Source organism: Microbacterium sp. RU33B (assembly GCF_900155915.1).
GTDB lineage: Bacteria > Actinomycetota > Actinomycetes > Actinomycetales > Microbacteriaceae > Microbacterium.
On the sequence record NZ_FTPO01000001.1, the window covers coordinates 1754736 to 1870078 of the forward strand.

The 115343-nt window shown below is 70.2% G+C and carries 107 protein-coding genes and 1 rRNA gene (1 of these 108 only partly in view); 24 read left to right on the forward strand and 84 right to left on the reverse strand.

The window, feature by feature from the left end:
* Positions 1-217 precede the first annotated feature (217 nt).
* Positions 218-1739: ribosomal RNA gene (locus tag B0B14_RS08560) — 16S ribosomal RNA — on the reverse strand.
* Positions 1740-2500: 761 nt separating this feature from the next.
* On the opposite strand from B0B14_RS08560, the gene B0B14_RS08565 reads away from it, so the two are divergent.
* Entirely contained in the window at positions 2501-3823 is a 1323-nt protein-coding gene (locus B0B14_RS08565) for a CoA transferase (protein WP_076680982.1), read from the forward strand.
* Here B0B14_RS08565 and B0B14_RS08570 read toward each other — a convergent pair whose 3' ends face one another.
* The 13 genes from B0B14_RS08570 to B0B14_RS08630 form a co-directional block, all read right to left on the reverse strand.
* Entirely contained in the window at positions 3824-4630 is an 807-nt protein-coding gene (locus B0B14_RS08570) for a DUF4184 family protein (protein WP_076680983.1), read from the reverse strand.
* A gap of 59 nt (positions 4631-4689) precedes the next feature.
* The gene (gene tyrS / locus B0B14_RS08575) at positions 4690-6015 is read right to left on the reverse strand and encodes a tyrosine--tRNA ligase (protein ID WP_076680984.1); all 1326 of its coding nucleotides are present in this window, start codon (positions 6013-6015) and stop codon (positions 4690-4692) included.
* 61 nt (positions 6016-6076) lie between these two features.
* The gene (locus B0B14_RS08580; protein WP_256714307.1) at positions 6077-6427 is read right to left on the reverse strand and encodes a VOC family protein; all 351 of its coding nucleotides are present in this window, start codon (positions 6425-6427) and stop codon (positions 6077-6079) included.
* A 39-nt stretch (positions 6428-6466) separates the two neighbouring features.
* The gene (locus B0B14_RS08585) at positions 6467-7240 is read right to left on the reverse strand and encodes a hypothetical protein (RefSeq protein ID WP_076680985.1); all 774 of its coding nucleotides are present in this window, start codon (positions 7238-7240) and stop codon (positions 6467-6469) included.
* Complete coding sequence (locus tag B0B14_RS08590; RefSeq protein ID WP_076680986.1) at positions 7237-7890, reverse strand: SatD family protein; 654 nt, start codon at positions 7888-7890, stop codon at positions 7237-7239. Before B0B14_RS08590 ends, B0B14_RS08585 begins: the two co-directional genes overlap by 4 nt.
* 71 nt (positions 7891-7961) lie before the next feature.
* Entirely contained in the window at positions 7962-9404 is a 1443-nt protein-coding gene (argH, locus tag B0B14_RS08595; RefSeq protein ID WP_076680987.1) for an argininosuccinate lyase, read from the reverse strand.
* 9 nt (positions 9405-9413) lie between these two features.
* The gene (locus B0B14_RS08600) at positions 9414-10538 is read right to left on the reverse strand and encodes a heparan-alpha-glucosaminide N-acetyltransferase domain-containing protein (RefSeq protein ID WP_256714308.1); all 1125 of its coding nucleotides are present in this window, start codon (positions 10536-10538) and stop codon (positions 9414-9416) included.
* 7 nt (positions 10539-10545) lie between these two features.
* On the reverse strand, positions 10546-11469 hold the full coding sequence (gene argF, locus B0B14_RS08605; protein WP_076680988.1) for an ornithine carbamoyltransferase: 924 nt from the start codon (positions 11467-11469) through the stop codon (positions 10546-10548).
* Positions 11466-12704 (reverse strand): acetylornithine transaminase, encoded by a 1239-nt coding sequence (locus B0B14_RS08610; protein ID WP_076680989.1) that lies wholly within the window; start codon positions 12702-12704, stop codon positions 11466-11468. The genes argF and B0B14_RS08610 overlap by 4 nt, the downstream gene beginning before the upstream one ends.
* Complete coding sequence (gene argB / locus B0B14_RS08615) at positions 12701-13609, reverse strand: acetylglutamate kinase (RefSeq protein ID WP_076680990.1); 909 nt, start codon at positions 13607-13609, stop codon at positions 12701-12703. The genes B0B14_RS08610 and argB overlap by 4 nt, the downstream gene beginning before the upstream one ends.
* Positions 13606-14763, reverse strand: a complete 1158-nt coding sequence (argJ, locus tag B0B14_RS08620; protein ID WP_076680991.1) for a bifunctional glutamate N-acetyltransferase/amino-acid acetyltransferase ArgJ — start codon at positions 14761-14763, stop codon at positions 13606-13608. Before argJ ends, argB begins: the two co-directional genes overlap by 4 nt.
* On the reverse strand, positions 14760-15836 hold the full coding sequence (gene argC, locus B0B14_RS08625) for an N-acetyl-gamma-glutamyl-phosphate reductase (RefSeq protein WP_076680992.1): 1077 nt from the start codon (positions 15834-15836) through the stop codon (positions 14760-14762). The genes argJ and argC overlap by 4 nt, the downstream gene beginning before the upstream one ends.
* Before the next feature lie 215 nt (positions 15837-16051).
* Complete coding sequence (locus B0B14_RS08630; RefSeq protein WP_076680993.1) at positions 16052-17038, reverse strand: NAD-dependent epimerase/dehydratase family protein; 987 nt, start codon at positions 17036-17038, stop codon at positions 16052-16054.
* 203 nt (positions 17039-17241) lie between these two features.
* Here B0B14_RS08630 and B0B14_RS08635 point away from each other — a divergent pair, with 203 nt between their 5' ends.
* Positions 17242-18369, forward strand: coding sequence for an AAA family ATPase (locus B0B14_RS08635; RefSeq protein ID WP_076680994.1), 1128 nt, complete (start codon positions 17242-17244; stop codon positions 18367-18369).
* Positions 18370-18378: 9 nt separating this feature from the next.
* On the opposite strand, the gene pheT is transcribed toward B0B14_RS08635, so the two are convergent.
* The 10 genes from pheT to infC all read right to left on the reverse strand — a co-directional run bounded on the left by pheT (position 18379) and on the right by infC (position 27707).
* On the reverse strand, positions 18379-20892 hold the full coding sequence (pheT, locus tag B0B14_RS08640; protein WP_076680995.1) for a phenylalanine--tRNA ligase subunit beta: 2514 nt from the start codon (positions 20890-20892) through the stop codon (positions 18379-18381).
* Positions 20892-21932 carry a phenylalanine--tRNA ligase subunit alpha gene (gene pheS / locus B0B14_RS08645; RefSeq protein WP_076680996.1) on the reverse strand — a complete coding sequence of 347 codons (1041 nt, stop codon included), beginning with the start codon at positions 21930-21932 and terminating at the stop codon, positions 20892-20894. Before pheS ends, pheT begins: the two co-directional genes overlap by 1 nt.
* A 42-nt stretch (positions 21933-21974) precedes the next feature.
* A complete protein-coding gene (locus tag B0B14_RS08650) occupies positions 21975-22907 on the reverse strand; it encodes an amino acid ABC transporter permease (RefSeq protein ID WP_076680997.1) in 933 nt (310 codons plus the stop codon).
* Entirely contained in the window at positions 22904-23551 is a 648-nt protein-coding gene (locus B0B14_RS08655) for an amino acid ABC transporter permease (RefSeq protein WP_076680998.1), read from the reverse strand. The genes B0B14_RS08650 and B0B14_RS08655 overlap by 4 nt, the downstream gene beginning before the upstream one ends.
* 86 nt (positions 23552-23637) lie before the next feature.
* Positions 23638-24507 carry a glutamate ABC transporter substrate-binding protein gene (locus tag B0B14_RS08660; protein ID WP_076680999.1) on the reverse strand — a complete coding sequence of 290 codons (870 nt, stop codon included), beginning with the start codon at positions 24505-24507 and terminating at the stop codon, positions 23638-23640.
* Between the two features lie 80 nt (positions 24508-24587).
* Positions 24588-25382: an amino acid ABC transporter ATP-binding protein gene (locus B0B14_RS08665; protein ID WP_076681000.1), complete on the reverse strand. Its 795-nt coding sequence runs from the start codon at positions 25380-25382 to the stop codon at positions 24588-24590.
* Between the two features lie 111 nt (positions 25383-25493).
* Positions 25494-26294 carry a TrmH family RNA methyltransferase gene (locus B0B14_RS08670; RefSeq protein ID WP_076681001.1) on the reverse strand — a complete coding sequence of 267 codons (801 nt, stop codon included), beginning with the start codon at positions 26292-26294 and terminating at the stop codon, positions 25494-25496.
* A gap of 90 nt (positions 26295-26384) precedes the next feature.
* Complete coding sequence (gene rplT / locus B0B14_RS08675) at positions 26385-26765, reverse strand: 50S ribosomal protein L20 (protein ID WP_076681002.1); 381 nt, start codon at positions 26763-26765, stop codon at positions 26385-26387.
* 33 nt (positions 26766-26798) lie between these two features.
* Positions 26799-26993: a 50S ribosomal protein L35 gene (rpmI, locus tag B0B14_RS08680; RefSeq protein WP_076681003.1), complete on the reverse strand. Its 195-nt coding sequence runs from the start codon at positions 26991-26993 to the stop codon at positions 26799-26801.
* A gap of 69 nt (positions 26994-27062) precedes the next feature.
* Positions 27063-27707 carry a translation initiation factor IF-3 gene (gene infC / locus B0B14_RS08685; RefSeq protein WP_143733690.1) on the reverse strand — a complete coding sequence of 215 codons (645 nt, stop codon included), beginning with the start codon at positions 27705-27707 and terminating at the stop codon, positions 27063-27065.
* Positions 27708-27933: 226 nt separating this feature from the next.
* Between infC and B0B14_RS08690 the strand changes: the two genes are divergently transcribed.
* On the forward strand, positions 27934-28353 hold the full coding sequence (locus B0B14_RS08690; RefSeq protein ID WP_372236631.1) for a DUF1844 domain-containing protein: 420 nt from the start codon (positions 27934-27936) through the stop codon (positions 28351-28353).
* 9 nt (positions 28354-28362) lie between these two features.
* Here the strand turns inward: B0B14_RS08690 and B0B14_RS08695 are convergent, their stop codons facing one another.
* From B0B14_RS08695 to B0B14_RS08725, 7 genes are all read right to left on the reverse strand, one after another.
* Positions 28363-30063: a long-chain-fatty-acid--CoA ligase gene (locus B0B14_RS08695; RefSeq protein WP_076681004.1), complete on the reverse strand. Its 1701-nt coding sequence runs from the start codon at positions 30061-30063 to the stop codon at positions 28363-28365.
* Between the two features lie 10 nt (positions 30064-30073).
* The gene (locus tag B0B14_RS08700; RefSeq protein ID WP_076681005.1) at positions 30074-30895 is read right to left on the reverse strand and encodes an SseB family protein; all 822 of its coding nucleotides are present in this window, start codon (positions 30893-30895) and stop codon (positions 30074-30076) included.
* Positions 30879-31625, reverse strand: a complete 747-nt coding sequence (gene priA / locus B0B14_RS08705; RefSeq protein WP_076681006.1) for a bifunctional 1-(5-phosphoribosyl)-5-((5-phosphoribosylamino)methylideneamino)imidazole-4-carboxamide isomerase/phosphoribosylanthranilate isomerase PriA — start codon at positions 31623-31625, stop codon at positions 30879-30881. The genes B0B14_RS08700 and priA overlap by 17 nt, the downstream gene beginning before the upstream one ends.
* Positions 31626-31689: 64 nt before the next feature.
* Positions 31690-32340 carry an imidazole glycerol phosphate synthase subunit HisH gene (hisH, locus tag B0B14_RS08710; protein ID WP_076681007.1) on the reverse strand — a complete coding sequence of 217 codons (651 nt, stop codon included), beginning with the start codon at positions 32338-32340 and terminating at the stop codon, positions 31690-31692.
* Positions 32337-32957: an imidazoleglycerol-phosphate dehydratase HisB gene (gene hisB / locus B0B14_RS08715; RefSeq protein WP_076681008.1), complete on the reverse strand. Its 621-nt coding sequence runs from the start codon at positions 32955-32957 to the stop codon at positions 32337-32339. Before hisB ends, hisH begins: the two co-directional genes overlap by 4 nt.
* Positions 32954-34045 carry a histidinol-phosphate transaminase gene (locus tag B0B14_RS08720; protein ID WP_076681009.1) on the reverse strand — a complete coding sequence of 364 codons (1092 nt, stop codon included), beginning with the start codon at positions 34043-34045 and terminating at the stop codon, positions 32954-32956. The genes hisB and B0B14_RS08720 overlap by 4 nt, the downstream gene beginning before the upstream one ends.
* 70 nt (positions 34046-34115) lie before the next feature.
* Positions 34116-34478 carry a LysM peptidoglycan-binding domain-containing protein gene (locus B0B14_RS08725; RefSeq protein WP_076681010.1) on the reverse strand — a complete coding sequence of 121 codons (363 nt, stop codon included), beginning with the start codon at positions 34476-34478 and terminating at the stop codon, positions 34116-34118.
* 306 nt (positions 34479-34784) lie between these two features.
* Here B0B14_RS08725 and lexA point away from each other — a divergent pair, with 306 nt between their 5' ends.
* Both lexA and B0B14_RS08735 read left to right on the forward strand, forming a co-directional pair.
* Positions 34785-35474 carry a transcriptional repressor LexA gene (gene lexA, locus B0B14_RS08730; protein ID WP_076681011.1) on the forward strand — a complete coding sequence of 230 codons (690 nt, stop codon included), beginning with the start codon at positions 34785-34787 and terminating at the stop codon, positions 35472-35474.
* A 59-nt stretch (positions 35475-35533) separates the two neighbouring features.
* Positions 35534-36961: a hypothetical protein gene (locus tag B0B14_RS08735; protein ID WP_076681012.1), complete on the forward strand. Its 1428-nt coding sequence runs from the start codon at positions 35534-35536 to the stop codon at positions 36959-36961.
* On the opposite strand, the gene metE is transcribed toward B0B14_RS08735, so the two are convergent.
* A complete protein-coding gene (gene metE, locus B0B14_RS08740) occupies positions 36951-39275 on the reverse strand; it encodes a 5-methyltetrahydropteroyltriglutamate--homocysteine S-methyltransferase (RefSeq protein ID WP_076681013.1) in 2325 nt (774 codons plus the stop codon). The two genes, B0B14_RS08735 and metE, sit on opposite strands and share 11 nt — an antisense overlap.
* A complete protein-coding gene (locus tag B0B14_RS08745) occupies positions 39272-40240 on the reverse strand; it encodes a methylenetetrahydrofolate reductase (protein WP_076681014.1) in 969 nt (322 codons plus the stop codon). The genes metE and B0B14_RS08745 overlap by 4 nt, the downstream gene beginning before the upstream one ends.
* 216 nt (positions 40241-40456) lie before the next feature.
* Here B0B14_RS08745 and B0B14_RS08750 point away from each other — a divergent pair, with 216 nt between their 5' ends.
* Positions 40457-42358: a S9 family peptidase gene (locus B0B14_RS08750; protein WP_076681015.1), complete on the forward strand. Its 1902-nt coding sequence runs from the start codon at positions 40457-40459 to the stop codon at positions 42356-42358.
* Positions 42359-42373: 15 nt separating this feature from the next.
* Here B0B14_RS08750 and hflX read toward each other — a convergent pair whose 3' ends face one another.
* On the reverse strand, positions 42374-43921 hold the full coding sequence (hflX, locus tag B0B14_RS08755) for a GTPase HflX (RefSeq protein ID WP_076681016.1): 1548 nt from the start codon (positions 43919-43921) through the stop codon (positions 42374-42376).
* Positions 43922-44013: 92 nt separating this feature from the next.
* On the opposite strand from hflX, the gene B0B14_RS08760 reads away from it, so the two are divergent.
* The gene (locus B0B14_RS08760; RefSeq protein WP_076681017.1) at positions 44014-44661 is read left to right on the forward strand and encodes a class I SAM-dependent methyltransferase; all 648 of its coding nucleotides are present in this window, start codon (positions 44014-44016) and stop codon (positions 44659-44661) included.
* Between the two features lie 10 nt (positions 44662-44671).
* Here B0B14_RS08760 and dapF read toward each other — a convergent pair whose 3' ends face one another.
* From dapF to B0B14_RS08845, 17 genes are all read right to left on the reverse strand, one after another.
* Positions 44672-45541: a diaminopimelate epimerase gene (dapF, locus tag B0B14_RS08765; protein WP_076681018.1), complete on the reverse strand. Its 870-nt coding sequence runs from the start codon at positions 45539-45541 to the stop codon at positions 44672-44674.
* Positions 45542-45585: 44 nt separating this feature from the next.
* Positions 45586-46011, reverse strand: coding sequence for a GNAT family acetyltransferase (locus B0B14_RS08770; RefSeq protein WP_076681019.1), 426 nt, complete (start codon positions 46009-46011; stop codon positions 45586-45588).
* The gene (gene miaA / locus B0B14_RS08775; RefSeq protein ID WP_179085277.1) at positions 46008-46940 is read right to left on the reverse strand and encodes a tRNA (adenosine(37)-N6)-dimethylallyltransferase MiaA; all 933 of its coding nucleotides are present in this window, start codon (positions 46938-46940) and stop codon (positions 46008-46010) included. The genes B0B14_RS08770 and miaA overlap by 4 nt, the downstream gene beginning before the upstream one ends.
* Entirely contained in the window at positions 46937-48487 is a 1551-nt protein-coding gene (gene miaB / locus B0B14_RS08780; RefSeq protein WP_076681020.1) for a tRNA (N6-isopentenyl adenosine(37)-C2)-methylthiotransferase MiaB, read from the reverse strand. Before miaB ends, miaA begins: the two co-directional genes overlap by 4 nt.
* A 41-nt stretch (positions 48488-48528) precedes the next feature.
* The gene (locus B0B14_RS08785; RefSeq protein ID WP_076681021.1) at positions 48529-49254 is read right to left on the reverse strand and encodes a regulatory protein RecX; all 726 of its coding nucleotides are present in this window, start codon (positions 49252-49254) and stop codon (positions 48529-48531) included.
* On the reverse strand, positions 49254-50303 hold the full coding sequence (recA, locus tag B0B14_RS08790) for a recombinase RecA (protein ID WP_076681022.1): 1050 nt from the start codon (positions 50301-50303) through the stop codon (positions 49254-49256). The genes B0B14_RS08785 and recA overlap by 1 nt, the downstream gene beginning before the upstream one ends.
* A 290-nt stretch (positions 50304-50593) precedes the next feature.
* Entirely contained in the window at positions 50594-50818 is a 225-nt protein-coding gene (locus tag B0B14_RS08795) for a DUF3046 domain-containing protein (RefSeq protein WP_076681023.1), read from the reverse strand.
* Between the two features lie 4 nt (positions 50819-50822).
* Entirely contained in the window at positions 50823-51131 is a 309-nt protein-coding gene (locus B0B14_RS08800; RefSeq protein WP_076681024.1) for a helix-turn-helix domain-containing protein, read from the reverse strand.
* A gap of 159 nt (positions 51132-51290) precedes the next feature.
* Positions 51291-51887, reverse strand: a complete 597-nt coding sequence (locus tag B0B14_RS08805; RefSeq protein WP_083710415.1) for a CinA family protein — start codon at positions 51885-51887, stop codon at positions 51291-51293.
* On the reverse strand, positions 51884-52459 hold the full coding sequence (gene pgsA, locus B0B14_RS08810; protein WP_076681025.1) for a CDP-diacylglycerol--glycerol-3-phosphate 3-phosphatidyltransferase: 576 nt from the start codon (positions 52457-52459) through the stop codon (positions 51884-51886). Before pgsA ends, B0B14_RS08805 begins: the two co-directional genes overlap by 4 nt.
* Positions 52460-52509: 50 nt before the next feature.
* A complete protein-coding gene (locus B0B14_RS08815; protein ID WP_076681026.1) occupies positions 52510-55191 on the reverse strand; it encodes an FtsK/SpoIIIE family DNA translocase in 2682 nt (893 codons plus the stop codon).
* 112 nt (positions 55192-55303) lie between these two features.
* Complete coding sequence (locus B0B14_RS08820; protein WP_076681027.1) at positions 55304-55798, reverse strand: GNAT family N-acetyltransferase; 495 nt, start codon at positions 55796-55798, stop codon at positions 55304-55306.
* 23 nt (positions 55799-55821) lie between these two features.
* A complete protein-coding gene (locus tag B0B14_RS08825) occupies positions 55822-57498 on the reverse strand; it encodes a ribonuclease J (RefSeq protein WP_076681028.1) in 1677 nt (558 codons plus the stop codon).
* Positions 57499-57555: 57 nt separating this feature from the next.
* Entirely contained in the window at positions 57556-58533 is a 978-nt protein-coding gene (gene dapA, locus B0B14_RS08830) for a 4-hydroxy-tetrahydrodipicolinate synthase (RefSeq protein WP_076681029.1), read from the reverse strand.
* 58 nt (positions 58534-58591) lie between these two features.
* Positions 58592-59353, reverse strand: a complete 762-nt coding sequence (locus B0B14_RS08835) for an SDR family NAD(P)-dependent oxidoreductase (protein WP_076681030.1) — start codon at positions 59351-59353, stop codon at positions 58592-58594.
* 10 nt (positions 59354-59363) lie between these two features.
* Entirely contained in the window at positions 59364-59864 is a 501-nt protein-coding gene (locus B0B14_RS08840; RefSeq protein WP_076681031.1) for a dihydrofolate reductase, read from the reverse strand.
* On the reverse strand, positions 59861-60670 hold the full coding sequence (locus B0B14_RS08845) for a thymidylate synthase (protein WP_179085278.1): 810 nt from the start codon (positions 60668-60670) through the stop codon (positions 59861-59863). The genes B0B14_RS08840 and B0B14_RS08845 overlap by 4 nt, the downstream gene beginning before the upstream one ends.
* A 115-nt stretch (positions 60671-60785) precedes the next feature.
* On the opposite strand from B0B14_RS08845, the gene B0B14_RS08850 reads away from it, so the two are divergent.
* The 3 genes from B0B14_RS08850 (at position 60786) to B0B14_RS08860 (ending at position 62725) form a co-directional block, all read left to right on the forward strand.
* Complete coding sequence (locus tag B0B14_RS08850) at positions 60786-61229, forward strand: TlpA family protein disulfide reductase (protein ID WP_076681033.1); 444 nt, start codon at positions 60786-60788, stop codon at positions 61227-61229.
* Between the two features lie 152 nt (positions 61230-61381).
* Positions 61382-61807 (forward strand): OsmC family peroxiredoxin, encoded by a 426-nt coding sequence (locus B0B14_RS08855; protein ID WP_076681034.1) that lies wholly within the window; start codon positions 61382-61384, stop codon positions 61805-61807.
* A gap of 15 nt (positions 61808-61822) precedes the next feature.
* Positions 61823-62725: a TIGR01777 family oxidoreductase gene (locus B0B14_RS08860; protein ID WP_076681035.1), complete on the forward strand. Its 903-nt coding sequence runs from the start codon at positions 61823-61825 to the stop codon at positions 62723-62725.
* Between the two features lie 12 nt (positions 62726-62737).
* Here the strand turns inward: B0B14_RS08860 and B0B14_RS08865 are convergent, their stop codons facing one another.
* From B0B14_RS08865 to dapB, 7 genes are all read right to left on the reverse strand, one after another.
* A complete protein-coding gene (locus B0B14_RS08865) occupies positions 62738-63691 on the reverse strand; it encodes a hypothetical protein (protein ID WP_076681036.1) in 954 nt (317 codons plus the stop codon).
* Between the two features lie 96 nt (positions 63692-63787).
* Positions 63788-65098, reverse strand: coding sequence for an ABC transporter permease (locus tag B0B14_RS08870; RefSeq protein ID WP_083710417.1), 1311 nt, complete (start codon positions 65096-65098; stop codon positions 63788-63790).
* A complete protein-coding gene (locus tag B0B14_RS08875; protein WP_076681037.1) occupies positions 65098-65769 on the reverse strand; it encodes an ABC transporter ATP-binding protein in 672 nt (223 codons plus the stop codon). The genes B0B14_RS08870 and B0B14_RS08875 overlap by 1 nt, the downstream gene beginning before the upstream one ends.
* Positions 65766-67418 (reverse strand): hypothetical protein, encoded by a 1653-nt coding sequence (locus B0B14_RS08880; RefSeq protein WP_256714310.1) that lies wholly within the window; start codon positions 67416-67418, stop codon positions 65766-65768. Before B0B14_RS08880 ends, B0B14_RS08875 begins: the two co-directional genes overlap by 4 nt.
* Positions 67415-68386, reverse strand: coding sequence for a hypothetical protein (locus B0B14_RS08885; RefSeq protein WP_076681038.1), 972 nt, complete (start codon positions 68384-68386; stop codon positions 67415-67417). The genes B0B14_RS08880 and B0B14_RS08885 overlap by 4 nt, the downstream gene beginning before the upstream one ends.
* A 114-nt stretch (positions 68387-68500) precedes the next feature.
* Positions 68501-68950, reverse strand: a complete 450-nt coding sequence (locus B0B14_RS08890) for a tetratricopeptide repeat protein (protein ID WP_076681039.1) — start codon at positions 68948-68950, stop codon at positions 68501-68503.
* On the reverse strand, positions 68947-69759 hold the full coding sequence (dapB, locus tag B0B14_RS08895; RefSeq protein WP_076681040.1) for a 4-hydroxy-tetrahydrodipicolinate reductase: 813 nt from the start codon (positions 69757-69759) through the stop codon (positions 68947-68949). The genes B0B14_RS08890 and dapB overlap by 4 nt, the downstream gene beginning before the upstream one ends.
* Positions 69760-69832: 73 nt before the next feature.
* Here dapB and B0B14_RS08900 point away from each other — a divergent pair, with 73 nt between their 5' ends.
* The gene (locus B0B14_RS08900) at positions 69833-70297 is read left to right on the forward strand and encodes a GNAT family N-acetyltransferase (protein ID WP_076681041.1); all 465 of its coding nucleotides are present in this window, start codon (positions 69833-69835) and stop codon (positions 70295-70297) included.
* 33 nt (positions 70298-70330) lie between these two features.
* Here the strand turns inward: B0B14_RS08900 and B0B14_RS08905 are convergent, their stop codons facing one another.
* The 3 genes from B0B14_RS08905 to B0B14_RS08915 form a co-directional block, all read right to left on the reverse strand.
* Positions 70331-70933, reverse strand: a complete 603-nt coding sequence (locus B0B14_RS08905) for a histidine phosphatase family protein (RefSeq protein WP_076681042.1) — start codon at positions 70931-70933, stop codon at positions 70331-70333.
* Between the two features lie 90 nt (positions 70934-71023).
* A complete protein-coding gene (locus B0B14_RS08910; protein ID WP_076681043.1) occupies positions 71024-72052 on the reverse strand; it encodes an aldo/keto reductase in 1029 nt (342 codons plus the stop codon).
* A gap of 282 nt (positions 72053-72334) precedes the next feature.
* Entirely contained in the window at positions 72335-74629 is a 2295-nt protein-coding gene (locus tag B0B14_RS08915) for a polyribonucleotide nucleotidyltransferase (protein ID WP_076681044.1), read from the reverse strand.
* Positions 74630-74952: 323 nt separating this feature from the next.
* On the opposite strand from B0B14_RS08915, the gene B0B14_RS08920 reads away from it, so the two are divergent.
* The gene (locus B0B14_RS08920; RefSeq protein ID WP_076681045.1) at positions 74953-75135 is read left to right on the forward strand and encodes a DUF5302 domain-containing protein; all 183 of its coding nucleotides are present in this window, start codon (positions 74953-74955) and stop codon (positions 75133-75135) included.
* A gap of 69 nt (positions 75136-75204) precedes the next feature.
* Here the strand turns inward: B0B14_RS08920 and B0B14_RS08925 are convergent, their stop codons facing one another.
* Positions 75205-76647: a cation:dicarboxylate symporter family transporter gene (locus B0B14_RS08925; RefSeq protein WP_076681046.1), complete on the reverse strand. Its 1443-nt coding sequence runs from the start codon at positions 76645-76647 to the stop codon at positions 75205-75207.
* A 172-nt stretch (positions 76648-76819) separates the two neighbouring features.
* Between B0B14_RS08925 and B0B14_RS08930 the strand changes: the two genes are divergently transcribed.
* The 3 genes from B0B14_RS08930 to B0B14_RS08940 are packed head-to-tail and all read left to right on the forward strand — an operon-like array spanning position 76820 to position 79657.
* Positions 76820-78082 carry a sensor histidine kinase gene (locus B0B14_RS08930; protein WP_076681047.1) on the forward strand — a complete coding sequence of 421 codons (1263 nt, stop codon included), beginning with the start codon at positions 76820-76822 and terminating at the stop codon, positions 78080-78082.
* Entirely contained in the window at positions 78079-78777 is a 699-nt protein-coding gene (locus B0B14_RS08935) for a response regulator (protein WP_076681048.1), read from the forward strand. The genes B0B14_RS08930 and B0B14_RS08935 overlap by 4 nt, the downstream gene beginning before the upstream one ends.
* Before the next feature lie 49 nt (positions 78778-78826).
* Entirely contained in the window at positions 78827-79657 is an 831-nt protein-coding gene (locus B0B14_RS08940) for a DNA/RNA non-specific endonuclease (RefSeq protein WP_076681049.1), read from the forward strand.
* On the opposite strand, the gene B0B14_RS08945 is transcribed toward B0B14_RS08940, so the two are convergent.
* From B0B14_RS08945 to B0B14_RS08955, 3 genes are all read right to left on the reverse strand, one after another.
* Positions 79654-80805, reverse strand: a complete 1152-nt coding sequence (locus B0B14_RS08945) for a N(5)-(carboxyethyl)ornithine synthase (RefSeq protein ID WP_076681050.1) — start codon at positions 80803-80805, stop codon at positions 79654-79656. The genes B0B14_RS08940 and B0B14_RS08945 overlap by 4 nt on opposite strands.
* Positions 80806-80875: 70 nt before the next feature.
* Positions 80876-81520, reverse strand: a complete 645-nt coding sequence (locus B0B14_RS08950; protein WP_076681051.1) for an FMN reductase — start codon at positions 81518-81520, stop codon at positions 80876-80878.
* A 1-nt stretch (position 81521) separates the two neighbouring features.
* Entirely contained in the window at positions 81522-82736 is a 1215-nt protein-coding gene (locus tag B0B14_RS08955) for an LLM class flavin-dependent oxidoreductase (protein ID WP_143733691.1), read from the reverse strand.
* A 186-nt stretch (positions 82737-82922) separates the two neighbouring features.
* Here B0B14_RS08955 and B0B14_RS08960 point away from each other — a divergent pair, with 186 nt between their 5' ends.
* Together B0B14_RS08960 and B0B14_RS08965 are read left to right on the forward strand one after the other, a co-directional pair.
* On the forward strand, positions 82923-85094 hold the full coding sequence (locus B0B14_RS08960; protein WP_256714311.1) for an alpha-galactosidase: 2172 nt from the start codon (positions 82923-82925) through the stop codon (positions 85092-85094).
* 120 nt (positions 85095-85214) lie between these two features.
* Positions 85215-86405 (forward strand): acyltransferase family protein, encoded by a 1191-nt coding sequence (locus B0B14_RS08965; protein WP_083710418.1) that lies wholly within the window; start codon positions 85215-85217, stop codon positions 86403-86405.
* A 12-nt stretch (positions 86406-86417) separates the two neighbouring features.
* Here B0B14_RS08965 and efeB read toward each other — a convergent pair whose 3' ends face one another.
* Genes efeB through efeU form a run of 3 tightly spaced genes read right to left on the reverse strand, consistent with a single transcriptional unit; the run spans position 86418 to position 89931 of the window.
* Entirely contained in the window at positions 86418-87749 is a 1332-nt protein-coding gene (efeB, locus tag B0B14_RS08970) for an iron uptake transporter deferrochelatase/peroxidase subunit (protein ID WP_076681053.1), read from the reverse strand.
* Positions 87750-87757: 8 nt separating this feature from the next.
* Positions 87758-88987, reverse strand: coding sequence for an iron uptake system protein EfeO (gene efeO / locus B0B14_RS08975; RefSeq protein ID WP_076681054.1), 1230 nt, complete (start codon positions 88985-88987; stop codon positions 87758-87760).
* Positions 88984-89931, reverse strand: coding sequence for an iron uptake transporter permease EfeU (gene efeU / locus B0B14_RS08980; RefSeq protein ID WP_076681055.1), 948 nt, complete (start codon positions 89929-89931; stop codon positions 88984-88986). Before efeU ends, efeO begins: the two co-directional genes overlap by 4 nt.
* A 202-nt stretch (positions 89932-90133) precedes the next feature.
* On the opposite strand from efeU, the gene B0B14_RS08985 reads away from it, so the two are divergent.
* Complete coding sequence (locus B0B14_RS08985) at positions 90134-91156, forward strand: isopenicillin N synthase family dioxygenase (protein WP_076681056.1); 1023 nt, start codon at positions 90134-90136, stop codon at positions 91154-91156.
* A gap of 82 nt (positions 91157-91238) precedes the next feature.
* Here B0B14_RS08985 and rpsO read toward each other — a convergent pair whose 3' ends face one another.
* Positions 91239-91508 (reverse strand): 30S ribosomal protein S15, encoded by a 270-nt coding sequence (gene rpsO / locus B0B14_RS08990; protein ID WP_056121136.1) that lies wholly within the window; start codon positions 91506-91508, stop codon positions 91239-91241.
* Positions 91509-91668: 160 nt separating this feature from the next.
* Between rpsO and B0B14_RS08995 the strand changes: the two genes are divergently transcribed.
* Positions 91669-93000 (forward strand): MFS transporter, encoded by a 1332-nt coding sequence (locus B0B14_RS08995; RefSeq protein WP_256714312.1) that lies wholly within the window; start codon positions 91669-91671, stop codon positions 92998-93000.
* Positions 93001-93284: 284 nt separating this feature from the next.
* Positions 93285-94235, forward strand: coding sequence for a DMT family transporter (locus B0B14_RS09005; RefSeq protein WP_076681058.1), 951 nt, complete (start codon positions 93285-93287; stop codon positions 94233-94235).
* A 51-nt stretch (positions 94236-94286) separates the two neighbouring features.
* Here B0B14_RS09005 and B0B14_RS09010 read toward each other — a convergent pair whose 3' ends face one another.
* The 3 genes from B0B14_RS09010 to B0B14_RS09020 form a co-directional block, all read right to left on the reverse strand.
* A complete protein-coding gene (locus B0B14_RS09010) occupies positions 94287-94847 on the reverse strand; it encodes a YceI family protein (RefSeq protein WP_076681059.1) in 561 nt (186 codons plus the stop codon).
* A gap of 166 nt (positions 94848-95013) precedes the next feature.
* Positions 95014-95382, reverse strand: a complete 369-nt coding sequence (locus B0B14_RS09015; RefSeq protein WP_076681060.1) for an FKBP-type peptidyl-prolyl cis-trans isomerase — start codon at positions 95380-95382, stop codon at positions 95014-95016.
* A 182-nt stretch (positions 95383-95564) separates the two neighbouring features.
* Positions 95565-96767: a PrsW family intramembrane metalloprotease gene (locus B0B14_RS09020; RefSeq protein WP_076681061.1), complete on the reverse strand. Its 1203-nt coding sequence runs from the start codon at positions 96765-96767 to the stop codon at positions 95565-95567.
* 61 nt (positions 96768-96828) lie between these two features.
* On the opposite strand from B0B14_RS09020, the gene B0B14_RS09025 reads away from it, so the two are divergent.
* Complete coding sequence (locus B0B14_RS09025; RefSeq protein WP_076681062.1) at positions 96829-97695, forward strand: fumarylacetoacetate hydrolase family protein; 867 nt, start codon at positions 96829-96831, stop codon at positions 97693-97695.
* Positions 97696-97761: 66 nt separating this feature from the next.
* On the opposite strand, the gene B0B14_RS09030 is transcribed toward B0B14_RS09025, so the two are convergent.
* The 5 genes from B0B14_RS09030 to B0B14_RS09050 form a co-directional block, all read right to left on the reverse strand.
* Positions 97762-98220: a DUF4190 domain-containing protein gene (locus B0B14_RS09030; protein ID WP_076681063.1), complete on the reverse strand. Its 459-nt coding sequence runs from the start codon at positions 98218-98220 to the stop codon at positions 97762-97764.
* A gap of 97 nt (positions 98221-98317) precedes the next feature.
* The gene (locus tag B0B14_RS09035) at positions 98318-99784 is read right to left on the reverse strand and encodes an aspartate ammonia-lyase (RefSeq protein WP_076681064.1); all 1467 of its coding nucleotides are present in this window, start codon (positions 99782-99784) and stop codon (positions 98318-98320) included.
* Between the two features lie 138 nt (positions 99785-99922).
* On the reverse strand, positions 99923-100843 hold the full coding sequence (locus B0B14_RS09040; RefSeq protein ID WP_076681065.1) for a phosphodiesterase: 921 nt from the start codon (positions 100841-100843) through the stop codon (positions 99923-99925).
* A 61-nt stretch (positions 100844-100904) separates the two neighbouring features.
* Positions 100905-101237, reverse strand: coding sequence for a peptidase (locus B0B14_RS09045; RefSeq protein ID WP_076681066.1), 333 nt, complete (start codon positions 101235-101237; stop codon positions 100905-100907).
* The gene (locus tag B0B14_RS09050; protein WP_076681067.1) at positions 101234-102448 is read right to left on the reverse strand and encodes an inorganic phosphate transporter; all 1215 of its coding nucleotides are present in this window, start codon (positions 102446-102448) and stop codon (positions 101234-101236) included. Before B0B14_RS09050 ends, B0B14_RS09045 begins: the two co-directional genes overlap by 4 nt.
* Before the next feature lie 187 nt (positions 102449-102635).
* Here B0B14_RS09050 and B0B14_RS09055 point away from each other — a divergent pair, with 187 nt between their 5' ends.
* Entirely contained in the window at positions 102636-104777 is a 2142-nt protein-coding gene (locus B0B14_RS09055; RefSeq protein WP_076681068.1) for a S9 family peptidase, read from the forward strand.
* Positions 104778-105250: 473 nt separating this feature from the next.
* Entirely contained in the window at positions 105251-105889 is a 639-nt protein-coding gene (locus B0B14_RS09060) for a DUF559 domain-containing protein (RefSeq protein WP_256714313.1), read from the forward strand.
* 174 nt (positions 105890-106063) lie between these two features.
* On the opposite strand, the gene B0B14_RS09065 is transcribed toward B0B14_RS09060, so the two are convergent.
* The 5 genes from B0B14_RS09065 to coaBC all read right to left on the reverse strand — a co-directional run bounded on the left by B0B14_RS09065 (position 106064) and on the right by coaBC (position 112573).
* Entirely contained in the window at positions 106064-107092 is a 1029-nt protein-coding gene (locus B0B14_RS09065) for a 6-phosphofructokinase (protein WP_076681070.1), read from the reverse strand.
* Positions 107093-107193: 101 nt separating this feature from the next.
* The gene (locus B0B14_RS09070; protein ID WP_076681071.1) at positions 107194-109353 is read right to left on the reverse strand and encodes a DEAD/DEAH box helicase; all 2160 of its coding nucleotides are present in this window, start codon (positions 109351-109353) and stop codon (positions 107194-107196) included.
* 333 nt (positions 109354-109686) lie between these two features.
* Positions 109687-110325 (reverse strand): hypothetical protein, encoded by a 639-nt coding sequence (locus tag B0B14_RS09075; protein WP_256714314.1) that lies wholly within the window; start codon positions 110323-110325, stop codon positions 109687-109689.
* A 33-nt stretch (positions 110326-110358) separates the two neighbouring features.
* Positions 110359-111258: a glycerophosphodiester phosphodiesterase gene (locus B0B14_RS09080; protein WP_076681073.1), complete on the reverse strand. Its 900-nt coding sequence runs from the start codon at positions 111256-111258 to the stop codon at positions 110359-110361.
* A 73-nt stretch (positions 111259-111331) separates the two neighbouring features.
* Positions 111332-112573, reverse strand: coding sequence for a bifunctional phosphopantothenoylcysteine decarboxylase/phosphopantothenate--cysteine ligase CoaBC (gene coaBC, locus B0B14_RS09085; protein WP_076681074.1), 1242 nt, complete (start codon positions 112571-112573; stop codon positions 111332-111334).
* Positions 112574-112654: 81 nt separating this feature from the next.
* Between coaBC and B0B14_RS09090 the strand changes: the two genes are divergently transcribed.
* Positions 112655-113377 (forward strand): NRDE family protein, encoded by a 723-nt coding sequence (locus tag B0B14_RS09090; RefSeq protein WP_076681367.1) that lies wholly within the window; start codon positions 112655-112657, stop codon positions 113375-113377.
* A gap of 112 nt (positions 113378-113489) precedes the next feature.
* On the opposite strand, the gene B0B14_RS09095 is transcribed toward B0B14_RS09090, so the two are convergent.
* Positions 113490-114353, reverse strand: a complete 864-nt coding sequence (locus B0B14_RS09095) for an aldehyde dehydrogenase family protein (RefSeq protein ID WP_076681075.1) — start codon at positions 114351-114353, stop codon at positions 113490-113492.
* Positions 114350-115343: the 3' portion of an aldehyde dehydrogenase family protein gene (locus B0B14_RS09100; protein WP_076681076.1), read on the reverse strand. The gene runs 449 nt beyond the window's last position; only the last 994 of its 1443 coding nucleotides appear in the window; its start codon lies beyond the right edge, outside the window; its stop codon occupies positions 114350-114352. The genes B0B14_RS09095 and B0B14_RS09100 overlap by 4 nt, the downstream gene beginning before the upstream one ends.

Consider the following 115343-nt stretch of genomic DNA (forward strand, 5'->3'; position numbering starts at 1 on the left):
GTTGGTCGCCGCTCGAAAGCGGCATCCGGTCCCTCAGGACCCAACAGCGTGCATGTGCCGGCGACGTCACCAGAGCATTTCCAGCCGCAAGCGGCGTACTGAGCTCGGGATCCCCCGATCGGCACCTCGTCAAATGTTCCACCCATGAGCTACCAGTCGAGAACGTGTGTCTCGAGTCTGGCTCTGGAAGGCCCGAAGGCCTCCAAGTGCTCCTTAGAAAGGAGGTGATCCAGCCGCACCTTCCGGTACGGCTACCTTGTTACGACTTAGTCCTAATTACCGATCCCACCTTCGACGGCTCCCTCCACAAGGGTTGGGCCACCGGCTTCAGGTGTTACCGACTTTCATGACTTGACGGGCGGTGTGTACAAGACCCGGGAACGTATTCACCGCAGCGTTGCTGATCTGCGATTACTAGCGACTCCGACTTCATGAGGTCGAGTTGCAGACCTCAATCCGAACTGGGACCGGCTTTTTGGGATTCGCTCCACCTTACGGTATTGCAGCCCTTTGTACCGGCCATTGTAGCATGCGTGAAGCCCAAGACATAAGGGGCATGATGATTTGACGTCATCCCCACCTTCCTCCGAGTTGACCCCGGCAGTATCCCATGAGTTCCCACCATTACGTGCTGGCAACATAGAACGAGGGTTGCGCTCGTTGCGGGACTTAACCCAACATCTCACGACACGAGCTGACGACAACCATGCACCACCTGTTTACGAGTGTCCAAAGAGTCCCGTATTTCTACGGTGTTCTCGTATATGTCAAGCCTTGGTAAGGTTCTTCGCGTTGCATCGAATTAATCCGCATGCTCCGCCGCTTGTGCGGGTCCCCGTCAATTCCTTTGAGTTTTAGCCTTGCGGCCGTACTCCCCAGGCGGGGAACTTAATGCGTTAGCTGCGTCACGGAATCCGTGGAATGGACCCCACAACTAGTTCCCAACGTTTACGGGGTGGACTACCAGGGTATCTAAGCCTGTTTGCTCCCCACCCTTTCGCTCCTCAGCGTCAGTTACGGCCCAGAGATCTGCCTTCGCCATCGGTGTTCCTCCTGATATCTGCGCATTCCACCGCTACACCAGGAATTCCAATCTCCCCTACCGCACTCTAGTCTGCCCGTACCCACTGCAGGCCCGAGGTTGAGCCTCGGGTTTTCACAGCAGACGCGACAAACCGCCTACGAGCTCTTTACGCCCAATAATTCCGGATAACGCTTGCACCCTACGTATTACCGCGGCTGCTGGCACGTAGTTAGCCGGTGCTTTTTCTGCAGGTACCGTCACTTTCGCTTCTTCCCTGCTAAAAGAGGTTTACAACCCGAAGGCCGTCGTCCCTCACGCGGCGTTGCTGCATCAGGCTTGCGCCCATTGTGCAATATTCCCCACTGCTGCCTCCCGTAGGAGTCTGGGCCGTGTCTCAGTCCCAGTGTGGCCGGTCACCCTCTCAGGCCGGCTACCCGTCGACGCCTTGGTGAGCCATTACCTCACCAACTAGCTGATAGGCCGCGAGCTCATCCCTGACCGAAATTCTTTCCAGCTGCCGAAGATGCCTTCGCAGCTCGTATCCGGTATTAGACGCCGTTTCCAGCGCTTATCCCAGAGTCAGGGGCAGATTGCTCACGTGTTACTCACCCGTTCGCCACTGATCCAGAGAGCAAGCTCTCTTTCACCGTTCGACTTGCATGTGTTAAGCACGCCGCCAGCGTTCATCCTGAGCCAGGATCAAACTCTCCGTAAAAGAATGTTGCTGAACGAACCGGAATAGGTTCGAGCAGCGAGTTTGAACTGACCAAATGGATGTCATTGCTGACATATCCGTTGCCGACCCGAAGGTCGGACTTTGATCCAAAGGAATCTCATCCAGCCGAAGCTGAATCGAGGTTATTTGGCATTTGACAAGTGCACGCTGTTGAGTTCTCAAGGATCGGATGCTCCTGCTGTTCAGCTTCTCAGCCTCACCCGCAGGGCAACTTCTCTATCTTATTCATCGTGATCCGCTTGTCAAATCGGCGTTTCTCGACGCGATGTCGAGAAGAGCTGTCGTTGACGGCTTCTCACGAGACAGACTGTTTACTTCGCGCGCCAGCTCTCAGCCGGCCGCAAGGCAACTTGTCTATCTTATCCCTCTCGCTCCGCCTGTCAAATCGGCTCTCCGTGACTATCGCGTCTCCGGCAGCTCTTCGACATGCTCTCGAGGAGTGGGAACCTCCATCATAGACCCGAAGGTCGCGAACACTCAAGGAGTGTTGCTCAGGTGGAGGGTGGTTCTCCGCTTGAGGGGGGTGAGGCCTTCCGGCCCTTCCGCTTCCCTGTGGGGCGAACAAGTAATAAGTTACGTGGGATCCCGGGATCGGGCAAATCCAGTCTGCATCCCGGGCGTGTCTCCCCGTGATTCCGCGGAAATCGGGGACACGCTCGGTCCGCGGTCGTCAGGCTCGAATCGGTGGCGAGCGCCGGCGGCAGCCGTTACCGTCGCGACATGACCTGCGGAGCCCCGTCATGACGACGGCGAGCGACTTCCTCGCCTCGCTCGGCCACCCCGTGCGAGCTCTCCTCGCGCCAGCGGAGCGTCCCGTCCCCCTCGCCGCTCGGTCGGATGCCGGCGGGCTCGCTGAACTGGCCCTCTCCGCCGCCTCCCTGGCGGCCGCCGATCTGGACGGTGCGAAGACCGTGCGGCTGAACCCCGAACGGATCGCCGTCGCGTTCGCGAGCGAGCGGCACCTGCGCATCGACGGACGGACGCCGACGGCGTTCGCGCCGCTGTCTGGCTTCTTCGCGACACGAGACGGCTGGGTTCGCACGCACGGCAACTACCCCCACCACGCATCCGCACTGCGCTCCGGTCTCTCCCTCCCCTCCTCCGCGGATGCCGACGACGTCGCCCGCGCGCTGGGAGAGCTCACCTCGCAGCGCGCGGTGGCGGCGGTATCGGCGGCAGGAGGGATCTGCGCGGAGGTCCGGGCGGAGCGCTCCGATCTCGACACCGTCTGGCGCGCGGGCCCGCTCGTGCGGGTGACGCCTCTCGGCCCCGCGCCCCCGCGGCCGCTGCACCCCGTCGTCGGTGCACCGCTCGCCGGCATCCGTGTCCTGGACCTCACCCGGGTGCTCGCCGGACCCATCGCCACGCGCACGCTCGCACTGCTCGGAGCCGACGTCCTCCGCATCGATCCACCGCACATGCCAGAAATCGTGGCGCAGCATCTCGACACCGGGCACGGCAAGCGATCGGCCCTCCTCGACCTCGCCGACCGTGAGGACCTTCGCCGCTTCCATCGTCTCGCCGACCGCGCCGCCGTGATCGTGCTGGGTTACCGCCCCGGCGGGCTCACGCGGATCGGGCTCACCCCGCGGCTGCTCGCCGCGCGGCATCCGGGGATCGTGGTCGCGCAGCTCTCCGCCTGGGGGACGCCGGATCGGCGCGGATTCGACAGCATCGTGCAATCCGAGTCGGGCATCGCGCGCCTCGAGGGATCAGCCGACGGCCGACCCGGCGCACTGCCGGCCCAGGTGCTGGACCACAGCGCCGGGTACCTGCTCGCCGCAGCGGTGATGGTCCTTCTCCGTCGCCGCGCCGACGACGGCGGGTCGTGGCTCGCCGAGACGTCGCTGCGCCGCATCGCTGCGGAACTGCTCGGACGGCCGCGGACTGGCGCACCCCCGGCGTTCGCGCCGGTCGATCCGGGACCCCACTCGCAGACCTTCGACGTCGACGGGTCGCAGCTCACGACCTCGCGGCCGGCGATCGCATACAACGGCGGTCCCGTCGACTTCGCGGCTCCGCGTCCGTGGGGACGGGATGAGCCGGAGTGGCGGGATGCCTGATCAGCGGGTCGTGGCCGGCGAACCGGCGACGACTCGACCTCGGCGCAGCAGCTGCACCGCCACCGCGAGCAGCAGAGTGGCGAATCCCCAGGCCCCCGCCGCCTGCGGCAGCACCCGGTACACGAGGTGCGGCGGGGTGAAGGTCTCCGAGAACGGCCCCCACACGAGCCATCCTCCGACCCAGGCGACGACCAGGACGACCGGGAGCGAGAGCCACCACGTCCAGCGGATCCAGGTCGGGACGATGCGCACCACGGATGACGCGGCATCCTGTCGCGACAGCCAGACCAGCATCCACGCGGCGATGATCGCGAGGCCGATCACACCCGAGCCGTACTGGATCCACTTGTAGCCGAGGAGCGGACCCCACTCGGCATCCAGGACGGGAAGAAGGGCCACACCTGCCCGACCCTCGTGCGTGAACATGTCCCACAGGAGGTGAGACGCCACGCCGATCAGCAGCGACGCCGCGAGCAGCACGGCGCCGCGCAGCGACGGGAAGGTCTCGCGCAGCGCGGATCCGGCACCGCCGTCCCACGACGAGGGCAGCCGCTGTGCGAGCCAGGCGGGTGAGAGCTCCCGCACCGCGGGACGCAGCAGGCATCGCCACGCCAGCAGGAGGACGCCCGCCAGAAGCACCGTCGTGGGGAGCCAGCTCCACGCGTGGGTCACGCCGTAGCTGAGCCCGATCCGCCCGATGAACAGCGGAAGATCGGGCGTCATCGAGCCGATCGCGATCGCCGCAGGCACCAGCGGCGTGCGCACGAACGGGAGCGCGACGACGGCGTGACTGGGGGTGAACGGCATCCGTCGACGCTATCAACGGCCGTCCCGATGACGGAGCCGCGCGCGCGGGTCGGTCGAAGTCAGCCCGCGAGGAAGACGCCGGCCAGTGTCTTCTTCCCTCGGCGCAGCACCGACACCCCGCCGGGGAGCGTGCCGGCGACCACGGCCGATTCGTCGTCCACCTTCGTGCCGTCGAGCGAGACCCCGCCCTGCGAGATCGCACGACGGCCCTCGCTGAGGCTGGCGACGAGGCCGGTGTCGACCAGCGCCTGCAGAACCGTCGTGCCCGGCGGAACCGTCGCGTTCGGCAGCTCCTCCAGCGCGGATCGCAGCGTCGCGGCGTCGAGCGCCGTCAGATCGCCCTGTCCGAAGAGCGCCTCGGATGCGGCGACCACCGCCCCTGCGGCATCCGGACCGTGCACGAAGGTCGTGACTTCGAGCGCGAGGCGCCGCTGTGCGGCGCGACGGAACGGCTCGTCCGCGACGAGCGCCGCGTACTCCTCGATCTCGGCGCGCGTCAGGAACGTGAAGACCTTCAGCCGGTCGATCACGTCGCTGTCATCGGTGTTGAGCCAGAACTGGTACATCCGGTACGGACTGCACATCACGGGGTCGAGCCAGACCGCGTTGCCCTCGCTCTTGCCGAACTTGGTGCCGTCGCTGTTGGTGATCAGCGGCGTGCCGATCGCATGCACCGACACGCCCTCGGCGCGATGGATGAGGTCGGTTCCACTGGTGAGGTTGCCCCACTGATCCGAACCTCCCGTCTGCAGCACGCATCCGTACTGGCGGTACAGCTCGAGGTAGTCCATCCCTTGGAGGATCTGGTAGCTGAACTCGGTGTAGCTGATGCCCGCCTCGGAGTTCAGTCGCGCCGAGACCGCGTCCTTCTTGAGCATGGTGCCCACGCGGTAGAACTTTCCGATGTCGCGAAGGAAGTCGATCGCGCTGAGAGGCGCCGTCCAGTCGAGGTTGTTCACCATGCGAGCGCCGTTGTCGCCCTCGAAGCTGAGGAATCGCTCGACCTGCGATCGCAGGTAGCCGACCCACTCCGCGACGGTGTCCTTCGTGTTGAGCGTGCGCTCGGACGACGGCCGCGGATCGCCCACCAGACCGGTCGAACCTCCGACCAGTCCCAGCGGGCGGTGACCGGCGAGCTGCAGCCGTCGCATGGTGAGCAGCTGCACGAGGTTTCCGAGGTGCAGGCTCGGCGCTGTGGGATCGAAGCCGCAGTAGTACGTGATCGGGTCGCCCCCGAGGAGCGTTCGCAACGCCTCCTGATCGGTGGACACGTGCACGAGGCCGCGCCAGACGATCTCGTCCCAGACATTCGGGAAAGCGGGATCGTTGGCGGGTGCCAGCGCGCGCACGGACGGCGGCGATGCGCTCACGACGGTTTCAGACACGCGCTTCAGGCTATCAGCGCGACACCGGATGCCTCGGCGGGAGTGCGCGGCACCCGTCGCCTCACTCGGAGGCGACCTGGTCGTAGAGCCCCACGATGTTGCCCTCGGAATCCTTGATGTAGACCCACCGCGAGTTCTCGTCGAGCGGCTGGATGTCGCCGATCTGCGCGCCGCCGTTCGCGACGGCCAGCGCGACGGTGTCTTCGATGCGGTCGACAGTGAAGACGACGGTCGGATGCGGTGTCGCTCCGCGCAGGTGCAGATCGCCGTTGATGCCCTCGCCCTGCGGCTGGCGGATGACTCCCATCTCGTCGCCCCACGGCTCGTACTGGAAGTCGAGCACCGTCGCATAGAACGCCTGCGCGCGGGTGATGTCATCGACCGGGATCTCGAAATGCTCCACTTTCGCCATGTCACCACGCTCGCATGGCGGGCGCGCCGTGACAAGGCTTCAGCGCACCGCCCACCAGACGAGGAAGGCCGCCGCAAGTGCGGTGACCCAGCTCACGAGGCTGCCCACGAGGAAGTACTCGGCGCGCCCGCCGTGCTCGCCGTCCTGCGAGATCTCGGGGAAGCGCACGATGCCCTTCGCCGCGAACACCGCCGCGATGAGTGTGTACGCGCCCGTGAGGGTGAGCGCGAACACGAGGATCCGCTCGAGGGGACCGATGAGCCGGCCTCCACGCAGGGGCGCGGTGACCGGGGGCGCGGCCGCGGCGGATGCGGCGGGAGCGGGGGCGGACGCGGCGGGAGCCGGGGCGGCAGGGACGGAGGCGGCGTCGGCCGCGGCGTCGGGACGGATGCGCAGCGCCGTTCGGACGATCACGTTCGCCGATTCGAGCAGGAAGACGAGCACGCCGAGCACGAGCACCGTGGCATCGAGCGGCACCGCACCGAGTGGAGTCTGGTTCGGCCACAGCTCGCCCAGCGGCCCCGTGTCGGCGCGCGGGCCGACAACGGCGACGGATGCCGCTGCGATGAGGGCGAGGAGCGCGGCGGGCCAGAGCCCCGCCCGTCCGCTGCCGTCCGCGGGCGAGACGGCGAGCCAGGCCGACGCGACGCCGATGCCGAGCAGCGCCGCGGGTGCGGCATCCGCTCCAGCGGAGAGGACGAAGAACGCGATCGCCACCACCGCGAGCACGATCCAGCGGCGTCGGCGCGGCGCGAACTGTCGGACCAGATCGGACAGGCCCACGGCGAGCAGCACGAGTCCTGCGACGATCATGTCGTGCCCTCCGAGGCGTTCGAGAGGCGGAGCGCACGGAAGCCCTCGACGAGCGCAGGCACTCCGGCGGTCGACAGGAGCTGCGAGACGGCCGACTGCGTGACGCCTTCCCGCTCAGCGAGCTCCTTCTGCGTGACGCCGATGCAGCGCCCGTACGCGAGCCGGCGCGCGCGCTCGCCCATCGTTCCCACGAGCTGATCGCGGGCGAGGACGTAGGCATTCGCGAGGTGTGTGCGCACAGCCTCATCCTCCCCCGGGCCGGCGACAATCCACGTGCGCGCTCGCGGCGCGCGACGGCGTTCCAGTGTGGCGAGCGTCTCGATGGCGGCGCGGGCCGCCCACCAGCCGGGTCCGTCCTGCAGCTCTCCACCCGCGGACGGCACCGACGTGGTGGCACCGATCCCGATGCCGAACCGCAGCTCGAGCCCGTCCGGAAGCGCGAGCCTCAGCAGCAGGGTCGCGGCGAGCGCGTCATCGAGCGTGCGGTACTCCCCCTGGAGCTCGTCGCCCACCGTCGGCGTGAGGGTCTTCGCGGCGAGGGGCAGCTCGCGATCGACAGCGGCCACGACCTCGTCGAACGTCGTCTGGGCAGACGCGCGGTCGGCCAGGCTGCGGGAGCCGACGATGTCGGCGATGATCGCGGTCGTCATGACATGAGTGTATCACTCATGTTTCCATAACTTCAGCTTTTCGCTTATATCCCTTGAAGATAAGCGTATTGCTACAGTCCCAGCGCGTGTGCGGCCGCCTGCGCCCGCGCGACGAGCTCGGCGCGCTGCTCTCGCACCCGCACAGGCGCCGTGCCGCCGACCCCCGCACGCGACGCGACGGAGCCCTCGATCGTCAGCACATCGCGCACGTCCGGCGTCAATGCGGGCGACAGGGAGGCGAGCTCGGCATCCGTCGCCTCGTGGAGGTCGATCCCGCGATGCTCGCACAGGCGGACGAGCGAACCCGACACCTCGTGCGCATCGCGGAACGGCACGCCCTTGCGCACGAGCCAGTCGGCGACATCCGTCGCGAGCGAGAAGCCCTGCGGTGCGAGCTCGGCCATGCGGGCCGTGTCGAAGCGAAGAGTGGCGACCATGCCGGCGAAGGCGGGCAGCACGAGTTCGAGTGTCTCGACGGAGTCGAAGACGGGCTCCTTGTCCTCCTGCAGATCGCGGTTGTAGGCGATCGGGAGGCCCTTGAGCGTGGCGAGGAGACCCGACAGGTTGCCGATGAGGCGGCCGGATTTGCCCCGCGCCAGCTCGGCGATGTCGGGATTCTTCTTCTGCGGCATGATGCTCGAGCCCGTCGAGTACGCGTCGTCGAGGGTGACGAAGCCGAACTCGCGCGTGTTCCACAGGATCACGTCCTCCGCGAAGCGCGAGAGGTCGACGCCGATCATGGCCGCGATGAACGCGAACTCCGCCACGACGTCGCGGGCCGACGTGCCGTCGAGCGAGTTCTCGGCAGGCCCCGCGAGACCCAGCTCGCGGGCGACGAGCGCCGGGTCGAGACCGAGCGACGATCCGGCGAGCGCTCCCCCGCCGTAGGGAGAGACGGCTGCGCGGGCGGACCAGTCGCGGAGGCGCTCGAGCTCGCGCACGAGCGGCCACGCGTGTGCCTGAAGGTGGTGCGCCAGGAGGATCGGCTGCGCGTGCTGCAGGTGCGTCCGCCCCGGCATGATCGCGTCGGGGTGCGCTTCGGCCTGGGCGACGACGGCATCGATGAGCCGGAGGATGTCGCGCGCGATCGTGCGGGCGTGATCGAGGAGGTAGAGGCGGACCAGTGTGGCGATCTGGTCGTTGCGGCTGCGCCCGGCCCGGAGCTTGCCGCCGAGCTCGGGACCGACCTCCGCGATGAGCGCCGCCTCGAGGGCGCCGTGCACGTCTTCGTCGGCGGGAGTCGCGACCAGCGTGCCGTCGGCGATCGCGCGGGCCAGGGCATCGAGCCCGTCGTGCATGCGCCGCGCTTCGTCTGGCTCGAGGTAACCGGCCGCGGCGAGCGCCGTGGCGTGCGCGTGCGATCCGGCGATGTCGTAGAGGGCGAGCCGCCAGTCGAAGTGCGTCGACCGACTCAGCGCGGCGAGCTCCGGAGACGGCCCCGACGCGAATCGCGCACCCCAGAGGGCTCCCTCGTTCGTGCCCTGGCCGTCGGTCTGCGGGGTCTCGTCGCTCACCCTGCCAGCCTACCGGCGGGGGTCTGCCGCCCCACTTCGGGGACGGCCGGGCACGGCGCGTCGGGCGATCGCGTCGATCGCCCACTCGAGGGGTCCGCGGCCGACGAGCAGCGCCCACGCCGTGCAGCCCACGACGGCGGTGACCGCGAAGAGCCCGAAGGGGTCGAGCGCGCGGAATCCGGTGAGGTCGCCCACTCGGTCCAGGAGCACGGATGCCGCGATCGCCCACGCGACGAGCTGACCCACGTACGCCGTGAGCGGCATCGATCCGACGGCGCGCAGCGGAAGCACGACCCACGAGACGACCGTGCGGCACAGCAGAAGGCTCGCCCCGATCGCCGCGAGCGCGAAGCCCCCCGAGCCGACGACCTCGAGCAGGCCCGATGAGTGGGGCTCCGCCGTCCAGACGGCGGCCCAGAGGGAGGCATCCGGAACCGCGGGGGCGAGCCAGTCGAGCCCGTATCCCACGACCGCGAGCGCGGCGCCCCCGCACACGAGCGCCACCTGCGTCGACAGCCGCCGCAGGCCGCTGCGGGCGGCACCGAGACCCGCGAGGACGAAGGCGATCCAGACCGGGAAGGGGTAGTTGATGCCCAGGAGCAGACCGACATCGCCACCGCCCGGGGTGGACCAGAAGTCGAACGAATCGATCCAGGCCTGCACCCACGGCATGACCAGTGCGACCCCGACCGCGATGAGGAACAGGGGCCGCGCACGCAGCTGCAGGAAGGGCAGGGCGAGGAGGAACAGGATGGCGTACGCAGGGAGGATGACGTACACGGGCACCCCGGTCGCGATCAGCAGGATGCCGATGACCCACAGCAGCGCCGCGCGGACCACGATCCTCCGCCGCGCGGTGCCCAGCCTCTCCCCCTCGTAGGGCGTCGAGCGGCCGGTCACCAGACCGAGCGAGACGCCGGCGAGGGTCGCGAACAGGATCGACGAGCGACCCGAGACGATCCCGCCCCACGTCGAGGCATCCGTCCAGACGAAGCCGGGGACCGCGTACAGGTGCGCGGCGAACATGCCGAGCACCGCCAGTCCCCGAGCGAGGTCGATCCCGGCGAGGCGCGACGGATCGGTCAGGCGCTCCCAGCGGGATGCGCTCCGCGTGATGTCGCCGCGCTCGCTCACCGAACCGTCACTGCTGCCGGAGGAGCCAGACGAGGAGCGCCTTCTGAGCATGGAGGCGGTTCTCCGCCTCATCCCACACGACGCTCTGCGGACCGTCGATGACCTCGGCGTCCACTTCGTAGCCGCGATCGGCGGGGAGGCAGTGGATGAAGATCGCGTCGGGCTGGGCCAGCGCCATGGTCTCCTGGGTCACCTTGTAGGCGCCGAGGTCGCGCAGGCGGGCGATCTTCTCCTCCTCCTTGCCCATCGACACCCACGTGTCGGTCACGATGACGTCTGCTCCGGCCGCCGCCTCGATGGGATCGGTGTACAGCGTGACCGACCCTCCGGTCTCGGCTGCGCGGCGGTCTGCGTCGGCGACGACGTCTTCACGCGGTGAGTACGACTCGGGAGAGGTCACGCGCACGTGCATGCCGGCCGTGACGCCGGCCAGGATGTAGGAGTGCGCCATGTTGGAGCGTCCATCGCCGAAGAACGTGAGCGTGAGCCCCTTCAGCGCCCCCTTGTGCTCGCGGATCGTGAGGAGGTCGGCGAGGAGCTGGCAGGGGTGGAAGTCGTCGCTCAGCGCGTTCACGACCGGTACGGTCGTGCCGCGGGCCATCTCCTCGAGCCCGGCCTGGGCGTACGTGCGCCAGACGATCGCCGCGACCTGACGCTCGAGCACGCGGGCGGTGTCGGAGGGGGTCTCCTTGCCGCCGAGCTGGCTGTTCGCCGTCGAGATGATCAGCGGAGAGCCGCCCAGATCGGCGATGCCGACGGCGAACGACACGCGCGTGCGCGTCGAGGACTTGTCGAAGATCACCGCGACGGTCTGCGGACCCTCGAGGGGCTTGAGCTTCCAGCGGTCCTTCTTCAGCGCGAGCGCGAGGTCGAGGATCTCGTCCTGCTCGGCGGCCGTGAGGTCGTCGTCGCGCAACAGGTGGCGGGTCATGCGTGGGCCTCCGCGGTGGTGGTGTCGTCGAGCAGGAGTGCGTCTTGGACGGTGGAAAGGGATGCGGCGAACAGCGCGATGAACTCGTCGACCTCGACGTCGCCGATGTTGAGCGCGGGGGCGATGCGGATCGTCGACTCGTTCGGGGCGTTGATGATGAGTCCGTGCTGCTGGGCGGCGGCGACGACGGCGGCGGCGACCGGATGCCGGAGCGCGATGCCGATGAGGAGTCCTCGGCCTCGCGTCCCCGCCACGAGGGGAGAGCCGATCGCCGCGACCGCCTCGCGCAGCTGCGCGCCGCGCTCGGTCGCGTTCTGGAGGAGCCCCGCACGCTCGATCTCGGCGAGGACGGCGCCCGAGACGGCGGTCGCGAGGGCGTTGCCGCCGAACGTCGATCCGTGCGTGCCCGGGTAGAAGAGCTCGCTCGCCGCGCCGTACGTGATGAGCGCGCCGATGGGGAATCCGCCGCCGATGCCCTTGGCGACCGTGATCGCGTCGGGCGTGATGCCGGCGTGCTGGAATCCGAACCACTCGCCGGTGCGACCGGCGCCCGTCTGGATCTCGTCGATGATGAGCAGCGCGCCGTGCTGCTCGGTCAATGCGCGAGCCGCCTGGAGGTACCCGTCCGGGAGCTCGATGATCCCCGCCTCTCCCTTGATGGGCTCCAGGAACACCGCCGCGACCCGGTCGTCGATCGCCGCTTCCAGGGCCTCGATCGTGGAGTCGAGGTGCTCGACGCCGCCGATCATCGGTGCGAAGGGCTCCTGCATCCACGGCTTCCCCGTGAGCGCGAGGGTTCCCATCGTGCGGCCGTGGAAGGCGTCGCGCAGGGCCAGGATCCGCGGACGCGCGGGACGCCCCTCCGCGGGGAGTCCGTGCAGCCGCGCGAGCTTGAACGCGGCCTCGTTGGCCTCGGCACCGGAGTTTCCGAAGAACACGCGTCCGGATTCCCCGGTGCCGGCGAGGCGCTTGAGGCGCGCGGCGAGGGCGAGCTGCGGCTCGGTGGCGAAGTAGTTCGACACCTGCGTGAGCGTCGCCGCCTGGTTCGCGACGGCTTCGACGAAGACCGGATGCGCGTGCCCGAGCGAGAGCACCGCGATGCCCGCGAGGAAGTCGAGGTAGCGGCGTCCGCCGGCATCCCAGAGGTAGGCGCCCTCCCCGCGCGTGAAGAGCTCCATTCGGGCGCCGAAGCTCCGCACGAGGTCGCGTCCTGCGTCGTCCTGCCACGTGGTCATCCGACCACCACCTCCGTTCCGATGCCCTTCGTCGTGAAGATCTCGACGAGGACCGAGTGCGGCACGCGGCCGTCGATGATCGCTGCCGTCTCCACGCCGCCCTCGACGGCGTCCAGACAGGCCTGCATCTTGGGGATCATGCCCGATTCGAGCGACGGCATGAGTGCGCGCAGCTCGGTCGTCGACAGGTGCGAGACGAGCGAGTCGCGGTTCGGCCAATCGGCGTAGAGTCCGGGGACGTCGGTGAGCACGACGAGCTTGACGGCGCCGAGGGCGACCGCGAGCGCTGCGGCCGCGGCATCCGCGTTGACGTTCAAAGAATGACCGGGGTTGTCGAGGTCGGGCGCGATGCTCGACACGACCGGGATGCGGCCTGCGGCGAGCTGATCGAGCACGGGCTGGGGGTCGACCGTCACGACGTCTCCGACGTTGCCGAGGTCGTGCTCGATGCCCTCGATCACGACGCCGCGACGGCGGCCGCCGAACAGACCGGCGTCCTCGCCCGAGAGGCCCGTCGCGTGCGGACCGTGCGCGTTGATGCGGCCCACGAGCTGCGGGTTCACCTGACCGGTGAGCACCATGCGCACGACGTTGATCGCCTCGGTCGAGGTCACGCGGTAGCCCCCGCGGAACTCGCTCGGGATCGACAGCCGGTCGAGCATGGACGAGATCTGCGGACCGCCCCCGTGCACGACGACGGGCTTCACCCCGACGTGGCGGAGATAGGCGATGTCGGCCGCGAAGGCATCCTGCAGCTCTTCGGAGACCATCGCGTTGCCGCCGTACTTCACCACGATCACCTGATCGCGGAAGCGGCGCAGCCACGGCAGCGACTCGATGAGCGTGACGGCCTTGGCGCTCGCCTCGGCGGGATCGGTGTCCTGGATGATGGGCTGCTGGCTCATGAGGAGTACGCGCTGTTCTCGTGGACGTAGTCGTGCGTGAGGTCGTTGGTGAGGATCGTGGCGGATGCCGCGCCCACCTTGAGGTCGATCACCAGGTCGGTCGCCCGAGGCGTCAGGTCGACCTCTTCGCGCGGCCGATCGGGACCTCCCGCTGTGCACACGCGCACCCCGTTCATCCAGACATCCACGTCGTACGGGTCGAACTGGGCGGCCGTGGTGCCGATCGCCGCGAGCACCCGGCCCCAGTTGGGGTCGTTGCCGAAGACCGCCGCCTTGAACAGGTTGTTGCGCGCGACCGAACGCCCCACCTCGACGGCATCGTCTTCGGAGGCCGCGTTCACCACGCGGATCGTGATGTCGTGGGCGGCGCCCTCGGCATCGGCCTGCAGCTGGGCCGCGAGGTCGAGGCAGACCTCGGTGAGGGTGTCGCGGAACAGGTCGGCGTCGGGGGTGATCCCGCTCGCACCGCTCACCATCAGGGTCACCTGGTCGTTCGTCGACATGCAGCCGTCCGAATCGAGCCGGTCGAAGCTCACCCTGGTCGCCGCGCGGAGGTGCGCGTCGGCGTCCGCTGCGGTGAGCTCGGCGTCGGTGGTGATGACCACGAGCATCGTCGCGAGGCCGGGAGCGAGCATCCCCGCACCCTTCGCCATGCCGCCGATCGTCCAGCCGGCGTGAGCGCGGACGGACCGCTTGGCCTTCGAGTCGGTGGTCATGATGGCTTCGGATGCCGCGACCCCGCCCTCGTCGCTCAACGCGGCGATGCCCTCCTCGACACCCGTGAGGACCTTGGCGCGGAACACCTCGTCGCCGGTGCCGATGAGGCCCGTCGAGCAGACGATGACGTCACCCGCGCTCACACCGAGCAGCTCGGCGGTCTTCTCCGCCGTCTGGTGGGTCGTCTGGAAGCCGAACGACCCGGTGAAGCAGTTCGCTCCCCCGGAGTTCAGCACGACGGCCTCGACGACGCCGTCCTGGATCGCCTGCTGCGACCAGATGATCGGGTTCGCTTTTGCGCGGTTGCTCGTGAAGACGGCGGCCCCGACCTTCAGCGGTCCGCGGTTGACGACGACGGCGACATCCTTGGCTCCGGTGGACTTGAGTCCCACGGCGACGCCGGCGGCGTGGAATCCGGCGGGGGCGGTGACGCTCACGGGGCGACTCCGTTCACTGAGAGGGCCGTGCCCTCGGCGAGGCCGAGAGCGAGGTTCATGGACTGGATCGCGGCTCCCGCGGTGCCCTTGACGAGGTTGTCGACCGCCGCGACGACGACCACCCGGTTCGCGGCCCGGTCGATCGCGAGACCGAGGAGAGCAGTGTTGGCACCGACCACGTCGGCCGTGCGCGGGAACTCCCCCGCAGGCAGCAGCTGCACGAACGTCTCGCCGGCGTAGGCCGCTTCCCAGGCATCCCTGATCTGAGCGTCGGTGGCGCCCGCGGCGATCGGGGCCGTCGAGGTCGCGAGGATGCCCCGCGCCATGGGCACGAGCACCGGCGTGAAGGAGATCCGGATGCCCTCGTCGGCCGTCTCCGCGGGTGCCGAGCTGGTCGACGGTCGAGCCGCGGCGAGCGCCTGCCGGATCTCGGGGATGTGCCGGTGCGTGCCGCCGACGGCGTACGGGTTCGCCGACCCGAGGACTTCGCTCGCGAGGAGGTTGGTCTTGAGGCTCTTCCCGGCTCCCGAAGGGCCGACGGCCAGCACCGTCACGATGTCGGACGGATCGATCACACCCGCCGCGACGCCGGGGGCGAGGCTCAGCGCGACCGTCGAGGCGTTGCAGCCCGGTGCCGCGATGCGCGAGGCGCTCCGCAGCCGCTCGCGCTGCTTCCCGCCGTCGACCGGAAGCTCGGGAACCCCGTAGACCCAGGGGTCGTGGAAGTCTCCGCCGTAGAAGCGGTCCCAGTCGGCGATCGACTCGAGCCGGTGGTCTGCGCCGGCGTCGATGACGAGGGGCGTATCGGCGAGCGCGGCGGTGTACTGGCCGGACTGCCCGTGCGGCAGCGCGAGGAAGACGATGTCGTGGCCGGCGAGCACGTCGGGGGTCGACGGCTGCAGAGTGAGGTGCGCCAGCGAGCGCAGATGCGGCTGATGCTGGATGAGCGGCTGTCCGGCGTTCGAGTGCGCCGTGACGGTGCGGATCTCGACATCCGGATGCGCGGCGAGAAGGCGCAGGATCTCGCCACCTGCGTAGCCGGATGCGCCGGAGACGGCGACCGAGTAGGTCATGGGTTCCACCTTAGTTTCTGGGGTCTGCGTGGCCGGGACCGGCGACACCGCATCGACACCCGGAAGGGCGGATGACGGGGTCGCCTAGAGTCGGCGCTGGCCCAGACGTCGGAGCGCGACGACGACGCCCGTGAGGGGCGTCGAGGCGGAGAGCGCGGCCGAAGGCATGTCGCGACGATAGCGGGCCGGGTCTGGCCGGGGCAAATCGGTCGTCGTCAGACGCTCTGCCCGAGCTCCTCGATCAGCTCCCGCTCGGCGTCCCTCGTCAGCCCGGTCGAGCGCTCGCGCGCGAGCCCTCGGTCCCGTTCGTCGGCGAGCGTGCGCTCGAGGGTCGCCCGCAGCGGCCGGATCGTTCCGCCCAGCAGGCGGTAGACGGCGTTCGACCTCGTGGCGAACCCCGGCATGTCGTCGGGGAGCCACAGCGGAAGCGAGCGCGGTCCGGCCCAGTGCGCGACGTCTCGGGCGACGAGCCAGTCGTCGTCGGCCCGGACGATCTCGCCCGTGTGCCCGGCGACGTCGCGCGCGAGGGCCAGCAGCTCGGCGAGCGGCAGAGGATCGCCGATCGTGTTGGCGACGCCGGTCCACCGCTCCCGGCCGAACGCGACGATGAAGTCCGCGAGATCGTCGACGTCGATCACCTGGGCCATCGCTCCGGGCGCCGCCGGGACGAGCACCGGCTCGGCTGCGGCGAGCGCGAACCTCGCCACCCAGTACCCGAACCGGTCGGTCGGATCTCCGGGTCCGACGATGAGCCCGGGGCGCACGATCGCCGCGCGGTGCACCAGGGCGTTGCGGACGGATGCCTCGCACGCGGCCTTCGCCCGGGAGTAGTCGTACTCCTCCCGCGGTCCCAGGGGCTCGGCGAGCGCGGCGGACTCGTCGGCGCCGACGTCGTCGTTCGCCGCGTACGCCGACAGGCTCGAGACGTACGTCCAGTGCCGCGTCCGATCCGCGAGTGCCTCCACGGCCGCGGCGACGTGCTCGGGACGCGAGGAGATGTCGACGACCTCGTCCCAGTCGCGGTCGGCGACCCGCGCGTACGCGTCGGGGTCGTCGCGGTCCGCCGTGACGAGGGCCGCTCCGTAGGGTGCGGGCCGTCCACCGCGTGCGAGGACCGTGACGGAGGCCCCCGCGTCGAGCCACCGCTGCGCGATGCGTCCGCTCAGCCAGCCGGTTCCTCCGAGGATCAGGACGTCGCTCATGCCGTCATCCCATCACACGGGCCGCGGGACGCGCATCCGTCTTCGCTGTGGGCGGATCGGTGGCGGTCGGCGGCCGTGCGCAGCTGCGGAGGCGGCCGACGACACGCGGCATCCGGATGCCTCGGACCTGCGCGCCGCCACGTGCTTCCGCATCCGTGCGCACGGGCGGGGTCGGCGTCGGAGGCGTCTGCGAGGATCGAGGCGTGCTGACCACGCTCGCCGTCTCCGGCTATCGCTCGCTGCGGGACGTCGCCGTCCCGCTCGCGCCGCTGACCGTCGTGACGGGTCCGAACGGGTCGGGCAAATCCAACCTCTACCGCGCGCTGCGGCTCCTCGCAGCGACCGCGAGCGGCGGTCTCATCGGCGCTCTCGCGCGCGAAGGCGGGCTGCCGTCGGTGCTCTGGGCGGGTCCCGAGCACGGAGGGATGCAGGGCACGGTGCGCACCGGACCCGTGGCGGTGCAGCTCGGGTTCGCTTCCGACGAGCTCGGCTACCTCATCGACCTCGGCATCCCCCAGAACGGCGGGCCGCACTTCGGTCGCGACCCCGAGATCAAGCGCGAGCAGGTGTTCGCGGGCGCTGTCGCGAAGCCCTCCACGCTGCTCGTCGACCGCCTGCGCAGCGCGACGCGGGTGCGCGACGGGGACTGGACGATCGTGCGGCAGGAGCTCGCGCCGTACGAGAGCGTGGTCACCGACCTCGCCGACGGCGAGACGGCGCCCGAGCTCCTGTCGCTGCGACGGATGCTCGGCGGGTGGCGCTTCTACGACCACTTCCGCGTCGATGCGGATGCGCCGGCGCGCCGACCCCAGATCGGCACACGCTCGCACACCCTGTCGCACGACGGGGAGAACCTCGCTGCCGTCTGGGCGACGATCCAGGATGCCGGCTTCGGCGGTGCGCTCGCGCGCGAAGTGGACCGCGCATTCCCCGGCTCGCGCGTCGACGTCGTGTCGGAGGACGGCAGGTTCCGTCTGGCGCTGACCCAGCCGGGCATCCTCCGCCCCCTCGACGCGGCCGAGCTCTCCGACGGCACGCTGCGCTACCTGCTGCTGTGCGCCGCGCTGCTTCCCGCACGTCCCGCACCCCTGCTCGTGCTGAACGAGCCCGAGTCGAGCCTGCATCCGTCGCTTCTCGGCCCGCTCGCCGAATCGATCTCGGCGGCATCGGAGCGATCGCAGGTCATCGTCGTCACGCACGCCGATGCGCTCTCGCGCGCGCTCGAAACGGCCGGCGCCGCCCTCGTCCGCTTCGAGCCCCGACTGGAGGGCACGGTCGTCGCGGGGCAGGGCGTCCTCGACGCCCCCGCCTGGAACTGGGGCTCCCGCTAGGGAGGGCTCCTACTCCCGCAGCGTCGCGCCGAGACGCTCCTGCGCCGCGGCGACGCCTGCGAGCTTCGCGTCGGTGGCCTCGGCGGCGGTCAGCGTGCGATCGTCCGCCCGGAAGCGGAGCGCGAACGTGAGACTCTTCGCGCCCTCCGGCAGGCCCTGGCCGCGGTAGTCGTCGACGAGACGCAGCGACTCGAGCAGCGCTCCCGCGCCGTCGACGAGCGCCGCACGCACGGCGGCGGCGGGTGTCTCGGCCGGCACGACGAGCGAGACGTCCTGCGTCGCGGCCGGGAAGCCCGACAGCGATGCCGCGGCGACTCCGACTCCGGACAGCGTGAGCACGAGGTCGAGATCGAGCTCGGCGACCACGACACGACCCGGGAGGTCGGCGGCCTCGGCCACGGCGGGCAGGAGTTCGCCGACGTATCCGACCGGCGTCGAGCCGACCGACAGCGTCGCCGTCCGACCCGGGTGCAGAGCCGCCCGTGACGACTGAGCGACCTCGATCGTCGTTCCCGCGGCGGCCGCGATCGTGCGCACGGCGTCGAGCGCGTCCGAGACGCCGTACGGCGCAGCGGCCGTTCCGGGCTGCTTCGCGACGCGGCTGCCGGTGAGCAGGATCGCGACGTGGCGGTGCTGCGGCGGGATCGACGCGTCGAGCTGAGCGAGGGTCGCGGCATCCGGCCGCACGGCGAGCGGCGGCACGAAATCGGTGCCGTAGACAACCCCCGGCGCGGGGAGGAAGACCGTTCCCGACTCGAACAGCGCGAGATCGGTGAAGCCTCGCGACACGTTGCGGTGCGCGACCTGGAGCAGACCCGGGACGAGCGAACGACGCAGGAACGGCGCCTGGCCGTCGAGGGGGTTGGCGAGCTTGACGCTTGGGACGGGCTCGCCCGAGACGGACCCGTGGAGATGGTTCTGCTCCTCGGTCGTGAACGGGAACGACGGCGTCTCGACGTATCCGGCGGCGGCGAGCGCATTCGCCACACGTCGGCGCCCGCGCTGGGCCGCGGTGAGGCCGCGGCCGGACGGGGGCGTCGGGAGCACCGACGGCACGCGATCGAGGCCGTGCAGCCGCGCCACCTCCTCGGCGAGCGTCCACTTGTCGGTCAGGTCGGGTCGCCACGACGGCGGGAACACGAACCAGCCCTCGGCGGTGGGCTCTTCCACGTCGGCGCCGATCGCCTCCAGCGCCCCGGTGATCTCGTCGGAGGTGTAGTCCACGCCGATGAGCCGGGAGACGAATCCCTTCGGCAGCTCGATGCCCTTGAGATCGACATCCGCGAACAGCGCACCGCCCACGGCCGTGTCGAGCGACCCGCCCGCGTACTCGACCATCAGATCGGCGACGCGGCGTGCGGCGACGAACGGGATGAGCGGATCGACGCCGCGCTCGAAGCGTCGGGACGCCTCGCTGGGCAGCTTGTGGCGACGGGCGGTGCGGGCGATCGAGACCGTGTCGAAGACGGCCGCCTCGATGAGGACGTTGCGCGTGGCATCCGTCATCTCGGTCGTGCCGCCGCCCATGACGCCGGCGAGTCCGATCGGGCCCGACTCGTCGGTGATCAGCAGGTCTTCGCCGTCGAGCGTGCGCACCTTGCCGTCGAGCGTCTCGAGCTTCTCGCCCGGCGTCGCACGACGGACGGTGATGCCGCCGCGGAGCCGATCGAGGTCGTACCCGTGGATGGGCTGGCCGAGCTCGATCATGACGTAGTTCGTGATGTCGATCAGGATGCCCAGCGACCGGATGCCGGCGAGCGTCAGCCGCGCCACCATCCAGGCCGGCGTCGGCTTGGTCGGATCGACCCCCCGCACGATGCGGACCACGAACTCCGACGCGCCGACGCGGCCCCGGATGGGCGCATCGTCGCGGACGGCCACGTCGAAGCCCGCGGCCGGCTGCTGCAGCTCGCCCCATTCGCGCAGCCCCGGGTCGCGGAAGGCCGCCCCCGTGGCGTGCGAGTACTCGCGGGCGATGCCGCGGATCGACAGGGCGTAGCCGCGATCGGGTGTGACGTTCACGTCGACGGCGACGTCGTCGAGGCCGAGAAGGGCGATCGCATCCGCGCCGACGGGCGCGTCGAGACCGAGCTCGACCAGACGGAGGATGCCGTTGTGCTCGTCGCCGAGCCCGAGCTCCTTCGCCGAGGCGATCATGCCGTCGGACACGTGGCCGTAGGTCTTGCGCGCCGCGATCGGGAACGGGCCGGGCAGCACGGCGCCCGGCAGCGTCACGACGACCTTGTCGCCGGCGAAGAAGTTGCCGGCGCCGCACACGATCCCGCGGACGCCGCCCTGGTCGGGGCCGACATCCACCTGGCACCACCGGATCGTCTTGCCGTTGGACTGCGGCTCTTCGACGAACTCGAGCACCTGGCCCACGACGATGGGGCCGACGAGGTCGAAGCCGAAGACGTCCTCTTCTTCGAATCCGACCGAGACGAGCGCCGCGAGGACGTCGTCGGGTGTGGCATCCGGCGCGAGATCGACGTACTCGCGCAGCCAGGAGAGCGGGACGCGCATCAGACCACCATTCCGAACTGCTCGCTGAAGCGCACATCGCCTTCGGCCATGTCGCGCATGTCCTGCACGTCGGAGCGGAACATCAGCGTCCGCTCGATGCCCATGCCGAACGCGAAGCCCGAGTACTCCTCGGGGTCGATGCCCGCGGCGCGCAGCACGTTGGGGTTGATCATGCCGCTGCCGCCCCACTCGATCCAGCGTGCGCCGCCGGGGAAGGTCGGGTGCCAGAGATCCAGCTCGGCGGAAGGCTCCGTGAAGGGGAAGTAGTTCGTGCGGAACCGCGTCTTCGCCTCCGGACCGAACAGCACCTTGGCGGCGTGGTCGAGCGTGCCCTTGAGGTGGGCCATCGTGATGCCCTTGTCGACCACGAGACCCTCGAACTGGGTGAACACCGGCAGGTGCGTCGCGTCGAACTCGTCGGTGCGGTACACGCGACCGGGACACAGCACGTAGATCGGGATGTCGCGCTCCAGCATCGAGCGCACCTGCACGGGGCTCGTGTGCGTGCGCATGACGAGGTGGCGCGCCACCGGGTCGACGAAGAACGTGTCCTGCATCTGACGCGCGGGGTGGTCGACGTCGAAGTTGAGCGCGTCGAAGTTGTACCACTCGTGCTCGAGCTCGGGTCCTTCCGCGATCTCCCAGCCCATGCCGACGAAGATGTCGGCGATCTCCTCCTGGAGGAGCGAGATCGGATGCCGCGCTCCGACGCGCGCGTGCTGCGCGAGGGCGGTCATGTCGATGCGCTCGGCCTCGAGCTTCGCAGCGGTCTCGGCGGCGGCCAGCTCGCCCTCGCGGGCGGTCAGGGCCTGTGCGACGCGTCCGCGCGCCTGCCCGATGAGCTTGCCGAACTCGGCCTTCCTATCGTTCGGCACGGAGCGCAGCTGCGCGTTCAGCTTCGCGAGCGGCGAGCCTTCGGCCGAGTGCGCGGTGCGCGCGGCCTTCAGTTCGGCTGTCGTGGGGGCACCGGCGATCGCCGCGAGCGCGGCCTCGACGGCGGCCTCGACCGCATCAGGGGTGATTTCGGGAGAGTCGGACACGAGGAACGAGTCTACCGACGGCGGATGCCGCGCCCCGACGCGTCACCGCGGTCCGCGGTACTCCGATGCCTTCGCTGCGGCGTTGGCCTCCGCCAGCAGGATCGCCTGCGTCGGGTTGGCCGTCGCGTCGGCGGCACGCCGGAGACTGCGCTTCCCGCCGCTGGCCGTGCGGCGGGCCAGCCAGCGGGCGAACCACGACAGGGTGAGGTTGATCGCGAGGTAGATGAGCAGGCACACGAAGAACAGGGAGAACAGGTACCGGTTGCCGTAGAAGCTGCCGAGGTTGTTCATCATCGTGCGGATGAGCTCGTTGTAGCCGACGATGTAGCCGAGGGAGGTGTCCTTCAGGAGCACGACCAGCTGAGCGACGATGATCGGCAGCATCTGCCGGAACGCCTGCGGGAACTCCACGAGCATCTTCGACTGGAACTCGCGCATGCCCACGCTGAGGGCCGCCTCGCGCTGACCGCGCGGGAGCGCCACGAGGCCGGCGCGCAGCGCCTCTCCGATGAGCGTGCCGTTGTACAGCACGAGAGCGATGACGACGGCCCAGAAGGCGCCGGTGGAGGCCAGGAGCAGGATGAACAGCATCATCAGCAGCACGGGCATGCCGCGGAGGAACTCGATGAGCCACGCGGTCGGGATGCGCACCCAGGCGATCGTCGACGACCGCATGAGCGAGAAGACGATGCCGAGGAGGATCGCGCCGACGGCGGCGACGGCCGCGGCCTGCAGGGTCGCCACGACACCGCGGCCGATGGCGCCCCACACCTGCGGGTCGAGGAAGATGTCCCAGCGGACCGGGTCGAGGATGGCCGGAACGGGCACGCCTCCCGACACCCGCGGCTGAGCCAGGGTCCAGACGACCCAGGCGAGTGCGCCCAGGATCAGGGCACCGCCGATGATCGACGCGATGAGCGACACGCGACGGGCACGGGGCCCGGGCGCGTCGAAGAGGACGCTGGAGTTGCTCATCGCTTCATCACCAGCTTCCGCTCGAGCTGGCCCGCGAACAGGCCCAGCGGGATCGTGATGACGAGGTAGAGCCCCGCGGCCGTGAGCAGGATGGGGATCACCATGTTGCCGTTGTCGTTGGCGAGCTGACGCGTCGCGGCGAAGATCTCGATGACGAAGAACCCGCCGGCGACGGAGGTGTTCTTCGTGAGGGCGATGAAGACGTTGATGAGCGGCGGGATCGTCATGCGGAACGCCTGCGGCAGCACCACGAGCGACACCGTCTGACCGAACCCCAGACCGATGCTGCGGGCGGCTTCGGCCTGGCCGACCGGCACGCCGTTGATGCCCGATCGGAGCGCCTCGGCGACGAACGGCGAGGTGTAGTACGCCAGTGCCCCGATCGCGAGGGGCACGAACGGCACCCGGAGTCCCAGGAAGGGCACCACGACGGCGAAGAAGAAGAAGACGAGGGTCAGGGGCGTGTTGCGGGCGATCTCGGTCCAGGCCGCGGCGAACCAGCGCAGCGACGCGACGGGAGAGATGCGCATCGCCGCGATGATCGTGCCGAGGACGAGGGCGATGACGCCCGAGACGACGAGCAGCAGCAACGTCATCTTGAAGCCCTCCCAGAACGCGGGTGCGAGCGACAGGTACTGGTCCAACGGTCACCTCCTCCGGTGGTGCGGGATGTACAGGGGGACGGATGCCTCGGCCCGACGCGGGCCGCGGGCCGAGGCATCCGTGTCGATCAGTAGCGGTCGACCGCGGGCGGCGAGACGAACTCGAGGACCGTGCCGGCCGTCTTGTTCCAGGCCTCTTCGTAGCGGCCGTCCTCGTAGATCTTCTCGAGGGTCGTGTTGATCCACTCGCGGAAGTCGGTGTCCTCCAGCGCGAGGCCGATGCCGTAGGGCTCCTCGGTGAACGGCGTGCCGACGACCTTGAACTCGCCCTCGTTCTGGGCGGCCAGGCCCGCGAGGATCACGTTGTCGGTCGACACGGCCACGACGGCGCCGCTGCGCAGCGGCTCGAGGCAGTTCGAGTACGTGTCGGTCAGGACCGGCTCGGCGCCGATCTCGGCCAGCTTCGCGGCGGGGGTCGAGCCCGTGACGGAGCAGACGGGCTCTCCGACGAGGTCGTCTTCGCTCGTGATGTCCTCGTTGTCGGCGAGCGTCAGGATCGACTGTCCGGCCATGTAGTACGGACCGGCGAACGAGACGACCTCCTTGCGCTTGTCGTTGATCGTGTAGGTCGCGATGACGATGTCGACTTCGCCGTTCTGGATGAAGGGCTCGCGGTTGGCCGAGACCGACTCCTTCCATTCGATCTTGTCGGCGGGGATGCCCAGCTCGCTCGCGATGAGCTTGCCGATCTCGACGTCGAAGCCCTCGGGAGTGCCGTCGGGTCCGACGAGCCCGAACAGGGGCTGGTCGAACTTGGTGCCGATCGTGATCGTGCCGGCCTCGTTGAGCGCGGCCATCGTGGTGCCTGCCTCGAAGGTCACCTCTTCGACGGGTGCCGCGCTGGTCTCCTCCGCGGCGGGAGTTCCTCCTGCGCACGCGGAGAGCGCGAGCGCGCCGGCGGCTGCCAGCGCGATCAGCGGAAGTCTCATTCGCTTCATGTCATCGTCCTTTGCTGTGTCGGGGACCGTTCGTGACGGCCCCTCTCGGTCTCGACCGCGCGAACGGTCGAGGCTTGATCTCAGTGCTCGAGGATCTTGGACAGGAAGTCCTGGGCCCTCGCGCTCTGGGGGTTCGTGAAGAACTGCTCGGGGGTCGCCTCTTCGACGATCGCGCCGTCGGCCATGAACAGCACGCGGTCGGCCGCCTTGCGGGCGAAGCCCATCTCGTGGGTCACGACGATCATGGTCATGCCGTCGGCGGCGAGGCCGATCATGACGTCGAGCACTTCGTTGATCATCTCGGGGTCGAGGGCGCTGGTCGGCTCGTCCATCAGGATGAGCTTCGGGCTCATGGCGAGCGAGCGGGCGATCGCGACGCGCTGCTGCTGACCGCCGGAGAGCTGGTTCGGCATCTTGCGCGCCTGGTTGGCCACGCCGACGCGGTCGAGGAGAGCCATCGCCTTCTCCTCGGCATCCTTCTTCGACATCTTGCGCACCTGGATCGGACCGAGCGTCACGTTCTCGAGCACCGTCTTGTGCGCGAACAGGTTGAAGGACTGGAACACCATTCCCACGTCCGCGCGGAGCGTCGCGAGCGCTTTGCCCTCTTCCGGGAGAGGCACGCCGTCGATCGAGATCCTGCCGGAGTCGATCGTCTCCAGGCGGTTGATCGCGCGACACAGCGTCGACTTGCCCGACCCGGAGGGCCCGATCACGACGACGACCTCGCCGCGCGTGACGACGGTGTTGATGTCTTTCAGGACGTGCAGCTCGCCGTAGTGCTTGTCGACGTTCTCGACGACCACGAGCGGCTCTCCACGCTTCACGTTGATGTTCGACGTGCGCGGCGCGGGTTCGTGTTCAGATGTCGCCATGCGTTTCACCCTAGGGCGGCGACGACGGACCTTCCCAGCGGATGCGCCGCACGGTTACGTACTTGTAACCGAAGGGAAACGTTTTGCAGGGGTGCCCGGAGGAGGTCGGATTCAGGATGCCGCGCGCTGCGCGAAGGCACTCTCGTACAGGCAGACACTGGCCGCGGTGGCGAGGTTGAGCGACTCCGCGGAGCCGTAGATCGGCAGCCGCAGGGCCATATCCGCGTGCGCGAGCGCCTCGTCGTCGAGGCCGCGCGCCTCGTTGCCGAACAGCCACGCGGTCGGCTCGGCGAGCACGTGCCGGGAGGCGAGGAAGTCCTCTCCCCCGACGTCGGCGGCGATGACCCGCAGTCCCGCGCTGTGCGCGCGCTCGACCGCCGTGGCGAGGTCGACACCGACCGCGACGGGCAGATGGAACAGCGACCCCGTCGTCGCCCGGACGACCTTCGGGTTGTACAGATCGACGGTGCGGCCGGTGAGGATCACCGCGTCGGCGCCCGCCGCATCCGCCGCCCGGATGATCGTGCCGAGGTTGCCCGGATCGCGGACCTCTTCGCAGATCGCCACGAGGCGGGGTGCGTGGGCGAACACGTCGCGGATCGACGTCGGCGACTGACGCGCGACGGCCACGATCCCCTGCGGTGTCACGGTGTCGGCCATCGCGTCGAGCACGGCCTCGGTCGTGAACTGCACGTCGATGCCGGCATCGCGCGCCGCGTCGCGGACATCCGGATGCCGCTCCATCGCGGTCGGCGTCGCGTACATCTCCACGAGCGTCTCGGGGCGGTGCAGCAGCACTTCGCGGGCCGACTGCGGCCCCTCGAGGAGGAACAGCCCCGTCTCCTGGCGCGCACTGCGCTTGGTGAGCTTCGCAACGGCGCGCACGCGCGGGGAACGTGGGTTCTCGAGCACGGGATCAGCATACGGCCCGCAGCATCCGCGACATGCGAAAGGGCGCCCTCCCGGAGGAGGACGCCCTGTCGACGAAGAGTGCCGAGGTGCTTACGCCTTGGGGGCGTTGACGTTCTCGGGCAGCGCCTTCTTCGCGGTCGCGACGAGCGACGCGAACGTGGCGGGCTCGTTCACGGCGAGCTCGGCGAGCATGCGACGGTCGACCTGCACACCCGCGAGGCCGAGGCCCTGGATGAAGCGGTTGTACGTGATGCCGTTCTGGCGGCTCGCAGCGTTGATGCGCTGGATCCACAGGCGACGGAAGTCGCCCTTGCGCTTGCGACGGTCGCGGTACGCGTAGACGAGCGAGTGGGTGACCTGCTCCTTCGCCTTGCGGTACAGACGCGAACGCTGGCCACGGTAACCCGAGGCGCGTTCGAGGATGACGCGACGCTTCTTGTGGGCGTTTACCGCCCGCTTGACTCTAGCCATTTCGTTTCGTTCCTATTCGTGCGTCGGCGCGCGTCAGCGGCCGAGGAGCTTCTTGGCCTGCTTGGCGTCACCGGGAGCAAGGACCTGCTCCTGGTTGAGGCGACGCGTGCGACGCGACGACTTGCCCTCGAGGTTGTGCCGCATACCGGCCTGCTGCTTCATGAGCTTTCCGCTGCCGGTGACCTTGAATCGCTTCTTGGCACCCGAGTGGGTCTTCTGCTTCGGCATTTCTCTTCCTTCGTTGTGTATCCCGCCTCGGCGGGAGTCGATACCCGCCGGAGCGGGAGACTGTGGGGCCTATTCGGCCGGAGCCTCGGCCGCGTCCGACTTCGCGTCGGAGTCTGCGGCACCGTCTCGAGCGCCGCCGCGGGCATTGCGCGCCGCTTCCTTGTTGGCTGCGCGAGCGGCGTTCTGCTCCGTCTTGACCTCGGACTTGTTCTTGTGCGGTGCGACCACCATGACCATGTTGCGACCGTCGATCGTGGGGTTCGACTCGACCGTTCCGAACTCGGCGACGTCCTCCGCGAACTTGCGGAGCAGACGCACGCCCTGCTCGGGGCGCGACTGCTCGCGACCGCGGAAGAGGATCATGGCCTTGACCTTGTCACCCGACTGCAGGAAGCCTTCGGCGCGCTTGAGCTTGGTGATGTAGTCGTGCGCCTCGATCTTCAGACGGAAGCGGACCTCCTTGAGGACCGTGTTCGCCTGATTGCGCCTGACCTCCTTGGCCTTCTGCGCTGCCTCGTACTTGAACTTCCCGTAGTCCATGATCTTGACGACGGGCGGCTTCGAGTCTGGGGCCACCTCGACCAGATCGAGGTCGGCATCCTGTGCCAGACGCAGCGCCACCTCGATGCGGACGACGCCGACCTGCTCTCCTGCGGGACCCACGAGGCGGACCTCGGGAACGCGGATGCGGTCATTGGTGCGGGGATCGCTGATGCGGAACTCCTCTTCGTGCGGATGACGGCGGAAAAAGCAGCACAGTCCACCCGCACGACGCGTGAGCGCCGGCCTTCGCACCCTGGTCAACCCCGGCCGTTGGCACGGTCGGGGTGGAGTGCATGACCCGGTAGCCTGGAACGGCAAGCGCGGGTGGGATGTGATCCTCTTTCGCATCCGGAGCAGAACGCTCCGGAGCCCGCATCAGTTTAGCAGAGAGAGTGGCGTGGACACGATTCAGGGCGCGGACGACGATTCGACGGTCGAAGAGACGGCTCCGGATGCCGCGCGCCGCGCGCGCTGGGAGGAGCAGGAGCGAGCGGCCTCGGAGGCCACCCGCGACATCGCCGACGTCCCGGCCGTCGAGGTCATCACGACCACCGCCGTGCACCTCCTCAGCGCCGCCGCCGTCAAGACCGGTCTCGCCGACGACCCGGCGACGCAGACCGACCTCGACGAGGCGCGCAAGCTCATCAACGCCCTCGCCGGCCTCATCACCGCCGGCGCACCGGAGATCAGCGACATGCACGCGCGTTCGCTGCGCGACGGTCTGCGCTCGGTGCAGCTGGCGTTCCGCGAAGCATCCGTCATCCCCGACCCCATCGGCAAGGGACCGGGCGAGAAGTGGACCGGCCCGGTCACCTGACCCGCGGAGTCATCCCGCGTCGGCGGCGGCCATCAGATCCGCCCGCACGTCTTTGCGGAGCACCTTGCCGATGAGCGATCGCGGCAGCTCGGACCGCTCCACGACGGCGCGCGGCACCTTGTAGGCGGTGAGGTGCGCGCGGCAGAAGTCGCGGATGCCCGCCGCGTCGAAGACCGCGCCCTCGCGCAGCACGACGGCGGCCGTGACGCTCTCGCTTCCGTCGGCTCGGGGCAGGCCAACGACGGCGGCCTCGTCGACATCCGGATGCAGCAGCAGCACCTGCTCGACCTCGGTCGGGCTGATGTTGAACCCGCCCGTGATGATGAGCTCCTTGATCCGGTCGACGATCGTGACGAAGCCGTCCTCCGACACGGTGACGATGTCTCCGGTGCGCAGCCAGCCGCCCTCGAGGAGAGTGCGCGAGGTCTCGTCGGGCAGGTGCCAGTAGCCGCGGAACACCTGAGGACCGCGGACGAGCAGCTCGCCCTCCTCCCCGGGTCCTCGGTCGATCGACGGATCGTCTGGATCGACGACGCGGATGTCGGTGCTGGGGAACGGCACCCCGACGGTGCCGGGGCGACGAGAGGGACCCATCGGGTTGCCGATCGAGATCGGCGAGGACTCCGTCATCCCGTAGCCCTCCACGAGCAGGCCGCCGGTGGCGTCCTCCCAGCGCTGCACCGTCGCCAGGGGCAGGCTCATCGCGCCGGAGATGGCGTGGCGGATCGAACCCAGCCCGATCCGGCGACGGATCGCTCCACGGCTCAGGGCGTCGTAGATCGGCGGGACGGCGGGCAGGAACGTGGGGGGCGACGTGCGTGCGGCATCGAGCACCAGATCGACGTCGAAGGTCGGGAAGAGCACGAGACGCGCCCCCAGCGACATTGCGACGCTCAGGCACAGGGTGAGCCCGTAGGCGTGGAAGAGGGGGAGGACGCCGTAGAACACCTCATCGCCTTCGCGGATGCCCGGAACCCAGGCGCGCGACTGCTCGGCGTTGGAGCGGAGGTTGCGGTGCGTCAGGATGGCGGCCTTCGGGGTGCCGGTGGTGCCGCTCGTGAGCTGCAGCACCGCGATGTCGTCGAGCGCGGGCCGCGCGGCCTTGCGGGTGATCGGGCGCGACCCGACGACCTTCGCCCACGCGACCGCCGCACTCCGGGGCTTCGCCGTCAGGGCGCTGCGCGCCTTGCGGGCCTTCGCGATGGGGAGACGCAGGGCGAGGCGCTTGCCGAACGGCAGCGCGTCGGCGAGGTCGACGGAGACGATCTCGCGGGGGGCGATGTCGGAGGGGAACTCCGCCACGGTGTCGACGACCTTGTTCCACACGACCGCGACCACGGCCGAGTGCACCTCGAACTGGTGACGCAGCTCCCGCGGCGTGTAGAGCGGATTGTGCTCGACGACGATCGCGCCGATCCGCAGCGCGGCGTAGAACGCCACGACGTGCTGCGGGCAGTTCGGGAGGATGAGCGCGACGCGGTCGCCGGGCTGCACGCCGAGTTTGCGCAGCCCCGCGGCGGCGCGGGCGATCTGCTCCCCCAGCTCCGCGTAGGTCGTGGTGGCGCCGAAGAACTCGAGCGCGACGGCGCCGCGGTGGCGGGCGACGGAGGCCTCGATCATGTCGACGAGAGTCTCGGTGACCGGCTCGATGTCGGCCGGCACCCCCTCGGCGTAGGCGGCGAGCCACGGGCGTCCTTCGAAGGGGTGCACGATGTCAACCTTAGGCGTCAGGCCCTCCGTCGACCTGAGTGCGGACCAGCTTCACGGTGAGCGAGTCCACGAGCACCGCGATACGGTCATCCGCCGCCCAGCGTCGCGCGAGCCGCTGCAGCACGGCGTCGAGCTCGGCCTGGTCGAGACCGGGCATCAGCTCGAGCACCACGACGAGCTCGGGTCCGCGGAGGCGGCCGGAGGGATCGCCGGGCGCGACGGCGAGGTCGAGCACCGCCAGCTCACCGCCGACGCTCGCCTGGAGTCCGGCGTAGACCTCGGTCGACGCGAAGCTCGGTTCCCACGCGTGACCCTGTGCGATCGCCCAGACGGCGGGACGCCGGAGGACGAACTCCGTGTCGGAGCCCGGGTCGATGACGATGAGATCGGTCTCGTCGTCGACGGCCGACAGTGCCGTGCGGATCCCGTCGGCCGGCACGGGACGGGCCGAGGGATCCCAGCGCGACAGAGCCGCGACGGAGGTGAACACCGGCAGCACGCGGCGCCCGTCGGGAGCGGCGACCGTGACGATCGACAGCTCCTGCGTCTTGTCGACCTCGAGACCGTGCGGACCGACGCCGTGGTCGCCCTTCTCGGCGACCAGCGGGATCAGCAGCCGAGCGGATCGGTACGCGTCGACCACAGCGGCGGGGTCGCCCGAGCCTGTGTGGAAAGCGGTGAGCGCGCCGAGCAGGGCGGGATCGGCGGACCCGTCGTCCCCCGCGTGCGGGTTCGGCTCGAAGCTCCGGCCCGCCCAGGGCACACCGGCGGAGTCGGCGGAATGGTCGCAGGCGTCGGCCGCACCCGCCGAGGGATCAGTGTCCGGCGACATCCAGAGCCTCGGCGAGCGTGAACGCACCCGCATAGAGGGCCTTGCCGACGATGGCGCCTTCGACGCCGAGCGGCACGAGCTCGCGCAGGGCGGCGATGTCGTCGAGGCTCGAGATGCCCCCCGATGCCACGACCGGCTTCGGGGTGCGCGACGTCATCTCGCGCAGGAGCTCGATGTTCGGGCCCTGCAGCGTGCCGTCCTTCGTGACGTCGGTCACGACGTAGCGGCTGCAGTTGGCGGACTCGAGACGCGTGAGCACATCCCAGAGGTCTCCGCCGTCGCGGGTCCAGCCGCGCGCGGCGAGCGTCGTGCCGCGGACGTCGAGGCCCACCGCGATGACCTCGCCGTAGCGGCCGATCACGTCGGCGGCCCACTCGGGGTTCTCGAGGGCTGCCGTGCCGAGGTTGATGCGCGCGGCACCCGACTCGAGGGCGGCCTCGAGCGACTCGTCGTCGCGGATGCCGCCCGACACCTCGACCTGCACACCGCGCACCTGCTTGATGACCTTGCGGATGATGTGCGCGTTGCTGCCGCGACCGAAGGCGGCGTCGAGGTCGACGAGGTGGATCCACTGCGCGCCCTGACGGGCCCAGTCCACCGCGGCGTCGACGGGGTCGCCGTAGCTCGTCTCCGAGCCCGCCTCCCCCTGCGTGAGGCGCACGGCCTTTCCGCCGGCGACGTCGACAGCGGGAAGGAGGATGAGCTCGGGCGTGGAGGCGAAGTCGTTCATGAGTCCCTGGGTTCGGTTCACGGGAAGGATGCCGGCGGCCCGAAGAGCGGGCCGTGGCACGAGTTCAGAGGGTAGCCCCGCGGAGGCTGCCGATCCAATTGGACAGGAGCCGGATGCCGGCCTCGCCGGACTTCTCGGGGTGGAACTGCGTGGCCGACAAGGGGCCGTTCTCGACGGCCGCGAGGAACGGCTGGCCGTAGGTGCACCACGTCAGGGCGGGCTGCGGGAACGGCGGGATCACGTCGAGGAGCCACTGCTGGGCGCCGAACGAGTGCACGAAGTAGAAGCGCTCGTCTTCGATGCCGCGGAAGAGCACCGATCCCTCGCCGGGCTCGACGGTGTTCCAGCCCATGTGCGGCAGGACGGGGGCGTCGAGCTCGGTCACGACACCCGGCCACTCCCCCATGCCCTCCGTGTCGACGCCGCGCTCGACGCCGCGCTCGAAGAGAACCTGCATGCCGACGCAGATCCCGAGCACCTTGCGTCCGCCCGCGAGGCGGCGGTCGATGAGCTCGTCGCCGCGACTCGCGCGCAGTGCCTCCATGACGGCGCTGAACGCCCCGACACCGGGCACCACGAGCCCGTCGGCATCCATCACGAGTCCGCGGTCCTTCGTGAGCCGCGCGTCGGCACCGGCCGCTTCGAGGGCCTTGACCGCGGAGTGGACGTTGCCGGAGCCGTAGTCGAGCACCGCGACCAGCGGGCGATCGGTCACAGCGCGCCCTTCGTGCTCGGGATCCCCTCGACGAGGGGGTCGAGGGCCTTCGCCTGACGGAAGGCTCGGGCGAACGCCTTGTACTCCGCTTCCGCGATGTGGTGGGGATCGCGCCCCTCGATGACCCGGACGTGCACCGTCAGACCGCCGTTGAACGCGAGAGCTTCGAAGGTGTGACGCACGAGCGACCCCGTGAAGTGTCCGCCGATGAGATGGTGCTCGAAGCCGACCGGTTCGCCGCTGTGCACGAGATACGGGCGACCGGAGATGTCGACGACGGCCTGGGCGAGCGCCTCGTCGAGCGGAACGAGGGCGTCGCCGTAGCGCGCGATCCCGGACTTGTCACCGAGGGCCTCGCGGATCGCCTGACCGAGAACGATGGAGATGTCTTCCACGGTGTGGTGCGCGTCGATGTCGGTGTCGCCCGAGGCGCGCACCGTGAGATCGGTCAGCGAGTGCTTCGCGAAGGCCGTCAGCATGTGGTCGAAGAAGGGCACGGTGGAGTCGATGTGGCTGCGCCCCGTGCCGTCGAGGTCGAGCTCGAGCTCGACGGAGGACTCGCTCGTCGCGCGCCGCAGCGACGCCGTGCGGTGGGATCGGGGATCGAGTGCGCTCATGCCGCCGATCCTATCGACGCGAGCGCCTCGAGGAACGCCGTCGACTCCTCCGCCGTACCCGCCGTGACGCGCAGGCTGTGCGGGATCCCGACGTCGCGGATCAGGATGCCGCGGTCGTACAGCGCCTGCCAGGTCGAGGCCGGGTCGTCGACTCCGGAGAACAGCACGAAGTTCGTCCACGACTCGTGCGGCGTGTACCCGAGCGCGGCGAGAGTGGCGGAGATGCGATCGCGCTCGGCGACGATCTCGTCGACCGTGCCGAGCATGACGGGCGCGTGGCGCAGAGCCGCGGATGCTGCCGCCTGGGTGAGAGCGCTGAGGTGGTACGGCAGCCGGACCAGCCGCAGGGCGTCGATGACCGCCGGGTCGGCGGCGAGGTAGCCGACCCGCGCCCCGGCGAATGCGAACGCCTTGCTCATGGTGCGCGAGACCACCAGTCGGGGGCGCTCGGGGAGGAGTGTCAGCGCGGACTGCTCGTCGCGCGGGGCGAACTCCTGGTAGGCCTCGTCGACGACCACGATCCCGTCGGTCGCGTCGTACACGGCCTCGATGACGTCGAGTCGGAGCGGAGTGCCCGTCGGATTGTTCGGAGCGCAGAGGAAGACGACATCGGGAGCAGCATCCGCCACCTGCGCCGCCGCGGTCTCCGCGACGAGCGTGTAATCGTGCTCCCGGGTGCCGGCGATCCACTCGGCGCCGGTACCGCGGGCCAGCAGCGGATACATCGAATACGTCGGCGCGAAGCCGAACGCCGTGCGACCCGGTCCGGCGAAGGCCTGCAGGACGTGCTGCAGCACTTCGTTCGACCCGTTGGCCGCCCAGATCTGGTCGCGGGTCAACCCGTGCCCCAGATAGTCGGCGAAGCCTTCGCGCAGTTCGGTGAACTCGCGATCGGGGTAGCGGTTCACTTCACGGAGGGCGATCGCGATCGAGTCGAGGATGTCGTCCGCGACTTCCTCGGGCACCGGATGCGTGTTCTCGTTCACGTTCAGTGCAACGGGAAGGGGCGCCTGCGGTGCTCCGTACGGCTTCAGGCCGCGGAGGTCCGCGCGGAGGGGCAAGTCCTCGAGATCGGTCACCCGTCCCATTTTAGAGCGGGTGGATGGCGGGGCAGACCCGACCGTCACGAGGCGACTCGCTCGCTGCGTGGGGAGGGGACTACTCTCCTGCGACGTACTCGAGCGGGATCGCGAGCTCCTGGCCGACCGAAACGGTCACGCCGCCGAGCGCGTTGAGACGGACGAGGTCATCGACCACATCGCGCGGATCGGCCTGCGGCGCGATCTGCTCGGCGAGCGACCACAGCGAGTCGCCGGGTCCGACCAGCACGGTCTCGAACGACGCGACGGGCGCCTCGTCGAGCGACGCGAGAGCCGATCCGCCGCCGACGATCGCGAAGGCGAGGGCGATCACCGCGGGCAGCGCGGCGACGAACGCGAGGACGCGCCGGCCGCGCTGCGTGAGTCGCAGCCGGGTGCCGGTGTGGAACGCGGCGGGGGCGGTGATGCCGATCGCGGTCATGGTGTGCTCCTGTTGTCCGAGGAGAGATTCGCAGTCCCGTCTCGGCCGGGAGGCGGGCCTGCGAATCTCTGTTCCGAAGTTATCTTCGATGTTCTAGGCTGTCAACACCGATTCCGAATCCGGATCTTTCGAACGCGACACGCGCACGATCTCCGCGGTCTCGCCGTCCGATCCGGATACGGTTTCGATGAGATCACCCCACCACGGGCCTCCGACATTCGAAGACCGATGCGCGATCGCACCGACGGGATCGCGCACCGACACCATCCCCGCGGCGGCGCACGCGGCGAGAAACGGAGCTGGGACATGAGCGACGACAGCGGACGCGAGAAGGTCGACAAGCCCCAGACGCGACGGCGTCGCAGCCTCAGCGACAAGCAGATGGCGATCCTCGAGGTCATCCAGCGCTCGATCGCCCGTCACGGCTACCCGCCGAGCATGCGCGAGATCGGCGACGCCGTCGGCCTGAAGTCGCTGTCCAGCGTCACCCACCAGCTCAATCAGCTCGAACTCAGCGGATATCTGCGGCGCGACGCCGGCAAGACCCGGGCGATGGAAGTGCTCATCGACCTTCCCGGCATGGCCACCGAGAACCCCGCCGACTCCGCGCCCAGCGTCGGCGACGCGGCGATGGTGCCGCTCGTCGGTCGCATCGCCGCCGGTGTGCCCATCACGGCCGATCAGCAGGTCGAGGAGATCTTCCCGCTCCCCCGCCAGCTGGTCGGCAAGGGCGACCTCTTCATGCTGAAGATCGTGGGCGAGTCGATGATCGACGCCGCAATCTGCGACGGCGACTGGGTCGTCGTGCGCTCGCAGAACACCGCGAGCAACGGCGACATCGTCGCGGCGATGCTCGACGGAGAGGCGACGGTCAAGGCCTTCCGGCAGCGCGACGGTCACACCTGGCTGCTCCCCCGCAACTCCGCCTTCGAACCCATCCTCGGCGACGACGCCGTCGTGCTCGGCAAGGTCGTGGCGGTCCTGCGAGCCGTCTGAGGCCCTCCCTGCGCGATCAGGGCGGTGCGCGCGCGCTTCCGGCGCGCCATGATGGGCGCATGCCCCCCACCACGACCGATGCCGATGCCCTCGCCGAGCGCGTGCGCCGGCTGGAGGAAGAGAACGCCGAGCTGATCCAGCGCAGGTCGCGCGAACCTGCGGACGGCGGCCGCTGGCGCGCCTTCCTGTCCGCGCTGTGCATCGTGATCGCGGCGATCCTCGTCCCGGTCTCGATCGCCGGAGCCTGGGCGCGTGTGCAGCTGGTCGACGAGGACTCGTTCGTCGAGACGCTCGCGCCCCTGGTCGACGACCCCGCCGTGCAGTCGATGATCATCGATGAGACGATGACCGCGATCGACGCGCAGGTGGACTTCACCGATCTCACCGACACCGTCTTCGACGGCATCACCGATCTCGGGATGGGTCCGCGCGCGGCGGCGGCGCTCGACCTCCTCCGCCAGCCGGCCGCCGACGCACTGACGGGCCTCGTCGAGTCGACCGTCACGACGGTCGTGCAGGGCGATGCCTTCAGCGACATCTGGGCCACGACCGTGCGCGGTGCGCACCGCGCACTGACGCTCGCCTCCACCTCCGACGGCGGCGGTGTGGTGGTCATGACCTCCGACGGGGTCGGCATCGCGCTCGGCCCCATCGTGGAACGCGTCTCTCAGACGCTCGTCGACCGAGGAATCGGCGTCGCGCGCCTCATCCCCGCCGTCGACCGCACCGTGATCATCGGCTCCGGTGAGACGCTCACCACGATCCGCACCGCCTACGCGATCGCTGCGACGACGGGATGGTGGCTGCCCGTCGTCACCCTCGCCCTGTTCGCCCTCGGCATCCTGCTCGCGCGCCGCCGCAGCGTCGCCGTCGTCGGCACCGGTATCGGGCTCGCCCTCGGCGGCGCGTCGCTCGGCGTCGCGCTCGGCCTCGGCTCGACCGCGGTGGGCATCGCGGCCGGTCAGCTGGGGCTCTCACCGTCGGCGCTCGATGTCATCTACGCGCAGCTCATCGACGACATGCGCCAGACGTCGTGGATCGTCGCGCTGCTGGGCGTCGTGGTCGCGTTCGCGGGCTGGCTCAGCGGGCGCTCGACCCCGGCACGCCGCACGCGCGCCACGATCGATTCCCTCAACGCCTCCGCACGCCGCTCCCTGGCCGCCCGCGGGCTCGACACCGGCGGATTCGGAGGATGGCTCGGCCGCCGCCGCGTCGCGGTGCGCGTCGGGATCGCCGTGCTCGCCGTGCTGTGGCTGTTCACCCTGCGACCGCTCGGTGTCGGCGACATCCTGCTGGTGCTCGTCGTCGCGCTCGTGGTCGGCGGAGTCCTGGAGATGCTCCAGCGACGTCCCGAGGAGCGGGGCGAGGGCGACGCCGTCGCCGACGACGAGATCGCCGCGGGAGACGCCGACGCGACGGATGCCCCGGAGCCCCGCCCCGAAGAGGCGGAGGCCGAGGCATCCGGGCCGGCGTCCGCTACACGCTGACGGAGATGAGTTCGCGCACGCGCCCGGTGGCGTCGATGAGATTGCGCAGCGACGCCACCGTCTCGTCGTAGCCCCGCGTCTTCAGCCCGCAGTCCGGGTTGACCCACACCTGGCGCAGCGGCAGCTCGGTGGCGGCGCGCTCGAGCAGCTCGGCGATCTCATCGACCGACGGGACGCGCGGCGAGTGGATGTCGTAGACGCCGGGCCCCACACCGTGCGAGAAGCCCGACTCGGCGATGTCGGTGATGACCTCGCCGCGGCTGCGGGCGGCCTCGATCGAGGTCACGTCGGCGTCGAGCGCCGCGATGGCGTCGATCACGACGGCGAACTCGGAATAGCAGAGGTGGGTGTGCACCTGCGTCGCATCGGCGGCACCGGCCGTCGCGAGGCGGAACGAGCCCACCGACCAGTCGAGGTACGCGGGCTGCGCGGCCCGGGTGAGCGGAAGCAGCTCGCGCAGCGCCGGCTCGTCGACCTGGACGATGCCGATGCCGGCGGCCTCGAGGTCGGCGATCTCGTCCCGGAGGGCGAGGGCCACCTGGTTCGCGGTGTCGGCGAGCGGCTGGTCGTCGCGCACGAACGACCACGCGAGGATCGTCACGGGCCCGGTGAGCATGCCCTTGACGGGCTTGGCGGTCAGAGACTGCGCGTACTCCGCCCAGCGCACCGTGATGGGCGCCGGACGCGCGACATCGCCCCACAGGATCGAGGGCCGTGTGGCCCGCGAGCCGTACGACTGCACCCAGCCGTTCTCGGTGACCGTGAAGCCGTCGAGGTGCTCGGCGAAGTACTGCACCATGTCGTTGCGCTCGGGCTCGCCGTGCACGAGGACGTCGAGACCGAGATCCTCCTGCAGAGCGACGACGCGCGCGATCTCCTCGCGCAGGAACTGCTCGTACTCCTCCGTCGCGAGGTCGCCCCTGCCGTGGCGGGCACGTGCACGTCGGATGTCGGCGGTCTGAGGGAACGACCCGATCGTCGTCGTCGGCAGCACCGGGAGGCCGAGGGCGGCGTGCTGCGCCGACGCGCGTGTCTCGTCGTCGCCGCGCGAGAAGTCGGCGGGGGTGAGTCTGGCCGCGCGCGCGCGGACCGCCCCGTCGCGGACGCCCGGAGCGTCGCGGCGGTCGGCGAGGGCGGCGGATGCCGCGGCCACGGCGTCGTCGATCGCCGCCCGCCCGTCGTCGAGTCCGCGTGCGAGCGTCACGACCTGGCCGACCTTCTGATCGGCGAAGGCGAGCCACGACGCGAGACGCGGGTCGAGCGCGCTCTCGTCGGCGACATCGTGCGGCACGTGCTGGAGAGAGGTCGACGTGCCGACGGCGACGGATGCCGCGCCGAGGCCGCGGAGTGCCTCCAGGCGATCCCACGCCCCCGCGAGGTCGCCTCGCCAGATGTTGCGGCCGTCGATGACGCCTCCCACGAGCGCCTTGCCTTCGAGCCCCGGCACCGCCGTCGGCACTCCGCCGCGGTGGAGGTCGATCGCCAGCGCCTCGACGGGGGCAGCGGCCAACGCCGTCCACGCCTCGGTCGACAGCGGGCCGTAGCCGGCGGCCACGACGATGTCCGGCCGATCGGTCGACGCGCCGAGCACGGCGTAGGCGCGCGCCGCGGCCTGCGCGAGGGCGGAAGGAGCGGCCGGAAGGCTCTCACTCACGAGCGCGTGCTCGTCGAGCTGCACCCACTCCGCGCCCGCCACCCGCAGCGATGCCAGCAGCTCCGCGTAGACGGGCAGGAGGTCGTCGAGACGGCTCAGGGGATCGAAGCCCGCCGGGGCGGCATCCGATGCCTTCGCGAGGGCGAGCAGCGTCACAGGTCCCACGACCACCGGTCGAACCGTGACGCCGTCGGCCGTCGCCTCGGCGACCTGGCGCGCGAACCGGTCGGTCGAGAGCGCGAACGCCGTCTCGGGGCCGATCTCGGGCACGAGGTAGTGGTAGTTCGTGTCGAACCACTTCGTCATCTCCAGGGGAGCGCTCTCCCCCTCGCCGCGCGCGGCGGTGAAGTATGCCGACAGGGGAATGGAGCCGTCGACGGCACGGAGTCCGGCGAATCGCTCGGGCAGGGCACCCACCGCGAGGGCCGCATCCAGCACCTGGTCGTAGTACGAGAACGACTCGGGGATCGAGGAGTCGTCGCGTCCGAGACCGAGCCCGACGAGGCGCTCGCGGGTCGCGCGGCGCAGCTCGGCGGCGGTCTGCTCGAGACCCTGCTCGTCGAGCGCGCCGCTCCAGTGCGCCTCCACGGCGCGCTTGAGCTCTCGGCGGCGGCCGATGCGGGGGTATCCGAGGATCGTTCCGGAGGGGAAGGCGGTCATCGTGCGGTCTCCTTGTCGAGGGCGGTCGTGATGCCGGCCTCGCGAAGCGTCGCGAGCACCGTGTCATGGTTGTTGAAGGCGTAGAGGTGGATGCCGGGTGCCCCGCCGGCGACGACGTCACGCGTCAGTGCGGCGGCGTAGGCGATCCCGATCTCGCGGCGTCCCTCCGGCGTCGGCTCGACCTCGAGCGCCACGGCGAGCTCTCCGGGCAGGCTCTCGCCGCTCAGCTCGAGCACCCGCTGGAGGCGCCCCGGAGAGGTGATCGGCATGATGCCGGGGAGGATCGGGATCACGACTCCCGCCGAGCGCGCCTGCGCGACGAAGGCGAGGTAGTCGTCGGCGTGGAAGAAGAGCTGCGTGATGGCGAACGTCGCACCCGCGGCCTGCTTGGCCAGCAGCGCGTCGATGTGCTCGCGCGGATGCCGCGAGCGGGGATGCCCGTTCGGGAACGCCGCGACGGCGACCTCGGCCTTCTGACGACGATCGACGCGCGCCGCGCCCGGTACACCGGGCAGCGACGACTCGGTGTACGGCTCGCGCTCGGCCTGCACGCGCTGGATGAGCTGGACGAGCTGGGCGGCGCTCTCGAGGTCGCCGAGGTAGACGTCGTCCTCGGACACTCCCGCCGGCGGATCGCCGCGGAGGGCGAGGAAGCTCGTGATCCCTGCGTCGAGGAACTCTCGGATGAGTGCGGTCGCGGCGGGGTACGTACTGCCCACGCAGGTGAGATGCGCGAGAGGCGGCACGTCGGTCTCGCGCAGGATGTGGGTGAGCACCTCGAGCGAGCGACCGCCGGTCGACCCTCCGGCGCCGAACGTGACGGAGATGAATCGGGGGCCGGATGCCGCGAGGTGGCGGATCGTCTCGTGCAGCGCCGGCAGGCCTTCGGCCCGGCGCGGCGGGTAGATCTCGAAGGAGAACGGCACGAGCCCGTCGGCGGACGGGACGCGGGAGTCGTTCGACATGACGTGCTCTCGGATGGGGGCGGACAGATGGCCGGACGGCCGCGGAACCGCACGGGAGTGCGGTGACATCGCGGGCGGGTGCCGGGCTCGGCTGTCGCTCCGGACCCGCGAACGGGCCCTGTGATGCCCCCATGCTAGCCCCGGCATGCGCGGCCGGCTCGACGTGTGACGCTCTGTTGCACGGGGGTCTGCGTGGTCCCGGCGTAGCGTGGAGGAGTGACCGACATCCTGCCCTACGGCTCCTGGCCGTCGCCCCTGTCCGCCGAGGCCGTCTCTGCCGCCAGCCCGCGCCTGGACGGCGCCCGCTTCGTCGGCGACGAGATCTGGTGGGGTGAGACCGTTGCGGAGGAGGCCGGTCGCGGGGCGGTGCGGCGCCGCGGCGCAGACGGGATCGTCGACGTCCTGCCCGCACCGTGGAGCGCCCGGTCGCGTGTGCACGAGTACGGGGGCGGATCGTGGACCGCGACCGATGACGGCGCGCTCGTGTTCGTCGAGAAGACCGATCAGCGCGTGTGGATGGTGCGAGAGGGCGACTCCCCCGTCGCGCTCACTCCCGAGGGGGCCGACGTGCGCTTCGGTGGACTGTCGTGGCAGCGGGGGCGCCTGCTCGCGGTGCGCGAGACGCACGACGGCTCGGCCGTGCCACCTCGCGCGATCGTGGAGATCGGTCTCGACGGCACCGTGACGGCGCTCGTCGGGGGCAGCGACTTCGTCGCGCACCCCGCACTCTCGCCCGACGGCAGCCGCCTCGCGTGGATCGCCTGGGACCACCCCGACATGGCCTGGGACCGGTCGGAGCTCCGCATCGGACGCCTCGAGGGCTCCGTCGTGCGGTCGTGGACGACGATCACCGGTGGCACGTCGTCGCCGCTGCAGCCCACGTGGACGAGCGACGGCGAGCTGGTCTACTCCGACGACCCCACGGGCCGATGGAACCTGTACCGCGCCTCGGCGGACTCCCCCGAGACCGCGGAGCCCGTCGCCCCCGCGGATGCCGACACCGGCGCACCGCTGTGGGTGCTGGGCGATCGCTGGTACCGCGTGCTCGACGACGGCCGCATCGTCGCGGTGCGCACGCACGGATCGGACGAGTTCGTGCTCCTCGACCCGGAAACGGGCAGCCTGAGCGTGCTGCCCGTGCCGGTCGCCGCCGGCGCCGTGATCGAGGACGCCCGCGGCGGCTCGGTGCTCGTCTCGGGCGCCGGGAGCGTCTCGCCCGGAGGCCTGTGGCGCATCGACGTGGACTCGGGCGAGGTCGAGGCCGTCCGCGTGGGGGAGGTCCCGGGCGGCGAGGAGTGGATGCCTCGGCCGCGGGCGATCGAGGTGGACGGTCCGCACGGCCCCGTCCACGCCTTCGCCTATCCGCCGACGCATCCGTCCGTGAGCGGACCGGACGATGAGCTGCCGCCCTACGTCGTCTTCGTGCACGGCGGACCGACGGCGCACGTCGGGGGCGCCGCATCCGCCCGGATCGCGTACCTCACGAGCCGTGGGATCGGCGTGCTCGACGTCAACTACGGCGGCTCCAGCGGCTACGGCCGCGCGTACCGCGAGCGGCTCCGCGGGCAATGGGGCGTGGTGGACGTCGACGACGTCGCCGCGGCGGCCCGGGGGCTGGCCGCCGCCGGCGTGGCCGATCCCGCACGCCTGGCCATCGCCGGCGGCTCCGCGGGAGGATGGACGGTGCTGTGCGCACTGACGCGGACCGATCTGTTCGGCGCCGGCATCAGCCGCTACGGCGTCGCCGACCTCACCCGACTGGCGGAGGACACGCACGATTTCGAGGCACGCTACCTCGACGGGCTCGTGGGGCCGTTGCCGGATGCCGCCGACGTCTACCGCGAACGCTCGCCGCTCTCACGGCTCGAGGCCTTCCGCTCGCCCGTCCTGATCCTCCAGGGCGCCGACGACCAGGTCGTGCCGCCGTCGCAGTCCGAAGCCGTGCGCGACGCTCTGGCGGCGAACGGAGTACCGCACTCCTACGTGCTGTACGAGGGTGAAGGACACGGATTCCGTCGCAAGGAGAGCGTCGTGGACGCCATCGAGAAGGAGTACGCGTTCCTCGGCGCGGTGTTCGGGTTCGCCACCCCCGGGGTCGGTCCGCTCGCCCTCGACTGAGGGAGAGCGACCGCGCTATCGGGTGAAGGGCGCCAGCTCGGCGGCCAGACGCTCCGATACGAACGCGTGCAGCGCCGTTCCGTCCTCAACGTGGGACTGGGCCACGATGTGCCCGGTCTCGTGCGCAGCCGACACGAGGTCGCCGCGGTCGTACGGAACCACCGCGTGCACCTCGACGGCGGGAAGCGGCAGGGCCGCCTCGATCACTGCGCGGAGCTCGTCGATGCCCTCGCCCGTCCGCGACGACGCGAACAGCGCATCGGGCGCCAGCCCGCGCAGCACCATGCGCTGGTCGTCGTCGACGAGATCGACCTTGTTGAACACGACGATCTCGTGGATGTCGCGCGCACCCACATCGCCGATTACGTCGCGCACCGTCTTCAGCTGCGCCGACGGGTCGGGATGCGAGGCGTCCACCACGTGCACGATGACGTCGGACTCGCCGACCTCTTCGAGCGTCGAGCGGAACGCCTCGACGAGCTGGTGCGGGAGGTTGCGTACGAATCCGACGGTGTCGGTGAGCGTGTACACGCGGCCGTCCGCGGTCTCGGAGCGCCGAACGGTCGCGTCGAGGGTGGCGAACAGGGCGTTCTCGACGAGCACGCCGGCGCTCGTCAGCCGGTTCAGCAGTGACGACTTGCCGGCGTTCGTGTAGCCCGCGATCGCGACCGACGGGATCGTGTTGCGCTTGCGCTCCGCGCGCTTGGCCTCGCGGGCCGGAGCGAAGTCCTTCAGCTGACGGCGCAGCTGGGCCATCTTGGTGCGGATCCGGCGTCGGTCCAGCTCGATCTTGGTCTCACCGGGTCCGCGCGAGCCCATGCCGGCGCCCCCGGCACCGACCTGTCCACCCGCCTGCCGCGACATCGAGTCACCCCAGCCGCGCAGGCGCGGAAGCAGGTACTCGAGCTGGGCGAGCTCGACCTGCGCCTTGCCCTCGCGGCTCTTCGCGTGCTGGCTGAAGATGTCGAGGATGACGGTCGTGCGGTCGATGACCTTTACCTTCACGACGTCCTCCAGCGCACGCCGCTGGCTCGGCGCGAGCTCGGTGTCGGCGATCACGGTGTCGGCGCCCACGGCGGCGACGATGTCGCGCAGCTCCTGCGCCTTGCCGCGGCCGACGTAGGTCGCGGGATCCGGATGCGGGCGGCGCTGCAGGACGCCGTCGAGCACGACGGCGCCCGCGGTCTCGGCGAGGGCGGCGAGCTCGCGGAGCGAGTTCTCGGCATCCTCCTGGGCGCCCTGCGGATGCACGCCGACGATGACGACGTTCTCGAGTCGCAGCTGGCGGTACTCGACCTCGGTGACGTCCTGGAGCTCGGTCGAGAGACCCGGTACGCGCCGCAGCGCAGCGCGCTCCTCCCGGTCCCACTGATCGCCGTCGCTGCCGGTTCCGTAGGCCGTCGCCGAGTCCTGGATCGCCTGTGCCGGGCCGAGGTCGGCCCCGAAGACGCGAACCCCGCCGAACCCCTGGACGTTCGAGTGCGCCTGCGCGCGCGCGAGGACCCGGTCGACCGGATCGATCGCCGACTCGTCGGTGCCCTGAGGGGTGGTGGTATCCGTCATGTCATCCTTTCGGGATGATTCCGCGCCTTCCGCGGTTCATCCGTGCACTCTAGCCTCCCCGTCTGGGGAGGTCCTCCGCTACGCTCGTCGCCATGGGGAGTGACCACTATTTCAGTGCGTCCCCTGCCAGTCCCGAGAATCTCCGCCGCATCCGCGTGCGTCTCGCGGGTCGTGATGTCGAGGTGACCACCGCCGGTGGTGTGTTCAGCCCCGACCACATCGACTCGGGAACGTCCGTCCTGCTGGGCGGAACTCCTCCGCCCCCGCCGGGCGGGCAGCTTCTCGATCTCGGGTGCGGGTGGGGGCCGATAGCGCTGTCGTTGGCGATCGACGCGCCGCACGCGACGGTGTGGGCCGTCGATGTCAACGAGCGCGCCCTCGACCTCGTGCGTCGCAACGCCGAGGCGCTGGGCCTCGACAATGTCAACGCGTCGCTGCCCGACGATGTTCCCGACGACATCACGTTCCGCACGATCCGTTCGAATCCGCCGATCCGCGTCGGCAAGAACGAGCTGCACGGACTGCTCGAGCGCTGGATCCCCCGCCTCGACGAGCGCAGCGACGCGTGGCTCGTGGTGCAGCGCAACCTCGGCTCGGATTCGCTGCAGCGCTGGCTGGCCTCGACACTGTCGAGCGGATTCAGCGTGCATCGCGCATCGACGGCGCGCGGATTCCGCGTGCTCCGAGTGCGCCGGCACGGATCGCCCCGCAGCGAGCCGATCGACATCATCGAGGCGTGAGCGCGGTCGGTCAGGCGAGCGAGACCTGTCCCGAGTAGACCAGGGTCGCCGGCCCCGACAGCAGGACGCGTCCGGCGACCATGCGGACGCCCAGCACTCCTCCCGGGACTTCGACGATCCAGCGGTCCGGGCCCTGCGGCCCCGCCCAGTGCCGCACCGCGAGCGCTGCCGCGGCGACACCCGTGCCGCACGACAGGGTCTCGCCGACGCCGCGCTCGAACACGCGCATCCGGATCTCTCCGACGCTCTCCTGACTCGCGTCCGTGGGGCGCAGGGGCGCCGGGACGACGAACTCGACGTTCGCGCCGTGCGCCGGCACGGGCTCGATCACGGGCTGCACCGTGAGGTCGAGGCCGTCGAGGTCGTCGTGCGAAGGCAGGGCGACGACGACGTGCGGATTGCCCACGTCGATGCCGACACCCGGGCGAGCGGGACCGAGTCCTCTGGCGCGCACGAGGACGTCGCTGTCGTCGACGCGGTAGACGCCGAGATCGACTTCGAAGCCCAGGTCGCTGAGCGTGACGGCCTTCGTCCCCGCCCGGGTGCCGATGAGGAGGGTCTCCCCCGGCGCGAGCGACGCGAGGCCCGCATCGAGGAGGTAGCGCACGTAGACGCGGATGCCGTTGCCGCACATCTCCGCCGCCGAGCCGTCCGCGTTGCGGTAGTCCATGAACCACTCGGCATCCGGCGTGCTCGCGCCCTCGGGGAGCGCTGCGGAACGCACCACCCGCAGCGTGCCGTCGGCGCCGATGCCGAAGCGCCGGTCGCAGAGGACGGCGACCTGATCGTCGCTCAGCTGAAGCGATCCGTCGGGGTCGGCGATGATCACGAAGTCGTTGCCGGTTCCGTGGCCCTTCGTGAAGGGGAGGATGTGCGGCATCCCTCAATTGTAGGGATGCCGCGGAGAGCCGGCTCGCGCGCGCGTCAGCCGTCGGGGATGAGCCGCTTGCCGGTGTTCCAGGTCTCGAACGTCTCGTAGCCGAGAGCCTCGTAGAAGCCCCGTGCTGCGGCGTTGTCGGGCCGCACCATCAGCTGCACCTTCGGACATCCGAGCGCGAGCAGCCGCGCCTCGGCTTCGGCGACGAGGGCGCGCCCGATCCCCCGGCCCCGGTGGTCCGGATCGGCCGCGAGGTAGTACAGCCACCCGCGATGCCCGTCGTACCCCGCCATCACGGAGCCGACGACCCCGCCGTCGGCCTCTGCCACCAGGAAGAGCTCGGGCTGCACCGCGAGCTTGCGCTCGATGTCGCGGTGGGGATCGTTCCACGGCCGGGTGAGGCCCGCCGCGTGCCAGAGCGCGACCACGGCCTCGGTGTCGCCGATGGAGAAGGTCCGGATGCCGGTGGTCATCGGCTCGCCTCCGCCAGAGCTGCGGCATCCGCCCCCGGATCGACCCACAGGATGTCGGCGTAGCGACGGAACCACGACACCTGCCGGCGCGCATAGCGCCGCGTCAGCGCTTGCGTCTCGGCGATCGCCTCGGCTTCGGTCTTCTCGCCCGACAGCTGCGCGAGCGCCTGCGCGTACCCGATGGCGCGGCGCGCCGTGACGCCGTCGTCGAGTCGTTCGCCGCGCAGCCGCTCGACCTCGTCGAGCAGACCGTCGCGCCACATCGCCTGGACGCGCTCGTCGAGGCGCTCCACGAGCACATCGCGGGCGACCTGCACCCCGATCACCCGCGTCGGCTCGTGCCAGAGCACCGGCGCGTCCGGAAGCGCGGCACCGTGGGTCTCCGAGCCCTGCGCGAGCACTTCGAGCGCCCGCACGATCCGCCGACCGTTGCGCGGATCGACGCGTTCGGCCGTCAGGGGATCGGCCTCGCGCAGACGCGCGAACAGTGCGCCGGGTCCGTGCTGGTCGAGCTCGGCCTCGAGCCCGGCACGCGTATCCGCATCGCGCGGCGGGAAGCGGAAGTCGTAGAGCACGCTCGAGACGTAGAGGCCCGAGCCGCCGACGAGGATCGCATCGGCACCGCGACGGTGGATGTCGGAGATCGTCGCGCGCGCGGCATCCTGATACCAGGCGACCGCGGCCTCGTCGGTGACCTCGAGCACGTCGAAGAGATGGTGGGGGATGCCGCGCCGCTCCCCCTCGGGGAGCTTGGCCGTGCCGATGTCCATTCCGCGGTACAGCTGCATCGCGTCGGCGTTCACGATCTCGGCCCTGCGTCCGCGCGCGGCCAGCGCCTCGGCGAGATCGAGCGAGAGGGCGGTCTTGCCTGTTCCGGTGGCGCCGACCACCGCCCACAGGACGGGTGGACCGGCCGGATCCGGGGTCACACGCCGATGCGCAGCGTCGGCAGTCCGAGCGACACGGCGCGCGGCGCGGAGTCGCCTGCGGGTGCGGCGGGGATGCCGCACGATTCGGCCTGTGCGCGATCCCAGGCGTCGCCCGCCCGCGTGCGCCGGATGCGCAACGGAGCCCCGTCGGGTGCGTCGGCGAGCAGGTGGAACGGTGCGGCGTGGGTGACGACGACGGTGACGACGTCGCCCGGCCGCGGCAACCCGGAGTCTGCCGGAACCTCGAAGTGCACGAGTCGGTTGTCTTCTGCACGACCCGTGAGCCGGTGCGTCTCGGCGTCCTTCTTGCCCTCCGCGGACGACACCAGAACCTGCACCTCGCGGCCCAGCTGCTTCTGGTTCTCCTCGATGCTGATGCGCTCCTGCAGCGCCATGAGCCTCTCGTAGCGCTCCTGCACGACGTGCTTGGGAACCTGATCGGGCATCGTGGCGGCGGGTGTGCCTTCGCGGATCGAATACTGGAACGTGAAAGCACTCGCGAATCGCGCCTGCTCCACGACCCGGAGCGTCTCTTCGAAGTCCTCGTCGGTTTCGCCCGGGAAGCCGACGATGATGTCGGTCGTGATCGCGGCATCGGGCATCTTGGCGCGCACCCGGTCGAGGATGCCGAGGAACCGCTCACTGCGGTACGAGCGGCGCATCGCCTTGAGGATGCGATCGGATCCGGACTGCAGCGGCATGTGGAGCTGCGGCATCACGGACGGCGTCTCGGCCATCGCATCGATCACATCGTCGGTGAAGGCGGCAGGGTGCGGACTCGTGAACCGGATGCGCTCGAGTCCGGGAATCTCGCCCGCAGCCCGCAGAAGCTTGCCGAACGCGTGACGGTCACCGAACTCGACGCCGTACGAGTTGACGTTCTGCCCGAGCAGCGTCACCTCGATGGCACCGTCGTCGACGAGCAGGCGGATCTCGTTCAGGATGTCGCCGGGACGACGATCCTTCTCCTTGCCGCGCAGACTCGGAACGATGCAGAACGTGCACGTGTTGTTGCAGCCGACCGAGATCGACACCCAGCCGCTGTGAGCCGAGTCGCGCTTCGTGGGGAGCGTCGAAGGGAACACCTCGAGGGACTCGAGGATCTCGAGCTCGGCCTCTCCGTTGTGCCGCGCGCGCTCGAGCAGGGAGGGCAGTGAGCCCATGTTGTGCGTGCCGAAGACGACATCGACCCACGGCGCCTTGTCGAGCACCGCCTCCTTGTCCATCTGCGCGAGACAGCCGCCGACGGCGATCTGCATGCCGTCGTGCTTGTCCTTGCGCGACTTCAAGTGCCCGAGGGTGCCGTAGAGCTTGCCGGCGGCGTTGTCTCGCACGGCGCACGTGTTGATCACGATGACGTCGGCCTCGGAGCCCTCGTCGGCCCGCACGTACCCCGCACTCTCGAGCGAGCCCGAGAGCCGCTCGGAATCGTGGACGTTCATCTGGCAGCCGAACGTGCGCACTTCGTACGTGCGCGCGTTCCCTGCGGCGTCGTGAGCGGCGAGCGACGGTGCGATGAGCGTCGGCGCAGAGGAAGGGGAAGACATGATCCCGCCATTCTACGAGCCGTCTGCCGGATGGCAGCCGATCAGCGGAAGCGGACGGAGGACGTGCCCACGCCCCCTTCGAGCAGCGCCTGCTTGGCCGCGGTGGTGGCGAGCGAGCCGCCGTAGCCCCGTCGCGCGAGCTGACCCATGAGGCGGCGCACGGCTGTGTCGTGATCGAGCGACCGCATCGACCGCGCCTTGGTGCGCGCGAAGTCGAGCGCGCGTTCCAGGTCGTCGTCGGGGAGGGCGAGCAGCGCCTCGTCGGCCACATCCCGCGGGATGCCTCGCGACGCCAGCGTGCGCGCGATCACGGTGCGCCCCTGCCCTTTGCGGTCCATTCCGACGTGAACGAGCTGCTCGGCGAGAGCCGCGTCGTCGAGGTAGCCGCTGCGCAGGCACATCGCCACGATGCGCTCGGTCCCGCTGTCATCGAGATCGAACGGGGCGAGCACGTCACGCGCCTCGCGCTCCGAGAGCCGCTTGCCGCGCAGCCGACGCAGGAGTGTCTTCTCCGCGAGATCGGCCTCCGCCGCTCCCCCGTCGTCGGATGCATCACCCGGTCGGGACGGAGCGGCGATGTCGCTCACGTCGTCGATCCAGCTCGCATGCCAGGGGCCCGCGACCTCGGCGGCGTCATCGACAGGAGGTGCCGCGGCGCGACGCGGGGCCGACGGTGGCGCCGCCGGAACGGCACCACCGAAGAGCGGGATGACGGGGGCGAGCCCGGACGCGTCGTCGTGAGGCCCGCCCCCGTTGCCGTCGATCATCAGGCCGGCCGGCGAGCCGCCAGCTCGTCGCCCGCCGCTTCGACCACCTTGGGCTGGCCGATGCCGAGCTTGACCTTGATCTTGCTCTCGATGTCCGCGGCGATGTCGGGGTTCTTGAGCAGGAAGTTGCGGGCGTTCTCCTTGCCCTGACCGAGCTGCTCGCCGTCGTACGTGTACCAGGCTCCCGACTTCTTCACGATGCCGTGCTCGACTCCGAAGTCGATCAGGCTGCCTTCACGGGAGATGCCGACGCCGTAGAGGATGTCGAACTCGGCCTGCTTGAACGGCGGGGCCATCTTGTTCTTGACGACCTTCACGCGGGTGCGGTTGCCCACGGCATCCGTGCCGTCTTTCAGCGTCTCGATGCGTCGGATGTCGAGACGCACGGAGGCGTAGAACTTCAGCGCCTTGCCGCCGGCGGTGGTCTCGGGCGAACCGAAGAACACACCGATCTTCTCGCGCAGCTGGTTGATGAAGATCATCGTGGTGTTCGTCTGGCTGAGCCCACCCGTGAGCTTGCGGAGCGCCTGCGACATGAGACGGGCCTGCAGACCCACGTGCGAGTCACCCATCTCGCCCTCGATCTCGGCCTTGGGCACGAGGGCTGCGACGGAGTCGATGACGACGAGGTCGATGGCACCCGAGCGCACGAGCATGTCGGCGATCTCGAGCGCCTGCTCACCCGTGTCGGGCTGCGAGACCAGGAGCGCGTCGATGTCGACACCGAGCTTCTGCGCGTAATCCGGGTCGAGCGCGTGCTCCGCGTCGATGAACGCCGCGATGCCGCCGGCGCGCTGCGCGTTGGCGATCGCATGGAGCGTGAGCGTGGTCTTTCCCGAAGACTCCGGGCCGTAGATCTCGATGATGCGGCCGCGCGGGAGTCCGCCGATGCCGAGTGCGACGTCGAGGGCGATGGAACCGGTCTGGATGACCTCGACGGGGGCGCGGTCGTCGCTGCCGAGGCGCATCACCGATCCCTTGCCGAACTGCCGGTCGATCTGGGCGAGGGCCGATTCGAGGGCCTTCTCGCGGTCAGCGGGTGATGGCATGTCGTGCTCCTTGTGCACTCTGTCCGTCTGCGGAGCCTGTCGGCGTCGTGCCGCTCGCGGAGATCCCGTCGCCTGTAGGCTGTCGCGCTCCGCCCCGGGTGGGAAGGATGCTGCGACAAGGCGTGTGGTGTCGTTCGACGCGGTTCACGTTACGAGGGGGTTCCGACATCCGGAGCGGCCCCGCTCGATCCTGTGCACCGATGTCTTTCGACTCCAGCTGTGCAGGAGCCTACGCGGCTGTCGAACAGATATTCGACGACACGCCGCGATCCGGCATCCGGAATGCGGACTCAGCGGCGACGCGGCTCGAGTCGTCCGGCGCCGTACCGACGCTCGGACGGAACCTCGGTCGCATCGCACAGCGCGAACCAGATCTCGCGGGGCGCGACGCCAGCCGCCAGCGCCTCGCCCGCGGTGCGACCACCGAGGCCGGGCAGGATGAGGTCGGCGACGAGTGAGTCTCCGCGCGCGCCGAACTCATCGGATACGGCGCGGTGGAATTCCGTTCGACGCAACAGGTCAGCGCAGCGAGAGTTCGGCGTCGACCGAGGCGACGAGGTCGTCGGGGACGACGTCGGGGAAGGACTGCATGCCTTCGAGCACGGAGATGCGATCGCCGACCTCGCGCATGATCACCGAGATGGGAACGTCGAGAGCTTCTGCGACGGAGGCGAGGATCTCGCTCGAGGCCTCTTTCTGACCGCGCTCCACTTCGCTCAGGTAGCCCAGCGCGACACTCGCGCGGCTCGCCACCTGACGGAGAGTGCGACCCTTCTGCTGACGCAGATCACGCAGGACATCGCCGATCTCTTGTCTGACCAGAATCATGGGGTCCCCCTCCTCACATGTGATTCCCACCCGCTGTCCGGGTGGACAACAGTACAACACGGTGTGAGGTCAATCTAATCCCGTGCGCTGTGGAATGGGTGGGAATCGCCGAATGTAACCGACGCGAAACACCGTCTATTCCACCAGTCCGCTCCCCGATCACAGCGCGTCGATGGCGAGCAGCAGCGCCCGGCGCACCGACTCCGCGCGGATCTCCTCACGCGACCCCGACAGCTCCAGCGACTCGACGCGCGTGCCGAGGGCCGTCGCCACGGCGAGGTGCACGGTGCCCACCGGCTGACCGTCCGGGGAGTCGGGCCCGGCGATACCGGTCGTCGCGATGCCGACGTCGCACGGGTCCCCCGCGCTGCCGAGGCGGATGCGGACCCCCTCCGCCATCTGACGGGCGACCCGCGGGTTCACGGGCCCGTGTGCGTCGAGGAGGGCCTCGTCGACCCCCAGGACCGTGTGCTTGAGATCGGTCGCGTACGCGACGACACCGCCGCGCACGACCTCCGAGGCGCCGGGAACGGCGACGAGCGACGAAACCACGAGTCCTCCGGTGAGCGATTCGGCGACCCCGATCGTCCAGTCCAGCTCGCGCAGCCGCGCCAGCAGCCTCTCCGCGTCGGATCCGCTGACCTCAGCGGGCTGCGCGCGGCGTCGCAGCAATTCGGCATCCGTGCGCCGTGTGCTGGGCTGCGTGATCTCGGCGTCGTCGGGGAGTCCCGTCGGCGGCGGCTTGAGCGGGCTCATGCCGTGCCGGTGCGCCGAGCCCGCGCCGCGCGCGCTTCGCTGGCGATGTAGTCGATGCCGCTGGCGATCGTGAGCACGACGGCGATCGCCATGGTGACGCCGTTGACCCAGAAGATCCACTCGCCGACGAGGGTCCACAGCGGCAGGAGCGCGAGCGAGAGGGCGAGCGCCTGCGCCACGGTCTTCAGCTTGCCCATCCAGGCGGCGGCCAGCACGTGGTCGCTCACGACGACGAAGCGGTAGACCGTGATGCCGATCTCGCGCACGAGCACGACGATCGTGATCCACCACGGGAGCTCGCCCAGGATCGACAGTCCGACGAACGCGGATCCGGTGAGCACCTTGTCGGCGATCGGGTCGAGCAGCTTGCCGAGATCCGTGACGATCTCGTACTTGCGGGCGATCCACCCGTCGACGCCGTCGGTCGCGATCGCGACGATGAACAGGGCGGCAGCCCACCACCTCAGCGGGCCGTCGGCTCCGTCGTCGGCGAGCAGCATCCACACGAAGACGGGCGCGCAGAGGATGCGCGCGATGGTGATCGCGTTCGGCAGCTGACGGGGGACGGCCACGGTGCGAGCCTAGCCGGTGACGGCGTCGGCGATCATGCGGTGCGCCACGATCAGTCGCGCCCCGTGAGGCCCCAGGCGTCCTCGTCGCCCTCCGCCTCGACGACCGGGAGGCCGTCGAACTGGGAGTCCACGGCATCCGGCCCGTAGTCGACGGAGGAGGGCGCCGCGTGCGGGGCATCCTCTCCGCGCAGGCGCGCCAGGACGGCCGGCAGCTGCTCGGCCATCACGAGCACGTCGCGGGCCTTCGAGCCCTCGGACGGACCGACGATCTCGCGGGACTCGAGGAGGTCCATGAGGCGTCCGGCCTTCGCGAATCCGACGCGGAGCTTGCGCTGGAGCATCGAGGTCGAGCCGAACTGCGTCGAGATGATCTGCTCGGCGGCGGCGAGGAGCAGGTCGAGATCGTCGCCGATGTCGGCGTCGATCTCCTTCTTCTCGGCCACGGCGGCGACATCGTCGCGATACTCCGGCCGTGCCTGCCGGGTGACGTGCTTGACGACCTTCTCGATCTCCTCCTCGCTGACCCAGGCGCCCTGGACGCGGAGCGCCTTGGAAGCGCCCATGGGGAGGAACAGGGCGTCGCCCTGCCCGATGAGGCGGTCGGCTCCGGGCTGGTCGAGGATGACGCGCGAGTCGGTCACGCTCGTGACGGCGAATGCGAGCCGGGACGGCACATTCGCCTTGATGAGGCCCGTGACCACGTCGACGGAGGGACGCTGGGTCGCGAGGACGAGGTGGATGCCGCTCGCCCGGGCGAGCTGGGTGATGCGCACGATCGAGTCCTCGACGTCGCGGGGAGCGACCATCATGAGGTCGGCGAGCTCGTCGACCACCACCAGGAGGTACGGATAGGGCTTCAGCACGCGCTCGCTGCCGGGAGGCAGGGTGATCGACCCGTCGACGACGGCCTTGTTGAAGTCGTCGATGTGACGGAATCCGAACGACGCGAGGTCGTCGTACCGCATGTCCATCTCCTTCACGACCCACTGCAGCGCTTCCGCGGCCTTCTTGGGGTTCGTGATGATGGGTGTGATCAGGTGCGGGACGCCCGCGTACGACGTCAGCTCGACGCGCTTGGGGTCGATGAGCACCATGCGCACTTCGGAGGGCTGCGCCCGCATCAGCACGCTCGTGATCATCGAGTTGACGAAGCTGGACTTTCCCGAGCCCGTCGAGCCCGCCACCAGGAGGTGCGGCATCTTCGCGAGGTTGGCGACCACGTAGCCGCCGCCGACGTCCTTACCCACGCCGATCGTCATCGGGTGGGTCTGCGACGTGGCCGCGCCCGAGCGCAGCACGTCGCCGAGGGTCACGATCTCGCGGTCGGTGTTCGGAATCTCGACGCCGATCGCGCTCTTCCCCGGGATCGGGGCGAGGATCCGCACCTCGTTGGACGCGACGGCGTACGAGATGTTGTTCGTGAGCGCCGTGATGCGCTCGACCTTCACACCAGGACCGAGCTCGATCTCGTACTGCGTGACGGTCGGACCGCGCGAGAAGCCCGTGACGCGTGCGTCGACGGAGAACTGCTGCAGCACGCTCGTGACGGCGCGCACGATGTCGTCGTTGGCCTGCGAACGGGCCTTGTGCGGCGATCCGGCCGCCAGGGCGTCCACGGACGGCAGCCGGTAGGGCGTGGACGGCGTGGAGGTGCGGGCGTCGATCCCGATGCCGTCGAGACCGGGCAGCACGCCGTCCTCGGTCGGGTCGTCGTCGCGCAGACTCGTCTGCGCCTTCTTGTCGGCCTTCACCGCACCCGCCAGCACCGCCGGGTCGATGACCTCGGTGACGGAGTCGGGGGTGAACGCCGGCACGGGTGGGAGCGAACGCACGGGCGGCACGATCGCCTGCTCGAATCCTCCCTGGGAGGAGCCGACGGGCAGGAGCTCGGTGAGATCCTGCGAACCGATGCCGCCGTCGGGGTCTTCTTCACGGCCCGTCTTGTTGCGTCGCCACCACGGGATCGAGGGGTCGGTGGCCGCTGCGGCGGCATCCTGCGAGAAAGCGGGACCGTCGGCCGGGTCGACGCGCTCCGCGCCGAACATCCACGCGTAGAGGTCGCCGAGTCGCTGGCCGATGCGGTTCGGCGGCGTCTTGGTGAGGATCAGGATGCTGAGGGCCGTCACGACGGCCAGCACGATGCACGCGCCGACATCCGTCAGCAGCAGCGCGAGCGGCTCGGCCACCATCCACCCGAGGACGCCGCCGGCCTCGCTGAGCGCCGGGAGCCCCTGACGGGGCTGCGGGCGACCCCCGCCGATGTGGCAGTAGCCGGCGACGGTGAGGAGGAACAGCGCGAACCCGATGCCGATGCGGCCGTTGTCGTGCACCGACGACGGATGCCGGAACAGCCATCCGGCGAGGAGCACCAGGAGCACGGGGAGGACGAATGCGACCCGCCCGACGAGGCCGCCGGCGGTGTAGGCGCTGATGTTCTTCGCGATCTCGTCGCCGACGAAGAACCACTCCACGACGGCGCCGGCGATCGCGAGCAGGACGAGCAGGAACGGCAGTCCGTCGCGACGCTGGTCCTTCTCGAGCGTCTCCGGACCGAACGCGCGGAACAGTCCGCCGGTGGCGTGGGCGAGGCCCATCCACATGCGCACGACGACGGGCGGCTTCTCCGTCTCGCCGACGTAGCGCTTGGGTGCGGGCGCGGACTTCTGCGCGCGCGACGAAGAGCCCTTCGCGGGCGCACGACCACGTGTGGTCGGGCTGGAGGTCCTGGCCATCCCCCCACGGTACGTCCCGCAGGCGGCAAACCCCCGGAACGACGCGACCCTTCGACTAGCTCGGGGACTGCCCGTCCACATGCTCAGGGACCGGCGTGACGCGGTCGTGCGGTCAGCGCAGACGCTTGACCATCGTGTCGCGGCCGTGACCGGGCTGGGTCACGGCGAAGCCCTCGCTGCGGTACAGGCTCACGGCGAAGTTGCCCCGCTCGACGCTCAGGCTGAGTCGGGCGAACCCCTGCGCCCGCGCGTGGTCGCACAGGCTCTGCAGGAGCGCGCGACCCACGCCGTGCGCGCGCCAGATCGGCCGTACGCCGATGATCAGCTCGGGCACCCCCGTGCCGACGTACGCGAAGCCCGGATCGGTGCGCGGGAACATCCGGTACCACGCGGCGCCCACCGGCTCGCCGTGCGCGTCGAGGGCCACGAAGCCCGCGTCGCTCGAACGCATCCATCCCGAGACGTACCGACTGTGGTCCGGGTGGGTGAGCACCTCGTGTCGAGGGCGCACACCACCCTGGCTCCAGTTCGCCGCCTCCACGACCATGTCGCCGAGGAACGACCCGTCGGCCTGCCCCGCGGGGCGCACGGTGAAGGTCTGCGGCATGCAGGCAGTCTAGGCGCGGGGTGTTACGCCTCGATGACGAGCGGGATGATCATCGGACGACGGCGCAGCGACTGGTTCACCCAGCGGCCGATCGTGCGTCGCACCACCTGCGCCAGCGCGTGCGAGTCGCGCACGCCCGACTGGGCGGCGTCGGCGAGCGCCGCGGCGATCTTGGGCTTGACGGCGTCGAACACCGAGTCGTCCTCGGCGAATCCGCGGGCGTGGATCTCGGGACCCGAGATCACCCGGCCGGTGGCGGCATCCACCACAACGATGACGGAGATGAAGCCCTCCTCCCCCAGGATCCGGCGGTCCTTGAGATCGGCGTCGGTGATCTCGCCGACCGAGGAGCCGTCGACGTAGACGAAGCCGAGGTCGAGCTGGCCGACGACCTTGGCGTCGCCGCCCTTGAGGTCGATGACCGTGCCGTTCTCGCCGAGGATCGTGCGCTCGGGCGAGATCCCGGTGGCCTGGGCGAGCTTGGCATTCGCCATCAGGTGGCGGTACTCGCCGTGCACCGGCAGCACGTTCTTCGGCTTGAGGATGTTGTAGCAGTAGAGGAGCTCCCCCGCCGCAGCGTGGCCGGAGACGTGCACCTTGGCGTTGCCCTTGTGCACGACGTTGGCGCCGAGCTTGGTCAGCCCGTCGATGACGCGGTAGATGGCGTTCTCGTTGCCGGGGATCTGGCTCGAGGCGAGGATGATCGTGTCGCCCGGACCCGGCTCGATCTCGTGGTCGTTGTTCGCCATGCGGCTGAGCACGGCCATCGGCTCGCCCTGCGAACCCGTCGACATGTAGACGATCCGGTCGTCGGGAAGATCCCGCGCCTTCTTGTAGTCGATGAGCACGCCCTCGGGCACCTTGAGGTACCCGAGCGTCTCGGCGATCGTCATGTTGCGCACCATGCTGCGGCCCAGGAGCGCGACACGGCGCCCGTGGGCGGCCGCGGCATCCAGCACCTGCTGCACGCGGTGCACGTGGCTCGAGAAGCTCGCCACGATCACGCGGCGCGGCGCGCGCCCGATCACCTGGTCGAGCACCGGTCCGATCTCGCGCTCGAGCGGCGTGAAGCCGGGCACGTCGGCATTGGTGGAGTCGACGAGGAAGAGGTCGATCCCCTCCTCACCGAGCCGCGAGAACGCCCGGAGGTCGGTGAGCCGGCCGTCCAGCGGCAGCTGGTCCATCTTGAAGTCGCCGGTGGCCAGCACCATGCCGGCGGGCGTGCGGATCGCGACGGCGAGCGCATCGGGGATCGAGTGGTTGACCGCCACGAACTCGCACTCGAACGGACCGAGCTTCTCGACATCCCCTTCCTTCACGGTGAGCGTGAAGGGCTTGATGCGGTGCTCCTTGAGCTTGGCCTCGATCAGCGCCAGCGTGAGCCCTGATCCCACGATGGGGATGTCGGACTTGAGCTTGAGCAGGTACGGCACGGCGCCGATGTGGTCTTCGTGTCCGTGGGTCAGCACGATCGCGACGATGTCGTCGAGGCGCCCCTTGATCGGCTCGAAGTCCGGGAGGATCAGGTCGACCCCCGGCTGGTGCTCTTCGGGGAACAGCACTCCGCAGTCGACGACGAGCAGCTTGCCCTCGTACTCGAACACGGTCATGTTGCGGCCGACCTCGCCGAGTCCGCCGAGCGGGGTGACGCGCAGCGTCCCCTGCTCGAGTGCGGGCGGGTCGTACACGTTCGTGGCCATCAGTCGCCTTTCCTCAGGATGCCGTGCATCCCTGTGCGCCCATCGCGGGCGGCTTGTTCATCGCGTGGTGCCCGACACCTTCGGCAGCGCGCCGCCGGCGGCGGCGTTGCGGTCGGGACGGAAGTTGGAGAAGTCGGCGCCCGGAACGTCCTTCACGAGGGCGAGCTCGTCTTCGATCTTGGCCGCTTCCCACTCCTCGGGACCCACGAGCGGCAGCCGCACGCGCGGGCTGCCGATGCGGCCCAGACCGTGCAGGATGTACTTCGCCGCGACCGTGCCCGGGACGTGGGTCATGACGGCGCGGACGAGCGGCTCGAGCTGCTGGTGCGCCGCGGTCGCGGCCTTCAGGTCGCCCGCGTTGACGGCGTCGACGATGACCCGGTACGGCTGGGCGGCGACGTTCGCGGTGACGCCGATGAGGCCGGTCGCCCCGATCGCGAGGTGCGGCAGGACATTGGCGTCGTCGCCGGAGAAGTACATGAGATCGGTCTGATTGAGCACACGGCTGACCTCGGAGAAGTCGCCCTTGGCGTCTTTGATCGCGAGGATGTTCGGGTGCTTGGCGAGCCGCAGGATCGTCTCGTAGCGGATGGGCACACCCGTGCGCCCCGGGATGTCGTACAGGATGACGGGGAGGTCGGTCGCATCGGCCACGAGCCGGAAGTGCGTGAGGATGCCCGCCTGGGTCGGCTTGTTGTAGTACGGCGTGACGATCATGATGCCGTCGGCGCCGGCTTTCTCACTGGCCTTGTAGAGCTCGATCGCGTGCGCGGTCTCGTTCGAGCCGCCACCGGTGATGATCTTGGCGCGGCCGGCCGCGACATCCTTGCCGACCTCGACGAGGCGGATCTTCTCGGCATCCGTCAGCGTGCTGGTCTCGCCCGTGGTGCCCGTCACGACGATGCCGTCGGCACCGGCGGTGATGACGTCGTCGATGTGCTTCTCGACGGCGGGCCAATCGACCTCGCCGTCGGCAGCCATCGGAGTGAGGAGCGCGACGAGGACCTGGCCGAAGGGATTGCCGGGGTGCGTCATTCCTTCAGGGTATCGGTTCGCCCGGATGCCGCGTGGCCGCGGATCGGCGCGCGCAGGGTCAGCGACCGCGACCGCCGAGGGTCGCCGTGACGGAGTCGGGCAGGAACGCCACCAGGCGGCGGATGGCCTTATAGCGCAACGACGGCACGGAGACGCTCGCCCCGCGGGCGGCGTCGCGCAGCGACTCGGCGACCACGTCGCGCGCATCGAGCCACATGCAGTCGGCGATGCCCTCGTTGCCGGGCGCGAGTCCCATGCGCTCGTGGAAGTTGGTGTGCGTGAAGCCGGGGCACACGGCGGTGACCGTCACTCCGCGCGGCGTGTAGGCGACGTTGGCCCAGCGGCTGAAGGAGATGAGCCACTGCTTGCAGGCGCCGTAGGTCGAGCGCGGCAGGAAGCCCGCGACGGATGCCACGTTCAGGATGCGGCCGCTGCCGCGAGCGAGCATCGGGCCCAGTGCGGCGTGAATGAGCCGCATCGACACCTCCACGTGCAGCTGGAGATGCGCGACCTCGGACTCGACGTCGTTGGTCTCGAACGCGAGCGGCAGCCCGAATCCCGCGTTGTTCACGAGCACGGCGACGGGCCGCGCAGGATCGGCGAGGCGCCGCTCGACCTTGGCGCGCTGGCGGGGCTTGAGCAGATCGGCGGCGAGCACCTCGACCGATACGCCGTGCGCGGCGCGCAGCGAGCTCGCGAGGCGTTCGAGCGCGTCTTCGTCACGGGCGACGAGGACGAGGTCGGCGCCGCGCTTCGCGAGCTGCGCGGCGTACTCGGCTCCGAGGCCCGAGCTCGCTCCGGTGATGAGGGCCGTGGTCATGCGTGCCAGCCTAGGCGGGACGCGTGAGCCTCAGGAACCGGTACCGGATGCCGGTGCGCGAGGTCGCCCACGCGCCCTCGTCGGCGATGTCCCAGGCCGAGCGGTCGGGCGCGAACGTGTCGCCGTCGACGACCAGGTCGAGCTCGGTCACCTCGAGACGGTCGGCGATCGCCATCGCCTCGCGGAAGAGCGCGCCGCCGCCGATCACCCAGACGCGATCGGGCGCGGTCGCCCTGGCGAGCTCGAGCGCCTCGGCCAGCGACGACGCGCGCTCGGCGCCGTCGGCCGACCAGTCGGACCGCCGCGTCACGACGATGTTGCGGCGACCGGGGAGCGGGCGGAACCGGTCGGGGAACGACTCCCACGTGCGCCGGCCCATCACCACGGGCTCGCCCATCGTGAGCGACTTGAAGTGCGCCAGGTCTTCGGGCACGTGCCACGGCATCCCGCCGTCCGCCCCGATGACACCCCCGGACGCCTCGGCCCACACGAGGCCGACGGGCGTCGTCATACCGCGACCGCTCCGCGGATCGCCGGGTGGTGCCGGTAGTCCTCGACGACGAAGTCGTCGTAGGCGTAGTCGAAGATCGAATCCGGCTTCCGGGCGAACGACAGCGTCGGATACGGGTAGGGCTCACGCGTGAGCTGCTCGCGCACCTGTTCGACGTGATTGTCGTAGATGTGGCAGTCGCCGCCGGTCCACACGAAGTCGCCCGGCTCGAGCCCGGTCTGCTGGGCGACCATGAGCGTCAGCAGAGCGTAGGAGGCGATGTTGAAGGGGACGCCGAGGAAGAGGTCGGCGCTGCGCTGGTAGAGCTGGCACGACAGGCGTCCGTCGGCGACGTAGAACTGGAAGAGCGCGTGGCACGGCGCGAGGGCCATGTCGGGGATGTCGGCGGGATTCCACGCCGACACGATCAGGCGGCGCGAGTCGGGATTGGTGCGGATCTGCTCGACGACCTGCGAGATCTGGTCGATGTGCTGCCCTCCCGGCGCCGGCCAGGAGCGCCACTGCACCCCGTATACGGGGCCGAGCTCGCCGGACGCATCCGCCCACTCGTCCCAGATCGTGACGCCGTTCTCCTGAAGCCACCGAACGTTCGATTCTCCGCGGAGGAACCACAGCAGCTCGTACGCGATCGACTTGAAGTGAACGCGCTTGGTCGTGATGAGGGGGAACCCCTGCGACAGATCGAAGCGGAGCTGTCGGCCGAAACTGCTGCGCGTGCCCGTTCCCGTGCGATCGTCCTTGTGGACGCCGTGGTCGAGCACGTCGCGCAGGAGGTCTTCATACGGGGTCGGGATCGCAAGCGTCACGCGTGCCACGATACCGGCGCCGGTGCCGCCGGAGGGCGGCCGCGCGCGGGGGCTGCCCGGGCGATCATGACGGATTCGGCGCCCGTTCAGGAGAAATTAGTTATCCTGGGGAGTTGTGACCCTTGCCAGCGCCCTCATCGGCCTCACCGCACTCCTCGTGGTGACGGTCGCACTCGGCGTCTTCCTGCAGTGGAGACAGAACCGCCCGCAGCGCCATATCGCGCACGAAGTCGTGGAGCCCGCCCGCCTCGGCGCCGACTCCCTCGGCGAGACGGCGACACTCCTGCAGTTCAGCACCGAGCTCTGCTCGCGCTGCCCCGGCGTGCACCGCACCCTGTCGGCACTGGCAGAGGGATACGAGGGCGTCCGCCACCTCGACATCGATGTGACCCACCGCCCCGACATCGCCAAGCACTTCCACGTGATGCAGACGCCGACCACGCTCATCCTCGACAAGTCCGGCGTGATCCAGACCCGCTTCGGCGGCGCCCCGAGCCGCGGGGTGGTCGAGCTCGAACTCGCCCGCCTGCTGTCCGAGGCCGAGCCTGCTCGCGCCTGAGCGCGCTCTCGGAACGATCCCGGGCCACGGCCTCCCAGGCATCCGTCGACCGGCGCGCCACGAGGTCGTGTCAACCCCTCCCCGCACCCCCGTGCGCTCGTTAGGCTGAGTCGCGTGCGCTCCTCCGGCGCGCGGAACGAGAAGGAGTCAGCATGAGCGTCACGAGCGAAGCCAGCACGTCGTGGAAGGGAAGCCTCTTCGAGGGCTCCGGCGAGATCGCCCTGGAGACCTCCAACCAGGGGCCGTTCGCCGTGAACTGGAAGGCTCGCGCCGAGGGATCCACGTCGGTGACGACTCCCGAGGAGCTCCTCGCCGCGGCGCACTCGTCGTGCTTCAGCATGGCCCTCGCCCACGCCCTCGCCGAGAACGGCACTCCGCCGACGAGCGTGGAGACCACGGCATCCGTCACCTTCGTGCCCGGCAAGGGCATCTCGGGCAGCCACCTCAACGTCGAGGCCGTCGTGCCGGGGCTCAGCGCGGAGGACTTCGCGCGGATCGCCGCAGGGGCCAAGGACGGCTGCCCCGTCTCGCAGGCCCTCACGGGCATCGAGATCACCCTCGAGGCATCGCTCGCCTGACGGCGGGAGCATCGGATGCCACGCCGCGTCGTCATCTCGGGGGCATCCGGCCTCATCGGCACAGCCCTGACCGACAGCCTGCGCCGTGACGGCGTGGACGTCACGCGCCTCGTCCGTCGTCCGGCGCAGTCGCCGGACGAGGTCGAATGGGACCCGGGCTATCGCGCCCTCGATCCCGGCGTGCTCGCGGGCGCGGACGCCGTCGTCGGCCTGAGCGGGGCCAGCATCGGCCGTTTCCCGTGGACGCCGAAGTACAAGAGCACGCTCCTGTGGTCGCGCGTCTCCCCCACCCGCACGCTGTCGGCCGCGATCACCGCGCTGGGAGCGGATGCCCCGGCCTTCGTTTCGGCGTCGGCCGTGGGCTACTACGGTTCGGCGCCGGGAGTGAAGCTCGACGAGGCGTCGCCGCGCGGCGAGTCCTTCCTCGCCGATCTGTGCGGCGAGTGGGAGGCCGCGGCGCTCTCCGCCGCCTCCACGACGCGCGTCGCACTGCTGCGCACCGCGCCGATCGTGCACGTCGGCGGGGTGCTCAAGCCGCTCATCCTCCTGACCAAGGCGGGAGTCTCGGGACCGATCGGGCGAGGCACCCAGGTGTGGCCCTGGATCTCGCTGGAGGATGAGGTGCGCGCCATCCGGCACGTCATCGACTCCGACATCGCCGGCCCGGTGAACCTCACGGGCCCGACACGGGCGACCGCGAACGACCTCGGCTTCGCCCTCGCCGTGCGCCTCAACCGCCCCTTCGTCGTGCGGGCTCCCGTCTGGGGAATGAAGCTCGCACTCGGCAGCGACGCGACGGAGGCGATCCTGACGAGCGACGCGGACGTGGCACCCCGAGTGCTCGAGGCATCCGGATTCGCGTTCGACCATCCGACGGTCGAGGCGGCCGTCGCCGCCGCGGTGCCGGCCCGCCGCTAGCCCGGCGGGTCGTCAGTCGGCGACGCCGGTCTGCTCGGCAGCGAACTTGAACGACTCGAGTTCGGCGAGGTGGTCTTCCACGAACCGCTCCTCGAGGGTGGTGCGGACGGCGTCGTACGAGGCCCGGTAGTCGGTCTCCTCACGGCAGGCGAGGTCGGCGAGGGCGACTTCGATCTCCCGGGCCCCGAGCTTCTCCATCTCGGGGTCGTCCTGCGCGTTCCCGCCCCGCTCGTTCGCCATCACGACGAGGTCGGCGTTGATCTCGGCGAGCGCATCCAGCTGCAGCGTGTACGGGCCGAACCCGGCTGCGTCCATGCAGACCGCCCATCGTGCGTCCAGCTCCGCGATCTCGGTCGTCGTCATGAGCGAGGTGTAGAAGTCGTCGACGGCGTCGCGGAGCGGACGGAACTCGTCTCCTCTCAGGGGGTCACGGGAGTCCAGCTCGATCTGCGCAGCACCCTGACAGCCCCCCTTCTCCGGGATGTACACGTCGTCGGCGGTGTACGCCCCTGATCCGCCGGAGAGCGCCACGTAGTACGCGTTGACCTCCGGCTGAGAGAGGCTCGCGAGGATCGCCTCGTTGGGGTCTTCCGCGATCGTGACCCTCTCGGTCTCGGGTCCGTGGACGATGCCGTAGCCGTAGCGCTGCACCCATTCCGGGTCGTCGAGATCGGGACTGGCGAGGGTGCTGAAGTCGAAGCCCATCGGCGTCGGGGGGTGCGGAACGTAGTCGAACCCCTGCTCGTTCATGCACGCCGCGATGAGTTCCTCGTTGGCCAGCAGCCACGCGTCGCCCTGCTCCTTGCGCTCCGCGTCGCTGAGCTGCGTGCCGTCACCCGCTGACATGTACTGCTCGATCGGGGACTGCGCGACGCCGGTCTCCTCCGCGGGCCCGCCGCAGGCTGTAAGAGCGAGGGCGAGGATGCCCACGGAGAGGAGGACCGCCGCGGGGGTGCGTCGTGTCATGGGTCATCCTCGACTGTCGGTGGCACTGATCATGGGAGCGCTCCCATTCCACAGTCTATCCGCTGCTTCGTCGAGGCGCGAGGAGCGGATGTCTCGTCAGGAGCCGCCGCGGAGCGCCGTCACCGGCTCGATCCGCGACGCGCGGCGGGCGGGGAACCAGCCGGCGAGGAGGCCGACGACCGCACCGAGGATCGTGCCGGCGATCGCGATCCACGGGTCGACGATCGGCGTCCACTGCTGCGCGGCGGCGAACGCCACCACCCCGATCACCGCGACGGCGGAGCCCATGAGCCCGCCGAGCAGTCCGATGACGATCGACTCCACGACGAACTGCGCGCCGATCTGGCGCCCTGTCGCACCGAGGGCCCGGCGGAGTCCGATCTCGGGCACGCGCTCGGAGACGTTCAGCATCGTGACGTTCGCGATCCCGAGCGCTCCCGCCAGCAGCACGATGCCCCCGAGGATCAGGAAGACCACGTTGACGTCGGCCTGCACGTTGTCGCCCAGGTCGGAGCGCGCGCTCGGCGCCGACACGTCGAGCGTCTCGGGTTCATTGGGCAGGAGCGCGAGACCGATCTGCTCGCCGACCTGCGGTCCGGTGCCCGGCAGGATGCGCGCCTGCAGCTCGCCCGGAGCGCCGAGGGCGCGGTCGGCCCGGGCCGTCGAGACCGGCATGACGACGGCATCCGACAGTTCGCCGCGAGCCTGCAGATCGTCGTAGATGCCGATCACGGCATACGGGAGATCGCCGATGAAGATCGACGGCTGACTGTCGACCCGGTTCACACCGAGGCGTTCGGCCGCCCGCTCTCCCAGGACCACCACACGGTCCGCGCGCTGCTCGTGACCCGCGTCGAACATCCGCCCTGTCGTGACGCGTCCGTCGAGCACGTCGAGCAGTTCGGGCCCCGCGGCGATGAGCCGCGGCGCCGCGATCGACGGCGCCGACGGGTCGTTGACGGGCACGGCGGTGATCGTGTCGGTGCCCAGCGGAAGCTCGGCGATCGTCGTGGCCGCTTCCACGCCGACGAGGCGCTCGGCCCGTTCGACGGAGTCCCACGGCAGACGGGCCGTCGCCACCGACGATCCCGACTGCGTCTCGGCGCTCCCGGGCGCGACGATGACCTGCGTCGACCGCACCGCGTCGAACTGCCGGGCGATCTGGTGCGCGGCGGTCTGGGCGAAGCCGATCGTCGCGACGAGCGCCCCCACGCCCAGGACGGTGCCCACGAGGGTCATCACGAGCCGCCCGGGACGCGAGCCGATGTCGGCGGTCGATTCGAGCAGCAGATCCTGGAACGTGAACCGGTCGGCGCGGGCGACGGGCGCCACGAGCATCGGAGACGCGTCTTCGGTCTCGACGCCGTCGACGGGCGCGGCGGGCCGGCGACGCAGAGACAGGCGCATCACGCTTCCTCCGTCACACGGCCGTCGGTGATGCGCACGCGACGCTCGGCACGGGCCGCGACGGCCGGATCGTGCGTGATGACCACGAGGGTGAGTCCGTCGGCACGGAGATCGTCGAACAGCGACATGACCTCGCCGCTCGTCGCCTGGTCGAGGTTGCCGGTGGGCTCGTCGGCGAGCAGGATGCTGGGCGTGCTGACGACCGCGCGCGCCACCGCGACGCGCTGGCGCTCACCGCCCGACAGGGTCGTCGGCAGGAAGCCGAGCCGGTGCCCGAGACCGACCCGCTCGAGCGTCCGTCGTGCGCGGTCCTCGCGCTCGTCGCGAGGGATTCCGCTGTACAGCATCGGCATCAGCACGTTGTCGAGCACGGTGCGCCGCGGCATGAGATGGAACGCCTGGAACACGAAGCCGATCCGCTGCGCCCGCACACGCGCACGCTCGTCCTCGTCGAGGAGGCCCGTCACGACATCGTCGATGCGGTACTCCCCCACCGTCGGGCGATCGAGGAGCCCCAGGATGTTGAGCATCGTCGACTTGCCCGAACCGCTCGGCCCGACGATGGAGACGTAGTCGCCTTCGTCGATGCTCAGGTTCACGGCTTTGAGCGCCTGAACCTCGGGCGGACCGGGGAACGACCGGGTGAGATCGCGCAGCTCGATCAGTGTCACCGCCCGACCACCACGAGCTCGCCCTCCTCGAGGTCGCCGTCGACGGTCGTCACCTCGACCTGGCCTCCGGCCGCGAGTCCGGTCTCGACGACGACGAGTCGCGTCTGCGCACGTTCGCCGTCGCGCGGGTCGCCCTCGACGACCTCGACGCGGGATTCGCCGCCCGGACCGGCCGTGAGGGCTGCGATGGGCACGTAGAGCACTTCACCGCCTGTCGCTCCGACCGGGATCGTCACACGCACGTTCCGTCCTTGCAGCTGCGTCGCCTGCTCGGCGGTGAGCGGGGCGGGCTCGAGCGTGATCGTCCAGCGCGCACCCGAGTCCTGGCCGGGCGTGAGCTCGGTGATGGTGGCCGGATGCACACCGCCGTCGGGCAGGTCGAAGCTCGCCGTGTCGCCGACCTTCAGCAGCGCCGCATCGGCCGCGGCCACGCCGCCCGACACGGTCACCGTGGCACCGGAGACGACCATCGCGGCGCCCTGGAGAGTCTGTCCTCGCGCGACGTTGACCGCATCCACGCGGCGCGGCAGATCGGTGAGGTAGAGGACCTCGCTGGAGGGCAGGAAGGGCAGAGCGCCCTCCTGGGCCCGCTGCAGCGCGACCTGGGCGTCCGCCAGCTGCTGGCGGGCCGAGTCGACGGCGGCGCGCTGCGCGCTCGTGTCGACCCCCGATCCGAGCTGCTGGCGCTGGAGCTGGGCGAGCGCGAGCGCGTCCTGCGCGTCGCCGACCGTCGCCTGCCACTGCGCGATCGCGGCGGGCGTGTCGTCGGGTGGCAGCGGCTTGGACGCGACCGCGCTGTCCAGTGCGCGCTGCGCGCTCGAGACCGCGTTGTCGGCCTGCCGGACGTCGACAGCGGAGGGGCCCGCCGCTGCACGCGAGAGCTCGGCCCGCGCGGCATCCACGGACTGCTGCGCGGCGCGCACCCCGTCCTGAGCTCCCTGCAGCTGCTCCTGGGCGCCCTCCTGAGAGGCGGGCGCCGGGTAGCCGATCTGCGCGTACAGCTCGGTGACGGCTGCGGCGGCACCCGCGTCGAAGACGTCGGTGCCCGGGTCGCCCGCGGCGATGCCGACGGCGGCCATCGCCTGCTTGAACTGGGTGACGTCGGGACCGCTCATCCCGAAGACGAGAGTGCGGTACGCGGGCAGTTCACCGGGCAGCACGATGACGGGGCGCCCCGCGACCGCGAGCGCCACCGACAGCGGCGACAGCGTCGATCCGACCTCGGGGACCGCGCCCGTCACGACGGCGGGGCCGCCGAGCGAGGCGGTGTCGATGGTCACCTCGACCGAGTCCGCGTAGCCGACGTCGCCGCGGATCGTGACGTCGTTGCTGAGGATTCCGTACTCCACCGGAACGGTCACCAGGCCGGCATCGGGCACATCGGTGAGGGAGGCGGCGTCGGCCGGCGAGATGATGAACCGGCCGACGAGGAGACCGGCGACGAGGGCGAGAACGGCCACGGCGGCGATGATCCAGATCGAGCGGTTGGCGCGGAAGACGCGGCGCCATCCGGTGACGGTGCTCGTGGAGGCCTCCTCCACGGCGTCGGCGTCCTCGACGGTCGCGCTGTCGGGCGGCGCGACGTCGGCCGGGGCGGTCGCGTCGGAGCGGATCAGCTCATCGAACTCGTCATCGGGCCGCGCGGTCACCGACCCTGCTCCACGGCGGCCTTCAGAGCATCGAGCTCGGCCTTGTGCTCCGCGATGAACTCCTCCTCGAGCGCGTAGCTGATCTTCTGCTGCTGCGCACGGTAGTCGGTCTTCTCCCGGCACTCGAGGTCGATCGTCGCCAGCGCGATCTCCTCCTCGGCCAGCTCGTCCAGCGCGGGGTCGTCCTCGACCCACTCGGTCTGGTTCTCGTAGTACTCGTTGAGCTTGTCGTTCATCGACATCTGCGCGTCCTGCTGGCGCTCGAAGCCGGACTGACCGGCATCCGCCATGCACTCCGACCACGCCGCGTCGAGCTCCGCGAACTGGGTGGACTCGGCCGTCTGGGTGTAGAACTCGTTGATCGCATCCATGATCGGCTTGTGCTCTTCCGAGGTGGCGGGGTTCTCCCCCTCCATCTCGTGCTGGGCCCAGCCGTAGCATCCCGCCGTCTCCCAGTTCCACTCGTAGGATCCGTCTTCGCCGAGCTCCTCCTCGGTGGGCTGCGGACCGTGCAGGGCCTCGTAGTAGGCCGTCCGCTCCGACTCCGACAGGCTCTCGACGTAGTCCTGGTTGGGGTCGACGTACTCGGTCTCGGGTTCGGGCTGCGCGTCCTGTCCGGGGTAGCGGATCATGCCGTAGCCGTACTGAGCGACCCACTCGGCGTCGTCGGGCTTCCACTCGTCACCGGAGCCGAACGAGATCGAGCCGGTGGAGGTGGCCGGGATGTAGTCGAACCCCTCCTCCGTCATGCACTGCGCGACGAGCTCCTCGCGGTCCTTCTCGTCCTGCTCGAACTTCTTCGTCTGCTCTTCCTCGCTGAGGTCGCCACCCCAGATCGAGGACATGTACTTGCCCAGCGGGGAGTCGGAGCCGTCCGCGGCGGGGGCGGGCGAGGAGCCCGAGCAGCCGGCCAGGGCCAGCAGGACGAATGCCGAGCCGAGGGCTGCGGCTGCGCGGTAGCGGTTCATGGATCTCCCGGTGTGCTCAGGCGCGGACGCCGTCGGTCTTCCTTCAGACTAGGCGAGGGGGTCCGGGCGACACGTCCATCCACAGGTGTATTCCGGGTCATCCCGGAGGGGGAATCAGGGACGCCGCTCGGCTGCCTCGAGGCGGATCGCGGTGCGCACCGCGCCGCGGGCGCGTCGCCGATCTCCCGCCGCGTCGTACGCGATGCCGAGGCGGAACCACGCGCGCCAGTCGTCCGGGTCGGCCTCGACGTCGGCGCGATAGGCCGGGAACACGGCATCCGCGTCCTCGCGCTCGACGCGTCCGCTCGGGCGCACCGCCACCTCGTCGGCGGGCAGCGCATCCTCGCGCTCGAGGCGCGTCCCGAGCTGTTCCGCCCTCCAGCCGAACCAGAGCTCGCGCCCCAGTGCCCAGACGGCGACGATCGGCAGCACGACGAGCGCCGCCCCCATCGCGATCGCGATGGGCTGACCCGATGCGAGGAGCAGCCAGGCCCGCTGTCCGACGAGCACGATGTAGAGCGCGAGGGCCACCGCCATGACGGCGACCCCGATGCGTGCGCTCATGCGCCGGTCGCGCGCGCGACCTGCCCGGGCACGGCGTCCTCCCTCACGGGAGCCGTCGTGCGGGCGCCGGGGGTGCGGATGCCGATGTCGATGAGGCTGTCGAGTCCGACGATCACGCCGGAGGCGTCGCGCGCGGCCGCGAGGGCCAGCCGGATGCCGGGCGCGTACGCGAGGGCGGGCTCGGTGGTGTCGTGCACCAGCGCGAGCGACTCCCCCGGGCCGGAGAGGATCGTCTCCTGCCGCGCGATCACACCGGGGCGGCGGAGGGAGTGGATCGGCACGCTGGCGACCTGCTGCCCGCGGGCGCGCTGGTCGACGTGGGGCGACTCGACGGGACCGACCTCGGCCCTCGCCGCGGCGATCAGCTCGGCCGTGCGGACGGCGGTGCCGCTGGGCGAATCGACTTTGGTCTCCCGGTGCGCCTCGACGATCTCGATCGAGGGGAAGAACGGTGCGGCCGCGGCGGCCAGCGCTGAGCCCAGCACAGAGCCCAGCGAGAAGTTGGGGATGAACACCGCTCCGGTTCCGGCGGCGTCCACGAGCGGGCGGACGAGTGCGATGCGCTCGGCCGACCATCCGGAGGTTCCGACGAGCACGTTGACGCCGCGTTCGATCGCGGCCCGCACGATGTCGATCGAGACGGCCGGCACCGACGCGTCGATCACGAGGTCGACGCCGTCGAGCTCGCTCAGCTCCGACCGGCTCGTGAGCACCGCGGCGATCTCGAACCCGCTCTCGGAGTCGACGACATCACGGATGATGCCGCCGAGCTTGCCCGTGCCGCCGACGAGGGCCACGCGTGTCGTCATGGCTCCAGCTTAGGCGCGACGCGCGAGGCGGCTCCCGAGCGTGACAGCGGATTCCGATCGGTACGCTCGGAGGATGGTCGACCTCCGCGCCCTCCCCGCCGACGACCCGGTCTCGCGCGAGCTGCTGACCGACTATTTCGCGATGCGCGGCACCGCCTTCCCGGGCCAGTACCGGCCCGTGTTCCCCGAGCGGGCGGTGTTCGAGCCGCCGGCGGGCGTGTTCGTCGTCGTCTTCGACGGCGAGCGCGCCGTCGGCTGCGGAGGCATCCGCCGCGTCGTCGACGGGCCGTCCGGCATCCGGTACGAAGTGAAACACCTCTACCTCGCCCCCGAGACGCGCGGGCGCGGGTGGGGGCGCCGGCTGCTCGACGACCTCGAGCGACGGGCGCGGGAGTGGGATGCCGGAGAACTCGTGCTCGACACGCACCACACCCTCGAGGCGGCCGGCGGTCTCTACACCGCGTCGGGCTTCACACCGATCGAGCCCTACAACGACAACCCCAACGCCACGCGCTGGTACGGCAAGCGGCTGACGTGACCCCGGCTTCGTGATCGCCCGGCGCCGCGACGACTAGACCGGGTACTGGTCGGGCAGCCCCGTGCGCAGCTCCATGGGCAGGTGTGCGAGGTCGTTGTGCGACACGAGCGTCCACGGGCGCCCTTGCTTCTGCGAGATCACCGTGAGGCCGCAGTTGGCCTGATTGAGGGTCATCCACCGCCAGTCGGGTGCGGCGAGCACTTCGCGCACGAACCAGCCGATCACGAAGTTGTGCGTGATCAGCAGCTCGTGCACGTCGCCGGGCTTGCGGGCGAGGAACTCGCTCACCGCGTCGTCCATCTGGGCGCGCCCGGCTTCGATCTCGGCGTCGGTGACGCCGCCGAAGAACGGCTCGAAGGCGGCCGGCGTCTCTTCGGTCATTCCCGTCGGCACGCAGTCGAACAGGAGCGCCGACGGCTGGGGCGACACCGACGGCAGGCGGTCGGCCACGGCGCGCGCGGTCTCGCTCGCCCGCATGAGCGGAGAATGCCAGACCGCGTCGAACGGCACGCCCGAAAGCCGGTCGGCGAGCAGCGACGCCTGGCGCCGACCGCGCGGCGACAGCGGTCCGTCGACCAGGCCGTGCTCGGCGTCCTGATGCTCACCGTGCCGCACGAGGTAGATGTAGTGCGTCATGGCGTCATCGTCTCCGGGGGAAGAAGCGTGCCGCAACGGCACGTTTTCCACCCTACGTCACGACCTCCGACACCCGCGGAGGGCGTCGCCTCACTCGGCGGCGCGGGCGATGTCGGCGAGCTGCGAGCGGCTCAGGCGCACGCCGACGCCCTGGACGAGCTCTTCGACGTGCTGCGGCGCGAACGCGTTGACGATGGGGGCCGTGACGACGCGCTGGGCCAGCAGCCACGCGACCGCGACCGCCGCATCCGGCACGCCGAGCTCCGTGCCGACCGCGTCCAGCGCGCGCAGCGTGCGCGTGCCGCGGCGATTCATGCTGGCCGCCAGCTGCGCACCGCGCACCGTCAGACCCGCCTTGGCGCGCGAGCGGTGGCGCCCGGCGAGGAAGCCGTGCTCGAGCGCATGCGACGGTGTGACCGCCATGCCCTGGGCGCCCGCCACCAGACGCAGGTCGGAGTCGAACTCGTGGCGGCGCAGCACGTTGAAGGGGACGTCGAGCACCGAGATGCGGGGGTACCCGGCCGACGCGTAGATGCGCGCCTCCACCAGCTGGGCGGCCGTATAGCCGACCGCGCCGAGGGCGCGCGCCTTGCCCGACTCGACGAGCCACTCGGCGGTGGCCAGCGTGTCTTCCAGCGCGGTCTTCGAATCGGCGACGGCGTCGAGGTACAGCACGTCGATGCGGTCGGTGCGCAGGCGCGTGAGAGACGCCTCGACCGCGCGCACCAGGTTGACGGGGCCGAGGCCCGGGTTGTCGGGGTGGCCGCCGATCCGGACGGCGAGCACGACGTCGTCGCGGAACCCGCGCGAGTGCATCCACTGTCCGATGATGTGCTCGCTGCGTCCGCCGGAGAAGCTGTCCGCGGTGTGGACGGCGTTGCCGCCCAGCTCGGCGTAGGTGTCGAGGATGTCGTGGCTCGACTCCAGATCGACGTTCCAGCCGAACTCGGAGCCCCCGAGCATGAGCGGGAAGACCTCTGCTCCGCCATCGCCGAGCGCGACCCTGATGCTCTGGCCGATGGGCGGTCCCTGGACGGGGATGGGTGCCGACGGGTGGGCGGCGGGCGGTGCGCCCTGGCTCGTCGAATGCACATTCGAGCCTACGCCGAATACAGCCATGCTTCACCCCCTCACGACTCGCACCCGTGGGTGTCGTCGTGACCGCGAATCCTGCACCCCCCGGCGCAGTAGTCACAGATTATGCGAGCCGCCTCCCGAGACCGGACAGACAGGCATCCGCTCGGTAAACATTCGATAACGCTTTCGTCACGGGTTCTGCAGAAGGAGCATCATGTCCCCCGAAAGGGGGACATTTCCTCCTGTGCAGCGAGACTGGGGAATCGCGAAGATGCCCGCCCCTCCGAGAAGGAGGAGCGGGCATCTTCGGATTCAGGCGATAGATCAGCCTTCGGCGGGCGCGTCTCCGGGACCCTCGCTCGCAGCGGCCGAGCCCTGCTGGTCCGCGGCCTCTTCGAGCACCGGCTCGAGCGACAGCTTGCCGCGGTCGTCGATCTTCGTGATCTTCACGAGGATCTTCTGGCCGACCGAGAGCACGTCGTCGACGTTCTCGACGCGCTTTCCGCCGGCGAGCTTGCGGACCTCGCTGACGTGCAGCAGTCCGTCCTTGCCGGGCAGGAGCGAGATGAACGCACCGAACGTCGCGATCTTGACGACGGTTCCGAGGAACGACTCGCCGATCTCGGGGTTGGTCGGGTTCGCGATCGCGTTGACCTGGGCACGTGCGGCCTCGGCCGAAGGACCGTCGGTCGCGCCGATGTAGACGGTGCCGTCCTCCTCGATCGAGATCTGGGCGCCGGTCTCGTCCTGGATCGCGTTGATCGTCTTGCCCTTGGGGCCGATCAGCTCGCCGATCTTGTCGACGGGGATCTGGACGCTGATCACGCGCGGCGCGGTCGGCGCCATCTCGTCGGGGCTGTCGATCGCGGCGTTCAGAACGCCGAGGATCGTCAGGCGGGCCTCGTAGGCCTGCTGGAGGGCGGCGGTCAGCACCGACGACGGGATGCCGTCGAGCTTCGTGTCGAGCTGGATCGCCGTGACGAACTCGCTCGTGCCGGCGACCTTGAAGTCCATGTCGCCGAGGGCGTCTTCGGCGCCGAGGATGTCGGTCAGGGCGGCGTAGCGCGTCTGGCCCTCGTGCTCGTCGGTGACCAGACCCATGGCGATGCCGGCGACGGGGGCGCGCAGCGGCACGCCCGCGTTCAGCAGCGACAGCGTCGAGGCGCAGACCGAGCCCATCGACGTCGAGCCGTTGGAGCCGAGAGCCTCGGACACCTGGCGGATCGCGTACGGGAACTCCTCACGGCTGGGCAGCACCGGCACGAGGGCGCGCTCGGCGAGGAAGCCGTGCCCGATCTCGCGACGCTTCGGCGACCCCACGCGACCGGTCTCACCGGTCGAGTACGGCGGGAAGTTGTAGTGGTGCATGTAGCGCTTGTGCGTGACGGGCGACAGCGAGTCGATCTGCTGCTCCATCTTGAGCATGTTCAGCGTGGTGACACCCAGGATCTGGGTCTCGCCGCGCTGGAAGATCGCGGATCCGTGGACGCGCGGGATGACCTGCACCTCGGCGTCGAGCGGCCGGATGTCGGCGAGTCCTCGGCCGTCCATGCGGACGCCCTCGGCGAGGATGCGACCGCGCACGATCTTCTTCGTGACGGACTTGTACGCCGCAGAGAACTCCAGCGTGGCGACGGCCGGCAGCTCGCCGGACTCGACCGCGGCGAGGAGTTCCGCCTTGACGGCGTCCTTCAGCTCGTCGTCGGCGTTCTGACGCTCCTGCTTGTCGGCGATCTGGTAGATCGGGACGAGCTTGTCGTATGCGCGGTGCGCGACGTAGTCGTAGGTCTCCTGGCTGTAGGGCAGGAAGACCGGGAAGTCCTTGACGGGCTTCGACGACGTGTTCGCCACGACGTTCTGAGCGGCGACGAGCTCCTTGAGGAACGGCTTCGCGGCCTCGAGGCCCTCGGCCACGACCTGCTCGTTGGGCTTGACGGCGCCGCCCTTGATGAGGTTCCACGAGCCCTCGGTCGCTTCGGCCTCGACCATCATGATCGCGACGTCTTCGTTGCCCTGGGCGTCGGTGATGACGCGGCCGGCGACGATGAGGTCGAAGACGGCTTCTTCGAGCTGGGTGACGGTCGGGAACGCGATCCACTGGTCGGCGTTCTCACCGTGACCGGGGATGAGCGCGAGGCGGACGCCCGCGATCGGTCCGGAGAACGGCAGACCCGAGATCTGGGTCGACAGCGACGCGGCGTTGATCGCCAGCGCGTCGTAGAACTCGCCGGGCGCGATCGAGAGCACCGTCACGACGATCTGGACCTCGTTGCGGAGGCCCTCCACGAACGACGGGCGCAGCGGGCGGTCGATGAGACGGCACACGAGGATCGCCTCGGTGGAGGGGCGGCCTTCGCGGCGGAAGAACGAGCCGGGGATCTTGCCGGCGGCGTACGAGCGCTCTTCGACGTCCACCGTCAGGGGGAAGAAGTCGAAGCCTTCGCGCGGGTGCTTTCCGGCGCTGGTGGCCGAGAGGAGCATCGTCTCCTCGTCGAGATACGCGGCGACGGCACCCTGTGCCTGCTGCGCGAGTCGGCCGGTCTCGAACCGGACAGTGCGGGTGCCGAAGCGGCCGTTGTCGAGAACGGCTTCGGCGAACGTGATTTCAGGACCTTCCAAGAGGTCTCTCCTTCTTTGTTTAGGCTCGCACGCGCGTATCGCGCACGAGCTTCCAGAAGGAGCAGGGAACAGGCAGATGTGGGCGTGCGAGGATGCCTCGCGAAGACCGCCCGCGCTGGCCACCAGTCGAAGATCACCATCCCGCACGCCGTGATCGACGGGGATGGGAACCCACCACAGGGGACCAGCTTCTGCCGGGCCTGCTCCATGAGCTCATGTTGAATTGAGCGGATGCCGAAAGGCACCCTCACCGATCCTATCAGCGGGTCCCCCACCCGCCTATCTCTGGCACGCACGAAGCGACCAGGCCTAGGCTGGGATCCATGAGCACCGACGACGCACAGCCCAGCGCGGCATCCGAGGACATGAAGCGCAAGTTCAAGGAAGCACTCGACAAGAAGAACGCCCAGCACCGCGACGGCGAAGCCCACCTCGACGGCGACTCGGCCGTCCACGGCACCCACGGCGCGGTCACGAAGCGCGAGTTCCGCCGCAAGAGCGGCTGACACGCACACGCGAAAGCCGGGTCGTCCGCTCCTCGAGCGGGCGACCCGGCTTTCGTCGTACGACGCGCTTCAGCGTGCGAGCGCGCGCTGCTTCCGACGCTCCTCCTTGGCCTCCGCCTCGAGGACGGCCGCCTGTTCGAGCTCGATCGTGCCCACGGCATCCGTCGCCGTCGACATGCCGTCGTGACCGTCGCCGGCGAGGGTCGACTCGTCGAACGGTCGCTGTCCGGCGAGCACCGCGCGCGCCTGCTCGCGGTCGAACTCCTTCGTCCACGTGCCGATCAGCACGGTGGCCACGGCGTTGCCGGTGAAGTTCGTGATGGCGCGACCCTCGGACATGAACCGGTCGATGCCCACGATCACCCCGACGCCGTTGACCAGGTCGGGACGGAAGGCCTGCAGGCCACCGGCCAGAGTGGCGAGCCCCGCGCCCGTGACGCCCGCGGCGCCCTTCGACGCGACGACCATGAAGACCAGGAGTCCGATCTGCTCGGGGATCGACATGGGCGTCCCCATGCCGGCGGCGATGAACAGCGACGCCATCGTCAGGTAGATCGCCGTGCCGTCGAGGTTGAACGAGTAGCCGGTCGGCACCGTGATGCCCACGACCGGCTTGGAGACGCCGAGGTGCTCCATCTTGGCGATCAGGCGAGGCAGCGCCGACTCGGACGACGACGTGCCGACGATCAGCAGGTACTCGCGGGCCAGGTACTTCATGAGGCTGAAGATGTTGATGCGGGCGACCGCGTAGAGCATCGTGCCCAGGATGCCGAAGATGAACACCGCGCACGTGATGTAGAACGCGATCATCAGGACGCCGAGGCTGATGATGGCCGCGAACCCGGTCTTGCCGACGACGGCCGCGATCGCGCCGAACGCGCCGAGGGGGGCGAGCCACAGGATCATGCCCAGGATGCGGAACACGAGCACCTGGAGCTGCTTGACGGCGAACATGATCGGCTCGCCGCGCTTGCCGAGACCCTGCAGCGCGAAGCCGACGAGGAGGGCGATGAACAGCACCTGCAGGACGCTCTCGCCCGTGAAGGCCGAGAAGAACGTCGTGGGGATGATCCCCATGATGAACTCGGTCGTCGTCTTCGCCTCGACGTTCGAGGTGTCGTACGTCGAGCTCGACATGTCGAGACCCTCACCCGGGTGGATGATGTTGCCCACGACCAGACCGATGAACAGGGCGAACGTGGTCATGATCATGAAGTAGAGGAGCGCGAGGCCGCCGATCTTGCCGACGGTCGCCGCCTTGGCGATCGAGCCGACGCCGACCACGATCGTGCAGAAGATGATCGGCGCGATCATCATCTTGATCAGATTGACGAACGCCTTGCCGATCGGCTCCAGCCCTTCGGCGAAGGACGGGAACAGCAGGCCGACGGCGGCGCCGAGGACGACCGCGACGATGACCGACACGTACAGCCACGTATGCCGGTCCCACGACGTCTTCCCCTTGCGCCAGTTGTAGCCGGGGAGCTTGAAGGAGCTGGTCGAGAGAGCCATGGTCGCCTCCGTGGTGAACGGTCGTTGTTCGGTCCGCCTCCGTCGGCGGTGGTTACACCCTGCGACCGCTCGACCGCCGCGCGGAGTTGTGGTCGTATTGGTCGCTCGCCTCGGCCGCGCAGGTGTGATCGGATGGTGCCGGGCGCGAGGACGCACCCGGAAGGACGACTCCATGGCGAGCACGGCGGGACGCAGCGCGGCATCGCGCGTGTTCACCGCGCTCGTCGCGGCCGTCGTGGTGCTCGCGCTGCTCACGGCGGGCCTGCTCCTGCTCGAGGGACAGCGCGCCGCGCAGGCCGAGGCCGAGCGAGTGACGCAAGCGGTCTCCCACACCCTCGCCCGGTCGCCCGACGTCGCGGCCGGGCTGACGAGCGACGATCCGACCGCGGTGCTGCAGCCTCTCGCCGAGGCGGTGATGGCGGACGCGCGGATCGACTTCGTCACGATCATGGGCACGGACGGCATCCGGGTGACCCACCGCGATCCCGACGAGATCGGTCGACCCTACGTGGGCACCATCCCCGACGACCGCACCGCGCTCACGGAGGAGTTCGCCGGCACCCTGGGCACGTCGACGCGGACGATCGTGCCCGTCGAGGAGGACGGCGAGCTGGTCGGATGGGTGTCGGCGGGGGTGACGGTGGGCAGCATCGCAGCATCCGTCCTCCCCCGCATCCTCGTCGCGGTGGCCGTCGCGGCGGCCCTGGTCGTGGCCGGATTCGCGGGGGCGCTCGTGGCGCGACGGGCGACGAGGCGCGTCACGGGAGATCTGCCGGCGAGGGCGGTGCGCGACACGCTCGCCTCGGCGGAGTCGATGCGCACCCTCGGCGAAGCGCTGCGCGCGCAGACCCACGAGCACGGCAACCGCATGCACACCGCCGTCGCCCTGCTCGAACTCGGACGCAGCGACGACGCGATCGAGCTGCTCACCGAGTCCGCGCGGCAGAGCCAGGCGCTCGTCGATCAGGTCGCCGCGCGCACGTCCGGTGACCCGACCGTGGGTGCCCTCCTCCTCGGAAAGGCGTCGCAGGCGACCGAGCGCGGCATCGCGTGGACGGCCGACATCGCGCCGGATGCACCGCGCTCGCGGCTGTCGCCCATCGACCAGGTCGCGCTCGTGGGCAATCTGATCGACAACGCGCTCGATGCGGCGGGAGCCGGCGCCGAGCCGCGCTGGGTGCGCATCGGGATGCGGCGCACGTCCGCCGGCGCGCTGGCGCTGACCGTCTCCGACTCGGGCGAGGGCGTCCCCGCAGAGCTCCGCGAGCAGGTGTTCGAGCGCGGCTTCTCGACCAAGCCGGTCGGTGCGCAGGGGCGCGGCGTGGGTCTCTCCCTCGCCCGCGCCGTCGTCGCCGAGGTGGGGGGGACGATCGCCCTGGACGAGGGTGCGCCGACCACTTTCCGCGTCGTGCTGCCGGCCGAGGCGGCGCCGTGATCCGCGTCCTGCTCGTCGACGACGAGGCCCTCACCCTCGAGCTGCACCGCTCGTACGTCGAACGTCTCGACGGGTTCCGCGTCGTCGCGGAGTGCTCGGGCGCGCGGGCCGCGATCGCGGCGATCCTCGATCGGGACGCCGACGAGGCCATCGACCTCGTGCTGCTCGACATGACGATGCCCGACGGCACCGGCCTCGACGTGCTGCGGCACGTGCGGGCACGGGCGGCCGACGTCGACGTCATCGCGATCACCGGTGTGCGCGACGCCGACGTCGTGCGGCAGGTCGTCGGTCTGGGCGCCGCCCAGTACCTCGTCAAGCCGTTCTCGTTCGCGACCTTCCGCGAGCGCATGGAGCAGTACGCCGCTTATCGCCGGCAGGCCCGGGATGCCGAGGGCGACGCGACGCAGGCCGAGATCGACGCCCTCCTCGGCGCACTCCGTCCCGCGGCGCCCGCGCTCCTGCCGAAGGGCCTCTCGGCAGACACCCTGGAGCGCGTGAGCGCCGAAGTGCGAGGCGGGGGCCCGCTGTCGGCGACGGAGACCGCCGATCGGCTCGGCATGTCGCGCGTCGCCGCCCGCCGCTACCTCGAGCACCTGGCGGACGTCGGCCGCGTGGAGCGGGCCGCCCGCTACGGCAAGGCCGGACGCCCCGAGTCGGAGTACCGCTGGCAGGGGCGGGCACCGCGCACGTAGTCCCGACCGTGCCGTCACCGATGACGGTGGCCCCCGCCATGATGGACGCATGGATGACGAGGGCACCGCGACACCGCGCACGACGTGGACAGGGCACGACACCGACTTCGTCGGCGTCCCCGTGCCCCTCCCCCGACCGGCGGACGACCGTGCGACGCGCGAACTGCGCTACCCGCGCTTCACGGTGCTGCTCGACCCGGCGAGACGCTTCGCGGTCTCCACGGCGGTCGACATCGACGGCGCCGCCCTGCAGGACCCGCCGCGACGTGGAGACTGGCAGCTCGACGACCGCGTCCCCGCGGACGAACAGGCCGGACCCGCGGTGTACGCGTCGAACGACCTCGACCGCGGGCACCTCGTGCGCCGCCGCGACCCCGGCTGGGGCACCGACGCCCAGGCGCGGGAGGCGACCGCGGCCACCTTCTTCTACCCCAACGCCGCTCCGCAGGCGGCCGGATTCAATCAGTCCAAAGAGCTGTGGGTCGGACTGGAAGACCACGTGCTGGCCTACGCGGATGCGACGGACCAGCGCGTCTCGGTGTTCACCGCACCCGTGCTCGAACCCGACGATCCGCCCTACCGCGGCATCCGGATCCCGCGCCGGTTCTGGAAGATCGCCGCGTGGAACGCCGCCGATCCCGGAGGAGCGCCGATGCTCGCCGCGGCGGGCTTCGTCCTGGACCAGTCCGATCTGATCGCGGCGGCATCCGTGGCGCCGCTCCCGGGCTTCCGCACGTTCCAGGTGCCCGTCCGCGACATCGCCGACCTCGCCGGCGTCGAGCTCGGCCCGCTGGTCACCGCGGATGTGCTCGTCGCAGCGCCCGGCGCCCGTGCGTCGGGATGGACCCAGCTGAGCACGCCCGCCCAGATCCGGCTCTAGCGGGGGCGGACGGCGTAGGGCGTCTCGGGCTCGCGATTCTGGAACTCCAGGATCGCGGGATTGCGCACCTCGCCGCCGGCGACCTCGATCGCACGATCCAGCGTCGTGTCTCCCGCCCATGCCTCGGGACCGGCCATCACCGTGGGAAGGAACGGGAGGAGCGCCTCGCTGATCTCCCAGCTCGCCGAGTTCCACAGGTACGACGGACTGTGGTCGACGCCGTAGTAGTTGATGTGGCCGCCGACGGTGAACATCGGGTCGGCGAAGCTCGTCGGACGCGCCCATTCGAACCCCATGCCCTCGTCGCACGAGACGTCGACGATGAGGCTGCCCGGTCGCAACGCGGCGAGATCGTCGACCGTGAGGTACAGCAGCGGACGATTGGGATCCTGCAGCGTGCAGTTGACCACGATGTCGCTCTCGGCGAGGAACGGCGCCAGCGGAACGCGACCGTCGTCGGTGATCACTTCGCTGACGTACGGACCGTCGTGATCGAACTGGATGATCTGCGTCGCATGGATCGGAGCGGCGACCGACGCCGTCGCACGGTTCGTGAGCACACGCACGTCGTGCACGCCGTGCGCGCGCAAGGCCGTCACCGCGCCGCGGGCCGTCGCACCGAAGCCGATGACGACGGCGGTGAGCCGGCGACCGTAATCGCCCGTCGATCCGCACAGCTGCAACGCGTGCAGGACGGAACAGTACCCGGCGATCTCGTTGTTCAGGTGGAACACGTGAAGACCGAAGGTGCCGTCGCTGCCCCAGTGGTTCATCGCCTCGAAGGCGATGACGCTGAGCTTCTTGTCGAGGGCGAGCTGCGTCATGGTCTCGTCCTGCACGAGGTGCGGCCACCCCCACAGCACCTGGCCGTCGCGCATGTCGCGCAGGTCGGCGTGCTGCGGCTTGGGAAGCAGCAGCACGTCGGCCGTCGCGAAGAGCTCGGCGCGATCGAGCAGGCCTCCGACGTGCGGGCGGAGCTCGGCATCCGGGACACCGAAGCGCTCCCCGTAGCCGGTCTCGAGGAACACCCTCGACCTCAGGTCGTCGGGGAGGCGGTCGAGGTGGCCCGGATGGATCGGAACCCGCCGCTCATCGGGCTTGAGAGAGGCGCCGACGACGCCCAGAGTCAGTGGAGCCTGCGGGGCCATGGCGGCCTCTTCCCGTCGCGGGAGCCGAGAGTCGGCGCCGTGACCGAACCGTATCAGCGCGACCTGGGCGTCACTCCCCCGCGAGGCCCCCGAGCAGGTGACCGAACGAGCGCCCCTCCCCGAGGTAGTTCGCGGGGTCGAAGGGATCGAGGGATTCCTCCGGCGCGCGGCGCAGCACGGCATCCGCGAGCTCGCCCGCCGCGCGCTCGATGCGCTCCGACAGCGGCGCGACCTGATCACCCGCTCCGCCCCAGTCGCTCGACGCGGCGAACACGCCCGTCGAGACCGGCTCGGCGTGGAGGTAGGTGAACAGCGGACGGATCGCATAGTCGATGGCCAGCGAATGCCGCGCGGTACCGGCGTTGGCGCCGATGAGCACGGGCTTGCCGGTCAGGGCATCCGGATCGAGGATGTCGATGAACGACTTGAACAGTCCCGAGTAGCTCGTCGAGAAGATCGGCGTGACCGCGATCACCGCGTCCGCCGAGACGACCGCGTTGATCATCGACTCCAGCGCCGGCGGGGCGAAGCCCGTCAGCAGGTTGTTCGTGATGTCGTGCGCGTAGTCGCGCAGCTCGAACACGTCGAGTTCGACGCTGACGTCGTGCTGCGCGAGCTTCGCCGTGGTCGCGGCGGAGATGCGGTCGGCGAGCATGCGGGTCGACGACGGATTGGACAGGCCGGCCGAGAGGACGGCGATGCGACGCGTCTGCATGTCAGGCCCCCTTCCGGTTCAGGCCGGATGCGGCACCGGCCGGAGCACCTGCTCCGGAGCTCGCCGCCGACACGGTCTCGCGGTAGGGCGAGCCGACGGTCAGGTTGTCTCCGCGATTGGCGTTCGGACGCGCTTCGCGAGCGCCGCCCGCCTTGGCCACCAGGTTCGCGTGGGTCGGGGCATCCGGAACCTCGGCCGGACGGTTCTTCGCGAGCTCGCGGCGCAGGACCGGCACGACCTCGCCGCCCAGGATGTCGAGCTGCTCGAGGACCGTCTTCAGCGGGAGGCCGGCGTGGTCGATCAGGAACAGCTGACGCTGGTAGTCGCCGAACGTGTCGCGCATCGTGGCGTACCGGTCGATGACCTGCTGCGGCGAGCCCACCGTGAGCGGCGTCATGTCGCTGAAGTCCTCGAGGGTCGGGCCGTGCCCGTAGACGGGGGCGTTGTCGAAGTACGGGCGGAACTCCTTCACCGCGTCCTGCGAGTTGGTGCGCATGAACACCTGTCCGCCGAGCCCGACGATCGCCTGCTCGGGCGTTCCGTGGCCGTAGTGCGCGTACCGCTGGCGGTAGAGGTTCACGAGGCGCTGGTAGTGCTCCTTGGGCCAGAAGATGTTGTTGGCGAAGAATCCGTCGCCGTAGTAGGCGGCCTGCTCGGCGATCTCGGGCGTGCGGATCGACCCGTGCCAGACGAACGGCGCGACGCCGTCGAGCGGGCGGGGCGTCGAGGTGAAGCCCTGCAGCGGGGTGCGGAACTTGCCCTCCCAGTCGACGACGTCTTCGCGCCACAGGCGGTGCAGGAGGTTGTAGTTCTCGATCGCCAGCGGCAGGCCCTGGCGGATGTCCTGGCCGAACCAGGGGTACACGGGTCCGGTGTTGCCGCGCCCGAGCATGAGGTCGGCGCGGCCGTTCGACACGTGCTGGAGCATCGCGAAGTCCTCGGCGATCTTCACCGGGTCGTTCGTGGTGATGAGCGTCGTGGCGGTCGAGACGACGAGGCGCTCGGTCTGGGCCGCGATGGCGGCGAGCGTCGTCGTGGGAGAGGACGACCAGAACGGCGGGTTGTGGTGCTCGCCCAGCGCGTAGACGTCGAGCCCCACGTCCTCCGCGTGCTTCGCGATCGTGAGGGCCGCACGGATCTTCTCCGCTTCGCTCGGGGTCTCTCCCGTCGTCGGGTCCTGGGTGATGTCGCTCACCGAGAAGATGCCGAACTGCATTCCCGGCCAGGTGGTGGTCTCGTTCACGATCGCTTTCCGCTCCCGGATGCCTCGGCATCCGCTTCTATTCAAATGAATGTATCTGATGCAACGCGGTCGTCGCCAGGGTATTCCCGCCACCTGTGCGATCGGAGAGATGCGTAATCGATACCCGGGCGCAAAACGTTTTCGTGGCAGAATGTCCGGGTGAAGATCGACACCGTCGCCGACCGCACGTCCGAAGAGTCCGCCGCTGCACGCCGCGTCGTGCATCTGCGCCGGGGCGGCACGAGCGTGGTCGTCGATCTGGACGCCGCTCCCCTCCCCGCCGTCGTGCACTGGGGCGAGGAGCTCCCGCACGAGACCCCCGCGACGCTGGCGTCGCTCTCGGTCGCCGCGATGCCCCAGCGCGTCTCGGGCGGCCTCGACACCACCGGGCGCCTCGACGTGCTTCCCGCACCGTCGGCCGGATGGTTCGGCACCCCCGCTCTCGAAGGTCACCGTGCGGGCTCCTGGTTCAGTCCCGCGTTCGTCGTCGAGACGGTCGAGGCCGACGACACCCGCCTGGCGCTCTCCCTCGTCGACACCGGCGCGGAGCTTGCGGCCCTCCTCGAGCTGTCGCTCGGACCTGCGGGAGTCCTCCGTCAGCGGGTGAGCATCACCAACACGGGATCGACCGCGTACACCGTGCAGTCGCTCGTGCTGCCCTTCCCCGTGCCGTGGGATGCGACGGAGCTGTTCGACACCACCGGCCGTCACCTGAAGGAGCGCTCGCCCCAGCGGCGCGCGTTCACCTACGGCACCCACGTCCGCGACAGCCGCCGCGGGCGGCCGGGCTCGGACGCGACCCTCCTGCTGGCCGCGGGACGGCCGGGGTTCGGATTCGAGCACGGACGCGTTCACGGCATCCACGTCGCGTGGAGCGGGAGCCATCGGGCGCTCGCCGAGCGCGTGCCGACCGGTGAGGCCTTCCTCGCCGGCGGAGAGCTCCTCGCCGCCGGCGAGCTCATCCTCGCACCCGGCGAGAGCTACGCGTCCCCGTGGGTGCTGGGCTCGTGGGGCGACGGCCTCACGGCGCTGTCGGCACGCTTCCACGACGAGCTCCGCGCCCGCCCGCAGCATCCGCGGCGAGCGCGGCCGGTCACGCTCAACACCTGGGAGGCCGTGTACTTCGACCACGATCTCTCCACGCTCGCCGAGCTCGCCCAGGCCGCCGCCGGCGTCGGCGTCGAGCGCTTCGTGCTCGACGACGGCTGGTTCCTCGGCCGCCGCGACGACACCGCAGGTCTGGGCGACTGGATCGTCGATCCGGATGTCTGGCCCGACGGCCTGCACCCGCTCGTGGACGTCGTGCACGGTCTGGGGATGGAGTTCGGACTCTGGGTGGAGCCGGAGATGGTCAACCCCGACAGCGACCTCGCCCGTGCCCACCCCGAGTGGCTGCTCCACGCCCGCCACGAGCTGCCCGCCTCCGCCCGGCAGCAGCAGGTGCTCGATCTGTCGAACCCCGACGCGTACGCCGCGATCGCCGACGGCCTGCACGCGCTGCTCGACGAGTACGACATCGCCTACCTGAAGTGGGACCACAACCGCGATCTCATCGAGGCCGGCGCCGGCCCCGGGGGCGCGTCGCGCGTGCACGCCCACACCCTCGCGCTGTACCGCCTGCTCGACGAGCTCAAGGACCGGCATCCGGGCCTCGAGATCGAGACGTGCGCGTCGGGGGGATCGCGCGTCGACCTCGGCATCCTGGAGCGCACCGACCGGGTGTGGACGAGCGACACCCTCGACCCGCTCGAGCGGCTCGACATCCAGCGCTACACCTCGCTCGTCGTCGCTCCCGAGCTGCTCGGCACGCACCTGACCTCTCCCCACGTGCACTCCACGCGGCGCACCGCGTCGCTCGGACTGAGCGGCGCCGTCGCGCTCTTCGGGCACTTCGGCATCGAGTGGGACCTCACTTCGCTCGACGAGGCCGGGCGCGCCCGCGTCGCGGAGTGGGTCGCGCTCGCCAAGCGCGTGCGCCCGCTCGTCACGACGGGCCGGCTCGTCTTCGCCGACACCGCGGAGGCCGGCACCGACATCCGCGGCGTGGTCGCGGCCGACGGCTCGCACGCCTTCTTCTCGCTCGTGCAGGCGCAGACCGACGTCGCGTGGCCGCCGGGACGCGTGCGCCTGCCGGGTCTCGATCCTGCGCGCCGGTACCGGGTCGAGATCATCGTGGACCCGGAGGCCGCCGACGACCCCGGCCAGTCCGTGCTGGCGTGGACGACCGCCGAGACCGTCCTCTCGGGCGCCCAGCTCGCCGCCACCGGGTTCCGCCCACCCGTGCAGCATCCGGGACGCGCCGTCGTGCTGGAGCTGACCGCCGTCCCCTGAGTCGTCCCCCAGCCGGGTGTCGCGGTCCATCGGGGGGTGGGCCGCGGCATCCTTCCCCGCGAAGTGGCGGATGCGCAAGCCCCGGATCGCACCTGTCGGGCGCGATAGGGTCGAGTCTCCATGAGCGACTCGAGCGCCGCGCCGGCGACTTCCTCTCCCCCCACGACGGGACGCACCGACGTGCCGCGCACGAAGCGCCGTGTGCCGTTCTGGGACAACGCCCGCTTCGCCTGCATCGTGCTCGTCGTGCTCGGCCACGCCGTGCAGCGGCTGACGTACGACTCCGACATCGCGCTCGGACTGTATCTGCTGATCTACGCGTTCCACATGCCGGCGTTCGCGATCATCTCGGGCTACTTCTCGAAGGGCGACGCCCCCTCGCGCCGCCAGATGGCGCGTGTGATCACCGACATCCTCGTGCCGTACGTGATCTTCGAAGGCATCTGGACCCTCACGAAGTGGATCGTCGAAGGGCAGGCGAACCCGAACCTCACTGAGCCCTCGTGGACGCTGTGGTTCCTGCTCGCGCTGGGCATCTTCCGCCTCGTCCTGCCCTACCTCGCCCTGCTGCGCTGGCCGCTGTTGTGGACCGTCGTGATCTCGATCGGCGCCGGCTACCTGCCCAACATCGACTCGACCCTGTCGCTCTCGCGCACGCTCGGCCTCCTGCCGTTCTTCACGCTCGGCTGGTGGCTCAGCCGCCACGACATCGTGCAGCGCTTCCAGCTGCTGCGCCGCACGTGGTGGACGGTCGCCGCAGCGGTGGCCGCCCTGGCGGTCGCGGGGTGGGCGGCGTGGTTCTTCGTCGACGGCTGGCGCGACATGAACCTGCGCCAGTGGCTCTTCTACGACGAGAACTACTCCGCGATCGGCGGCACCGAATGGTGGGCCGGTGGCGTGCGCCTGGCTCTCATGGCGGTCGCCCTCGTGCTGTCGGCGGCGTTCTTCGCCCTCGTGCCGCGCGGAACCCACTGGTGGACGCACTTCGGCCAGTACACGATGTACATCTACCTGCTGCACTCGTTCGTGCTCTACCCGTTCCGCGAGACCGGCATCCTGCGCGACGCCGAGCCGACGTGGCTGTGGCTGCCGCTGGTCATCGTCGCCTCGGTCCTCATCGCCCTCGGGCTGGGCACCAAGCCCGTCCGGCGGGTGTTCCGGCCCCTCGTCGAGCCGCGTCCGGGTTGGCTCTTCGCCGACCGCACGCTCGCCGCGCGGGAGGGCCGTCGCACCGACCCCACCGGCTCGCACCGCCCGAAGGGCGAGGGGCAGCGGATGCCCCGGCATCCCGACCCCCGCCAGAACACCTGAGCGAGAGCCGGGTCAGGCGAACAGCTCCGCCCCGACGTACGATCCCGGCGTCACTCCACGCGGCACCGCCCAGACGCCCGACCCGACGTGTCGCAGGTACTCGTTCATGGCATCGGTCGACAGGGCGCGCTGAAGCGCGATGAACTGCTCGGGAGAGCGCTGGTACGACAGGAAGAACAGTCCGGCGTCGAGCCGGCCCAGTTCGTTGTTGCCGTCGACGAAGTTGTAGCCGCGACGGAGGATGCGGATTCCGCCGTTGGCATCGGGGTGCGCGAGGCGCACGTGGCTCGCCGGGTCGATCGCCGGGCGGCCCGAGGCATCCGTCGCCGCGAAGTCGGGAGCGGTGAACTCCGTGCCGCCGGACAGCGGCGCCCCCTCGCCCTTCGTGCGGCCCACGATGCGGTCCTGCTCCGACAGGCGCACGCGGTCCCACGACTCGATGAGCATCGCGATCTTCCGGGCGACGAGGTACGAGCCTCCCGCCATCCAGGCCGGTTCGTCGGATGCCGCGACCCACACGTGATCGTCGAGGGCGGCGGTGTCGTCGGAGAGGATGTTGGCCGTTCCGTCCTTGAACCCGAAGAGGTTGCGGGGCGTGGCCTGGGCCTGCGTCGTGCGCGACGTGCGCCCGAAGCCGAGCTGCGACCAGCGCAGCCGCGCCGTGCCGAACGCCATGCGGCTGAGGTTGCGGATCGCGTGCACGGCGACCTGCGGATCGTCGGCGCACGCCTGGATGCACAGGTCGCCGCCGGAGTGCGCCGGGTCGAGATCGTCGCCGAGGAACGCCGGGAGCCGGACGAGGCCGGGCGGCCTGCGGGCGGCGAGCCCGTAGCGGTCCTCGCCCTCGGCCGATTCGAACAGCGTCGGCCCGAATCCGAACGTGATCGTCAGGCCGCTCGCACTCAGGCCCTGCGCCTCGCCGGTGTCATCGGGCGGCGCCTCGGGCGATCCGCCGACCGCGCCGGACGCGCTCGCGTCGAGGCCCTGGGTCATGCGCGACGCGGCATACGACCATTCCTGGAGCAGTGCGATCAGGTCGGCGCGGTTCGTGCGGGGCATCATGTCGAACGCGGCGAAGTGCAGGTGGTCCTGCACGGGCGTCGTGATGCCGGCCTGGTGCACGCCGAAGAAGTCGAAGGCGGATGCCGCGGCATCCCGCTCCTTCGTCCGTCCCGCCGCGACGCCGGCCGCCGTGCCGCCGCCGGCCCCGAGCGCGACCCCCGCCGCACCGGCGCCGAGAGCGAGGCCGAAGAGACCGCGCCTGCTGAGGCCGGTCTCCGCACCGGCCCCTGGGCGGCCTTCCCCGCCCCCGGCCGCTGAGCCTGTCGAAGGGTCGTCGATCATCGCAAGGCCTACTCGAGGACCGTGACGGTGAGCTGCGAGAGCGGCTCGGCGAGGGCGTTGATGAGGTCGGTGAACTCGCGCTTGTCGGCCTCGGTCAGCTCGCGGTAGTGCACGAATCCGCGCTCGAGCGAGCCGTGCGCGGCGAGGGAGGCCTCGAGGTCGGCGTACCCGCTCTCGATCTCGGCGACGAGGGCCTCTCCCGCCGCTCCCTTCGAGTTCGCGAACTCCTCGACCAGGGAGAACGCCATCTTCGAGCCCTCGACGTTCGCGGCGAAGTCCCACAGGTCGGTGCCCGACCACCAGTCCTCCTCGCCGGAGATCTTGCCCGTCGCGACCTCGTCGAGGAGCGCGATGGCGCCGTTGGACAGCCCGGCGACGCCCTGCTGGTCAAGCGCCGTCCGGAAGTCGTCCGAGTGCACGTAGTCGTAGAGCTCCTGCACGTCCGCCAGGAGGGCGTCGCCGAAGGCCGCACGCTCGGAGGCCGTCGAAGGCGCCCAGTCCTGCCAGGCGGGCGTCTCCCCGTCGGCGTTGAGCGCGTCCTGCGCCGGCACCCAGAGGTCCTTCTCGATGCGGTGGAAGCCCGTCCAGTCGAGGCCCTCCGCGACGGCGTCGACCTCGCGGTAGTCGATGCGCGGATCGAGGTTGCCGAGCGATTCGGCGACGGGCTCGATGCGCTCGTAGAACGCCCGCACCTGAGGATACTGCTCCTGAGCGGACACGTCGTCGCCGGACTCGTAGGCGGTCACGAAGTCCTCCACCGCCGGAACGAGTCGGCCGACCTGGTCCTTCACGAACGCCGCGTAGAGGGCGACGGCCTCCTGCTTCTGCTGGGCGTCGTCGCCGGCGGCCACGACCTGGTCGCCCGTGACCGTGAAGCCCGCCCGTCCGACGCCGTCGCCGATCATGCCCGGCTTGCACACGGTGAAGTACTCGCCCGGCTGGGCGACGACGGTGAGGGTGCGGGATGCTCCGGGGGCGATGTTCTCGACCTCCCCGACGATGCGCAGACCGTCGTCGGCGAGCAGGTAGAACTCCGTCACCTGCTCCCCCGCGTTGGTGACGTCGAACGCGAGGGTCCCGCTCGTCGCGGTCGGCGCCGACACGGCGCACGTGCCGTCGGTCGATTCGACACGGAGGGCGCCGGATGCGGCCGCGTCGGACTTCGCGACGCAGCCCGCGAGGACCAGGGCGGTGAGGCCGGCGACCGCGAGGACGGAAGACGTGCGGTGGAGGGTCATGCTGCTCCCTGTCGTGGAGTGGTGGTGAGGGTCGAGAGCGGGGCGGATGCCGCGGAGGCCGGAGCGGCGGAGCGCGGGCGCGTCGCGCCGCGCGCGAAGAAGCCTCCGACGATCGCGACGTAGAGCGTCCAGGCGATCACCTGAAGCCAGGTCATCTGCGGCATGAAGCCGACGGTGGCCTGGAGCACGGCGGCGAGGGCGCTTCCGGGCGGGATCGCAGCCGAGGCGTCGAAGGCCCAGCCGAACGGGATTCCCGCAGCCCCCACTCCCACGGCGCCCGTGGCGGCGTCGATCGTGGCGGAGGCCGTGAACGGTCCGGGAAGGGCGCCGGCTTCCTGCAGGTCGTGGATCGCGTACGCCAGCACACCGGCGGCGACGATCACGAGGAACGCGCCCGTCCATGTGAAGAACACGCGGAGGTCGAGGCGCAGCATCCCGCGCGACAGGAGCCAGCCGAGCACCACCGCGGTGGCGAGTCCGAGGAGCGCGCCCGCTAGCGCCGCGGGCGCGTCGCCGAAGGACTGCACCATCGACCACAGCAGCAGCGTCGTCTCGATGCCCTCGCGGGCGACCGAGACGAAGCCGATCGCGACGATCGCCCAGAGGCCTCCCGACGCGAGCGCTCGGTCGAGCCCGCTCTCCAGCGACTTCTTGAGTGTTCGCGCGGTCCTCTGCATCCAGAAGATCATCCACGTGACCATTGCGACGGCCAGCAGCGACAGCGTGCCGCCGATGAGCTCCTGCGCCTCGAAGGTGAGGGAGTACGCGCCGAAGGTGAGGAATGCGCCGATCCCGAGCGCGAGCACGACCGCCAGACCGATGCCCGCCCACAGGCGCGGCAGCACGTCTCGGCGCCCGAGCCGGCTCAGATAGGCGACGAGGATGCCGACGACGAGCGCGGCTTCGAGGCCTTCACGGAGGCCGATGAGGAATGTGGCGAGCACCGGGGATGTTTCGTGTAGTCGAGCAAGGCCGGTGCCCGCTGCCCCATCGCAGGTCGACCGCAGAAGCGGTCAGGTTAGGCGAACCTCACTTAGGGCAACCTTATCCTCGTCGAGGCCCGGACTTCAACCCGACGACCCCGCCCCGCGGTCATGGTCGGCAACAAACGAGCGGATGCCGCGGGGGCGGCCCTAGCCTCGGGGCATGAGCGATCCCACCCTGCCGATCCTCGATCTCTCCCAGCTCGATGCGGGACCCGAGGCCGCCGACCGGTTCCGCGACGACCTGCGCGCGGCGACCCACGATGTCGGATTCTTCTATCTCACCGGCACGGGCGTCACGCCCGCGCTCGAGGCCCGTCTGCACCGGGCCGCGCGGGAGTTCTTCGCGCTGCCCGAAGCCGACAAGCTCGCAATCGAGAACGTCCGCAGTCCGCACTTCCGGGGATACACCCGGGTGGGCGGCGAGCGCACCCAGGGCCGTGTCGACTGGCGCGAGCAGATCGACATCGGGCCCGAGCGCGCCCGCATCGACGATCCCGATGCGCCGGACTTCTTCCGCCTGATCGGTCCCAATCTGTGGCCGGCGGCTCAGCCCGCCCTGCGCGCGGTCGCGGACGAGTGGCAGGAGCACCTGACCGGCGTCGCCCGCAAGCTCCTGCGCGCGTGGGCGCTCTCGCTCGGCGCGCCCGAGGGCTACTTCGACGAGCACTTCGGCGAACCTTCGACGCTCCTCAAGATCGTGCGCTACCCCGGCACCGACCGCCCCACCCCGCAGCAGGGGGTCGGAGCGCACAAGGACTCCGGTGTGCTGACGCTGCTGTGGGTCGAGCCGGGCAAGGGAGGCCTGCAGGTGCAGCGCGACGGCGAGTGGGTGGATGCTCCGCCGGTGCCGGGCGCGTTCGTCGTCAACATCGGCGAGATGCTCGAATACGCCACCCAGGGCTACCTGATCGCGACGAACCACCGCGTGGTGTCGCCGACGTACCCGGACGACCGCATCTCGGTGCCGTTCTTCTTCAACCCCGCGCTCGACAAGCGCCTCCCGCTGATCGAGCTCCCCGCAGAGCTGGCCGGCCAGGCGACCGGGGTGACGCAGGACCCCGCGAACCCCATCCACGCCCTCTACGGCGAGAACGCGCTGAAGTCGCGCCTGCGGGCGCATCCGGATGTCGCGGCGATCCACCACGCCGACCTCGTCGCAGCACGGGCCGCCACGACGTCCTGATTCCGCCCGCCGGAAACGACGAAGGCCTCCCCACACCTGGGGAGGCCTTCGGAAGAAGTGCGATATTACGCTGGGGCGCTGCTTAGCGGCGAAGACCCAGACGCTCGATGAGCGAGCGGTAGCGGTTGATGTCGATGTCCTGGAGGTAGCCCAACAGGCGACGACGCTGACCGACCATCAGGAACAGGCCACGACGCGAGTGGTGGTCGTGCTTGTGCTCCTTCAGGTGCTCGGTGAGGTCCTTGATGCGCTGCGTCAGCATCGCGACCTGCACCTCGGGGGATCCGGTGTCACCGGGGTGCGTCGCGTACTCTTCGATGATCGCCTTCTTGGCGTCAGACTCGAGTGGCATAGATGGGATCCCCTTCCTGTTCATTGCGCGGCGCCCGACGCCTGATGCGTGAGCTCTGTTTATCCGCGGCCGATCAAACGGCAACCTCCAGAGTCTACCAGCGCCGGACCGACCCGGCGAATCGGCCCGTGGACGGTCCCCCCGCCACTAGCCTCGACGGGTGAGTGATACCGGACGCCGCCGCCTCCCTCGGCTGCGTCGAGACCACTTCATCGACCTGCGGCCGTTCCGCGCGAGCCCCGCATTCGCGCGCATGTGGACGGGATCGACGCTCGCCGGCCTCGGCGGCCAGCTCACGATCGTGGCCGTCATGCTGCACATGTACGAGCTGACCGGATCGACGTTCGCGGTGGCGATGATCGCCGTCGCCGGCCTCGTGCCGATGATCCTCGCCGGTCTCTACGGCGGCATGCTCGCCGACGCGTTCGATCGGCGCCGGATCGCCCTGATCGCGGCATCCGTCACCTGGGCGTCCACCGCGATGCTCGCCGTGCTGGCCTGGACCGGCGGCGAGACGGTGTGGTGGCTGTACGTGCTGAGCATCGTCAACTCGGCCGCGAACTCGATCGTGATGGCCGCGCGCCAGGCCATCGTGCCCCGACTGATCCCCCGCGATCTGCTGCCCGCGGCATCCGCCCTGAACGGCATCACGATGGGGATCATGGTGATGGGCGGTCCGGCGCTCGCCGGCGTCCTCGTCGCCTTCACCGGATACGCCTGGACCTACTCGATCGACGTCGTCCTGATGTTCGCGAACTTCCTGGGCCTGTGGACGCTGCCCGCGATCCTCCCCGAGGGCACGGTGGTGCGCCCGGGGCTCGAATCGCTGAAGGACGGCTGGCGCTTCCTGAAGCGGGCGGGCAACATCCGCCTGCAGTTCCTGCTCGACATCGTGGCCATGACGTTCGGCCAGCCGATCGCGCTGTTCCCCGCGATCGGCGCCGTGCTGCTCGGGGGCGGCCCCATCACCACCGGACTGCTCACGGCATCCATCGCCGCCGGCGCGTTCGTGTCGAGCGTGTTCTCCGGCCCGGTCGGACGCGTCCGACGGCAGGGTCTCGGCATCGAGCGCGCGATCCTGGTGTACGGCGCGGCGATCGCCCTGTTCGGGCTGGCGCTCGGAGCCGGGGCGCTCGGCTGGTTCGCCCCCGAGGTGGTCGATGCCGATCACGCCAACGTCGTCGTCATCGGCTTCGCGATCATCGCGCTGGCGATCGCGGGCGCCGCCGACAACGTGAGCTCGATCTTCCGCAACACGATGGTGCAGGCCGCGGTTCCGGATGCCGTGCGCGGCCGACTGCAGGGGATCTTCATCGTTGTCGTGGCCGGCGGACCGCGGCTCGGCTCGCTCTACGCGGGCACGCTGGCGACCCTCACGGCGCTGTGGTTCCCGCCGCTGCTCGGCGGATTCGTCATCGTCGCCCTCGTCGCCCTCCTGGTGCGCCTGACTCCGCGCTTCCGCGACTACGACGCCGACCACCCGGTGCCGTGACGGCGGACGGTGACCGCCCCCGCTGCCCCACCGATCTCGGAGATCCGCAGGAGATTCGGATGCGACGGCCGCCGGCATCCGAATGTCGAGGGATTCTCCGAATATCCGATCGTGCGATTCTCCGAATACCGGATCGCGCGTCCCACACGTCGCGGGGGGATCTCGCGGGATCGAGGATCGCGGAGCGGCGCCGTGACGGCGGCATCCGGCCAGTCCCCGTCGGATTCCGGACGGCCGACGACCCGGCGCACATCGGTGTCTCCGCCCGGGTCTAGAGTCGCCGCGTGAGCACCGCCCCGATTCCGCGCATCGCGCCCGTCTCAGCCGATCGCGCGACCGGGTCGAACGCGGTCATCGCCGTGCAGTTCCTCCTGTGCGGGATCGTGTGGGGATCGAGCTTCCTGTTCATGAAGGTCGCCCTCACGGGCATCTCGCCGGCGCAGGTGGCGTGGTCCCGGCTCATCCTGGGCGGACTCACCCTCGGGCTCTTCGTCCTGCTGCGCCGCGACCCCCTCCCCCGCCAGGTGACGGTCTGGCTCCACATGACGGTGCTCGCGGTGTCGTTCTGCGTCGTGCCCTTCCTGCTGTTCTCCTGGGCTCAGCAGCACGTCACGAGCGGACTGGCGAGCATCTACAACGCCACGACGCCGCTCATGACAGCCGTCATGGCGTGGGCCGTGTTCCGGGTCGAGAAGCTCAAGCCGCTGCAGATCGCGGGGATCGTCGTCGGCATCCTCGGCGTGATGGTCATCATCGCGCCGTGGCAGGGACTCGACCTGTCGCAGAGCCTGATCGCCCAGCTCGCGATCCTGGGAGCGACCGCCTGCTACGGCTTCAGCCTCGCCTACATGCGGCGATTCGTCTCCCGCACCGGCATGACCGCGCTGGTGTTCTCGTTCCTGAACATCGGCATCGCCGCCGCGATCATGGCGGTGCTGACCCCGGTGCTGGTGCTGACCCCCGTGGTCCTCGATCCGTGGATCATCGGCAGCGTGATCCTGCTCGGATGCCTCGGCACCGGCGTCGCCTACATCTGGAACCAGAACACGCTCCGGGCGTGGGGGCCCACACGGGCGTCGACGGTGACCTACATCACCCCCGTCGTCGGGGTGGCGCTGGGCATCCTCCTGCTGGGGGAAGAGCTGACGTGGAACGAGCCCGTCGGCGCCCTCGTCGTGTTCGCCGGCATCCTCCTCACGCAGGACCGTCTGCGACTCCGACGGCACGCCGTCTGAGCACGAAGAAGGGGCGGATGCCGCAGCATCCGCCCCTTGCTCGTGATCGGGTCAGGCCTGGAGCGCGCCCTGCAGGTCGAGCTCGATCGTGACGTCCTTGCCGACGAGCACGCCGCCGGTCTCGAGCGCGGCGTTCCACGTCAGACCGAAGTCCTCGCGGTTGATGACCGTCTTGGCGGTCGCGCCCGCCTTGTAGTTGCCCCACGGGTCGGAGCCGAAGCCGCCGAAGTCGACGTCGAACGTGACCGGCTTGGTGATGCCGCGGATCGTGAGGTCGCCGTCGACGAGGAAGTCGCCACCCTCCAGGCGGACCCCCGTCGAGACGAAGTCGATCGTGGGGTAGGTCTCGACGTCGAAGAAGTCCGCCGAGCGCAGGTGCTGGTCGCGGCCCTCGTCCTTGGTCGAGAGCGACGATGCGTCGACCTTGGCCGTGAGGCTCGCCTCGAGCGGGTTCTCGGGGGCGACGAGCGTCGCCTCCTTGATGTCGAAGTGGCCGCGCACCTTCGAGATCATCATGTGGCGGACGCTGAAGCCCACCTCACTGTGCGAAGGGTCGAGCACCCAGGTGCCCGCCTTGTAGCCGGGGATCTCGGTGAGGGTGTTGTCGGTCATGTCGGTCCTTTCGTGAGCCGGAGCGTGTTCCGGCAGGTCTCAGGGTGCCAACGCGCGGCGCCCCGTGTTCTATTCCCGTGCATGAAAAATTCTCGGCCGGATCCGCCGGCCGGAACGACAGAGGGACGGATGCCTCGGGCATCCGTCCCTCTGGACGAGAAGAGTCTCAGCCGACCTTGATGAGGTCGATGATGAAGATCAGGGTCTTGCCCCCGAGGAAGTGGCCGCCGGCGGGGCCGTACGCCAGGTGCGGCGGGATGACCAGCTCGCGGCGGCCGCCGACCTTCATGCCGGGGATGCCGTCCTGCCAGCCCTGGATGAGCCCGCGCAGCGGGAACTGGATGCTCTCGCCACGACCCCACGACGAGTCGAACTCGTCGCCCGAGTCGTACTCGACGCCGGCGTAGTGCACGGTCACGGTGTCGCCGGGCTTCGCCTCGGCGCCGTCGCCCACGATGATGTCGCGGATGACGAGATCGGTGGGGGCGGGGCCCTCGGGAGCGTCGAACTCGGGCTTGGTGCGGTCGTCAGTCATGCGACCATCCAACCCGACCGTGGAGAGAGGGTCAAACGCGTTCGCTGTCGGCGAGCGTGGAAAAGGGGTTGACGCGCGACCGTCTCCTTTGACACGCTGGGAGCAGATCAGCTCAGCGCTCGGTTGCACGCAGGCAATGCCGCGGCCCGAGCGCTGAGCCCTTTCCCGGGCGATTCCTTCGCCTACGGTGCGAACAGCGCGGCCCGCGCCGCCGTCGTGCGTTCGAGCAGCGCGCGCTGATCGGCGGCCGCGTGCGGGTCGCGCCCGGTGAGGGCACGCTGGCGCGCCATGGCGAGGGCCGTCGCGTCGTGGATGAAGCCCGTCATGATCGGCCTGCGGTCGCCTCGCAGCGTGCCGGCCCACGCGAGCGCGGCCTTGCGTCCCGCGGCGGTTGCGAGCATGTCGACCTCCTGAGGGGTGAACCATCCTGCAGCGGCGTACTCCCCCAGCCGCGAACGCGTGAGTCGGGCTTCTTCTCGGCGCAGCATCACGATGCCGAGGATGAAGAGCACGAAGAGCGGCACCTGCACCGTGATGTAGAGGGGGAAGAAGCTCGTGAACACCGCAGAGCCGTTCCAGAACGCGTGGAGCGCCGTGGCGCCCAGCATCCCGAGCACCCACGGCCCGAGAGCCTGACCGGCCGTCGCGCCGCGGCGCGCGGCGAGGCCGAGCGCGAAGCCCGTGATGGACGTGAACATGACGTGGGCGAAGGGCGAGAGGATGCCGCGCACGAAGAACGTGGCCGTGACGTCGCCGAATCCGCCCTCGATGAGGCTGATGGCGAAGTACTGGATGTTCTCGGTGAAGGCGAAGCCGGCTCCGACGAGTGCGCCGTAGACCACCCCGTCGACGGGGCCGTCGAACGCGCGCCGCGCGGTGAGGAAGATCAGGAGGACGCCGAGGCCCTTCGCGAACTCCTCCACGATGGGCGCCTGCACGACCGACGAGAAGATGTCGTACGTCGCGGCGTCGAGTCCGCGCGTGAGGGGCGAGAGGAGGAGATCGACACCGAGCGCGATGCCGACGGCCGCGATCGCGCCCCATGCTGCCGCGAACACGAGAAGGCCCCGCGGCTCGGGCTCCCACCGGTCGACGATCCGCACCGCGATCACGACCCCCGCCAGCGGGAGGAGGGCGAGCACGGCGCCGACGGCGGACGCGAACGGGCCGATCGCCGTCAGGAAGTACCCGACCAGCGCGATCAGCACGAAGGCCAGCACGCCGAAGAGCCAGATCGGCGCTGTGCGACCCGTGCGCACCGGGACGGGGAGCACGGGAGGCGAGACCACGGCCGGGACGACGGGCGCGGGCGGGGCGAGCGAGGGCTGCGCGAGCGGCGAGGCGAACGTCTGAGGGGCCGGAGGCGGCGTGTATCCGGTCGACATGCCGAACAGCCTAGGGGTCCACGGGGGTGGTCGATGCCGACGCGGCGACTAGCCTGGAGGGATGCGCTTCGCCCACGTGATCCCCTCCGGGGCCGCAGAGCCCCGACTGGCCGTGATCCGAGACGATGAGGCGATCATCGTCGAAGGGCTCTTCCCGGGCGCTCCGCGCTTCCTGGAGGAGCTGATCGCCGGCGGTGACGAACTCCTCGCGCGCGTGCGCGACGCCGAAGGCGACGGCCTGCCGCGGCATCCCGTGGCAGAGGTGCGATTCGCCTCTGCGGTGCTCTCTCCCCCGGTGATCCTCGCGATCGGCCTCAACTATGCGGCGCACTCGAGCGAGCTGGGGCTCAAGACCGATTCGACGCCGACCGTGTTCGTGCTCTGGCCCAACTCGCTCACCGGCCACGATGCGACCACGGTGTGGCCGCGCTCGCTCAGCGAGGCCATCGACTACGAGGCCGAGCTCGGAGTGATCATCGGCACGCCGGCGAAGGACGTCGCCCCCGAAGACGCCCTCGGGCATGTCTGGGGCTACACCGTGGTCAACGACATCACGGCCCGCGACATCCAGTACTCGGAGGCGCAGTGGTCGCGCTGCAAGTCGTTCGACGGCTTCACCCCGACGGGCCCCTACGTCGTCACAGCCGACGAGATCCCCGACCCGCAGGACCTCCACATCTGGACGGTGCTCGACGGGCACACTCTGCAGGACGCCTCCACGGCTCAGATGGTGCGCTCGGTCGCCACCCTCATCTCGCAGGTGTCGCGGTCGGCGACGCTCCTGCCCGGCACGCTGATCTCCACCGGCAGCCCCGGCGGCGCCGGCTATTCGCGCGACCCGCAGGTCTTCCTGCGCGACCGCTCCACCGTGACGGTCGGGATCGACGGCATCGGCGCCCTCACGACCCACTGCCGGATCCTGGACTGAACGACGCAGCCCGGACAGGAAAGAAGGCCCCCTCGGATCGAGGGGGCCTTCTCACGGTTCACGTCGTCACGGGCAGACGATGGTGCCGCCGTTGGTGAGCTCGTACTCCCCCGGGGGCATCCCCTGGCAGAGTTCGTTGACCGCTCCGAGCCCGGCCGTGATCAGCACGATGACGACGATGACGCCGACCACCATGAGCACGGCGCTGATGATGATCGCGGCGAGCGCGAAGCCGTTCTTCTGACCCGCCTTGCGCGACTGCACGAGCGCGACGATGCCGAGGATCAGCGCGATGAGCTGCGCGAAGAACGACAGCACGAACGCGACGATGCCGAGCGTCTTGCCGGGGACGGCGGGCTGCGCGGGCGCGCCGTACGGAGCGGCCGGGGCGCTGCCGTACGCGGGTGCGGCGGGTGCGGCGTAGGCGGGCGCCTCGTACGCGGGCGGGGTGGACGACGGAGCCGGCTGGGCGGCCGCCGAGGGGTCGGACGGCGGCGTGGTGCCGGACGGGTTCTGGTCGGTCATGGGGATCCTCTCTCAGGGCTCGATCGAGCGTGGGATGGTGGAGGGGGTTACCCAGAACCGTAGTACGCGTCGACGCTTTCTGAACAATCCCTGTGAGTCACTTGCCCGGAACGATGTTCTCCGCCGGACGGATCACCGTGATGGCCTCGGTGATCGTCTCGAGCCCCGACAGCCGGGCGGGCGACAGCTGCTTCGTCACTTCCTCGCGTGACATGAGCCCCGCCTCGACGACGAGGTCGGCCACGTTGCGGTGCGTGAGGAGAGCCGTCTTGGCCAGGGCGGCGGAGGCCGCGTACCCGATGGAGGGTGTGAGCGCCGTGATGACCCCGACCGACGACCCCACCATGGCGCCCAGTCGCTCGCGGTTCGCCGTGATGCCGTCGACGCAGTTGACGCGCAGCGTCCGCATGCCCCGGCGCATCCACGTGATCGACTGGAAGATCGAGTGCGCGATGACCGGCTCGAACGCGTTCAGCTGCAGCTGACCGCCCTCCGCCGCCATCGTGACGGTGAGGTCGGCGCCCGCGACGGCGTAGGCGATCTGGTTGACGACCTCGGGGATGACGGGATTGACCTTGCCCGGCATGATGCTCGATCCCGCCTGGCGTGCGGGGAGGTTGATCTCGCCGAGGCCCGCCTGCGGTCCGCTGGAGAGCAGGCGCAGGTCGTTGCAGATCTTCGACATCTTGATCGCATTGCGCTTGAGCGATGCCGAGAACGACATGAACGAGCCCGTGTCGCTCGTGGATTCGACGAGGTCGTCGGCCGTCGCGAGATCGAGGCCGGAGATCTCGCGCAGGTGTCGCAGCACGGCGGGGGCATAGCTCGCGTGCGTGGTGATCCCCGTGCCGATCGCCGTGGCGCCCATGTTGATCTCGTACAGCAGCACGGCGTTCTCGCTGAGGCGCTGGTGGTCGTAGCCGAGAGTCGTCGCGAAGCCGTGGAACTCCTGCCCCAGCGTCATCGGCACGGCATCCTGCAGCTGCGTGCGTCCGATCTTCAGGATGTCGTGGAACTCGACCGCCTTGGCGAGGAACGACTGCCGCAGCAGATCGAGCTCGTCCAGGAGCGACATGAGGTCCAGGCTCAGCCCGACTTTGATCGCCGTCGGGTAGACGTCGTTGGTCGACTGGCTGCGGTTGGTGTGGTCGATCGGCGACAGGAAGTCGTAGTCGCCCTTCTCGCGACCCGCCAGCTCGAGCGCGATGTTGGTGATGACCTCGTTCGCATTCATGTTGGTCGAGGTTCCGGCCCCGCCCTGCATGACGCCCACCACGAACTGGTCGTGGTACTCGCCGTCGATCACGAGCTGAGACGCCCGGTCGATCAGATCCGCGCGCTGCGGATCGAGCACGCCGATCTCGAGGTTGGCCCGTGCCGAGGCCTGCTTCACCATCGCCAGCGCCACGACGAGGTCGCGGTAGACGGAGATGGGTCGCTGGGAGATCGGGAAGTTCTCCAGCGCGCGGGCGGTGTGGATGCCCCAGTACGCGTCGAACGGGATCTCCATCGATCCCAGGGAGTCGGTCTCGGTGCGGGTGCGCTGCGGTGCGACGTCAGCCATGGTGTGCAGTCCTCGTGGGTCGTTCACGGCGGTGTGAAGGGATGCTCCGAGCCTAGCCACGCGGCGCCCAGGCGTGGGTGTACGCCGTGTACAGGAGCGACGACGGCGGTCGCCGTCGCGGCATCCGGCGCCGTCGTCTCAGCGCTTGCGCGAGAAGGCCTCTAGGCGCTCCTCCGGCGACAGCGCAGCCATCTGCGCGAGCCACTCCTCCGAGAAGAAATCGGCCGTCTCCGCCTCGACCACCGGCACGACGGCATGGGTGATCGTGTCGTCGTAGACATGCACGAGGTTGAGCGACTGGCCGGCATCCATGCCGTTGACCTCGGCGGGCGGGCGCGCGAGGTCCATCGTGTAGCACGTGGCGGCCGCGACGCTCACGGGCACCCCCGCGAACGTGCCGTGGGTCGAGTAGTGCAGGTGGCCCGCCAGGATGCCGCGCACATCGGTACCGGCGATGATGTCGGCGAGGCGCTGCTGATCGCGCAGCTCCAGGATGTCGAAGAAAGGGATGTGACTCGGCAGCGGAGGGTGGTGCAGGGCCAGGAGCGTGCCGAGGGGCGCGGGCGTCATCAGTGTCTCGCGCAGCCAGTCGAGCTGCCCCTGGTCGAGGTCGCCGTGATGCCAGCCGGGAACGCTGGAGTCGAGGGCGATGATCCGCAGCCCGTCGAGATCCCAGACGCCGGTCACCGGCTCCTCCGTGGGCTCGAGCCCGAGCAGGTCGCGACGCAGCGCGGTGCGCTCGTCGTGGTTGCCCGCGACCCAGATCACGGGCGCGCCCAGCCGTTCGGCGACCGGTTCGACGGCCTCGGCGAGCGCACGGTACGCGGCAGGTTCGCCGAGATCCGTCAGGTCGCCCGTGAACACGATCGCGTCGGGGCGGACGCCCAGCCCTTCGACCTTGGCGAGGGTGCGCGCCAGGTTCGCGGCCGTGTCGTACCGGCCGCCGAGCGGCACGTTGCCCCCCATGAGGTGCGTGTCGCTCAGGTGGAGGATGACGCGCCGCGCCGGCGGATACTGGCCGAACGGCGCAGCAGGAGTGGACAGGGACGCGGCATCCATGCCGTCAGCCTAGAACGGACCACCCCCACCGCGCTCCGCGAGCCGTGCCGGGCCGGACGCGTCAGTGGACGACGATGAGGATCAGGCCGCCCAGAACGGCGAGCCCCGCGAGCCCGAACGATCCGTACGCGCCCAGGAGGGCGATCTGCTTCTGCTCGTCGGTCAGCGGGCTCTTGCGGGCCGCCTTGGCTGCGGCCTTCTCCGCGCGGATGAAGTCCTTCGGCCGCACGATGGTGATCGCGTCGGTGAACTCGGCCGGTGCGACGACCGGCGCCCGGCCCGCGCGCACCAGGAGGCGCAGACCCAGCGCGTAGAAGCCCACGACGAGCACGGCGCCGAGGAGGGCGGCGCCGAACACCTGCACGAAGGCGAACCACTCGATCGTGATGTTCACTTCTCGCCCCCGTCCTTCAGTGCCTCTTCGCGTTCGGCCGCGCGCTGCCGGCGCGTGGGCGGCGGGTTGCGCTTCACCTTCACGGCCAGGCCGGAATCGGCGACCTCGCTCATCGCGTTGCTGGAGGTGACGGCGTCTCGCCGCGAGCGGAGGAAGATCCCGAGCACGACGGCGACCGCGAGGATCGAGTCGATCACGACGCCCCAGCCGCCGAGCCAGACCACCATCAGCGCAGCGAGCGCCCCGACGGCGCCGGCAGCAGGCAGCGTGAGGATCCAGCCGACGCCGATGCGGCCGACGGTGCGCCACCGCACAGTGGACCCGCGGCGCCCGAGTCCCGAGCCGATGACCGATCCGGATGCGACCTGCGTCGTGGACAGGGCGAAGCCGAAGAAGCTCGAGGCGAGGATCGTCGAGGCCGTCGAGGTCTCGGCCGAGAAGCCCTGCGCGGGCTTGACGTCGGTGAGGCCCTTTCCGAGCGTGCGGATGATGCGCCAGCCGCCCATGTAGGTGCCGAGCGCGATCGTGAACGCGCACGCGGCGATGACCCACAGCTGCGGGTCGGCGTTCTCGGAGGACTGCCATCCCGCCAGGATCAGGGTCAGGGTGATGACGCCCATCGTCTTCTGCGCGTCGTTGGTGCCGTGCGCGAGCGCGACGAGCGACGAGGTGAAGATCTGCCCCCACCGGAATCCGGTGCGGCCGTCGGGCTTGCCGTCGTAGCGGCGGGTCATCGCGTACGCGACCTTCGTCGCGACGAACGCGATGACGCCGGCGGTGAACGGGGCGATGACGGCGGGGAGCACGACCTTGCTGAGGACGACGCCGAAGTCGATCGCGCTCGCGCTCGCCCCGATCAGCGTCGCGCCGATCAGACCGCCGAACAGCGCGTGCGAAGAGCTCGAGGGAAGGCCCAGCAGCCACGTCAGCATGTTCCACGTGATCGCGCCGATCAGGCCGGCGAAGATGATCGACAACTCGATCTTGTCGTCCTGGATGATGCCGTGCGAGATGGTCTTGGACACCTCCGTCGACAGGAACGCGCCGACGAGGTTCAGGATCGCAGCGAGCAGCACCGCGACCTTCGGCTTGAGAGCACCGGTCGCGATGGGCGTCGCCATCGCGTTCGCGGTGTCGTGGAACCCATTGGTGAAGTCGAAGAAGAGTGCCAGAGCGATGACCAGCACGACGATCAGGACTGCGGTTTCCACCGTTCGCTTTCCTTGGAGGGATCAGAGAGAGGTGCCGACGGGATCGGCGGTGCGAACGAACAGTTCACCGTGGATTCACGTCCGGTTAACCGGACCACGATGAATCCTCGCACACCGCATCGCCTTCCCGTAACCGGTCTGCGCCGTGAAAGGGCGACCTCCGAGGCGATGCGGCTAGCGTTGAACCGTGACCGACTCGTCCGCCGCCTCCGCGGCTCCCGTCTCCCCCTCCGATCCCGCCCCCGTCGCCGCGCGGCGCCCCACCGTCAGGACGCACCACGACGACGCCGTCGAGGACGCCTACGAGTGGTTCCGCGACAAGGAGGATGCCGTCGTCCTCGCCCACCTCGAGGCGGAGAACGCGTACACGCAGGCCCGCACGGCGCACCTCGAGGGCCTGCGCGAGAAGATCTTCGGCGAGATCAAGAGCCGCACGCTCGAATCCGACCTCTCGGTGCCGACGCGCCGAGGCGACTGGTGGTACTACGGCCGCACCCACGAGGGCAAGCAGTACGGCATCCAGTGCCGTGCACCGCTGGCCTCTCCCGATGACTGGACTCCCCCGGTGCTCAGCGCAGACGCGCCCGTCCCGGGCGAGCAGGTGCTGCTCGACGGCAACATCGAGGCGGAGGGCCACGAGTTCTTCTCGCTCGGCAGCTTCGAGATCACCACCGACGGGAACCGGATGCTGTACGGCGTCGACGTCGAGGGCGACGAGCGCTACACGATCCGCGTCCGCGACCTCGTGACCGGCGAGCAGCTGGCCGACGAGATCCCCGGCACGTTCGCCGGGGCGAGCTTCTCCCCCGACGGCCGCTTCATCGTCTACACGACGGTGGACGACGCGTGGCGTCCCGACACCGTCTGGCTGCACGAACTCGGCACGCCGGTCGCGGCCGACGTGAAGCTGTTCCACGAGCCCGACGAGCGCTACTGGGTCGGCGCCGGCTTCACCCGCAGCGACCGCTACCTCGTCATCGGCGTCGGATCCTCGATCACGTCGGAGGAGTGGCTCGTGGACGCCGACGACCTCCGGAGCGCGCCGCGCGTCGTCTGGCCGCGGGTGGAAGGCGTCGAGTACGACTCCGAGCACGCGGTCGTCGACGGCGAGGACGTGCTGTTCATCCTGCACAACGACGACGCCCTGGACTTCGAGCTCGTGCGCGTCTCGGCATCCGACCCCACCGGCGACCGCCGCGTCGTGATCGCGCACCAGCCCGGGCACCGGCTGCTGGGAGTGTCGACGTTCCGCGACTGGGGCGTCGTCGGCTACCGCCGCGGCGGCCTCGCGCGCCTGGGACTGCTCGACTACGCGACGGATGCCGTGCGCGAACTCGAGTTCGACGAGCCGCTCTACTCGGTCGGCACCGGAGGCAACCCCGAGTGGGCGCCGCCGCTGCTGCGTCTCGGGTACGCGTCGTTCGTGACGCCCTCGACCGTCTTCGACTACGAGATCGCCACCGGCGAGCTGCTCCTGCGCAAGCGGCAGCCCGTGCTCGGCGGGTACGACGCCACCGACTACGCCCAGGCGCGCGTCTGGGCGACGGCGCAGGACGGCACGCAGCTGCCGATCTCGCTGGTCTGGAAGCGGTCCTTCGGCGACGCCGGAGCGGCGCCGCGCCCTGTGCACCTGTACGGCTACGGCTCCTACGAGCACTCGATCGAGCCGGGATTCTCCGTCCCCCGCCTGTCGGAGCTCGACCGGGGCGTCATCTTCGCCGTCGCACACGTGCGCGGCGGCGGCGAGATGGGCCGGCAGTGGTACGAAGACGGCAAGCTGCTGAGCAAGCGCAACACCTTCACCGACTTCGTGGACTCCGCGCGGCACCTCATCGACCACGGCTACACGACGCCCGCCTCGCTCGTGGCAGAGGGCGGATCTGCGGGCGGCCTGCTGATGGGTGCGGTGGCCAACCTCGCGCCCGAGCTGTTCGCCGGCATCCTGGCCGACGTGCCGTTCGTCGACGCGCTGACGACGATCCTCGACCCGTCGCTGCCGCTCACGGTGATCGAATGGGACGAGTGGGGCGACCCGCTGCACAACGCCGACGTGTACGCCTACATGAAGTCGTACTCGCCGTACGAGAACGTGCGGGCGGATGCGGCCTACCCCCGGATCCTCGCCGTCACATCTCTCAACGACACGCGCGTGCTGTACGTCGAGCCGGCGAAGTGGGTCGCGCGCCTGCGCGAGGTCGGCGCCGACGCGCTGCTGAAGTGCGAGATGGTCGCCGGCCACGGCGGCGTCTCGGGCCGGTACAACGCCTGGCGCGAGCGAGCGTTCGAGCTGGCCTGGCTCTTCGACGTGCTCGGCGTCGCCGGCGACTGACCTCCCCCGCCTGCGCCGGTCCCCGGCCTGCGCCGGTCCCCGGCCTGCGCCGGTCCCCGGCATCCGCTTCATCCCGACCTCCCGGCCCAGGGCAGGCGATCTGCCGGACGCAGGCGGATGTGACGAGATTCGTCCTGCGTCGGGCAGATCGCCTGTCGGTGGCACGTGAGCCGGTTCCCCCACACGGCGGGAGGTGCACGACGTTGTCCACCGAACGACGACGTGATCAGCCCTGCCGACGCGATGCCCGGGATGCTGACACGATGTCATCCGTCCGGGCACTCGCACGCTGGATCGCACCTCGCGGCGTCGCACACACCTCCGACGCTCGTGCCGCCGGCTTCTCGAAGCACCACATCGCGCGTGCCGTCGAGTCCGGCGAGGTCGATCGCATCCGCCGATCCTGGCTCGCCGCGCCGGGATGTGACCCATCGCGGCGTCGCGCCGCGAGCGTCAGCGGTCGAGTGACGTGCGTGAGCGCGGCCGCCGCCCTCGGTCTGTGGGTCCACGAGCACGATCTGCTGCATGTCGCCGTGCCGTCGACCGCCTCTCGGCTGCCCTCGCACGGCATGCGACTGCACAGCTCCACCCCGCCCATCGCCGTCGCGCGTACGGCGGTGGAGGAGCCGCTCATCAACGTTCTCTTCCACGTCGCGCGTTGCGTACCTCGCCTCCACGCCCTCGCCGTGTGGGAGTCCGCGCTGCGCGCCGGCGTGGCGAGCGCCGAGGAGCTCGTCCACGTCCGGTGGCGGAGCACTCGGGCCGCAGAGCTCGCCGGCGTGGTGACGCATCTGTCGCATTCCGGCGTCGAGACGGTCTTCCGCGAGCTCATGTCGTCGATCGGCGTGATCGTCCGACAGCAGGTGTGGATCGACGGGCATCCCCTGGACGGGGTCATCGGCGAGCTGCTCGCCATCCAACTCGACGGCTTCGCGCACCACAGCTCTGCCTCGGACCGCCGCCGAGACCTCCGCGCAGATGCACGCCTCGCCCTCCGCGGCTACACGACCCTGCGATTCGACTACCAGCAGGTGCTCTTCGACCAGCCCTACGTGATCTCGACGGTCATGACCGCGATGGCCCAGGGCCTCCATGTGGGACGCCGCAGGTGAGCACCCCGCGGCTGGCGAAGGCGGTCCCGGTCCTGCACAGGCGTCCTGCCGAGCACAGGGCTGTTCCGCCCAGAGCAACCTGTACCGGGCAGAAGTCCTGTTCTCGGCTTTGGAATCGACGCGGGGACGCGGACGCGACGAGGGGCGGTGGGTGCCGCGGTTCGCCGGCCCGGCTCAGCCGAAGAGCGCTGCGGCCTCGTCGTAGCGGTACTGCGGGACCGTGTTGAGCTCGCCGAGCGCCTCGGCGAACGGCACCCGCACGATGTCGGTGCCCTTCAGCGAGACCATCTGGCCCCACGCCCCCTCGACGACGGCGTCGGCGGCGTGCAGGCCGAGCCGGGTGGCGAGGACGCGGTCGAAGGCCGACGGCGATCCGCCGCGCTGGATGTGGCCGAGCACCGTCGCACGGGTCTCGATGCCCGTACGGCGCTCGATCTCGGGCGCCAGCACCTCGCTGATGCCTCCGAGGCGCGGACGGTTGAAGGCATCCAGCCCCTTGTCGCTGTACGCCTCGTCCATGCCCGTGAGCGTGAAGCCCTCCGACACGACGACGAGCGGCGCGCGGCCGCGGTCGTGCGCCTTGGAGACCTGCTCGGTGATCTCGTCGATCGACAGGGGCACCTCGGGGATGCAGATGACGTGGGCGCCGGCCGCGATCCCGGCGTGGAGCGCGATCCAGCCGACGTGGCGGCCCATCACCTCGGCGACCATGCAGCGCTGGTGCGAGTCGCCCGTGGTGCGGAGGCGGTCCATCGCGTCGGTCGCGATGTTGACGGCCGTGTCGAAGCCGAAGGAGTAGTCCGTGGCCCGCAGGTCGTTGTCGATCGTCTTCGGGACGCCCAGCACGTTGATGCCGTCGTTCTGGAGACGGTTCGCGGCCGCCAGAGTGCCCTCGCCGCCGATCGCGATGATGCCGTCGATGCGGTGCCCGTACAGCGTCTTCGCGATGTTCTCGGCGCCGCCGCGCGGACCCTCGTAGGGGTTCGTGCGCGAGGTGCCGAGGATCGTGCCGCCGACCTTGGACAGACCCTTGACCTCGTGCCGCGTCAACGGGAAGAAGTCCGCGTCGACGACGCCGCGCCAGCCGTCGCGGATGCCGACGAACTCGAGATCGTAGTTCGTCGTCCCCTTGAGCACGACGCCGCGGATGACCGCGTTGAGGCCGGGGCAGTCGCCACCGCTCGTCAGGATGCCGATCTTCATGTGTGGGTCCTTGCTGTCGGGTCGAGGGGACGGCGACGGTGCCTCTCAGACACTATCGCCGGATGCCTCGCCCCTGCCACACGAGCGGCCGTGACTTACTCCTACAGCTCGCCGCCGAGCGACTGGCGCAGCAGGTGCATGAGCGCCGACAGCTGCACGGAATCGCTCGACTGCGGATCGACGGCCTCACCGTCGAGCGCGCGAGCGGCGAGGCCCTGCTTCGAGTCGATGAGCTCGGCGATCTTCGTGTCGATCGTGTGGGCCGCGATGATGCGCCACGCCGTGACGGGCTCGTCCTGGCCGATGCGGTGCACGCGGTCGATCGCCTGGGTCTGCTCGGCCGCGGTCCACGACAGCTCGGCCAGCACGACGTTCGACGCCGCCTGCATGTTCACGCCGACACCGGCCGCCGTGAGCGAACATACGGCGACGCCGACCGACGGGTCGTTGTTGAAGGCGTCGATCGCGGCCTGACGCGCGGTCGAGGTCTGGTCGCCGCGCAGCGACACCGTCTTCAGACCGGCGGCCGCGAAGTGCGCCTCGGCCTTGTCCATGACGTCGATGTGCTTCGCGAAGAACACGACCTTGCCCACCGAGCGCTGCAGCTGCACGGCGTAGTCCGCAGCGAGCTGCGCTTTGGCCTGGCCGATCCGGCGCACCATGGTGAACACGTTGTCGCCGCCGGTGCCGGCCGCTTTGGACTCTTCGAGCTCGTTGTGCGCCACGAGGCGCACGATGTCGTCGTCGACCTCGCCGGGGGCGAGCCCGCGGTCGCCGCGGGCCTCGAGGATGCGGCGGTACTTGTCGGCGAGACGGTGTCCGAGCTCGCGCTCGGCCTGGCGGATCGACCGGCCGAACTCGTCGTCGAGCTCCACGGGGAGGTCGGCGATGAGCTTGTCGGGGAGGTCGGCCGCGACATCCTTCTTGCGCCTGCGCACGATGCCCATCGAGATGACGGCGTCGCGCGCTTCGGGGTAGAAGGCCTTGTCGGCGGGCGTGAGCCCGGTCTCGTCGAGGCGCTCCATGAGGACGGGGCCCGGCTTCTCGCCGTTGGTCCAGCCGAGGAAGCGCCAGATCGCGTCGAAGTCCTCGACATCGTTGATGAGGGGCGTTCCCGTGAGGGCGAGCAGCAGCGGATCGCGGACCTGCTCGCGGATGCGGGTCGCGAGCGCGAGCACGTTCTGCGACCGCTGCGAGGTGAGGTTCTTGATGAAGTGCGCCTCGTCGACGACCATGCCCTTGAGGCCGATCGCGCTCAACCACGACAGGTGCCGATCGAGGATCTCGTAGTTGACGATGAAGACGTCGGCGAAGGCGTCGATGTCCTCCCCGTCGCCCGAGATGACCGTCGCGCGGCGCTGCGGCGTCCAGCGCTCCACTTCACGGGCCCAGTTCATCTTCACGACGTTGGGGACGACGACCAGCAGCGGGTAGGCGTCGGCGACGGATGCCGCGAGCACCGACTCCGCGGTCTTGCCGAGGCCGGGTTCGTCGGCCAGCAGGAACGTGCGGTGCCCTTCGCGGACCGCCTCGAGGAAGCGCGACTGGTGCACCATGATCTCGAGGCCCTTGGGCGACAGGCGGTCGAACTCGGGAACGGGCGGCAGCTCCATGGATGCCGTGCCGCCGCCGGCACCGGACTCGAACGCCTTGTAGAGCGGACCCATGAGCTCCCAGCCGTCGAGGCGACGACGCGGGGTCTCCTTCGGAGCGCGGGGGGTGAGGTCGGGCGGCAGGAACGGGTTGGCCTCGCGGCGCGCGTCGACCTGCGGCGGCACGACCTGGCGCTCGGCGAGCGCGGCCGGCACGACGGGAGCGCGCACGGGGGCGACATCCGTGATGATCAGCTCGTCGGGCGCGAGCTCCGCACCCGATTCGAGCAGCCAGTCGCGGCGCATGCGCTTGGCGACCGGCGAGGTGGCCTGGTCGACCTCGAGCAGCTGGATGAGGGAGGTGTCGCGCGCCGCCGTCTTGGCGAGGATCGTCGCGACGCCGTCGAGGCGCTTGAGCAGCTCGGCGCGCGCGGAGTCGGCCAGCTCGGGATCGGCTTTGATCTTCGCGCGCTCCTCGCGGACGAGGAAGGCGATGACCTGGAACTTGACGCGGTTCGTGGGTCCGAGCTTGGCGCGCTGCGCCTTGGCCTCGATCTCGCGCACCTTCCGGGCGAGGATCGGGATGATGGGGGCTTCGTCGTCGCGGCGGGACGGCGAGGGCTTGCGGCGTCGCTGCGATGTGCGAGCGGCGGATGCCGTGGTCGGCATGCTCCTCCTGAGCGTGTGAGCCGGATCATCCGGCGTTGTCCGGCGAGGGCCGGGTGAGGACTGTTCCGCGGGCGCCCGAGGTGTCGGACGCCCCGTCGACGCGGTGTCGGTGAGCGCGGGGCCGTTCGACACCGTGACCACCGACGCTGTGCCTGTCGACACGTCCGTCGCTGACGCGGATCGGAGCCGGGGTCTTCTCCGGCCGCGGGCACTCGCTTCTGCGAGCTGCGGCGTCGGGGCAGTGGCTCCGAGGCTCATTCTAGCCGCATACGCCGCCGGACGAGCGGAAGCGCGTGCGAAGACGGCGTTGCGAGACGTCGACGGACGGGTGTCTCAGCCCCAGAGCGTCGCCGCGACGTCCTCCGTGTAGCCGTCGACGATGAAGCCGACCCACGACGTGGAGACCCAGCCGTTGCCGCGGAAGAAGTGCGACTCGCCCAGACTCACCTGGTTGTCGTCGAGATCGATCGTCGTGCGCTCGAGGGCGCACAGCGTTCCGCTGGCGACGGGGTCGCAGAGGAAGCCGACCGCCTGGAGCGCGACGATGAGCTCCTGCGCCTGCTCCTGCGCGATCAGCGACACGTTCGTGGCGAGGCCCTGCTCGCTGGGCACGCCCCACGTGCAGCGCAGCGTCGGGATGCCGGAGTCGAGGAGTTCGAGCGCCTCGACGATCTGCGACGAGCCGAGGGTCAGGCCGGGGTCGTTCAGCGGCGGATCGGCCGCTTCGAGCGCGGCGCGCATGGCCGGCGAGTAGATCGAGTCGCAGTCGGCGGGCAGCGTGATGTCGTCGGGTCCGAGCGTCGGCGTCGGCGACCCGGTGGCGCTCGGGGAGGGCGCTGCGGAAGCCGTCGGCGTCGGCGACGAACTCGCGCTGGGGGTGGGCTCGGGCTGGCAGCCCGCGAGCGCGAGAGTCGCGATCGAGAGGGCCGCGGCGACGCCGAGGATGCGGGCGCGCTGCAGAGCGGTGGGCACAGAAGCCTCCATGGATCGAGGTGTCCCCCGACCCTACTCCCCGCCCGCCACCGTCTCCTGCCAGCTCGACAGCGTGCCGGGATCGTCGGTCACGATCCCGTCGACGCCGAGCGCCGTGACCTCGTCCCACTGCGTGTCGCTGTTGAGGGTGTAGACCACCACGCGGAGACCGGCCGCGTGCAGGTCGTCGACGAGCTCCGGCCGCTGCAGCACGGCGCGGCGGTCGATCACGACGCCGCGCGCTCCGATCTCCTCGACCGCTCCCACGACGTCCTGCGGCACCTTCTTGAGGATCACCAGACGCGGGATGACCTCGGATGCCTGACGGGCGAGCGCCAGCGACCGCGCGTCGAAGCTCGACACGACGATGCGTCGTTCGAGGTCGCGCGCGTCGATCTCGGCCACGAGACCCGTGATCGCCTCGGCATCCCACACGCCCTTGAGCTCGACGAGCGCCCGTCCGCGCGAGGCCTCCAGCACGGCGAGGAACTCCGCGAACGTCGGAACGAGCGCTCCGGCGAACTCCGGGGAGAACCACGATCCGGCGTCGAGGGCGCGCACGGCATCGAGCGGGAGCTCGGAGACGCGTCCGCGCCCGTCGGTCGTGCGGTCGACGGTCGCGTCATGCAGGAGCACCGGATGCCGGTCCGCCGTGAGGGTGACGTCGACCTCGACGTAGTCGAACCCGCCCGACAGCGCGGCCTCGATCGCCGGCAGCGTGTTCTCCGGCGCGGTCGCTCCCCCGCCTCGATGGCTGGCGATGAAGGCCTGCTCGCCGGGCGTGCGCACGTCGCCCATGAGCTCGGTCGCACTCACGCGCGCAGGAGTGACCCCCATCAGGGCGATCGCGATGCTCGCGACAGCGAGCACGCACACCACCACGAGGGCCTGCATCCGGTCGCTCGCGCGGACGGATGTGGCTTCGTCGGGCATCGGGTATGTCCTTCGTGTGACGTCACGTCTTCTTCGACGTGGCGCCCACTCTACATGCGCCGTTACCTTTTCGTTACGCTTTTTCGGGAGTCGCTCGCGTGTCGCGTCGCACAGCGATGACGGCATCCCACAGCGCTTCCGCAACCTCTCGCTTCGTGCCCGCGGACTCCCCCCTCACGACTCCGCGGCCGTCGACGAAGACGAGGGCGTTCTCGGCGCCCTCGAAGCCCTTGTCCCACCCGACTTCGTTCGCCGCGAGCAGGTCGACGCCCTTCCGCAGGGCCTTGCGGCGCGCGCGCTCGACGAGCGTCTCGCCCTCCTGCGGAGTCTCGGCGGCGAAGGCGACGACGGTCCGACCGGCCGGGGCATCGCGCGCGAGCCCCGCCACGATGTCGGCGTTCTCGACGAGTTCGAGGGTGAGCCCCGCCCCCGCAGCAGACTCCTTCGTGAGCTTCGCCGGCGACACCTCGGCGACGCGGTAGTCGGCGACGGCCGCCGCCATCACGACGACGTCGGCGGACTCGGCTGCGGCGGTCACGGCATCCTGAAGCTCCTGCGCTGTGCCGGCATGCTGCACGCGCAGGCGCCGATGAGCGGATGCCTCGGCCAGCACTCCCTCGTCCACGTGGGCGGCGATCAGCACGACCTGCGCTCCGCGGTCGGCGGCGGCGAGCGCGACGGCGACGCCCTGGCGTCCGCTGGAGCGGTTGCCGAGGAAGCGCACCGGGTCGATGGGCTCCCGTGTGCCGCCGGCGCTGACGACGACCGTCATGCCGGCGAGGTCGGTGCGCGGAGCTGCGACCGCCAGTGCGGCGGCGAGGATGTCGTCGGGCTCGGACATGCGGCCGGGCCCGCTGTCGCCGCCGGTGAGCTCTCCGTCGGCGGGACCCACGATGTGCACGCCCCGCTCGCGGAGGGTCCTCACGTTCGCGGTCGTGGCCGGATGCCGCCACATCTCGGTGTGCATGGCAGGGGCGACCACGACCGGCGCCGTCGTGGCAAGTAGGGTGGTGCCCAGCAGATCGCCCGCGAGTCCGGCCGCCATCTTCGCCAGCGTGTTCGCGGTCGCGGGCGCGACCACGACGAGATCGGCGGACTGACCGAGAGCGACGTGCCGCACACTCGCGACGTCGTCGTGCACCGATGTCGTCACGGGGTTGCGGCTGATGGCCTCCCACGTGGGAATACCCACGAACCGCAGAGCGTCATCAGTGGGGACGACGTGCACGTCATGCCCGCCCCGCACGAAGAGACGGACGAGCTGCACCGCCTTGTACGCGGCGATGCCGCCTGAGACACCCACGACGACGAACACGCTCCGATCCTCCCACGCCGCAGCGCGGCGGTGGCGAGGTCGACGCAGACCGCATCCATCCGATCGGAGAGAACCCGCCCGATGTGCACCGTGATCATCCGCGTCCCCGCAGCCCCGCACGAGCCCGTGCGGCTGCTCGCCGTCCGGGACGAGGATCCGCACCGTGCGTGGGACGCGCTGGGGCCCTCGTGGCCCGAGACGCACCCCGGTGTCGTGGGCGTCCGCGACAGCCGTGCGGGCGGCGCCTGGCTCGCGGCCGATCCCGCGCACGGCCGGCTCTCGGTGCTGCTGAACCGCGCCGACGTGTCGACACGCCCCGGCGACGAGCTCGTGTCCCGCGGCGGCCTCGTGCTCGCCTCGGTGGCGGGGACCTCACCCGAGTCGGGCTCCGAGCCTGCGACGCACGGCTTCAACCTCGTCGAGGTCGACGGAGCCTCGGCGCGCGTCGTGACGTGGGACGGCGACGCGGTGCGCACGACCGAACTCGCTCCGGGCACCCACATGATCGCCCACGACGACGTCGACGACCCCGCGACGGGTCGCATCCAGCGGTGGTTGCCGGAGTTCCGCGACGCCCCGCACGCCGACGCGGAGGCGTGGTGGACCCCGTGGCTCGACGTCCTCGCGCGCTCGTCCGAGCTCCCGGCGGCCGACGAGGCGGCGATCATCCGCGACAACCGTCCGCTCGGCTACCCCACGCTGTCGCTCCTGCTGTGCGCGGCGGAGGTGTCGCCGGGGCGCGCGGACGTGCGCTACGGCGAGCTCACCGAACCCGGCGAGTGGAACGCCCTCACCTTGTCCTGACCGGCGCGACTCACCCTGCCCCGACCTCGAGACAGGGGATTCGGGCCGACACAGGTCTCTCAGGCCCCTGGTTCGGCGCGAATCCCCTGTCGCGAGGAAGAGCGGATGCCGGTCAGGCCATCGACTTCGGGTGCCAGACCGTCTTGATCTCGGTGAACGCGGTGATGCGCTGCAGGCTCGGGGTCGCGGCATCCGGACCCTGCTCCGGCGGGAGGACGCGCGTGAGCGTCTCGGCGGCCGCGATCTGCAGAGACACCCAGTCGATGCCGCCGGCGCCCACGAGGTCGAGAGCAGCGACGTCGGGGTGCGAGGCGATCCACGGCGCGATCTCGGCCGGCGAGCCCGTCAGGACGTTCACGACGCCTCCGGGGACGTCGGAGGTCGCGAGCACCTCGGCGAGGCTGATCGCCGACAGCGGGAACTGCTGCGATGCGATCACGACGACGGTGTTGCCCGCCACGAGGGCCGGAGCGACCGCCGACACGAGGCCGACGAGCGCCGAGTCCTGCGGCGCCACGATGCCGACGACGCCGGTGGGCTCGGGCACCGAGATGTCGAAGTACGGGCCGGCGACGGGGTTCGCACCACCGGTCACCTGTGCGTACTTGTCGCACCAGCCGGCGTACCAGACCCAGCGATCGATCGCCTCGTCGACCTCGGCGTTGGCCGCCGATACGGAGGCGCCGGTCTGCTGCACGATCTCGTCGACGAACTGCGCGCGGCGGCCCTCGAGCACTTCGGCGACGCGGTACAGCACCTGTCCGCGGTTGTACGCGGTGGCCCCCGACCACGGCTTCGCGGCCGCGAGAGCCGCCTCGACGGCATCCCGACCGTCCTTGCGCGACGCGAGCGCCGCGTTCGCGAGGAACTCGCCCTTCGGCGAGACGACCTCGTAGGTGCGGCCGGACTCCGTACGCGGGAACTTGCCGCCGATGTAGAGCTTGTAGGTCTTCGGCACGGCGAGACGCTTGGTCACTTGCCGGCTCCCTTCAGGTAGGCGAGCAGGCCGTGACGGCCGCCCTCGCGGCCGTAGCCGGACTCCTTGTAGCCGCCGAACGGGCTCGACGGATCGAAGCGGTTGAACGTGTTGGCCCAGATGACACCGGCCCGAAGGCGATCGGCGACCGCGAGGATGCGCGACCCCTTCTCGGTCCAGATGCCGGCCGAGAGGCCGTACGGCGTGTTGTTCGCCTTCGCGATCGCCTCGTCGGGCGTGCGGAAGGTGAGCACCGAGAGCACCGGTCCGAAGATCTCGTCCCGGGCGATGCGGTGGCTGGACTGCACGTTCGTGAAGACCGTCGGTGCGAACCAGAAGCCCTTGTCGGGAATCGCGCAGTCCGCGGTCCAGCGCTGCGCACCCTCCTCCTCGCCGATGCGGCTGAGCTCGCGGACGCGGTTCAGCTGCGCGAGGGAGTTGATCGCTCCGATGTCGGTGTTCTTGTCGAGGGGATCTCCGAGGCGCAGCGTCGACAGCCGCGCCTTCAGACGATCGACGACCTCGTCGTGGATCGACTCCTGCACGACCAGACGGCTGCCCGCGCAGCAGACCTGGCCCTGGTTGAAGAAGATGCCCGTGACGATTCCGTCGACGGCCTGCTCGATGGGGGCGTCGTCGAAGATGATGTTCGCGGCCTTGCCGCCGAGCTCGAGCGTGACCTTCTTGTCGGTGCCCGCCACCGCCTTGGCGATCTCCCGGCCGACGCCGGTCGAGCCGGTGAACGCCACCTTGTCCACGTCCGGATGCCGCACGACGGCCGCACCCGTGGCGCCGGCGCCCGTCACGATGTTGACGACACCGGGCGGGAGGTCTGCCTGCTGCAGGATCTCGGCGAACAGGAGCGCCGTGAGCGGCGTGGTCTCGGCGGGCTTCAGCACGACGGTGTTGCCCGCAGCGAGCGCGGGAGCGAGCTTCCACGCGAGCATGAGCAGCGGGAAGTTCCACGGGATGACCTGCCCGGCCACACCG

Bases quoted from the DNA above. Each gene is read 5' to 3' on its own strand.
- B0B14_RS08735 (WP_076681012.1), top strand. From the start codon at position 35,534: ATGCCCCCCACCACGACCGATGCCGATGCCCTCGCCGAGCGCGTGCGC.
- B0B14_RS08965 (WP_083710418.1), top strand. From the start codon at position 85,215: ATGAGCGACTCGAGCGCCGCGCCGGCGACTTCCTCTCCCCCCACGACG.
- B0B14_RS08945 (WP_076681050.1), bottom strand. From the start codon at position 80,805: ATGGCCCCGCAGGCTCCACTGACTCTGGGCGTCGTCGGCGCCTCTCTC.
- B0B14_RS08820 (WP_076681027.1), bottom strand. From the start codon at position 55,798: ATGCCGCAGACCTTCACCGTGCGCCCCGCGGGGCAGGCCGACGGGTCG.
- B0B14_RS08570 (WP_076680983.1), bottom strand. From the start codon at position 4,630: ATGCCGTTCACCCCCAGTCACGCCGTCGTCGCGCTCCCGTTCGTGCGC.
- efeO (WP_076681054.1), bottom strand. From the start codon at position 88,987: ATGACCCTCCACCGCACGTCTTCCGTCCTCGCGGTCGCCGGCCTCACC.
- B0B14_RS08955 (WP_143733691.1), bottom strand. From the start codon at position 82,736: ATGCAGTTCGGCATCTTCTCGGTGAGCGACATCACCCAGGACCCGACG.
- B0B14_RS08770 (WP_076681019.1), bottom strand. From the start codon at position 46,011: ATGACCACCGGCATCCGGACCTTCTCCATCGGCGACACCGAGGCCGTG.
- B0B14_RS08905 (WP_076681042.1), bottom strand. From the start codon at position 70,933: ATGACGCACTACATCTACCTCGTGCGGCACGGTGAGCATCAGGACGCC.
- hisB (WP_076681008.1), bottom strand. From the start codon at position 32,957: ATGAGCGCACTCGATCCCCGATCCCACCGCACGGCGTCGCTGCGGCGC.
- B0B14_RS08885 (WP_076681038.1), bottom strand. From the start codon at position 68,386: ATGAACCGCTACCGCGCAGCCGCAGCCCTCGGCTCGGCATTCGTCCTG.
- pheT (WP_076680995.1), bottom strand. From the start codon at position 20,892: ATGCGCGTCCCGCTCTCCTGGCTGCGCGAGTACGTCGATCTCGCGCCG.
- B0B14_RS08585 (WP_076680985.1), bottom strand. From the start codon at position 7,240: ATGATCGTCGCAGGACTCGTGCTGCTCGCCGTGGGCCTGTCCGATCTG.
- dapB (WP_076681040.1), bottom strand. From the start codon at position 69,759: ATGACGACACGCGTGGCCCTCGTCGGCGGCACGGGCAAGCTCGGCGGC.
- B0B14_RS08835 (WP_076681030.1), bottom strand. From the start codon at position 59,353: ATGACCACGGCCCTCATCACCGGAGCGAGCTCGGGCCTCGGAGCCGAG.
- B0B14_RS09070 (WP_076681071.1), bottom strand. From the start codon at position 109,353: ATGCCGACCACGGCATCCGCCGCTCGCACATCGCAGCGACGCCGCAAG.
- B0B14_RS08870 (WP_083710417.1), bottom strand. From the start codon at position 65,098: ATGCGCCTGTCTCTGCGTCGCCGGCCCGCCGCGCCCGTCGACGGCGTC.
- metE (WP_076681013.1), bottom strand. From the start codon at position 39,275: ATGACCGCCTTCCCCTCCGGAACGATCCTCGGATACCCCCGCATCGGC.
- dapA (WP_076681029.1), bottom strand. From the start codon at position 58,533: ATGACGCACCCCGGCAATCCCTTCGGCCAGGTCCTCGTCGCGCTCCTC.
- B0B14_RS08900 (WP_076681041.1), top strand. From the start codon at position 69,833: ATGGTCGACCTCCGCGCCCTCCCCGCCGACGACCCGGTCTCGCGCGAG.
- B0B14_RS08865 (WP_076681036.1), bottom strand. From the start codon at position 63,691: ATGACACGACGCACCCCCGCGGCGGTCCTCCTCTCCGTGGGCATCCTC.
- B0B14_RS09020 (WP_076681061.1), bottom strand. From the start codon at position 96,767: ATGTCGACCGGATACACGCCGCCTCCGGCCCCTCAGACGTTCGCCTCG.
- B0B14_RS09040 (WP_076681065.1), bottom strand. From the start codon at position 100,843: ATGGATGCCGCGTCCCTGTCCACTCCTGCTGCGCCGTTCGGCCAGTAT.
- dapF (WP_076681018.1), bottom strand. From the start codon at position 45,541: ATGCCGCACATCCTCCCCTTCACGAAGGGCCACGGAACCGGCAACGAC.
- B0B14_RS08925 (WP_076681046.1), bottom strand. From the start codon at position 76,647: ATGGCTCTCTCGACCAGCTCCTTCAAGCTCCCCGGCTACAACTGGCGC.
- B0B14_RS08565 (WP_076680982.1), top strand. From the start codon at position 2,501: ATGACGACGGCGAGCGACTTCCTCGCCTCGCTCGGCCACCCCGTGCGA.
- B0B14_RS09015 (WP_076681060.1), bottom strand. From the start codon at position 95,382: ATGACTGACGACCGCACCAAGCCCGAGTTCGACGCTCCCGAGGGCCCC.
- B0B14_RS09065 (WP_076681070.1), bottom strand. From the start codon at position 107,092: ATGAAGATCGGCATCCTGACGAGCGGTGGCGACTGCCCCGGCCTCAAC.
- B0B14_RS09030 (WP_076681063.1), bottom strand. From the start codon at position 98,220: ATGACCGACCAGAACCCGTCCGGCACCACGCCGCCGTCCGACCCCTCG.
- B0B14_RS08720 (WP_076681009.1), bottom strand. From the start codon at position 34,045: ATGGGACGGGTGACCGATCTCGAGGACTTGCCCCTCCGCGCGGACCTC.
- B0B14_RS08910 (WP_076681043.1), bottom strand. From the start codon at position 72,052: ATGGCTGTATTCGGCGTAGGCTCGAATGTGCATTCGACGAGCCAGGGC.
- hflX (WP_076681016.1), bottom strand. From the start codon at position 43,921: ATGACGGATACCACCACCCCTCAGGGCACCGACGAGTCGGCGATCGAT.
- B0B14_RS08825 (WP_076681028.1), bottom strand. From the start codon at position 57,498: ATGGCCACGAACGTGTACGACCCGCCCGCACTCGAGCAGGGGACGCTG.
- B0B14_RS08665 (WP_076681000.1), bottom strand. From the start codon at position 25,382: ATGGCGACATCTGAACACGAACCCGCGCCGCGCACGTCGAACATCAAC.
- B0B14_RS08700 (WP_076681005.1), bottom strand. From the start codon at position 30,895: ATGTCGCCGGACACTGATCCCTCGGCGGGTGCGGCCGACGCCTGCGAC.
- B0B14_RS08800 (WP_076681024.1), bottom strand. From the start codon at position 51,131: ATGATTCTGGTCAGACAAGAGATCGGCGATGTCCTGCGTGATCTGCGT.
- B0B14_RS09035 (WP_076681064.1), bottom strand. From the start codon at position 99,784: ATGGCTGACGTCGCACCGCAGCGCACCCGCACCGAGACCGACTCCCTG.
- rplT (WP_076681002.1), bottom strand. From the start codon at position 26,765: ATGGCTAGAGTCAAGCGGGCGGTAAACGCCCACAAGAAGCGTCGCGTC.
- B0B14_RS08855 (WP_076681034.1), top strand. From the start codon at position 61,382: ATGAGCGTCACGAGCGAAGCCAGCACGTCGTGGAAGGGAAGCCTCTTC.
- B0B14_RS08785 (WP_076681021.1), bottom strand. From the start codon at position 49,254: ATGATCGACGGCAACGGGGGCGGGCCTCACGACGACGCGTCCGGGCTC.
- rpsO (WP_056121136.1), bottom strand. From the start codon at position 91,508: ATGCCACTCGAGTCTGACGCCAAGAAGGCGATCATCGAAGAGTACGCG.
- B0B14_RS08650 (WP_076680997.1), bottom strand. From the start codon at position 22,907: ATGAGCAACTCCAGCGTCCTCTTCGACGCGCCCGGGCCCCGTGCCCGT.
- priA (WP_076681006.1), bottom strand. From the start codon at position 31,625: ATGAACGACTTCGCCTCCACGCCCGAGCTCATCCTCCTTCCCGCTGTC.
- B0B14_RS08580 (WP_256714307.1), bottom strand. From the start codon at position 6,427: ATGGCGAAAGTGGAGCATTTCGAGATCCCGGTCGATGACATCACCCGC.
- B0B14_RS08630 (WP_076680993.1), bottom strand. From the start codon at position 17,038: ATGAGCGACGTCCTGATCCTCGGAGGAACCGGCTGGCTGAGCGGACGC.
- B0B14_RS08610 (WP_076680989.1), bottom strand. From the start codon at position 12,704: ATGACCACGTGGCAGGACGACGCAGGACGCGACCTCGTGCGGAGCTTC.
- B0B14_RS08930 (WP_076681047.1), top strand. From the start codon at position 76,820: ATGGCGAGCACGGCGGGACGCAGCGCGGCATCGCGCGTGTTCACCGCG.
- B0B14_RS09080 (WP_076681073.1), bottom strand. From the start codon at position 111,258: ATGCCCGACGAAGCCACATCCGTCCGCGCGAGCGACCGGATGCAGGCC.
- B0B14_RS08745 (WP_076681014.1), bottom strand. From the start codon at position 40,240: ATGTCGAACGACTCCCGCGTCCCGTCCGCCGACGGGCTCGTGCCGTTC.
- B0B14_RS09090 (WP_076681367.1), top strand. From the start codon at position 112,655: ATGTGCACCGTGATCATCCGCGTCCCCGCAGCCCCGCACGAGCCCGTG.
- B0B14_RS08590 (WP_076680986.1), bottom strand. From the start codon at position 7,890: ATGACGACCGCGATCATCGCCGACATCGTCGGCTCCCGCAGCCTGGCC.
- B0B14_RS08920 (WP_076681045.1), top strand. From the start codon at position 74,953: ATGAGCACCGACGACGCACAGCCCAGCGCGGCATCCGAGGACATGAAG.
- B0B14_RS08860 (WP_076681035.1), top strand. From the start codon at position 61,823: ATGCCACGCCGCGTCGTCATCTCGGGGGCATCCGGCCTCATCGGCACA.
- B0B14_RS08950 (WP_076681051.1), bottom strand. From the start codon at position 81,520: ATGCAGACGCGTCGCATCGCCGTCCTCTCGGCCGGCCTGTCCAATCCG.
- B0B14_RS08940 (WP_076681049.1), top strand. From the start codon at position 78,827: ATGGATGACGAGGGCACCGCGACACCGCGCACGACGTGGACAGGGCAC.
- B0B14_RS09010 (WP_076681059.1), bottom strand. From the start codon at position 94,847: ATGACCGACAACACCCTCACCGAGATCCCCGGCTACAAGGCGGGCACC.
- miaB (WP_076681020.1), bottom strand. From the start codon at position 48,487: ATGTCTTCCCCTTCCTCTGCGCCGACGCTCATCGCACCGTCGCTCGCC.
- B0B14_RS08890 (WP_076681039.1), bottom strand. From the start codon at position 68,950: ATGAGCGCACGCATCGGGGTCGCCGTCATGGCGGTGGCCCTCGCGCTC.
- B0B14_RS08660 (WP_076680999.1), bottom strand. From the start codon at position 24,507: ATGAAGCGAATGAGACTTCCGCTGATCGCGCTGGCAGCCGCCGGCGCG.
- B0B14_RS08985 (WP_076681056.1), top strand. From the start codon at position 90,134: ATGAGCGATCCCACCCTGCCGATCCTCGATCTCTCCCAGCTCGATGCG.
- argC (WP_076680992.1), bottom strand. From the start codon at position 15,836: ATGACCTACTCGGTCGCCGTCTCCGGCGCATCCGGCTACGCAGGTGGC.
- argF (WP_076680988.1), bottom strand. From the start codon at position 11,469: ATGACCCGCCACCTGTTGCGCGACGACGACCTCACGGCCGCCGAGCAG.
- B0B14_RS08760 (WP_076681017.1), top strand. From the start codon at position 44,014: ATGGGGAGTGACCACTATTTCAGTGCGTCCCCTGCCAGTCCCGAGAAT.
- B0B14_RS09025 (WP_076681062.1), top strand. From the start codon at position 96,829: ATGCGCTTCGCCCACGTGATCCCCTCCGGGGCCGCAGAGCCCCGACTG.
- B0B14_RS08815 (WP_076681026.1), bottom strand. From the start codon at position 55,191: ATGGCCAGGACCTCCAGCCCGACCACACGTGGTCGTGCGCCCGCGAAG.
- rpmI (WP_076681003.1), bottom strand. From the start codon at position 26,993: ATGCCGAAGCAGAAGACCCACTCGGGTGCCAAGAAGCGATTCAAGGTC.
- lexA (WP_076681011.1), top strand. From the start codon at position 34,785: ATGAGCGACGACAGCGGACGCGAGAAGGTCGACAAGCCCCAGACGCGA.
- B0B14_RS08725 (WP_076681010.1), bottom strand. From the start codon at position 34,478: ATGACCGCGATCGGCATCACCGCCCCCGCCGCGTTCCACACCGGCACC.
- B0B14_RS08805 (WP_083710415.1), bottom strand. From the start codon at position 51,887: ATGAGCCCGCTCAAGCCGCCGCCGACGGGACTCCCCGACGACGCCGAG.
- B0B14_RS08840 (WP_076681031.1), bottom strand. From the start codon at position 59,864: ATGACGACGCCCGTCGGCCTCGTGTGGGCCGAGGCGTCCGGGGGTGTC.
- argB (WP_076680990.1), bottom strand. From the start codon at position 13,609: ATGAGCCAGCAGCCCATCATCCAGGACACCGATCCCGCCGAGGCGAGC.
- recA (WP_076681022.1), bottom strand. From the start codon at position 50,303: ATGCCATCACCCGCTGACCGCGAGAAGGCCCTCGAATCGGCCCTCGCC.
- efeB (WP_076681053.1), bottom strand. From the start codon at position 87,749: ATGATCGACGACCCTTCGACAGGCTCAGCGGCCGGGGGCGGGGAAGGC.